We start from the raw sequence: 107,546 nt of genomic DNA on the forward strand, positions 1-107,546 counted from the left end.
ACCGGCCTCACCGACGAACTGGAGCGCGAAGGTGTCGTCCTGCGCACTGCCAGCCCCGAAGACCGCCGCGCCTGGATCGTGAGCCTGACGCCCAAGGGCGTCAGCGCCTTCGAGGCCATGGCGAGCGAACACGAGCAATGGATTCTCGAGATGTTCTCGGGGCTCGACATGAAAACCGTGCGGCTGATGCACAGCCAGCTGGGCGCACTGCGCGTCCACGTGATGCGCGGCGAGCCGGCGGGCGAGGAGAGCTGATGACCATCGAACCCGCTATTCCCGCGGCATCGGGCGAGTTTCGCCGCCCCCGGCTGATCCGCTTTTCCGACTGCGATCCGGCCGGCATCGTTTTCTATCCGCAGTATTTCGTGATGCTCAACGGGCTGGTCGAGGACTGGGTCAGCGAGGGCCTCGGCATCAGCTACCACGCACTGGTGGGCGACCGGCGCATCGGCCTGCCGACCGTTCGGCTGGAGGCCGACTTTCGCGCCGTGAGCCGCATGGGCGACCTGGTGACGTTGTCGCTCTCGGTGGATCGCCTGGGAACGCGTTCGTTGACGCTGTTGCTGCGCTGCTTCGACGCTGCCGGGCAGACGCGCATGGAGGTGCGGCAGGTGCTTGTCACCACCTCGCTGGAGAGCCACCGCGCCGTGGATGTTCCGACAGATTTGCGCGAGGCCATCCTGCGCACTGCCGAAGCGGCGCCCCAGTCCTGAGTCTTACCTGGCTCGCCCGTCCAGATAGGGCTCGGGGTTCACCGCCACGCCCTGCTTGCGGATCTCGAAGTGCAGCTTGACGCGATCGGCGCCGCTCTTGCCCATCTCGGCGATCTTCTGCCCCTGGCGCACTACGTCTTTTTCCTTCACGAGGATCACGTTGTTGTGCGCGTAGGCGGTCAGATAGGTCTCGTTGTGCTTGACGATGACCATGTTGCCGTAGCCGCGCAGTTCGCCGCCCACGTACACGACGCGGCCGTCGGCCGAAGCCATCACCGGATCGCCCAGGTCGCCGGCGATGTCGATGCCCTTGTTGCGATTGCCGTCGAAGCGCGACAGCGTGGCGCCGGGGGCAGGGCGGATGAATTCCGCGCGCGGACGCGCAGGCGTTGCCGTACTGCCCGTGCCCGGACCGGCCGGGCCGGACGGTGTGCCACAGGCCGCGAGCAGGCTGGCCGCGACGAGCAGCACCGGCAGGGCGAAGCGGGTGGAGAAGAAGGAGGTGGATGTCTTTGTCTTGTGCATGGCGTTCCTTTGGAACGAATGGGCCGCGAGATGTTCCCGGCGGAAACCGATTCGATCCTGGCTCCGTGTCTGGCTTGCTATTGAAATAGTAGCTGCTCAGGCCCATCGCATGGGCGCTGCAGCAGTTTTTTACCTCTGAACCGTATGTTGCAACTGCGGGTTTCGTTGTAGCAGTTCCGCGCGGGGGCCCGTGTCGACGATGCGGCCGGCCTCCATCAGCACCACGGTGTCGAAACGGTCCAGCACGCTGAGGCGATGGATCGACGCGATCATGCATGCCTGCGGAAACGCGGCACCGATGCGTTCCAGCACGCGCGCCTCGGTCGCGGCGTCGAGCGCGCTGGTCGGCTCGTCGAGCAGCAGCAGCGAGCTGCCCTCTGCCGCGAGCACGCCGCGCGCCAGGCACAGGCGCTGGCGTTGCCCGCCCGACAGGTTGAAGCCGCGTTCGGTCAGCGGGCTGTCGAGCGTGCCTTTCATGGTGGCCAGCACCTCGTCGAACGCGCTCGCGTGCAGCGCGGCCTGCAGCGGCGCATCGTCGCAGGGCTGGCCGAACGTGAGGTTCTCGCGCACGCTGGCTTCGAACACCTCGGTCTCCTGCGGGATCAGCGTGGCCAGGCTGCGCAGCGCGGCCCAGTCCTGCGGATGCCCATCGAAGCGCAGGCTGCCGTGCTGCGGGATGTAGAGCCCGGCCAACACGCGCAGCAGCGTGCTCTTGCCGCCGCCGCTCGGGCCGACCAGCGCGATGCGCTGGCCGCGGCGCAGGCTCAGCGCCAGCTCGTGCAGCCCGCCGCCGCGCGCGGCATCCGCATAGCCCCAGGCCAGCCCGTCGATGGCGATGCGTTGCCAGCCGGCGTCGCGCGCGATCGGCGTGTCGCTGCGCCCATCGGCCGGGTCGCCCGGCGCTTCCCAGAGCGGCGCGGCACTCTGGTAGTCGGTGAACATCCGCGCGAAGCCCTGGAAGTTGGCCGCCATCGAGCCGACCACGGCCGCGGCCTGCTGCGCGTACTGGTAGATCATGAACACGGTGCCGAGCTGCACGGCCTGGCCGGGCGCGCGCTGGCCCCACACGTACACCAGCACCAGCGTCCAGGTGAGCCCCAGGCCGAGCAGGTCGACCGAGGCCCACTTGCCTTCGTTCAGCAGCGCCGTGCGTTTGAGCGGGGCCGACACCGCCTCCATGCGCCGGCGCAGCAGCACGCGCGAGGCTGCCTGCAGGCGCAGGCCGATCACGGTCGACGCATTGCCGACGAAGTCGAGCAGGGCGGCCACGTAGCGCCGGTCGGCGTCGTTCTCGGTGCGCGCCAGCTTCATGAGCGCTCGGTCGAAGCGCAGGATCACCAGGCCGATGAGCACGTAGCCCACCAGCGCGAGCAAGCCGCTGGCGCGCGACAGCAGCATCAGGGCCACCACCGGGCCGACGAAGCTCACCGCGCTGGCCAGGTAGACGAACTGGTTCTGCGCAAAGTCCGACAGCGCCCGGCTGGCCTGGTGCACGCGGTGCTGCAGTTCGCCCGAGTGGTGCGCGTCGTGCCAGGGCAGGGGCGCGGCGGCAATGCGGGCGTAGAGCGTATCGGCCAGCGTCTCGCGCACCCGCACGCCCACATTGCGCTCCAGCACGCGGCCGGGCCCGTGCACGGCCCACGACAACAGGTACACGCCGACCAGCAGCGCAATCCAGCGCGACGCGGTGCCCAGCGCACCGTGCTGCAGCGCGTTGATGGCCTGGCCCGCGAGCCAGGGCATGGCGAGGCGGATGACTTGCGAGGCCGTGAGCAGCGACAAGGCGCCGACCAACTGCACCCGCGCGCCCAGCGCGAAGCGCCACAGCGCCGAGTACAGAACGCGAAAGGGCTGGCCGGGCGCCAGGAGCATCGTTGTGCGGCCCGGCTTACTTGACCGGAATCACCGTGCCGCGATCGACCGCCACGGCGGTGATCGCGTTCTTGGGCGAACCGTCGATCAGCAGGTCGGAGTAGGTCAGGTACACCAGCGTGTTGCGCTTGGCGTCGACCATGCGCACCACGCGCAGGCGCTTGAACAAAATCGACAGGCGCTCGCTATAGACCTCTTCGCGCTTGGGCAGCGGCTCCTTGATGCTGATCGGGCCGACCTGGCGGCAGGCGATCGAGGCCTCGGCCTTGTCTTCGGCGAAGCCGAGCGCGCCGGACACGCCGCCGGTCTTGGCGCGCGACACGTAGCAGGTCACGCCGTTGACCTTGGGGTCGTCGTAGGCGTCGACCACGATCTTGTGGTCGGGGCCGATCAGCTTGAAGGCGGTGTCGACATCGCCCACCGTTTCGGCGCGTGCCACCACGGCCAGCATGCAGGCGGCCGTGGCAAGGAGCAGGGCGGTTTTTTTCATGAGGTTTTTCAAACGATGTCGAGGGTGTGCACGCGGCCGAAGGTGCCGCCGTTGCGCCGGTCTTCGAAGAAGCGCAGCAGCGCTTCGCGCACCGTGCGAAAGGCGATCTCGTCCCACGGAATCTCGGCCTCGGTGAAGAGCCTGGCCTCGATGGTTTCGTGCCCGGGGTCGAACCTGTCGCTGAGCAGCTTCGCGCGGTAGAACATATGCACCTGGCCGACGCGCACCACGCTCATCACCGCGAACAGGTCCTGCATTTCGTACTCGGCGCCGGCTTCCTCGTCGGTCTCGCGGGCCGCGCCCTGCGCCGTGGTTTCGCCGAGCTCCATGAAGCCGGCCGGCAGCGTCCACTTGCCCCAGCGCGGCTCGATGTTGCGCTTGCACAGCAGCACCCGCTCGCCCAGCACCGGGATGGTGCCGACCACGTTGAGCGGGTTCTCGTAGTGGATGGTGTGACACACCGGGCACACTGCGCGCGGCTTGGTGTCGCCGTCGTCGGGCACGCGGTAAACCACGGCGCTGCCGCAGTTCTTGCAGTGCTTGATCAGCGGGCGCTCGAACACGCTCAGGCGATCTTGACGGTCAGCGTGGGCAGGCCGGCGACGGCGCCGACCAGGGTGTCGCCAGCCACCACGGCCGCCACGCCTTCGGGCGTGCCCGAGAAAATCAGGTCGCCGGGTGCCAGTTCCCATGCGGCCGAGAGCTGCTCGATGGTCTCGGCAATGTTCCAGATCAGCTTGCTCACGTTGCTGCGCTGGCGGTCGGTGCCGTTCACCTGCAGCGAGATCTCGGCCTTTTCGACGTCGCCGGCATCGGCCACCGGCACGATCGGGCCGATCGGGGCGCTTTGCTCGAAGGCCTTGCCGATGTCCCAGGGGCGGCCCTGCTTCTTCATGTCGTTCTGCAAGTCGCGCCGCGTCATGTCGAGGCCGACGGCATAGCCGTAGATGTGCTTCATCGCATCGGCGGCCGCAATGTTCTTGCCGCCGGTGCCGATCGCCACCACGAGCTCGATTTCATGGTGCAGGTTCTTGGTGAGCGTGGGGTAGGCCATGGTGCCGGTCTGGCCGGCGTCCACCACCACGAGCGCATCGGCCGGCTTCATGAAGAAGAATGGCGGCTCGCGGCCGGTGAAGCCCATTTCCTTGGCGTGATCTTCGTAGTTGCGGCCCACGCAGTAGATGCGGTGAACCGGAAAGCGCGTGCCCTTGCCGACCACCGGGATCGACACAACGGGGGGCGCGGAAAAAACATACTCGGAAGCCATGGGAATTCGTCCTTCAGGGGATGGTGTTTTCGGATGCAAGCGGCAGTGTGCCAGAGGGCAGCGCGCGCTGCCGGGGCTGTCTTGTGCCGGCCCCGGGCGCTATGCTCGTCCCATGATGAAGCTCTACAACTACTTCCGCTCTTCGGCCTCGTTCCGGGTGCGCATCGCGCTCAATCTCAAGGGCCTGGCGTTCGACTACATTCCGGTGCACATCGCACGCGGCGAGCATCTCGCGGGGTCGTTTGCGGCGATTTCGGCCGACATGCTGGTGCCGCTGCTGGAGGAAGAGGGCGAGCGTTTCTCGCAGTCGATGGCCATCATCGAATACCTCGACGAAACCAACCCCGAGCCGCCGCTGCTGCCGCGCGATCCGGTTGGCCGCGCCAAGGTGCGGGCCCTGTCGGAATCGATCGCCTGCGAGATCCATCCGGTCAACAACCTGCGGGTGCTCAAGTACCTGGTGCGCGAGCTCAAGCTCGACGACGCGGCCAAGAACGCCTGGTATCGCCACTGGGTGCGCGAGGGCATGCAGGCCTTCGAGCGGCAACTGAACCAGCTGCCGGCGGGCATCTATTGCTACGGCAACACGCCGACCATGGCCGACTGCTGCCTGGTGCCGCAGATCTTCAATGCGCAGCGCTTCGACTGCGACCTGAGCGATCTGCCGCGCACCATGGGCGCGTTCGAGGCCTGCATGCAACTCGATGCCTTCCGCCGCGCGCAACCCTCCAGTTGTCCCGATGCCGAAGCCTGAACCGATGGTGCCGGACTGGCCGGCGCCGGCCGGCGTCCAGGCCGCCTGCAGCACGCGCACCGGGGGCGTTTCGCAGGGCCGCTACGAGAGCCTGAACCTCGGCGACCATGTCGGCGACGAGCCCGCGGCGGTGGCCGCGAACCGGCGCCGATGGCAGGCCGCGCTGGGCGTGCGCCCGGTGTTCCTGCAGCAGGTGCATGGCGTCGCAGTGCGCCGGCTCGACGCCACGAGCGCGGATGGCGAGACCGCCGATGCGTGCTTCAGCACGGAGTCCGGCATCGCTTGCACGATCATGGTGGCCGACTGCCTGCCGGTACTGTTCACCGACGTCGAAGGGCGCCAGGTGGCGGCGGCGCATGCCGGCTGGCGAGGGCTGGCGGCCGGGGTGCTCGAGCAGACACTGGCATCGTTCGGGTCGGTCGAAGTTATGGCCTGGCTGGGCCCGTGCATCGGCCCGAAGGCATTCGAGGTCGGTGCCGAAGTCAAGGCAGCGTTCGAGGCGCAGAACCCGTCGAGCGCCGCCTGCTTCCGGCCGGGCGGCAAAGGCGACAAATGGCTGGCCGATTTGCCCGCGCTCGCGCGCCAGCGGCTGGCCGCCCGGGGCGTGGCCGAGATCTACGGCAACGATGGCAGCGATGCGTGGTGCACTGTCGGCAACCCGTCACGGTTCTTTTCGCACCGGCGCGACGGTGTCAGTGGGAGGCTCGCCGCCTGCATCTGGAAGGCCTGATTTTTCGGCCGCGGCGCGCCGCGCAGCCTCCTGCGCCGCCAGCTCGCGCTCTTTCACGGCGCGCCGCCGCCCTGGCGCGCCGAGCAGGTACACCACCAGCGCCACCGGTGCCAGCCCGTACAGCAGAAAGGTGATGATGGCGCCCAGCACGGTGCCGTTGCTGGCGGTAGCTTCGGCGACGGCCATCATCACGACGACGTAGAGCCAGCCGATGACGATCAGGTGCACGAACATGTGAGGGGCTGTGAATGGAGGAGAACCCGCGGGCGAGTGCGGGTAGGATGACCGGCGCGCTGGAACTTGCGCTGTCGAATGCAGGATACTCAAAATCCGTCCGGGCTTTCCGGGCCGCCGAAGGAGACATGATGAAACCACAAGCCGCCACCGCCGACGCGTTCGCGTCCATGCAGCAGGCGCTGACTCAGGGCTGGAGCAAGGCGCTGGAATCGTTCCAGTCGGCCGGCATGGGCGGTGTGTCGACGCCCGGCATGCCGATGGAGCTGCCCCAGTTCAGCCTGCAGCCCGAGAAGCTGCAGGCGCTGCAGCAGCAATACGTGGAAGAGGCTTCCGAACTCTGGCGCCAGGGCTTCACCAAGCCGCCCGCTGCCGACAAGCGCTTTGCCGCCGAGGCCTGGGGCAGCAACCCGGTGTCGGCGTTTTCGGCCGCGGTCTACCTGCTCAACGCCCGCACGCTGATGGGCATGGCCGAGGCGGTCGAAGCCGATCCCAAGACCAAGGCCCGGCTGCGCTTCGCGGTCGAGCAGTGGATGGCCGCCTCGGCGCCGAGCAATTCGCTGGCTTTCAATGCCGAAGCGCAGAAGCGGGCGATCGAAACACAGGGCGAGAGCATCGCCAAGGGCCTGCAGAACCTGCTGAAGGACGTGCAGCAGGGCCACCTCAGCATGACCGACGAAAGCGCTTTCGAGGTCGGCCGCAACGTGGCGACCACCGAAGGCGCGGTGGTGTTCGAGAACGAGCTGTTCCAGCTGCTCGAATACAAGCCGCTCACGGCCAAGGTGTACGAGCGGCCGTTCCTGCTGGTGCCCCCGTGCATCAACAAGTTCTACATCCTCGACCTGCAGCCCGAGAACTCGCTGATCCGCTATGCGGTGGAGCAGGGGCACCGCGTGTTCGTGGTGAGCTGGCGCAACCCCGACGAATCGCTGCGCGAGTTCACCTGGGACCGCTACATCGAGGACGCGGCCATCAAGGCGATCCATCTGGCGCAGGAGATCAGCGGCAGCAAGCAGATCAATGCGCTGGGCTTCTGCGTCGGCGGCACCATCCTCAGCACTGCGCTGGCCGTGCTGGCGGCGCGCGGCGAGCATCCGGTGGCGTCGGTCACCCTGCTCACCACCCTGCTCGACTTCAGCGACACCGGCATCCTCGACATCTTCATCGACGAGCAGATGGTGCAGTACCGCGAGATGCAGATGGGCAAGGGCGGCCTGCTGCCGGGCGGCGATCTGTCGTCGACCTTCAGCTTCCTGCGTCCCAACGACCTGTTCTGGAACTACGTGGTCGGCAACTACCTCAAGGGTGAAACGCCGCCGCCGTTCGACCTGCTCTACTGGAACAGCGACGCGACCAACCTGCCGGGCCCGTTCTACGCCTGGTACCTGCGCAACACCTACCTCGAGAACAAGCTCAGGGTTCCCAACGCGCTCACGGTGTGCGGCGCCAAGATCGACCTCGGCGCCATCGACGCGCCGGTCTACCTCTATGGCTCGCGCGAAGACCACATCGTGCCGATCGAGGGCGCCTACGCCTCGACGCAACTGCTCAAGGGCAAGAAGCGCTTCGTGATGGGCGCCTCGGGCCACATCGCGGGCGTGATCAACCCGCCCGCCAAGAAAAAGCGCAGCCACTGGATCCGCGAGGACGGCAAACTGCCGGCGTCCCAGGCCGAGTGGCTCAAGGGCGCGACCGAGCACCCGGGCAGCTGGTGGACCGATTGGTCGAATTGGCTCAAGGGGCATGCAGGCAAACAGATTGCGGCCCCGAAGACCTATGGAAAGGGCAGCGCCTACAAGGCCAGCGAGCCAGCACCCGGCCGCTACGTCAAGGCCCGCGCTTGAATATGGGCACAACCGACCAGACAACCGTTTAAAGTCACTTTTCACCTCTAGGAGAAAGACCATGGAAGACATCGTCATCGTTGCCGCTGCCCGCACTGCTGTCGGCAAATTCGGCGGCTCGCTCGCCGGCATTGCGGCCACCGAACTGGGTGCGCTCGTGATCAAGGAAGTGATCGCGCGCGCCAAGCTCACGCCCGACCAGATCGGCGAAGCCATCATGGGCCAGGTTCTGGCCGCTGGCGCGGGCCAGAACCCGGCGCGCCAGGCCTGGCTGAAGAGCGGCGGCGCCAAGGAAACGCCCGCGCTCACCATCAATGCTGTCTGCGGCTCGGGCCTGAAGGCCGTGATGCTGGCGGCGCAAGCCGTTGCCACGGGTGACAGCGAGATCGTGATCGCTGGCGGCCAGGAGAACATGAGCGCCGCGCCGCACGTGCTGCCGAACTCGCGCAACGGCCAGCGCATGGGCGACTGGAAGCTGGTGGACACGATGATCGTGGACGGCCTGTGGGACGTCTACAACCAGTACCACATGGGCATCACGGCCGAGAACGTGGCCAAGAAGTACAACATCGACCGCGCCGCGCAGGACGAACTCGCGCTCGGCAGCCAGACCAAGGCAGCCGCCGCCCAGGACGCCGGCAAGTTCAAGGACGAGATCGTCGGCGTCAACATTCCGCAGAAGAAGGGCGACCCGGTCGTTTTCGACAAGGACGAGTTCATCAATCGCAAGACCAATGCGGATGGCCTGGCCGGCCTGCGCCCGGCGTTCGACAAGGCCGGCGGCGTGACCGCCGGCAACGCCTCAGGCCTGAACGACGGCGCTGCCGCCGTGATGGTGATGACGGCCAAGAAGGCCGCCGCGCTGGGCCTGACGCCGCTGGGCCGCATCGCCAGCTACGCCACAGCCGGCCTCGACCCGGCGATCATGGGCATGGGCCCGGTGCCGGCCTCGACCAAGGCGCTGCAACGCGCCGGCTGGAAGGCCGCCGACCTGGACGTGCTCGAAATCAACGAAGCCTTCGCCGCACAGGCCTGCGCGGTGAACCGCGAGATGGGCTGGGACGTGAGCAAGGTCAACGTGAATGGCGGCGCAATCGCCATCGGCCACCCGATCGGCGCGTCCGGCTGCCGCATCCTGGTGACGCTGCTGCACGAAATGCAGCGCCAGAACGCCAAGAAGGGCATCGCCTCGCTGTGCATCGGCGGCGGCATGGGCGTGGCGCTGACGATCGAGCGCTGAGCCCAGGGGGGCACGCCCCCTCATCCAGCACCCGGCGCGGCCGCGGTACCCCCTCAGGGTGCCGCGGCCGTCTTTTTTTTTGAGAAAACCGACGTTGCACCGCACAACCGGGTGTATCTGTAGGCCGCAATAGGAAACAATTGCGTCTTCCGGTTGTCATGGCGGTGGTGTATGGATCAGCTTTATTTTGCGTTGGCGTTCGCGCTGCTCGGGGCTGCACTGGCCGCCGCCGTGGCCTGGCTGATCTTCAGGCGCCGGGCGCCGCAGCCTCCTGTGCGAACGTCCCGGCCGGCGAGGCCCCCGGAACCTGCCAACGCACCCTTGGCGGCCAAGCCCGAGGTGCCGCGCGCCGAGGCGCGGCTTGGAGCGGCGACGGCCGCGATTCGGCCTGCGGCCGATAGCCAGCGGCTGGTCGAAACGATCGCGCGCGAGACAGGTATCGAGCACGCTCTGGTCGCGCGCGTCGTGGAGGCGGCGCTGGCGCGCAATGCCAGCGCCGCGCCGCCGCGCCGCCCGCCGCCCGTCGAAAGTCTGCTGGCGGCAACTGCCGAGGCTGCGACGCTGCCGACACCGCGGGTGCGCCCGTCGGCGGCGCCGGCACCGCTCATCATGGTGGTCGACGACTCGGTCACCGTCCGTGTGTTTGCCCAGCGCCTGCTGAAGGCGGCAGGCTACCGGGTGGTGCTGGCGGAAGACGGCCTGGATGCGCTGGAGCGGCTCAAGGAAGAGCGGCCCAGCGTGGTGCTGGCAGATATCGAGATGCCGCGCATGGATGGGTTCGATCTGGCCCGCCACATTCGTGCGGATGGCGCGCTGGCGCATATGCCGATCATCGTGATCACGTCACGCATCGCGCACAAGCATCGCGAGTACGCGCGCCAGATCGGCGTGAACCACTACCTCGGCAAGCCCTACGCGCCGGAGGAGCTGATCCAGCTCGTGCGCCGCTATGCCGTCGTCGGCAGCGCCGTGGCGGCCTGAGCATCGGCCAGTACGTCGGCCGTACGCCGGCGGGCGCGGGAGGCGCTCATCCGAGCCTTCGGAATTCCAGAAGGCTTCGTTCCGAAATGGCAGATTGCGCGCGGGCAGGGCTGCCGCCACCATGCGGGTCATCTGGAGACAACGCATGACGCCGACCACCGCCTCGTTGGCCCGCTTCGCGGCCGACCTCCGCTTCACGGACATTCCCACACCGGTGGTGCGCCGCGCGGAAGACCTGCTGGTCGACTGGTTCGGCTCCGCGCTCGCAGGCCATGGCTCGCGGCCGGTCGAAACCATCGCCGCCTTCGCGCGAGCCATGGGGCCGGCCGCAGGCGGCAGCGAAGTGCTGGTCGGCCGTGGCCGCAGCAGCCCGTACTTCGCCGCAATGGTGAATGCCGCGGCCTCGCACGTGGCCGAACAGGACGACGTGCACAACGGCTCGGTGTTCCATCCCGCGACCGTGGTGTTTCCGGTCGCGCTGGCCTGGGCGCAGGCGCTTGGTGCGAGCGGGCCGCAGTTGCTGACGGCTGCGGTCGCGGGTTACGAGGTCGGCATCCGCGTCGGCGAATTCCTGGGGCGTTCCCACTACAAGGTGTTCCACACCACAGGCACGGCCGGCACGCTCGCGGCTGCCGCGACGGCCGGGCATCTGCTCGGGCTCGATGCGGCGCGCATGCTGCATGCGTTCGGCTCGGCCGGCACGCAGTCGGCGGGCCTCTGGGAGTTCTTGCGCACCGCCGCCGACTCCAAGCAGCTGCACACCGCGCATGCGGCAGCAGCGGGCCTGATGGCGGCGAGCCTGGCGCGCGACGGGTTCACCGGCGCGCAGGCGATCCTCGAAGGCCCGCAAGGCATGGCGGCCGGCATGTCGCGCGACGCCGACCCGGCAAAACTGGTCGAGGGCCTTGGCACGCGCTGGGCACTGGCCGAGACCTCGTTCAAGTTCCATGCCGCCTGCCGCCACACGCATCCGGCCGCGGATGCGCTGCTCGCCGTGATGGCGGCGAACCAGCTGCGCGCAGAAGACATCGACAACGTCGTGACCCATGTTCACCAGGGTGCGATCGATGTATTGGGGCCGGTGGTCGACCCGGCCACGGTGCACCAGTCCAAGTTCTCGATGGGCACGGTGCTGGCGCTGGTGGCGCGCTTCGGGCAGGCCGGCCTGGCCGAGTTCGACGCGCATTTCAGCGAACCCGAAACCCGTGCGTTGCGCGAGCGCGTGCGCATGGAACTCGATGCCGAAGTCGATGGCGCCTATCCGCGCCGCTGGATCGGCAAGGTCACGGTGCGCACCACCGATGGCCGCGTGCTGCAGGGCCGCGTGGACGAACCGAAGGGCGACCCCGGCAACACCCTGAGCCGCGAGGAGATCACCGCCAAGGCATTGCGGCTCGCAGCCTACAGCGGGGCTGCAACCGAAGCCGAGGCGCAGCGCGCCATCGGGCAACTGTGGCAACTGGCGGGCAGCGCTTCGGTCGGCATGCTGCTCGGCGCACCTGCGTGACCATCGGCATGGCGGCGGGGGCGTAGCCCTGGCCCGTCAGGGCTGCAGCACGATCTTGCCGAGCGTGCCGCCGCTGTCGAGCAGCTCATGCACACGGCGCGCATCGGCCAACGCAAAGCGCGTGGCCTGCGGCGCCCGCACCTTGCCGGCCGCCATCAGCGCGATGGCGGATTCCATCAGCCCGCGGCGCTGCACGATGTCGGCGTCCACGGTGTGGATCGAGAAGGTGCGCACTGCCAGGCTCTTGCCGAGCAGCTTGCGCAGTTCGTCGAACACGTCGGCGCTCGGCGGGCCGCTCACGATGTTGTACGACACCACCATGCCGAACGGCGCCAGCGCGCGCAGGCAGGCGACGAACAGCGCACCCCCGATGTGGTCGAAAGCCATGTCGACGCCACGGCCCTCGGTGAGGCGCATCACTTCTTCGGTCAGGGTGCGCGGGTCGCCGTCGATGACGTCATGGGCGCCGTTGGCAAGCGCGAAAGCGCGCTTGGTGTCCGACGAGGCGGTGCCGATCACGCGCAGGCCGCGTTCGCGCGCCACCTGCACCAGTGCGGTTGCGACGCCGCCCGCCGCACCCGGCACCAGGATCGACCGGGCGGACAGGTTGCCGTTGCTGGCCAGCAGCGCCAGCGCGAGCTGGAAGTTGCCGAGGCTCACCGCGTCGTCGAAGGCGATCGACTCGGGCAGGACGAACGGCGCGGACTCGGGCACGCAGATGTACTCGGCATAGCAGCTGCCGCGCTGCGGCAACTCGCGTGCGCTCACCAGCACGCGCTGCCCGACCCGCAACGCGCTGACGCCGGCGCCGACCGCATCGACCACGCCGGCCATCTCGTTGCCGGGGATGGCCGGCATCGGCGGCATCCACTTGTAGGTGCCGTTGCGGATCAGCACGTCCGGGCCGCCGGCGCCGATCGCATGCGCTTTCACGCGCACTGCGCCAGGGCCGGGCTCGGGCAGCGGCAGATCGACCAGCGACAGCACTTCGGGGCCGCCGGGTGTCTGCAACTGGACGGCTTTCATGGTGGTGGTGGCGTTTGCCATGGCTCAGCGCAATCCTTGTTTCATTGTTTGGGAATCTTCGCGTCGGCCACGACCTGCGTCCACCGGTCGAGTTCGCGGGCCACCATGGCCTTCATTTCCTCAGGCGTGCTGCCGCGCGCCTCGCCGCCCATGTCTTCCAGGCGCTGGCGCACAGCGGCCACCTGCAAGGCCCTGGCGGTCTCGGCGTTGAGGCGCTCGATCACCGGGCGCGGCGTGCCGGCCGGCGCCATCAGCCCGGCCCAGGAGCGCACGTCGTAGCCGGGGACGTTCTGTTCGGCCACTGTGGGCACGTTCGGCAGCCCGGGCCAGCGCTGCGGCCCCGTGGTTGCCAGCGCGCGCAGCTTGCCGGCCTGGATGTTCGACATCACCGCGGTCGGCGGCGCGATGATGAACGGCACGTCGCCCGCGAGCAGCGCTGTCAGCGCGGCAGCGTCGCCGCGGTAGGGCACGTGCATCATCGGCGCCTTCGCCATCCGGGCGAGCAGTTCGCCCGCCAGGTGGTGGGTCGAACCGATGCCCGCCGTGCCATAGGCCACGGTGCCGGGGGCGGCCTGGGCGGCGGCGACCACCTCGGGGAAGTTCTGGAACTTCGAGCTGGCGTTGACGACGATGAGGAACGGGAAGTACGTGACCGTCGAGACCATGTCGAAGTCCGCCACGGTCTTGTAGGGCAGCGTGTTGTAGAGCGCGCCGGCCACGGCATGGCCGCCGGTGGCAAGCAGCAGCGTGTAGCCGTCGGGCTTGGCGCGCGCGACCGTGGTCGATGCGATCGTGCCGCCGGCGCCGGACTGCGCCTCCACCACGATCGGCTGGCCGAGCGCCTTGCCCATCTCGACGCCGATCGCGCGGGCAATGGCATCCGCGTTGCCGCCCGGCGCAAAGCCCTGGTAGATCTTGATGGCGCGATCCGGATAGGTGGGCTGCGCCAACGCGGGCAGCGTGGCGAACGCCGCCCAGACGGCGCAGGCCGCAACGAAGTTTCTTTTGTTCATGGCTGTCTCCTCGGGCGCGCGCTCAGTCCTGCGCGGTGACCGGATTGCGGAGCAGGCCCACGGCTTCGATCTCGACCTCGACCGTATCGCCAGGCTTCATGAACCGGGGCGGCTTCTTGCTCCAGCCCACGCCCGCTGGCGTGCCGGTGGCGAACACGTCGCCGGGCACCAGCGTGAAGATGGTCGAGGCGTATTGGATCAGGCGCGGGATCGAAAAGATCATGTGGCCGGTGTGGCTGGATTGCACCGTCTCGCCGTTGAGGCGGGTTTCCAGCTTGAGCTCGCGGCCCGGCGCGATCTCGTCGGCGGTCACCATCCAGGGGCCGAAGGCGCCGGTCGATTCGAAGTTCTTTCCCGAGGCGATCTGTTTGGCATGGAACTGCCATTCGCGCACGCTCGCATCGTTGTAGCAGGCGTAGCCGGCCACATGCTTCCATGCATCGGCTTCGCTGATGTCGCGGCCGCCCTGGCCGATGATCACCGCCAGCTCGCCTTCCCAGTCAAGCGACTCCGACACGCGCGGCCGCACGATGGGCGCGTTGTGCGCCGTCTGCGATCGCCATACCCGCAGGAAGATCGGCGGCTGTTCGGAAAGCTCGCGCTGCATGCCGGCCGCCAGCACCTCCTGGTGGTGGTCCATGTAGTTGCGGACCGCGCAAACGATCTTCTCGGGCCGCGGGATCACCGGCAGAAAGACAACGTCGGCCAGTTTGGCCTCGGCAGCGAGGCCGGCGACCAGCGCATCACGCTGTGCATAGCCGGGGCTGCCGATGAAGTCGGCCAGCGTGGCGCAGCCGGTGCGGGTTGCCAGCTCGGCGACACCGTCGCCGACGACGACGCCCCATGTTTCGCGACCGGCATGTTGGTAGGACATCAGCTTCATCGGGGTTCCTTGAGAAAAGAGAAGGAGGGCGGCGGCGCGCGGAGCGGCCGCCTGACGATGAAGCTATTTTGTGCATAAACGCAGATAAATGCGTAATTGTTAACCCTATGCCTGAAGGGTTGACTGTTGCAAAGCCGGCGCCTGGCGTCCGGCCCCTGGGGTCAAGCCAGCATCTGGTCGACGATCAAGTGCCAGTGCGCGGCATCGACCGGCGTGATCGACAGTCGGTTGCCCTTGCGCAGCACCAGCATGTCGGCGAGGGCCGGCGTCGCGCGCAGTTCCGGCAGGGCCAGCAGCCGGGTCTTGCGCAGCGCCTGAATGTCCAGCAGCAGCCAGCGCGGCGCTTCCGGTTTGGACGCGGCGTCGTGGTAGGGCGAGGCCGGGTCGAACTGCGTCGGATCGGGCCGCGTGCCGGACGCCACGCGCGCGATGCCCGCGATGCCCGGCTCGGCGCAACTCGAGTGATAGAACAGCACGCCGTCGCCGACCTGCATGGCGTCGCGCATGAAGTTGCGCGCCTGGTAGCTGCGCACCCCTGTCCATGCGACCGTTGCGTCGGGTGCAGCCAGCGCGTCGTCGATAGAGCACTCGTCGGGCTCGGATTTCATCAGCCAGTAGCGGGACATGGAAGCGGCTCCTTGGTGGACATCTGAACAAGCCTGGATTTTCAGTCCGGTGCGGCGCCTCAGGGTTTGTGCGGAGGCGCTCGTCCGGCGCACCGGACGGGCGGCCGGCCCGAAGTCCGAAGCTCCGGCACATGGTTTGGCAGCCGCGCGGCCGCGCCCCTGAAAAATCAAGGACTTAGAACGCCGTGGCGTGCCTGCGCGCCATGGCATGCCCATTGCTGAAGAACAAGGTCGGCCGCATCACCGGATGCAGGCCCCGACCATGACAAAGGAGACAGCAATGAGCACGACGGGCGACCTCGACCCTACCGAGACCAACGAATGGCTGGAAGCGCTCGGCGCCGTCCAGCAGCACCGCGGCAACGAGCGCACCAACTTCCTTCTGAACCGCCTGGTGGACGAAGGGCGCCGCGAAGGCGTGTTTGTGCCGCGATCGCTGAACACGGCCTACAAGAACACGATTCCGCCCGAGCAGGAAGAGAAATCGCCCGGCGACCGCGAGATCGAGCATCGCCTGCGCTCGATCATCCGCTGGAACGCGATGGCCATCATCCTGCGGGCCAACAAGGATTCGTCCGAACTCGGCGGCCACATCGCAAGCTTCCAGTCGGCGGCCACGCTCTACGACATCGGCTTCGGCCACTTCTGGCACGCGGCGACCGATGCGCACGGTGGCGACCTGCTGTTCATCCAGGGGCACAGCTCGCCCGGCATCTATGCACGCGCCTTCCTCGAGGGGCGCCTCACCGAGCAGCAACTGCTCAACTATCGCCAGGAGGCCGATGGCGACGGCATCCCGTCCTATCCGCATCCGTGGCTGATGCCCGACTTCTGGCAGTTCCCGACCGTGTCGATGGGTCTCGGGCCCTTGATGGCGATCTACCAGGCGCGCTTTCTGAAGTACCTGCACGGCCGCGGCCTTGCCGACACGACGCCGCGCAAGGTCTGGGCCTTCATGGGCGACGGCGAGATGGACGAGCCCGAATCGCTGGGCGCGATCTCGCTCGCGGGCCGCGAAAACCTCGACAACCTGGTGTTCGTCATCAACTGCAACCTGCAGCGCCTGGACGGCCCGGTGCGCGGCAACGGCAAGATCGTGCAGGAGCTCGAGAGCGTGTTCCGCGGCGCCGGCTGGAACGTCATCAAGGTGCTCTGGGGCAGTGGCTGGGACAAGCTGCTCGCCAAGGACAAGAGCGGCAAGCTGCTGCAGCGCATGGAAGAGTGCGTGGACGGCGAGTACCAGGACTTCAAGAGCAAGAGCGGCGCCTACGTGCGCGAGCACTTCTTCGGCAAGTACGACGAGACCAAAGCCCTGGTCGCCGACATGAGCGACGACGAGATCTGGGGCCTCACGCGCGGCGGCCACGACCCGGAGAAGGTCTTCGCCGCGTACGCCGCCGCCGTCAAGCACAAGGGTCAGCCCACCCTGATCCTGCCCAAGACCGTCAAGGGCTACGGCATGGGTGAATCGGGCGAAGGCCAGATGATCGCGCACCAGGCCAAGAAGATGACGCAGGACGCGCTGCGAGGCTTTCGCGACCGCTTCCAGATTCCGGTGTCCGACGAAGAGCTGCCGAACATCCCGTTCATCAAGCTGGCCGAGGACAGCCCCGAGATGAAGTACCTGCGCGCGCGGCGCGAGGCGCTCGGTGGCTACCTGCCGCAGCGCCGACGCAAGTCGGCCGCGCTCGAGATTCCGCCGCTGGCCACCTTCGACCGGCTGCTCAAGGCCACCGGCGAGCGCGAGATCTCGACCACCATGGCCTTCGTGCAGATGCTCGGCACGCTGGTGCGCGACAAGACCATCGGCAAGCACGTGGTGCCGATCGTGCCCGACGAATCACGCACCTTCGGCATGGAAGGCATGTTCCGCCAGCTCGGCATCTACTCGTCGCTGGGCCAGCTCTACAAGCCGCAGGATGCCGACCAGCTGATGTACTACCGCGAGTCGAAGGACGGCCAGGTGCTGCAGGAAGGCATCAACGAAGGCGGCGCGATGTCCAGCTGGATCGTTGCGGCCACCTCGTACAGCACGAACAACGTGCCGATGATCCCGTTCTACATCTACTACTCGATGTTCGGGCTGCAGCGCGTGGGCGACCTGGCCTGGCTGGCCGGCGACATCCGCGCCCGCGGCTTCCTGCTGGGCGGCACGGCCGGGCGCACCACGCTCAACGGCGAGGGCCTGCAGCACGAAGACGGGCACAGCCACATCCTGGCCGGCACGATCCCCAACTGCATCTCGTACGACCCCACCTTTGCCTACGAGGTGGTGACGATCGTGCGCGAAGGCATGCGCCGCATGTACGAGCAGCAGGAGGACGTGTACTACTACATCACCCTCATGAACGAGAACTACCCGCACCCCGGCATGCCCGAGGGCAGCGAGGCGGGCATTCTCAAGGGGCTCTACCAGCTGAGCGATGGCGGCAAGACGGCCAAGAAGGGCCACCGCGTGCAGCTCATGGGCAGCGGCACCATCCTGCGCGAGGTGATGTTCGCCGCCGAGCTGCTGAAGAACGACTTCGGCATCGCCGCCGACGTGTGGAGCGCCACCAGCTACAACGAGCTGCGCCGCGATGGCATGGCGGCCGAGCGCTGGAGCCGGCTGCACCCGACCGAGCCGGCGCGCAAGAGCCATGTCGAGCAATGCCTCGAAGGGCACGACGGCCCGGTGATCGCCGCCACCGACTACATGCGCAACTATGCCGACCAGGTGCGCGAGTACGTGCAGGCCGCCGGCCGGCGCTACACCGTGCTGGGCACCGACGGCTTCGGCCGCAGCGACTACCGCCGGAAGCTGCGCCGCTTCTTCGAGGTGGACCGCTGGCACGTGGCCGTGGCCGCGCTCAAGGCGCTGGCCGATGACGGGGTGATCAAGCCCGCCGTCGTCGCCGACGCGATCAAGAAATACGGGCTCGACGCCGAGCGTGCGGCCCCCTGGACTGTCTGAGGCGAGGCAAGACATGAGCAACTCAATCGAAATCAAGGTTCCGGACATCGGTGACTTCAAGGATGTGCCGGTCATCGAAATCTTCGTGAAGCCCGGCGACACGGTGAAGGCCGAGGACGCGCTGGTCTCGCTCGAATCGGACAAGGCGACGATGGACGTGCCCGCGCCGCGCGGCGGCGTGGTGCAGTCCATTGCCGTGAAGCTGGGCGACAAGGTAAGCGAAGGCAGCGTGATCATGAGCTTCGCGGCCGAGGGCGGTGCAGCCGCGGCGGCGCCGGCCGCGGCCGTCAAGCCCAGCGTCAGCGCGCCGCCTTCGCCGGTGAATGCGCCGGCCGGGCTGGCCGAGGTGCGGGTGCCCGACATCGGCGAATTCAAGGACGTGCCGGTGATCGAGATCTTCGTGAAGGTCGGCGACACGGTGAAGGCCGAGGATCCGCTGGTCTCCCTCGAATCCGACAAGGCGACGATGGATGTGCCCGCGCCACTCTCGGGCGTGGTGCAGGCGATCACCATCAAGATCGGCGACAAGGTCAGCGAGGGCTCGGTGATCCTCTCGCTGGCGACCGGCGATGCGCCGGTTGCAGCCGCAGCCACGGCGCCAGCCACCTCTGCCACGACCACCGCCGCACCGGCCGCGGCGCCCGTATCCGCCGGCGCCGCGATCGACGAAGCCGCGTTCGCGCTGGCCTATGCAGGCCCGGCCGTGCGCAAGCTGGCGCGCGAACTCGGCGTGGACCTGGGCCGGGTCAAGGGCACCGGCGACCATGGCCGCATCGTGCGCGCCGACGTCGAGGCCTTTGCCAAGGGCGGTGGCGCTGCAGCCGCCGCGCCCGCTGCCGGCAAGGCCGCGGCGCCCGCCGGTGGTGGCGGTGGCGGCCTCGACCTGCTGCCATGGCCCAAGGTCGACTTCGCCAAGTTCGGCCCGACCGAGCGCAAGGAACTGTCACGCATCAAGAAGATCAGCGCCGCCAACCTGCATCGCAACTGGGTCGTCATTCCGCACGTGACGACGCACGACGAGGCCGACATCACCGACCTCGAGCAGTTCCGCGTGCAGATGAACAAGGAGCTGGAAAAGTCGGGCGTCAAGATCAGCATGCTGCCCTTCATGATGAAGGCGGCCGTGGCTGCGCTGAAGAAGTTCCCCGAGTTCAACGCGAGCCTGGACGGCGACGCGCTGGTGCTCAAGAACTACTGGCACATCGGCTTCGCGGCCGACACGCCCAACGGCCTGATGGTGCCGGTGATCCGCGACGTCGACAAGAAGAGCGTGCCCGACATCGCCAAGGAGATGGGCGAGCTTGCCAAGCTCGCCCGCGACGGCAAGCTCAAGCCCGACCAGATGTCGGGCGGCACCTTCACCATCAGCTCGCTCGGCGGCATCGGCGGCATCTACTTCACGCCGATCATCAATGCGCCCGAGGTGGCCATCATGGGTGTGTGCAAGAGCTACTGGAAGCAGCACTCGGCCGACGGCAAGACCTATGCGTCGCGCCTCACGCTGCCGCTGTCCCTGTCATGGGATCACCGCGTGATCGACGGTGCTGCCGCCGCGCGCTTCAACGTGTATTTCGCCAACGTGCTCGCCGATCTGCGGCGCGTGCTGTTCTGAAGGGGGCTCGCAAATGGCCAATCTGGTGGAAGTCAAAGTCCCCGACATCGGCGACTTCAAGGATGTCGCGATCATCGAGCTGCTGGTCAAACCCGGCGAAGTCATCGCGGTCGATACCGGCCTGATCATGGTGGAGTCCGACAAGGCGTCGATGGAGATCCCGTCCACCCATGCCGGCACCATCAAGGAACTGAAGGTCAAGCTGGGCGACAAGGTCAGTGAGGGCTCGGTGATCCTGGTGGTCGAGACCGCTGCGGCAGCGCCCGCCACCGCACCGGCCCAGGCGCCCGCCGCGCCTGTTGCGGCGGCACCTGTTGCGGCCACGCCGGCAGCGGCACCCGCTGCGGGCAGCTACGCCGGCAAGGTCGACGTCGAATGCGAGGTGCTCGTGCTCGGCGCCGGCCCAGGGGGCTACTCGGCGGCCTTCCGCAGCGCCGACCTCGGCATGAAGACCGTGCTGGTGGAGCGCTACGCAACGCTCGGTGGCGTGTGCCTGAACGTCGGCTGCATCCCGTCGAAGGCGCTGTTGCACACCGCGAGCGTGATGGACGAGGTCAAGTCGCTCGGCCATCACGGCATCAAGTACGCCGCACCCGAAGTCGACATCGATGCGCTGCGCGGCTTCAAGGACGGCGTCATCAAGAAGCTCACCGGTGGCCTGGCCGGCATGGCCAAGGCGCGCAAGGTCGAGGTCGTCACCGGCGTCGGCAGCTTCCTCGATGCGCACCATGTCGAAGTGGTGGGCGCGGGCGGTGCGAAGAAGGTGGTGAAGTTCGCCAAGGCCATCATCGCCGCGGGCTCGCAGGCCGTGAAGCTGCCGTTCATGCCCGAGGACGAGCGCGTGGTCGACTCCACCGGGGCGCTGCTGCTCAAGAGCATTCCCAAGCGCATGCTGGTGGTCGGCGGCGGCATCATCGGGCTGGAGATGGCCACGGTCTACTCCACGCTCGGCACGCGCATCGACGTGGTCGAGATGCTCGACGGCCTGATGCAGGGCGCCGACCGCGACCTGGTCAAGGTTTGGGAGAAGGTCAACGCCCCGCGTTTCGACAACGTGATGCTCAAGACCAAGACCGTCGGCGCCAAGGCGACCAAGGCCGGCATCGAGGTCAGCTTCGAAGGCGAGAAAGCGCCCAAGGGGCCGCAGGTCTACGACCTGGTGCTGGTGGCCGTGGGCCGCAGCCCGAACGGCAACAAGATCGGCGCCGAGAAGGCCGGCGTGGCTGTGACGGATCGCGGCTTCATCAACGTCGACAAGCAGATGCGCACCAACGTGCCGCACATCTATGCCATCGGCGACATCGTCGGTCAGCCGATGCTGGCCCACAAGGCGGTGCACGAGGCGCACGTGGCGGCCGAAGCGGCGCATGGCGAAGCAGCCTTCTTCGATGCGAGGCAGATTCCCTCTGTGGCCTACACCGACCCGGAAGTCGCCTGGGCGGGCAAGACCGAGGAGCAGTGCAAGGCCGAGGGCATCAAGATCGGCAAGGCGGTGTTCCCGTGGGCCGCCTCCGGCCGCGCCATCGCCAACGGGCGCGACGAGGGCTTCACCAAGCTGCTGTTCGACGAGGCCACGCACCGCATCGTCGGCGGCGCCATCGTCGGCACCCATGCGGGCGACCTGATCAGCGAGGTGTGCCTGGCCATCGAAATGGGCTGCGAGCCGGGCGACATCGGCAAGACCATCCACCCGCATCCGACGCTGGGCGAATCGATCGGCATGGCGGCCGAACTGTTCGAAGGTGTGTGCACCGACCTGCCGCCGGTGAAGAAGAAGTAGGCCGCACGCCATGGCGCTTCAACTTGCCTTCGAGGCGCTCGGTGCCGGGCCGCCGGTGGTGATCCTGCACGGGCTGTTCGGTGCAGGCCGCAACTGGATGCACGTCGCAGAGGCGCTCGCGGCGCACTACCGCGTCTACCTGCCCGACGCGCGCAACCACGGCGCTTCGCCGTGGGCCGAAACCATGTCGTACACCGAGATGGCGCTCGACGTGGCGGCGTTGATCGAGCGCGAGCAGCTGCAGCAGCCGTTCGTGATCGGCCACAGCATGGGCGGCAAGACCGCCATGGCCCTGGCGCTCGGCCATCCGCAGTCCGTCGGCGGTATCGCGGTGATCGACATTGCGCCCGAGGACTATGCGGACCAGTTCTCGTCCTACGTGTCCGCCATGCGCGGCCTGGATCTGGCGGCCGCGACCCGGCGCCGCGAAATCCGCCAGGCCCTGGCGGACAGCCTCAGCCCCGAGGCGCCGGTCGACTTCCTGATGCAGAACCTGCGCCACCAGGGCGACCGCTTCGACTGGCGTCTCAATCTGCTCGCCACCGGGCTGTGCATGCGCGAGCTCTGCGGGTTCCCCGCGGCGCTGCGGCAGCAGAGTTATGACGGCCCGGCGCTGTTCCTCTCCGGCGCGGAGTCCGACTACGTGCGGCCCGAATCGCTGGCCGGCATCCGGGCGTGTTTCCCCGGTGCGCAGCTGGAGCGCATTGCCGATGCCGGGCACTGGGTGCACGCGGACCAGCCGCAGGCGCTGTTGTGCGGACTGCACGAGTGGCTGGGCGATGCGTGCGCCATCGCCCCCACTGAATTCCCGCGCTGAGCCCGACGCCACCGACAACCAAGAAACACGGAGACAAACCCATGTCCGACAACCTGCGCGAAGCCGCACTCGACTACCACCGCTACCCGACGCCCGGCAAGATCTCGGTGAACCCGACCAAGCCGATGGCCACGCAGCGCGACCTTGCACTCGCGTACTCGCCCGGCGTGGCCGACGCGTGCATGGAGATCGTGCGCGACCCGGCCGAGGCGATGAACCTCACCTCGCGCGCCAACCTCGTGGCGGTGATCACCAACGGCACCGCAGTGCTGGGCCTGGGCAACATCGGCCCGCTGGCCGGCAAGCCCGTGATGGAGGGCAAGGGCTGCCTGTTCAAGAAGTTCGCCGGCATCGACGTCTTCGACATCGAGCTCGACGAGAACGATCCGGACGCGCTGATCGACACCATCGCGCGCATGGAGCCCACCTTCGGTGGCATCAACCTCGAGGACATCAAGGCGCCCGAGTGCTTCTACATCGAGAAGAAGCTGCGCGAGCGCATGAAGATTCCGGTGTTCCACGACGACCAGCACGGCACCGCCATCGTCGCGGCGGCCGCCATCCTCAACGCGCTTCGGCATGTGAAGAAGGACATCGGCGAGGTCAAGCTGGTGGCCTCCGGTGCCGGTGCTGCGGCCCTGGCCTGCCTCGATCTGATCGTCAGCCTCGGCCTGCCGATGCGCAATATCTTCGTGTCCGACAGCCTGGGCGTGGTCTACACCGGCCGCAAGGAGCAGATGGATCCGAACAAGGCCCGCTATGCGCAGGACACGCCGGCGCGCAAGCTCGCCGACGTCATCGGTGGGGCCGACATCTTCCTGGGCCTGTCGGCCGGCGGGGTGCTCAAGCCGGAGATGGTCAAGGAGATGGCGCGCGACCCGATCATCCTGGCCATGGCCAATCCGACGCCGGAGATCCTGCCGGAGGACGCGCTGGCGGTGCGCCCCGACGCCATTCTCGGCACCGGCCGTTCGGACTACCCGAACCAGGTCAACAACGTGCTGTGTTTTCCGTTCATCTTCCGCGGCGCGCTCGATGTCGGCGCCACCACCATCAACGAGGAGATGAAGCTCGCCGCCGTGCGCGCCATCGCCGAGCTCGCGCATGCGGAGATTCCCGAAGTCGTGGCCCAGGCCTATGGCGCCGTGGGCCTGCGCTTCGGGCGCGACTACCTGATCCCCAAGCCGTTCGATCCGCGTCTGATCGAGGCGGTCGCCCCCGCCGTCGCCCAGGCCGCCGTGGACAGCGGCGTGGCGACCCGGCCGATCGCCGACATGCCCGCCTACCGGCAGCGCCTGTCGCAGTTCGTCTACCAGTCGGGCAGCAGCATGCAGCCGCTGTTCGCGGCGGCCAAGCAGTCGCCCAAGCGCGTGGTCTACGCCGAAGGCGAGGACGAGCGCGTGCTGCGCGCCGCGCAGGTCGTGGTCGACGAAGGCCTCGCACGGCCGTTGCTGCTCGGGCGCCCCGAGGTGATCGCCGAGCGCATCGCGCAGTTCGGTTTGCGCCTCACGCTCGGCACCGATTGCGAAGCTGTCGACCTGCTCGACCCGGCCGTGCACGGCGATGCGGCCGAGGCCTACTACCAGCTCAAGCGCCGCGACGGCGTCTCGCGCCTGGTGGCGCAGACCGAGATGCGCAGCCGCGGCACGCTGCTCGCGGCCATGCTGGTGCGCCAGGGCAAGGCCGACGCCATGCTGTGCGGCACGCTCGGCGGTTATGGCGACCACCTGCGCCATGTGCGCGACGTGATCGGCCTGCGCGCCGGCACCAAGACCATGGCCGCCATGCAGATGCTGATGCTGCCGGGCCGCCAGCTCTTCATCTGCGACACGCACGTCAACCGCGACCCCGACGCGGCGCAGATCGCCGAGATCACGCTGCTTGCGGCCGAAGAGGTGCGCCGCTTCGGCGTGACGCCGAGCGTGGCGCTGCTGTCGCACTCGAACTTCGGTGGCTCCGACGCGGCATCGGCCGTGAAGATGCGCGAGGCGCTTGCGCTCATCAAGGCGGCCGACCCGCAGCTCGCGGTGGAAGGCGAGATGCGCGGCGACGCGGCGCTGTCCAAGACCATCCTCGACCACGAGTTCCCGGACTCGGCGCTGCAGACCGAAGCCAACGTGCTCATCATGCCCAACGTCGATGCGGCCAACATCTCGTACAACCTGCTGCGCATGGCGGCCGGCAGCGGCATCACGGTGGGCGGCATCCTGCTGGGCGCGGCGCGCTCGGTGCACATCCTCACGCCGTCTTCCACGGTGCGCCGCATCGTCAACATGACGGCGCTGGCGGTGGTCGATGCCAACTCGCAGCGCAACGCGGCCTGACGTCGGCACGGCCATGAACGACACCGCAGTGCTCCACGGCCCGCAGCGCGGCGCCGCCAAGACGCGCCGGATTCCGATCCGCGTGGCCGAGGCGGGCCCGGCCCTGCCCAAACCCGACTGGATCCGCGTGCGCGTCTCGCAGAGCGAGAGCTTCCGCGAAGTCAAGCGCACGCTGCGCGAGGCCAGCCTGCACACGGTGTGCGAAGAGGCTTCGTGCCCGAACATCGGCGAATGCTTCAGCAAGGGCACGGCCACCTTCATGGTGCTGGGCGACCTGTGCACGCGCCGCTGCCCGTTCTGCGACGTGGCCCACGGCCGCCCGCAGCCGCCCGATCCCGAGGAGGCGCAGCACCTGGCCGAGACCGTGGCGCGGCTGCGCCTGAAGTACGTGGTGATCACCAGCGTCGACCGCGACGACCTGCGCGATGGCGGCGCGGCGCACTTCGCCGCATGCATCCGCGCGGTGCGCGCGCACTCGCCCGGCACGCAGATCGAGGTGCTCGTGCCCGACTTCCGCGGCCGCGCCGAAGTGGCGCTGGACATCCTCGCGGCCGACCCGCCCGACGTGATGAACCACAACCTCGAGACCGTGCCTCGCCTGTACCGCCAGGCGCGCCCCGGCGCCGACTACCTGCATTCGCTGCAGCTGTTGCAGTCATTCCGCGCGCGCTGCCCCGGGGTGCCCACTAAGTCCGGCCTGATGCTGGGCCTGGGCGAGACCGACGACGAGGTGCTCGACGTGATGCGCGACATGCGCCGCCACGGCGTCGACATGCTCACCGTCGGGCAGTACCTGCAGCCGCGCCCCGGCAACCTGCCGGTGGAGCGCTACGTTGCACCCGTGCAGTTCGAAACCCTTGCGCAGCAGGCAAGCGCCATGGGCTTTGCACATGCCGCCTGCGGACCGCTCGTGCGGTCGAGTTACCACGCCGACCGGCAGGCACATGCCGCCGGCGTCTGAAATTTTCTAGGAGACACCCGTGGACCACCAACCCGTACCCAAGCCCTTTTACAAGTCCCTGTACTTCCAGGTCATCACGGCGATCGTCATCGGCGTCCTGCTGGGGCATTTTTGGCCCGAGACCGGCGCGGCGATGAAGCCGCTGGGGGATGGCTTCATCAAGCTCATCAAGATGATCATTGCGCCGATCATCTTCTGCACCGTCGTGGTCGGCATCGCCGGCATGGAAGACATGAAGAAGGTCGGCAAGACCGGTGGCCTGGCGCTCCTGTACTTCGAGATCGTGAGCTCGATCGCGCTCGTCGTCGGGCTGGTGATCATCAACATCGTGCGGCCCGGCGCGGGCATGAACGTCGACGTGAGCCAGCTCGACGCCAAGAGCATCGCGGCCTACACCGGCCCCGGCAAGATGCAGAGCACCACCGACTTCCTGCTCAACGTGATCCCGAGCACGGTGGTCGACGCCTTTGCCAAGGGCGAGATCCTGCAGGTGCTGCTGATCGCCGTGATGTTCGGCTTCGCGCTGCACAAGTTCGGCGGCCGCGGCACGCTGGTGTTCGACGTGATCGAAAAGGGCTCGCACGTTCTTTTCGTGATCGTGGGCTACATCATGAAGGTCGCGCCGATCGGTGCCTTCGGCGCGATGGCCTTCACCATCGGCAAGTACGGCGTGAGCTCGCTGCTGCAACTCGGCCAGCTGATGGCCACCTTCTATGCCACCTGCCTGTTCTTCATCTTCGTGGTGCTGGGGCTCATTGCGAGGTTCCATGGCTTCAGCATCTGGAAGTTCATCAAGTACATCAAGGAAGAGCTGCTGATCGTGCTGGGCACCTCGTCGAGCGAATCTGTGCTGCCGCGCATGATGGCCAAGCTGGAGAACCTGGGCGCCAAGAAGTCGGTGGTCGGCCTGGTGGTTCCGACGGGCTACTCGTTCAACCTCGACGGCACCTCGATCTACCTGACGATGGCGGCCGTGTTCATCGCCCAGGCGACCAACACCGACATGACGCTCGGCCAACAGCTCACGCTGCTGCTGGTGCTGCTGCTGACCTCGAAGGGTGCGGCCGGCGTGACGGGCAGCGGCTTCATCGTGCTGGCGGCCACGCTGTCGGCCGTGGGCCATGTGCCGGTGGCCGGTCTCGCGTTGATCCTGGGCATTGACCGCTTCATGTCGGAAGCCCGCGCGCTGACCAACCTGATCGGCAACGGCGTCGCCACGCTGGTCGTGGCCAAGTGGACCGGCGACCTCGACACCGACCGCATGACCCGGCACCTGAACCAGGAGACCTCGGCCGAAGCGGACGAGCCCGAAGAGGTGCTCGACGCGACCGAGGCGCACATGCCGGCCGGTTCGGCCCGCTGAGCGACGCGATCCCATCGTTCCGGCGCCGCACCATGCGCAACCCTGATTCGAAGCACCAGGTCGTCATCGTCGGCGGCGGCGCCGGCGGGCTGGAGCTCGCCACGCGCCTCGGCGATTCGCTGGGCAAGCACGGCGAGGCGGACATCACGCTGATCGACAAGAACCGCACGCATGTGTGGAAGCCGAAGCTGCACGAGATCGCCTCCGGCAGCATGGACATGAGTGCGCACGAAGTCGACTACCTGGCGCAGGCGCACTGGCATCGTTTCCGGTTCCGGCTGGGCGAGCTGACGGCGATCGACCGCGAGCGGCGCGAAGTGCACGTCGCGCCCTATCTGGACGACGAAGGCCGGCTGGTCACCCCCGCGCGTGCCTTCGCCTACGACACGCTGGTGGTTTCAGTTGGCAGCCTGAGCAACGATTTCGGAACGCCCGGCGTGCGCGAACACGGGCTCAGGCTCGAATCGAAGGTGGATGCGCAGCGCTTTCACGCACGCATGGTCAATGCCTGCATCCGCGCGCATGCCCAGACCACGCCGTTGCGGCCGGAGCAGTTGCATGTGGCGATCATCGGCGCCGGTGCCACGGGTGTCGAACTGGCCGCCGAACTGCACCGCACCACCCGCGAGGTCGTGGCCTACGGGCTGGACCGCGTGGATGCCGAGAAAGACATCCAGGTCAGCGTCATCGAGGCTGCCGATCGGGTGTTGCCGGCGCTGCCGCCGCGCATGTCGGCAGCAACCGAGGCGCTGCTGCGCAAGCTCGGTGTGGACGTGCATACCTCGGCCAAGGTGGCCGAGGTTCTGCCCGAAGGCGTGCGACTTGCCGACGGCAGGATCTTGCCGGCTGAGCTGGTGGTGTGGGCGGCCGGCGTCAAGGCGCCCGACTTGCTCAAGGAGATCGCGGGGCTGGAAACCAACCGCAGCAACCAGCTCGTGGTGCTGCCGACCCTGCAGACCACGCGCGACCCGGACATCTTTGCCATGGGCGACTGCGCGCAGTGCGCCTGGCCCGAGGCCAACGACGGCAAGGGCGGGTTCGTGCCGCCGCGCGCGCAGGCGGCCCACCAGCAGGCCTCGCACGTCGCGGCGCAGATCCGGCGCCGCCTGGCCGGCAAGCCGCTCAAGAACTACCGCTATCGCGACTTCGGCTCGCTCGTGTCGCTCGGCGAATTCAGCACCGTCGGCAACATGATGGGCGGATTGATCGGCGGCAACCTGATGATCGAAGGCAGCTTCGCGCGCCTGATGTACATCTCGCTCTACAAGATGCACGAGCTCGCACTGCACGGCTTCGTCAAGGTCGCGCTCGACACGCTCGCCCGCCTGATCACGCGGCGCACCGAACCCCACGTCAAGCTGCACTGACCGGTGCAGCCTGCCATTTCATTCGCAACCCAAGGAGACTCTCGTGACAGACGATATCGTGATTGTGGCGGCCCAACGCACGGCGGTGGGCAAGTTCGGCGGTGCACTCGCCGGTACGGCGGCGGTCGACCTGGGCGCCCATGTGGTGAAGGGCCTGCTCGCCCGGGCCGGCGTGCCGGCTGATGCGGTCTCCGAGGTCATCATGGGCCAGGTTCTCGCGGCTGGTGCCGGCCAGAACCCGGCACGCCAGACCGTGCTCAAGGCCGGCTTGCCCATCGGCGTGCCGGGCCTGACCATCAACGCGGTCTGCGGCTCGGGCCTGAAGGCGGTGATGCTGGCGGCGCAAGCGGTTGCCACGGGCGACAGCGAGATCGTGATCGCCGGCGGGCAGGAGAACATGAGCGCCGCGCCGCACGTGCTGCCGAACTCGCGCAACGGCCAGCGCATGGGCGACTGGAAGCTGGTGGACACCATGATCGTGGACGGCCTGTGGGACGTCTACAACCAGTACCACATGGGCATCACGGCCGAGAACGTGGCCAAGAAGTACGGCATCACGCGCGACATGCAGGACGCACTGGCGCTGGCCTCGCAGCAGAAGGCCGCGGCAGCGCAGGACGCGGGGCGCTTCGGCGACGAGATCCTGCCCTTCAGCATTGCGCAGAAGAAGGGCGACCCGATCGTCTTCGACAAGGACGAGTTCATCAACCGCAAGACCAATGCCGAAGGCCTGGCGGGCCTGCGCCCGGCGTTCGACAAGGCCGGCGGCGTGACCGCCGGCAACGCCTCGGGCCTGAACGACGGCGCCGCCGCCGTGATGGTGATGACGGCCAAGAAGGCCGCCGCGCTCGGCCTGCAGCCGCTGGCCGTGATCCGCGCTTATGCGACCGCGGGCCTCGACCCGTCGCTGATGGGCATGGGCCCGGTGCCCGCCTCGCAACTGGCCCTCAAGAAAGCCGGCTGGAAGGCGCAAGACCTGGATCTCATGGAGATCAACGAAGCCTTCGCGGCGCAGGCCTGTGCGGTCAACCGCGAGATGGAGTGGGACACCAGCAAGATCAACGTCAACGGTGGCGCCATTGCCATCGGCCACCCGATCGGCGCTTCGGGCTGCCGCGTGCTGGTGACGCTGCTGCACGAGATGCGCCGCCGCGGCGCGAACAAGGGCCTGGCCTCGCTGTGTATCGGCGGCGGCATGGGCGTTGCGCTGGCGGTGGAACGCGCCTGAACCATTTTTTTGTCACACAACGAGGAGCACATCAATGAGCGAACAACAAGGCAAGCAGCAGGTGGTGCTGGTCACCGGTGGCATGGGTGGCCTGGGCGAGACGATCTCCACCAAGATGGTGGACGCGGGCTACAAGCTCGCGGTGACCTACTCGCCGGGCAACAAGACGCATGCGGACTGGGTGGCGCAGATGAAGGGGCGCGGCTACGAGATCCTGGCCGTGCCCTGCGACGTGGCCGACTACGGATCGTGCACGCAGGCGGTGGCCGACGTCGTCGCGAAGCTGGGCCCGGTCGACGTGCTGGTCAACAACGCCGGCATCACGCGCGACATGACCTTCAAGAAGATGGACCGCGTCAACTGGGACGCCGTGCTGCGCACCAACCTCGACAGCCTGTTCAACATGAGCAAGCAGGTCGCCGACGGCATGGTCGATCGCGGCTGGGGCCGCATCATCAACGTCTCGTCGGTGAACGGCTCCAAGGGCGCGTTCGGCCAGACCAACTACTCCGCGGCCAAGGCCGGCGTGCACGGTTTCACCAAGGCGCTGGCGCTCGAGGTGGCGAAGAAGGGTGTCACCGTCAACACGATCTCGCCCGGCTACATCGGCACGAAGATGGTCACGGCGATCCCGAAGGAAGTGCTCGACAGCAAGATCCTGCCGCACATCCCGGTTGGCCGGCTCGGCAAGCCCGAGGAAGTGGCGGGCCTGATCATCTACCTCGCCTCGGAAGAAGCGGCATTCGTCACCGGTGCCAATATCGCCATCAATGGCGGTCAGCACATGCAATGAGCAAGCCATCATGATCCTCAAGAACGGCATCGATCAGGTCGCGCTGATCAACAAATTCACCGAAGCCTCGGCCAAGCAGGGCGAGTCGATCCGCAAGACGGTGCACGAAGCGACGCTCAAGGCGCTGCAGGGTCGCGAGCTCACGCTGGCGAACATCCGGCAGGTGCTGGGCTCGGTCACCAAGGCGGCCTCGGCCGGTGCGGCGGGGAGCTCGCTGCCGGCGCCCGACGTGGAAAATCTGCTCGGCAAGGTCTTTGCCGGCATGGATGGCGCGCTGGAGCAGGCCGTGCTGGCCAACCAGCGTGCGCTGCAGCAGCTGGTCGAGCAGGGCGTGAGCCTGCGCGAAACGCAGCTCAAGAAGGCGCTGGCCGACATCGAGAAGATGGAGGACGCGCTGTTCGCCACCGTGCGCAAGGCTGCAACGGCCGCGGGTGCAGCTGCCGGTGCGCCGCTGGAAGGGCCGTGGGCCGGTGTTTTCAAGTCCGCGCAGGGCAAGGGGACCGACACCGGCGCGCAGGCCACGGCCACCGTCGAGCGCCTGATGGAAGACGCGCAAAAGAGCATGCGCGACGGACGCGCGATGGGCCTGCGTGCGTCACAGGCGCTGATCGACAGCTACTCGACGCTGGTCAGCGGCGTGCTGATCGGCATGTCCGAGGCATTGAAGCAGGGCGGTGCCGCCAAGCGCTGAAATGCGACGATGGACGCCCTGATCCTCGCCCGCATGCAGTTCGCGGCCAACATCACTTTCCACATCCTGTTTCCGACCATCAGCATCGCGCTGGGCTGGCTGCTGCTGTTCTTTCGCTGGCGCTGGCTGCGCACGCGCGGCGTCGATGCGCAGCTGGCCCAGGGCTGGCTCGATGCGTACCGCTTCTGGACCAAGGTGTTCGCGCTGACTTTCGCGCTCGGCGTGGTCAGCGGCATCACCATGAGCTTCCAGTTCGGCACGAACTGGCCGGGCTTCATGGAGAAGGTGGGCAATGTGGCGGGCCCGCTGCTGGGGTACGAAGTGCTCACGGCCTTCTTCCTCGAAGCCGGATTTCTCGGCGTGATGCTGTTTGGCCACGAGAAGGTCGGCGAGCGGGTGCATCTGATGTCGACCTTCATGGTGGCCTTCGGCACCACGCTGTCGGCGTTCTGGATCCTGGCGCTGAACTCCTGGATGCAGACGCCCGCCGGGCACGAGATCATCGATGGCGAGTTCCACGTTGCCAGCTGGATGGCGGTGATCTTCAACCCCTCTTTTCCGTACCGCTTTGCGCACATGCTGCTGGCCTCGGCGCTTACCTGTGCGTTCCTCTTGATCGGCCTTTCGGCGTGGCAGGTGTTGCGCGGCGTGGGGCAGCGCAGTGCCGCGCGCGTGATGCGCGTGGGCCTCACGCTGGCGGCGGTGCTGATTCCGGTGCAGATCGTGGTGGGCGACATGCACGGCCTGAACACGCTCGAACACCAACCGGCCAAGATCGCGGCGATGGAGGGCGTGTGGGATACGGAGCGTGGTGCACCGCTGCTGCTGTTCGCCATTCCCGACGCGAAGGAGCGCAAGAACCACTTCGAGATCGCGATCCCCAACGGCGCGAGCCTGATCCTCACGCACAAGGTCGACGGCGAGCTCCGGGGCCTGAACGATTTCCCGGGCGCCCACCCGCCACCGCTGCCGATGTTCTTCGCCTTCCGCATCATGGTCGGCATGGGCATGCTGATGCTGGCCACGAGCTGGCTCGGCTGGTGGCTGTACCGGCGCGCGCAGTGGCAGCCGGCGCGGCTGCCGCGCGCGCTGCTCTGGCTTTTTGCAGGCATGACCTTCTCCGGCTGGGTGGCCACGGTGGCGGGCTGGTACGTCACCGAGATCGGCCGCCAGCCCTACGTCGTCTACGGCCTGGTGCGCACGGCCGACGTGGTTTCCAGCGTGCCGTCCGCCATGATCGGGCTGACGCTGGCGCTCTACGTCGCGCTGTACCTCGCGCTGATCGTCGCCTACGTCGCCGTGCTGAAGTACATGGCCGAGAAGCCCGAGGCGCTGCTGCCATCCCCGGCGCCGTCCGATGTGGGCATCGCGGCGGTTCTCCAGGGAGGCCGCACATGAACGCGACGAGCTTCGACGCCGCATTGCCGGTGATCTTCATGGTGCTGATGGGCGTCTCGATGCTGGTCTACGTGATCAGCGACGGCTACGACCTCGGCGTGGGCATGCTGATGCACCGCGCCACCGATGCCGAGAAGGACGTGATGGTCGCCTCGATCGGCCCGTTCTGGGACGCCAACGAAACCTGGCTGGTGCTGGGCGTGGGCATCCTGCTGGTCGCGTTCCCGAAGGCGCACGGGCTGGTGCTGGGCGAGCTCTATCTGCCGGTGGCACTGATGCTGGTCGGGCTGACGCTGCGCGGCGTGGCCTTCGACTTCCGGGTCAAGGCGCGCGACACGCACAAGCGCACCTGGGATCGCCTCTTCTTCGCCGGCTCGACGCTGGCCTCGGTGTCGCAGGGCTGGATGCTCGGGCGCTACGTGAGCGGTTTCGGCACCGGCTGGAACTACCCCGTCTTCGCGGCGGCGATCGCCGTGGCGCTGCCGATGGCCTATGTGCTGATGGGTGCGACCTGGCTGATCATGAAGACCGAGGGTGAACTGCAGGAGCGTGCCGTGCAGTGGGCGCGCACCGCCTGGGCGCCGATGGTCGGCGGCATGCTGCTGATCTCGATGGCCACGCCCTGGGTCAGCAGCACGGTGCGCGAGCGCTGGTTCGCGCTGCCCGAGATCCTGGCGCTGGCGGCGATCCCGCTGATGACGGGCGTGGCGCTCCTAGCCGTGCGCGGCCTGCTCAACACGCGCATCGTGCGCGGGCCGGTGTGCTGGCTGCCCTTCGTGCTGCTGATCATGGTGTTCGTGCTCGGCTTCCTGGGGCTGGCCTACAGCATCTACCCCTACGTGGTGATCGACCGGCTCACGATCTGGCAGGCCGCGAGCAGCGCGCCCGCGCTCAAGGTGATCCTGGTGGGTGCATGCATCTCGGTGCCGGCCATCGTGGGCTACACCGTGTTCTCCTACCGGGTTTTCCGCGGCAAGACCGGTGAACTGAGCTATGCCTGAGCAGCAGGTGCTGCGCCTGCCCGTGCATCACCGGGCTCCCACTGATGCGGCCGGCCCGGCCTTGTGCAATAACGGGCTCATGCCTTCTGAAAAAACAAGCCGCTGGCGGGCCCTGCCGCGCTGGTGCGGCGGGCTGGCCCTCGTGGCCCTGGCGGCGCTGGCCGGCCATCAGGTGGCAATGCAGACCGGGTTGGCGCGGTTGCGCGACGCGGCCGACCACCGGCTCGACATGCTGGCGACCGGACTCGATGCCGACCTGGCCCGCTTCGACTACCTGCCCGCGCTGCTGGAGATGACGCCGATCGTTCCGGCGCTGCTCGGCACCCCCTCCGATGCGGGGCTGCGCGATGCCGTTAACCGCTACCTCGACGGCGTCGGCGCCGCGGCCGGCGCCGAGATGCTCTATGTGCTCGATGCCGCGGGAACCTCGCTGGCCGCGTCCGACTGGGATCGGCCCGGCACCACGGTCGGCCAGGATCTGTCGTTCCGGCCCTACGTGATCGACGCGCTGAGCCAGGGCCGGGGCCGCTTCTACGGCGTCGGCATCACCAGCCGGCGACCGGGCTACTACCTCTCCTATGCGCTGCGCCGTGACCAGCCCACGCGCGGCGTGGTCGCCGTCAAGGTCAACCTCGAGGAGACCGAGCGCGCCTGGCGCAAGCTGCCGGGCGACGTGCTGCTGATCGATCAGCGCGGTGTGGTGATCCTGTCCACGCGCGAGAACCTGAAGTTCCGGCCGCTGCTGCCGCTCGACGGCCTGCAGCGGGCCGAGGTGCTGCGTTCCCGGCCCTATGGCGAGGCGGCGCTGCAGCCGCTGCAGTGGCGCCGCACCGAAGCCCTGGCCCGCGACGTGCAGGTCGTCGCGCTCGACGGGCAGGATCAGCTCGCCTCGGCGCGTTCGCTGCGGGGCGCGCCCTGGCAACTGGTCGTGCTCGACGAGATGACGCCGCTGCGCCTGGCGGCGCGCAATGGCGCCATCACGGCAGCCCTGGCAATGGCGGTGCTGCTGCTGGTGGCCGTCACGCTGTGGCAGCGCCGCCGTGCTGAGCGGCAGAAGCTGGCCAATCAGGCCGCGCTGCAGGCGGCGCACGACAGCCTCGAATCCACCGTGGTCGCACGCACCTCGGAACTGCGCGCGGCCCAGGGCGAGCTGGTGCATGCCGGCAAGATGGCGGCGCTCGGGCAGATGTCGGCCGGTGTGGTGCATGAGCTGAACCAGCCGCTGACCGCGATGCGCACGCTGTCCGAGAGCGCCGGCATCCTGCTCGACCACGATCGCCTCGACGACGTGCGCGGCAACCTGCAGCGCATCCGCGGCATGGTGGACCGTCTCGCGCGCCTCACGTCGCAGCTCAAGACCTTTGCGCACAAGAGCGAGTTGCCCCTTGCGCCGATCCAGCTGGCGCGCAGCATTGCCGATGCACAGCTCATCGTCGCCGAGGCACTGAAGGAGCACGGCATTGCGGTGGAGGTCGACCTGAAACCGCCGACGCTGGGCGTCATGGCCGAGGAGGCGGCGCTGGGCAGCGTGCTCGTCAACCTGATGAGAAACGCGGTCGATGCCATGCAGCAGGCGCCGCGGCGCACGCTGCGCCTCGCCGCGCGATCGCAGAATGGCCGCGTGCTGCTTGCCGTGAGCGACACTGGTTCCGGAATCCCCGCCGACATCCTGCCGCGCCTGTTCGAGCCCTTCGTCACGAGCAAGCCGGCGGGCTCGGGGCTGGGCCTGGGTCTGCTGATCTCGGCCCAGCTGGTGCGGGCAATGGACGGTACGCTGCGCGCGTCCAACCCGCCCGAAGGCGGCGCGTGCTTCATCATCGATCTGCCCGCTGCCGCGACACAGGAATGACAAGGAGTGAACAAGGAGTGAACAACAAGTGAGCGAAATCACCGCCATTCGGGTGCTGCTGGTCGAAGACGACGCCGACGTGCGTCTCAGCGTGACCCAGGCGCTGACCCTGGCCGGCTTCGAGGTCGAACCGTTTCCGAGCGTCGAACGCGCGCGCCCCCACATCAATTTCGGCGCACCGGTGGTCGTGGTCTGCGACGTGCGTCTGCCGGGCGTCAGCGGCACTGACTGGCTGCGCGAGGTGCGCACCATCGATGCCGAGCTGCCCGTGATTCTGGTGACCGGCCACGGCCACATCGCCATGGCCGTGGAGGCCATGCGCGAAGGCGCCTACGACTTCATCGAGAAGCCCTTCAGCTCCGAGCGGCTGGTCGCCATCGTGCGCCATGCCATCGAGCGCCGGCGGCTGACGCTGCAGGTGCGCTCGCTGCGCGATGCGCTCGAGAACTGGCACGGCATCCAGGCCGTTCTGATCGGCCGTTCCGCGCAGATGCAGCAGGTTCGCCGCACCGTGATGACGCTGGCCGAAACCTCGGCGGACGTGCTGATCTACGGCGAGACCGGCACCGGCAAGGAGCTCGTTGCCCGCTGCCTGCACGATCACAGCGAGCGCCGGCGACAGCACTTCGTGCCGCTCAATTGCGGCGGCCTGCCCGAGTCGCTGGCCGAGAGCGAGCTGTTCGGGCACGAGGCCGGGGCCTTCACCAGTGCCAACCGGATGCGGGTGGGAAAGTTCGAGTACGCAAACGGCGGCACGCTGTTTCTCGACGAAATCGAGAGCATGCCGATGGCGGTGCAGATCAAGCTGCTGCGCGCCCTGCAGGAGCGCACCGTGGAGCGCATCGGCTCGAACAAGGCCATTCCGTTCGACTGCCGCGTCGTCGCGGCGAGCAAGGACGACCTCAAGGATCTGAGCGATCGGCAGAAGTTCAGGGCCGACCTGTACTACCGGATCGGGGTCGCCTTCATCGAGCTGCCGCCGTTGCGCGAGCGGCGCGAAGACATCCCGTTGCTGTTCGAGCACTTCACCTTGCTGGCGGCCAGCCGGTATGAGCGCGCAGCACCCGCACCGAGCCGCGCGCAACTGGCCGATCTGATGGCCTACGCCTGGCCGGGCAACGTGCGCGAATTGCGCAACGTGGCCGATCGCTTCGTGCTCGGCCTGCTGGGCGAACGCCTGACGCAGACCCGCGGAACCTTCGATCCGCCGGCCGGCCTGCCGCGCGGGCTGCCGCAGCAGGTCGAATCGTTCGAGCGCGCCGTGATCGTCGAGGAACTGCGGCGCCACCAGGGCGATCAGCCGGCCACGGCCAGTGCGCTTTCCATCCCGCGGCAGACGCTGCACGACAAGGTGCGCAAACTCGGTATTGCGGCCGAGGAGTTCAAATCGACCAGCGAGTGAGCGCGGCCGGCCTGAAAGCGCTCAAGGGCCGGCCGCGACGGCGTGGCCTGCCATGCGCCGCTGCACCCGCACCAGCAGCGTGACCGCAATGGTCATGTTCAACAGGTTCCACGCGATGCCGTTGATGAAGGCCGCGTGGTAGCTGCCGGTCAGGTCGAACACCTTGCCGGACATCCAGCCGCCCAGCGCCATGCCGAGCAGGGTGCAGCCGATGATGGTGCCCACGCGGGCGCCTGCTTCCGCCGGCGGGAAGTGCTCGCGCACGATGATGGCGTACGAGGGCACGATGCCGCCCTGGAACAGCCCGAACAGCGCCGACACCAGGAACAGCGGCACCAGGCCGTCGAAGGGCAGGAACATGAAGAGGGCCACGCACTGCAGCACCGAGCCGAGCAGCAGCGTGCGCAGACCGCCGATGCGGTCGCAGATCGCGCCGGAGATCAGGCGGCTGGCGATGCCGCAGGCCAGCATCAGCGACAGCATCTGCGCGCCGCGGGCCGCGCCGTAGCCGAGATCGGTGCAGTAGGCGACGATGTGCACCTGCGGCATCGACATCGCCACGCAGCAGGCCACGCCGGCCACGCACAACATGCCTTGTGCGGCGCCGAGGCTCAGGCCGAACGGGCGCATGGTCGGCATCGTCACCGGCCGGCCTGCCACGTTGCCAGGGGCGGCAGCCATCACCGCCGCCGGCGGCCGCGGGCGCATGAAGAGCGCCAGCCCCGCCATCGCGAGCCCGCAGAAGATTCCCAGGCCCACGTAGGTCGCGCGCCAGCCGGCGACCTCCACGAAGTGCTGGACGATCGGCGGCCACACCGCCCCCGCGACATAGTTGCCGCTGGCGCAGACAGCCACCGCCATGCCGCGGCGCTTGACGAACCAGAGCGAGGTGTCGGCCACCAGCGGCGCGAACACGGCGCCGCTGCCCAGCCCGACGAGCACGCCCTGCACCAGCGAAAACGCAAGGATGCTGCCGGCAAGGCTGGAGGCGACGTAGCCCAGCCCCACGCACGCCGCGCCCGCCAGCAGCGGCCACATCACGCCATAGCGGTCGGCCAGCTTGCCCATGACCACGCCGCCCAGGCCGAAGCCGATCATCAGCAGGGTATAGGGGAGCGAGGCATCGGCCCGCGCAACGCCGAAGTCGGCCTGTATCGCAGGCAGCATGACCGACACCACGTACATGCCGCTGCTGCCCACCGTCATGATCAGCAGCGTGATGAAGAGCCGCCACATCGCGTAGCGTGAGTCGGCTTCATGTTTCATTGGAGGGAGTGCCATGGCCTACAGCTCGATCCATACGGGCTGGTGGTCGGATGCGCGCGTCTGCAGGTCGACGTCGATGCGCTGCACGCGCGGTGCGAGCGTGTCGCTGACGAACACGAAGTCGCAAGCCATCGGTTCCGGCCCGTGGCTGCGGTCGAACAGCCGGAAGGTCGGCGCATGCGGTGCCGTGCCATGCACCAGCGGCCAGGCGTCCTGCAGGCGCGCCGGGCCGAGGGGTTGCTGGATCGCCGTGTACTCCGGCTCGCTCGGCGCCAGGTTGAAGTCGCCGCACAGGACGGCATGCGGCGTGTGCAGCTTGGCCTGGAACGGCGAACAGCTGTCGTCGGCCTGCGGCGGCGCCGCGGCTTGCGCGCAGGCCTCGGCGTGCAGCGCACGCAGCGCCTGCGCCTGTGCCATGCGCTGCGGCTTGCTGTAGTACTCGAGGTGCGTGGTCATCACGCGCACCGCGCCGAGCACCGGGTCGCGCAACGTGACGACCGTGCACATGCGCGGCATGCTGCACACCCCGCCATCGGCCGGCCAGGGCAGGGCGTGGTGCTGCACCTGCGCGACCGGCAGGCGTGTCGCGATCAGGTTGCCGAAGCGCTGGCGCCGGCCCTGCGCATCGAACTCGTCGACCGCTGCGCCGAAGAAGATCCGGAAGCCCGGCAGCAGTGCCTGCAATTCGGCCGGCTGGTCGCCCGGCGCGCCGGGCATGCTGGCATAGCCCTGTGCGATCTCTTGCAGGCACAGTACGTCGAAGTCGCCCATGGCACGCGCGCCTTCGACGATGCGCTGCGGGCGCACGAGGCCGTCGAGGCCGCGGCACCACTGCGTGTTCCATGTAACCATTTTCATTACTTGATGCCCGCCCGCATGAGGCTTGGAGCCGGAGCGATGGCATCGATCCAGTATAGAAAGATGGAAAGCCGTTGTGACAGGTGGTTGCACGTTGGCGTCAGTGTTTTCCTCAGCCGGCGGGAGACCATTCTTGGGTACAGTTCATCAGCCTGAACGGCTCTACAACCAAGGAAAATTCATGAGCAAAAAAGTCGCATATGTCACCGGAGGGATGGGTGGCATCGGTACCGCGATCTGTCAGCGGCTTCACAAGGACGGTTTCACGGTGATCGCCGGCTGCGGCCCGACCCGTGACCATGCCAAATGGCTGGCCGAGCAGAAGGCCGAGGGCTTCGAGTTTTTCGCGTCGGTCGGCAATGTGGGCGACTGGACCTCGACGGTCGATGCATTCGCCAAATCCAAGGCCGAGCACGGCACCATCGACGTGCTGGTCAACAACGCCGGCATCACGCGCGACCGCATGTTCCTGAAGATGTCTCCGGAAGACTGGAGCGCGGTGATCGAAACCAACCTCAACAGCATGTTCAACGTCACCAAGCAGGTGGTCGGCGACATGGTCGAAAAGGGCTGGGGCCGCATCATCAACATCAGTTCGGTCAACGGCGCGAAGGGCCAGGCCGGCCAGACCAACTACTCCGCTGCCAAGGCCGGCATGCACGGCTTCACGATGGCGCTGGCGCAGGAACTGGCCAACAAGGGCGTGACGGTCAACACCGTGAGCCCGGGCTACATCGGCACCGACATGGTCAATGCGATCCGCCAGGAAGTGCTCGACAAGATCATCGCCACCATTCCGGTCAAGCGCCTCGGCAAGCCGAGCGAAATCGCTTCGATCATTTCGTGGCTGGCCACGGATGAGGGCGGCTACTCGACCGGTGCCGATTTCTCGGTCAACGGCGGTTTGCACATGCACTGAAGAGGGGTCAGCTTCCCGTCAGTACAAGACCCGCTTCGGCGGGTTTTTTCATGGGCGCTCCACTCGTGAAATTGTGGAAACCCACATGCGCGCGGCGTGCCGCGGCGCTACAGTGCACGGGTCGTACACCTCGCCCTTCGGCGGGCGCGACGCACTCTCCAGGAGACATAGCGATGTCCGCTACAACAACACCAACAACGACAAAGCCGCCGCTGTACAAATCGCTGTACCTGCAGGTGATCACCGCCGTGATCCTCGGCGTGCTGCTCGGCTACTTCTATCCCTCGGTCGGCGAAACGATGAAGCCGCTCGGCGACGGCTTCATCAAGCTCATCAAGATGATCATCGCGCCGATCATCTTCTGCACTGTCGTGGTCGGCATCGCCGGCATGGAAGACATGAAGAAGGTCGGCAAGACCGGTGGCCTGGCGCTGCTGTACTTCGAGGTCGTGAGCTCGATCGCGCTGATCGTCGGCCTGCTGCTGGTCAACCTGCTCAAGCCCGGCGCTGGCATGAACATCGATGCGGCCAGCATCGACACCAAGTCGATCGCTGCCTACACCGGCCCCGGCAAGATGGAAGGCACGGTCGACTTCCTGCTGCACGTCATTCCCAACACGCTGGTCGACGCCTTTGCCAAGGGCGAGATCCTGCAGGTGCTGCTGATCGCGGTGCTGTTCGGCTTTGCGCTGCACAAGTTCGGCGGCCGCGGCACGCTGATTTTCGACGTGATCGAAAAGGGCTCCCATGTGCTCTTCACCATCGTCAACTACATCATGAAGGTCGCGCCGATCGGTGCCTTCGGCGCGATGGCGTTCACGATCGGCAAATACGGCGTGGGTTCGCTGTTCTCGCTCGGCAAGCTGATGGGCGTGTTCTACCTGACCTGCCTGCTCTTCATCTTCGTGGTGCTGGGCACGATCGCGCGCATTCACGGCTTCAGCATCTGGAAGTTCATCAAGTACATCAAGGAAGAACTGCTGATCGTGCTGGGCACATCCTCGTCCGAGTCGGTGCTGCCGCGCATGATGGAGAAGATGGAGAACCTGGGCGCCAAGAAGACCTGCGTTGGCCTGGTGATCCCGACCGGCTACTCGTTCAACCTCGACGGCACCTCGATCTACCTGACGATGGCGGCCGTGTTCATTGCCCAGGCGACCAACACGCCGATGACCTTCATGCAGGAACTCACGCTGCTCGCAGTGCTGCTGCTCACGTCCAAGGGCGCCGCCGGCGTCACCGGCAGCGGCTTCATCGTGCTGGCGGCCACGCTGTCGGCCGTGGGCCATGTGCCGGTGGCCGGCCTCGCGTTGATCCTGGGCATCGACCGCTTCATGTCGGAAGCCCGCGCGCTGACCAACCTGATCGGCAACGGCGTCGCGACGCTCGTGGTGGCCAAGTGGACGAACGAGCTCGACATGGAGCGGCTGCACGCAGGCCTCAACAACGAGACCTGGATCGAGGCGCAGGAGCCCGAGGAGCTCATCAACGCGAAGACCGAGAAGATGGCGACCTGAAAGGGTTGGCATCGATCCTGCAAAATGGATCGATGCCGCACAGCGTTTCCCTGATCAACACCATCGCCGCCGGCCTCGGCCTGGCGCTGGTGCTCGGGTTCCTCGCGGTGCGCGTACGGCTGCCGGCGCTGGTGGGTTACCTGCTGGCGGGCGTGATCATCGGCCCGTTCACGCCCGGCTTCGTGGCCGATGCCGGCATTGCCGCGCAGCTCGCCGAGATCGGCGTCATGCTGCTGATGTTCGGGGTGGGCCTGCATTTCTCGCTCGACGACCTGCTCGCGGTGCGCAAGATCGCGGTGCCCGGCGCCCTGGTGCAGATTGCCGTGGCCACGCTGCTCGGCGCGGGCCTTGCCACCTGGTGGGGCTGGTCGGCCGGTGCGGCGCTGGTGTTCGGCCTGGCGCTGTCGGTGGCAAGCACGGTGGTGCTGCTGCGCGCGCTCGAAAGCCTGGGCATCCTCGATTCGTACACCGGTCGCATCGCGGTTGGCTGGCTGGTGGTGGAAGACCTGGCCATGGTGCTGGTGCTCGTGTTGCTGCCACCGCTGGCCGGCGCGCTCGGCGGTTCGGCCGCGCACGCAAACGCCGACCCGGTCTGGCAGACGCTCGGCCTGACGCTGCTGCAGGTGGGCGGCTTTGTCGCGCTGATGCTGGTGGTGGGCCGCCGGTTCTTTCCGTGGTTGCTGTGGCAGGTGACGCGCACCGGCTCGCGCGAGCTGTTCACGCTGTGCGTGGTGGCCGCCGCAGTGGGCATCGCGTTCGCCTCGGCGGCGTTGTTCGGCGTGTCGTTTGCGCTCGGCGCTTTCTTTGCCGGCATGGTGATGCGCGAATCCGAGTTCGCGCACCGCGCCGCACAGGAATCGCTGCCGCTGCGCGATGCCTTCGCCGTGCTGTTCTTCGTGTCGGTGGGCATGCTGTTCGATCCGTCGATCCTGCTGCAGCGGCCGCTGCAGGTGCTGGCCGTGGTCGGCGTGATCGTGGTGGGCAAGTCAGTGGCGGCCTGCGCGCTGGTGCTGCTGCTGCGCTACCCGCTGCACACGGCGCTGACGGTGAGCGCGAGCCTGGCGCAGATCGGCGAGTTCTCTTTCATCCTGGCCGGCCTGGGCGTGTCGCTGGGGCTGCTGTCGGCTGAAGGCCAGAGCCTGATTCTGGCCGGCGCCCTGATCTCGATTGCGACCAATCCGCTCTGGTTCAGCGCCATTGCGCCGCTGCAGAAATGGTTGCACGCGCGCTCCGCGCTCGCGCGCGAACTCGAGGCGCGGGACGACCCGTTGGCCGAGCTGCCCATGAGCACCGATGCGCGCTACCTGTCGCGCCAGGTGGTTCTGGTCGGCTACGGCCGCGTCGGGCGGCGCATCGCGGCGGCGCTGTCCGAGCACGACATTCCGTTCGTGGTTGCCGAGCAGAACCGTGAACTGGTCGAAAGGCTGCGCGCCAACGGGATGGCGGCCGTGTTCGGCGACGCAACCGATCCGGGCGTGCTGATCCAGGCGCACATTGCGCGGGCGCGCGTGCTGGTGGTTGCCACGCCCGACACGATCCATGTGCGCCAGATGATCGAAGCCGCCCGTACGCTCAACCCCGGCATCCTGACGGTGATTCGCAGCCACAACGAAGAAGAGGCGGCATTGCTGTCGCACGACGACACCGCCATCGTGTTCCTGGGGGAGCACGAACTCGCCCAGGCCATGGCCCGCGAGGTCGTCCGGCGCGCGGCACCGGCCTGAGCCGGGCGAAAACCAGCTCGTACCAGGTCGCGCTCAAAGACGGGGAACCCGGGCTGCGAGCTTGACGTTTCGGGGTTCGTTCGGGGTGGGCCGCTGGCGGCGGGTGGCCCCTTCCGCGAATGTCCCCCGGCCTGCGGCCTCCTCCTTTATTTCGCTGCAGGGGCCACCCACCACCATCGGCCAGGGCACGCTCTGCATATCCAGCACGAAACGGTCACGCCGCGTCCAGGCTCAGGGCGGTGGGGCACGCTGCGCAGCGAAATTAAGGAGGAGGGCGAAGCCCGGGGGACATTCGCGGAGCAGCGTGCCCCGCCGCCCTGATCCCACCCCGGAATTTCAGCGCTCAGATCCCCCGGATCGAGATCCTTGAATGCAAGACCGTATCAGAGGTCTTCGATCACCAGCGTGCGATAGCGCTGTGCCATCGAGTAAGGCACCGTGCGAACCACCGCCATCATCCGCTCGACCACCTTGGCGTCCGGCGTCTTGACCAGCAGCCCGGTGTGTCCTTCGCGCGCCAGCTTGGCATAGGCACGCACCGTGGCGCCTTCGGTGCCGGCGGAGGGCAGGGGGTCGTCGGCATGGCTGACCGTCGGCGCAATCTCCGCCAGGATGGTCGCGGAAGGCACCAGGTACACCTCGTCGGCGCTCACGTCGCTGGCGATCAGTTGCTTGCCGACCTGTTCGGCGTTGTCGCGATCCGGAAACATCACCATGGAATAGCCGGTCGGGTAGAACACGCCGCCAAAGGTGGCGAGCATGTGCGAGTCGAGTGTGAACTGCTTCATGACGGCTGCTCCTTCTAGTGGGATTAACCGCACCAGCGTAGGCGTCCGGCATGGCGTGCGCTGTAGGAGAAGCAACAAAACGTGTGCACATCCGTTGCTGAAAATACCCGGCGGCGTGTAATACCTACGTTTATTTTCTTACGCATGGTCACATTTGCACTTAATCGTGAAATTGTGGTTAGGTGTTGTGCAAACGACTGCATACGATTGGCGTACTTTCAACTTATCCCTCTCGTTTTGTCCAACTCCACGCCCAATCAGCTGCGAAACATTGCGTTGACCGTGCACGAGCTCGAGCAGGGCGAGTTCTACTGGGTGTTGATGGAAGGCGCCGACAACGACGCGCCGGCGGCTGCCGAAGAGTCGTTGCCCTACCTGCCGCTCGAGGCTGCTGTCGAGCCGTACACCACCTACGCGAACGCGCTGGTAGCGGGCGTGGCCGCGATCCGCCGAATGTTCGGCCCCAACGGCCCACGTGGCTGAGCGCACGCGGCGGCGCCCCGGAAGCATCGACATGGAAAAAAAGATACTCACGGTTCTGGTCGCAATCGCAATCGGTCTCGCAGCTGTCGGCTGGTGGTTCCGGCCCACCACGGCGGGCGAATGGGCGGCGTGGATCCAGGTTTTCGGGGTTCTGCTGGCGGTTGGCTGGAGCCTGCGGCTGCAGGCGCAGGCTTCGCGGCAGGCGCAGCGGCAGGCGGCCCAGGTCGCGGCGGCGTTTGCGTCGAACCTGCACTGGGCCTTTCGCAAGCTCAACGACGCCAGCGGCAAGCGCAGTTGGGCCGACTACAAGGTGAATCGCCGCATCCTCGAAGAAATCCTGGCGCAAGGCCGCGAAATCACGCTGCAGCTGCTCGACGGCCGGTCGCTCGCCATGGTGACCAGCCTGCGCTCGCTGGCGGTCGAGGCGCTCGAGCTGACCGAGCTGCATGGTGGTGACGGCAACTGGCCGCCGCTGCAGCTGTACTTCGAAAAGCGCCTGCCGAGCATTGCGGGGTGGCTTTCGGCCACCGGCAATCCGCCGGAAGTCAGCGGCCCCACGGACTATGCGGGCCTGCGCACCTCCCTCGGCGGCCTGTAGGCGAAAATAGGCAGCTGCCCGTCGCCGACGGGCGCGCCTCTTCGCCCTTTTTGCTCCCCATGTCCGATTCCCCGGCAAAGCTCGCCGCCGACCGCGTCTCCGTCGCCCCCATGATGGACTGGGCAGAATGCAAGCATCCATGCGGCTTCCGGGCCTGCCCGTAGCAATCCGGTAGCCATCAGCCAGCAGCACGAGCCGCCTCGCGCTGGCTGTCGATGTAGGCCGCAACGTCCGAAATGTGGGCCACCCAATCGCCAGAATCGCCCAGCTTGAACATCGGGAACGGCATCCGATGGGCATAGATCCGGTTCTGCGCCGTGCGGGGCTCGATGCTCAGCAGCGCGGACACTTCGGACAGGTTCAGGGTCGGTCGCCCGTCCGTCTGGATCAGCAGCATCATTTCGGTTTTCATTCCAGCCCCTCGAAACGGTTGTTCTTCTTCAGGTTCTCGGCGGCGGTGAGGATCTGAAGGTTGTTGGCAACATGCAGGCCCGAAACCGTCTTGCCCTGCAGTGGAATGATGTGATCGACGTGATGAACGATCCCCGTAGCCAATGTCAGCCGCTTCGCCTCCGCGTAGAACGCCTGGATTGCTTTCAGGTCGGCCCACGCTGGCGTGCGCTGCAACTTGCTGGCACGGCGTTTTGCAGAGGCCGCGCCTCTCTGGACAGCCTTCCGCGCATTCAGGCGCGCCCTGTGTTTGTCGTACCCGGTGGGACGCAGGTTCCACCCCGCCACCACCTTTTGCGCCCATGCGGCGCTTTGCTCGAAGTAGCGGTCAACCTCATCCGCTTCGGCGGCTGTGAGTAGTTTCATGGCAGTGCATCCCCCTCCAGCGGTGCGCTGACAGGACTTGAAAGGGCGGTGACGCAGTGCAGTGCGATCTCGCGCGCGAACGCAAGGAGGTGCTCCTGGCTCACGCCGTTGCAGCCTTCGCTATAGACGCACGATGCGGCGCCGTGGTTCAGAAGGCTTTTCATGCCGACGCGCAGGGCGGCCTGCTCGATCAGTTCGACTTCGGTCATGACGCTTCTCCGCATTTGCATGGGTCAGAAATGTTTAGCGCCGCGGGGCAGCGCTTGTCGTGCACAGGCTGCACGGCATCAAGTACGCCATGCGAGCCGCTGCCAATAGAGGGGGTGGCAAGAGCGGTGCGACAAGCAATCAGCAGGTCGCGTACAGCCTCGTGATGTGCGAGTTCAGGGTTGAACAGCCCGCCGCCGCTTAGGTAGCTGGTGATCTGGCTTGCCAGCGCCTCCCGCTCTGTCGCTCCAACTGATCGTTGCCCAGCCGCGTATATCTCGCGAACCATGTCGTTGAACGACAGATTCAGGCGGCGGAAGGCGTCGCATTGGGGGTCGGTTAGGGGGGGCATGGTGCAGTTCCTTCGAGCTTTTCCTGATCTGCCGATTCCATTCCTTTGCGGAACAGTGAATCCCCGCGTGATCCGGCGGCGTAGGGGCTTTCGCGAGCTGCTATTGAACTGCTCAGTCCGGCCAGATAACCAATGCGGAAGGCCGTGGCCGAGCCCCATCGTTTACGCGCTTCTTCTTGGAGTTTCTCCGTTGCAGTGAGGGATCTCACAGCCTGCCCCCATTGCGCAGAGCCAGAACCGCACGGGCGAAGGCGCGATGTGCCTGAACCATGACGCCGATCTGCTCGCCCCACTGCGCTTGGATCACTGCGTTCAGTTCTTCATCTGTCGCCTCTCCGGCAGGCAGCACAGGGGAGGCCGGCTCTGCCTGCTTGGGGGCGGTGGTGGGAGTGGCGAGCATGGCAGCGAGCCGCGCATCGATCAGGTGGCAGCACTTGAGCATGACGGGGTTGTCCATCACGCGCACGGCGATCTGGCCCAAGCCTTCGCGCAATTCGCCGATTTCCTGCGGCTCCGCTCCCATGCCCACAGCATCTTGCTCCCGGGGTGCCGGTACTGGCTGCGGGGCGGCGAGGGTGACCGTTTTAAGAAGGGCGTGCGCCTCTTCCAAGGTCAACACGTCATCGCTGGCTGAAGACCATCTGTGCCTGCGTAGGTTCCATACTTCACGATACCCGGCCGGGTTCCATCGGGCGATGGCATAGCGCCCTTTCACGCCATCGGCACGGTCGGAAAGGTACAGCAGCCACGGCTCGCGCGCCTCCTCCTGCACTGGCGCTGCGCTGGCCTCTGGAGCGCCTTGCTGGGGAGGTGTGGGGGTGGCAAGTGCTGCTTCGACAGCTTCGCGGGTTCTTTCCTTGAGACAGCAATAGCTTTTGTCGAACTTCACATCTTTCAGTGCGCGGAGTGCCGCCTCCTGCGCTCCGGCCGTGGGTTGCGGGGGATTAGGGTTGGTCATGACTTGATCCGTTCGTAGGTGGTGATCTGGCGCAGGCCCATACGGCGCAACAAGGTGGCGCCCGGGTCGGTCTTTTCGCCGGACTGGAGTCGCGACAGATAGCCCGGATCGCATTCGATGACGCGGGCCACGGCGCGCAAGGAGCCATGCTGCACGATCAGTTCGGCAATGCGACCCGGCAGAGAGCACGGCTGAAGTTCGTCGCTCATGCCAGTGACTCCAAAGCAACGCGAATGAAAGCCCATCCGTAGGCCGCGACCAGCCAGAAAAAGATAGCGATGCCCATCCATTGCCAGGCTTCGTGCAGGTGGGTGGCTGAGGTTTTCATTCTGTGATCCCTACGCCTGATCCGAACTTTGGAGTGGGCACCGCGGACGTTTTCTTGGCGTCGTAGATGGCAGCGAACAGAGCGGTGCCGAACTGCTCAGCCTCGTCTAACGTCATCTCCAGCGTTTGAAGCGGCGAGCCATTTTTGCGCCAGAGGATCGCCTGCACGCATTGCAGCTTCGGGTTGTTGACGGCGCCACGGCCTTGAACGGTGATGCGTTTGCCGTTCTCTCGGCGCAGGTTGATCGTGCTCATTTCGGCTCCTTCGCAGTGGTGGTAGACATGTCAAAGGCGATGAGTTTTCGCAGCGTTGCGAACGGGCCTTCAACGCACCAGCGATTGCCCTCGTGCATGTCTTCAAAGCCGTATGCATGGCCCTGCTGCTCCAGCCAATCGAGCATTTCGGTGTCGGTCGGCGCATCCCCCTGCACCCTTGCCGGCTCTGCCTGCAAACTGCGCTTCAAGTCTTCGGCGAACATGAGCAATTCCGGCCCGCTCAACGATGCGTCCTTGCGGACAATGCCGGCCGCGATCAAGCATTCGCCGAGTGTTTGCGCCAGCATCCGCCCTTGCTCCGGTGTCGGCTCGGTAGGTGCAGATGCGCTCGCAGCGGTAGGGGTAAGGGCCGCGCGCTTTTCCAACATGCGAATCACAGCTTCACGCATCCAGTAGGCATCGTGGTCGTAGCTCGGGTCGCCTCGGTAACGACAGTCGATAGCCGATACGTCTGCAATGAGTGCTCCAAACCATTCTGGAGCCGGCTCCACTGGCTGCGCTTGCTCGGTGGCCTTGTGTTCAGCCTGCGATGCGCGTTGGTCGTCGTCGCGCGGATCGTCTTCTTCAGGAGGCTGGTAGTTCATGACTGTTCTCCAACACCCGGCGCTTGGGATGAGGCTGCGAGAGGCCACCCCAAAGTGCGAGCAATGCTGTCGTAGCTCTTGCTGATAGGGTCGGAACGCAACACCGTCAGTTTCTCGATGGCTTCTCGCACGGCGTCAGCCAGTGCCTGGTCTTCCCAATCGGCGATGTCGCCCAACACATCGTTGAAGACGCTGATGGCAAAGGCAATCGCTGTCAGCACAGGGGCACGGGGCTCGATCGCCGGGGTGGATGCGAGAGCCGAGCAATCGCATACGCGCTCGATGCTTACGCCCCCTATCTCCCATTCTTGGTTGTAGGCGCCGCCGCGCTCGTCGGCCTCGTGTTCGTCAAACTCGTTCTTGAGGTTGTCCAGCGTCAAGCTGCCGTCATAGTCGGCGGCGTCTTCGGAGCCCGTCCAGTGCTCCACACAGAACCGGCGCACGCCTGCCCAATCGGATACGAGGGCCGTCAACGTGTGTTTAATGTCCTCTCCCCAAATGCGGCACAGAAACGTGGCCGGCTCCCCCGATACCGCTGCTACAGCAGGGCGACTGGCAAGGGCGGCGCGGATTTGAAGTGCATGCACAACCGTAAGAACGGCATCCATGTCGATCTCTTCGCGCGGGTAGAGTGCTGTGAGTCCGTTGCGAACCTTCGCAACCGCGATGGCCTCGCGCTCGCTCAGCCCCGCTTCTGGAGTTGTGGGTTCGGTCATTTCGGCTCCTGAGAGATAGCTGCGCGGACTTGGCGGTAGGCTTGGCACAAATTGCACTCGGCCTCAAAGTCGGCTTCTCCGTGTTCATCGGCAAGCGCTTTTTCAGCAAACTCCAATGCCGCGCGAGTGATCCCCGCGTCATCAACGTCTGCGAAAAGACACGAGTTCCAGCGGCCCGGGATTTCATCGAAAAGCACATGCGTCTTGCTGTGGTCGATGTCGCAACGCTTCACGGTGTAGGTTTGGTTCCTGACGAAACCGGCCTCAACTGCGGAAGTTTTCTCCCAGTCATAGGCGCCGCCAGCCCGGAAACGAACCACCGTGCCCGGCTTGGCGTAGATGTTCATCGTCGGTTCGTAGGTGGCGCCGAGGCCGGGCGCATCCTTCCCCTCTGCTCGGCCAGCGTTGAATGCAGCCTCCTGGATAGCGCGGACTTGGTCGAGGGTGAAAAGCTCGGAGATGTCCATCTCGTCGCGGACCTGTGGGTCGATCTGTCTGTAGTCGCGCAACTCATCAACGCCAACGACCACGTAATGCGCCGGCTCGGGCAACTCTGGCAGATCGCTTGCGGGCTTGGGGGTGGTCATGCGGCCACCTCCGGCCAAACAGAGGTCAGCTTGTCCTGCGTCTCTGGGCTCAGATGCGCCCAGATGGCATCCCGCACCTTCTCCGTCAAGCCGGCGAGCACCACAGCAGCGCCAGATGCATCCCCGGCCACAACACCAGCGGTGATCCGCCCAGCCCGCGCCTTGGGACTCATGTCCAGCGCAGGCGGTTGTGCGTCCTGCTTGCGCTTCGTGTCGGTGGCGGCGTTGCCATCGTCATCCTCGGGCGCGATGCCGCAGGCCGTGATCAGCGAATACCGACGCGCATAGGTGAGGGCCGAGCCGTAGCCCTGCGGGTCTTGCTTGGCAGCGGGAACGTGGAACTTGCCGCTGCGCATCGCTTCGCCCGATTCGTGCAGGAACACGGTTTCGACGGTCACGCCGGTAGCGTCGTCGTGCGTCTCCTGAAAGACCGCAATGCCGTTGTCCAGCAATGCTTCGTTGACCGCTTCAAGGCACGCGCCCAGATCGGCGTACTTGCTGCGGAAGGCTGGGTTCGTCTTGTCCTTCAGCGCGGGGCTGAATGCTTTCTTTGCCTTGACGAAGGCGGTGGCAATTTGCTTCATGTGATCCTCAGAACGGCTGGTGTTGGATTGCGATGCGCCAAGCGCTGACAAGCGCATAGCGGCGGGGATGGCACTGGCGGTACAGGCGGTAGACCTGTACGAACTCGCGAGCGGTGGTCACAGCGGCTCTCCGACGAGTTCTTCGCCGACGCTGACAAGCTTCTCGAACAGGAAGTTCTGCAACTCGCGCGTCATGTCCTGCCAGCCGTGGCGAAGGTGCAGGTATTCCTCGATCAGCGTCGATGCAAGTTGCTTCGTGCCGCCAAGGTGGAAGACGCGTTCGGCGATGTAGATGGTCTGATCGTCAGCAAGACCCAGCACACCTTCCCCGAGGCTCTCCACCACCTTGATCGGGTAGCTCCCGCGGATCTGGAAGCCGATGCGCCCGCAGAACGTCAGGGCGCGATCCATGCTCTGTTGCTGCACTGCCGTGATCACGATCTCGCGCGGCACAACTTCGGTCTTCGTGGCGTCTTTCCAGACTTGCAACGCCGTACCGTTCACCTTCAGTATCCGGTCGGCCACACAATCACCAACCACCGAAAGAAACTCAGCCGATGGCGTGATGCCACAGCCATGGAAGTCCAGGCTTCCCTCGAAAGACTCCTTCGGCGCAGTGACCACAGCGCGAAGGAACCTTTTATCGGTTGCCTTCAGCAGCCCGCACACGATCTTGTGCGTCATGTCCCAAGTGCTTTTGACGGTTCTATCCTCGGTCAGTGCGACCTTGGACAGTTCGTTGTAGGTGTAGATCGCCGTCGCACGAAGCTCGGCAACGCGCACGCCGCGATAGAAGAAGTTGTCGCTGGCACGGTTGCGCACCTCCAGCGATCCCGAAGTGAAAAGCGGCGCGTCTTCTAGAATGAACTGGTGTGAGTTAGCAAAGACGCCCTCGAACGCATCGCCCTGAACGACAATCTGCGTGCGGCCGGGCTGTGGATCGACCATGTAGGCTTCGTACCGGCTGCTGCCGCCCTCGTCCTTGCAGTTGCAGGCGATCTCGCGGTAGGCCATCCACAGTTCCCACTGTTTGCCGAGTTCGGTGGTGAAGCCGATAGGCGCGGGCGCATCGTTGCCGCACGCCATGGTTACGAAGTCGAACGACTGGCCGCGCACCTCCTGAGGGGCAATCGCGAAGTTCACCACTGTGTCGCCGGACATGACCGTCACCCGATGGCCGGTGCGCAACAGCACGGCGATTGCGTACTTCAGGCCCGTGCCGAAGAAGCCGATGGGGTTGCTGCCTTCCTTCACGCTCACGCCGAAGGTGCTGATCGATCGAATGTCGATCTCGCCAGTGTTTTCAAAGACGATCATCGCTCAAACTCCCCAGTAGTGCCGAACGGCGTTGACGATTGCCGGCGCGTTGTAGGCCAGCAGAATGAAGGCAACAGACAAGACCAGAGGCCAGCCGAACCGCGCATGAGGGCCGGGCTGCTCGTCTTGGTGCAGCACCTGGCGCAGATATACGCGGTCACTCACCTCTTTGGTGAGGCCCTGGAAGTCAGAATCTGACAAATCAAGCCGAGTGGCGCGGGTCACGGCTGATTCCCTCGGGCTTCCCGCTTGGCCTTGCGTTCGGCTGCGCGCCGCTCTGCCTCTTCGGACTCGGCCACGTAGGCGCGATCAGTGAGCCACTTCAATGCAGTGGCGTCGTCTCGGAAGAACATCTTGGAAGCAATCGGCGCGGCCAAGATCCCGGCAAGCTGCGGTTCAAGGTTCTTCAGCGCAGGCTCAGTCGTGCAGACCTGCAACCAGCCGGCCATGCAATGCGTCGTGCCGCACACCGCTTCTTCTGCGCAAGAGCGGTTGCGCCATTCATCGTTGCCGTGCCAGTGGCCCATGTTCAGCCGCGATTGGTCATCGAGCACGATGGCGCGCACCTTGTCCAGGTTCTCGATGGCTTGCTCAGGCGTAGCGCGCGGCAGTTGGTTTCCGTCGGCACCGCGCAGGTAGGCACCGCTCAGGTCGGCACCGCGCAGGTCGGCACCGCGCAGGTCGGCACCGCTCAGGTCGGCACCGCTCAGGTCGGCACCGCGCAGGTCGGCACCGCGCAGGTCGGCACCGCGCAGGTCGGCACCGCTCAGGTCGGCACCGCTCAGGTCGGCACCGCTCAGGTCGGCACCGCGCAGGTAGGCACCGCGCAGGTAGGCACCGCTCAGGTAGGCACGCGCCGCCGTCGCCTTCTCCAGTGCATGACGCATGTACAAGCCGGATGCAAGGCCGTCAGGGGCGGGGCATTCGAACAGCACCTTGTCGGCGTCAAAGCGCGAAACGATCGTGATCTTGGTCATTGTTTTTCCTTGGTGTTGGCAGAAATTCGGAGGTCGTCGTAGAAATAATCCCTGTCGTCCAGGTACTTGCCAAGGCCACTGACCACCAGCACCACAGCAAGAGCGATCAACCAGCGGTAGGTAAGGGAGAGGGGGGTCATGGAGTGGTCGCCTTTGCAATCACTGCGGAGGCGTCTTGGAGGATCTGCAACTTGTCCAGATCCAAGTGAAGGCCGTTCCGCTGCGCATGGCTAAGCAGCGCCTCCACCGATTCCGCAAAAGCCAGCAGTTCAGGAGCCGCGGCGATCAGGCGGGCATTGGCTTTCATGTCGCCAAGTTCACCGGCTTCCGTGCAGCCAAGGCGAACGGATGCGAAGGAGCAAAAGCCAGCTATCGGGTGCTCCGAGCCGATCCAGTACGGATCATCAGGAAGCATGTCGCTCATGTCCTGCACGGACCACGGCCCCGGCGTGTGCTGCGTGCTCATGACAGATCCGCCTTCGGTGCCGTGAAGCTGTCCCGGTAGATCTCATCCTTGCGGTCGCGATCCCCCGCATCCCGATCCAGTTGGCCGCTCGCCTTCATCAGCGAGTAGGTGCGCTCGATTGCCATCAGTTCGGCTTCGCTCGGCAGCAATTCGGCGGCTTGGGCGGCGTAGAGGAAGGGCGCGTTGCGGTCGATGCTTGCCTGCTGGCGGACGATGCGGCGGCGCATTGCCTCGAACCTGCGGCCGAAGTTCACCATGCGCTGGTCTTGGGCGCAGGTGCTTGTCATGCGACCCTCCGAATCAATGCGATGTACGAGAGGAAAGCGCGGAACTGCAGGAGCTCGGCTTCATAGGCAGCGAGTGCCTTGTCGTGGCGGCTCACGCGATGCTCCAATCAGCCGGGGGCATGCCAGTCGGCTGCACAACCTTGTCGGTGCGAACCCGCGGCACATCGTTGTTGAACGGCTTGATCGGGGCAGGAAACTCCTGGACGCCGTCGATGGTTACTTCAACGCCAGCCTGGAAGGCTTCGCGCTCGGCTTGTGCTTCGTGCGGTGCCTGGGTCGGCTGGCGGGTTGTGATTTGCTGCCGAAGTGTCATCGTCTGCTCCATCGCTTGTTGATGGGCAAATATTAGCGCCGCTGGTTCAGTGTGTCAACAGCGCCGCTGATTTATTTTCATCGGAGCGAAAAAAAGCCCGCGCAATGCGGGCTGTGCCTGGTGGATGTGAGGGTCTAGTTCTGGATCGTCGTCAACGTCTCGCCAACGAAGTAGAGATAGTTATGGCCGCCGTAGACCCACTGCTCTCTGGTGCCTCTCGCCGTCGTTGTGGTGTTGACCTTTTCCGGCTTTCCCCAGGAGCTTGCCAAGACATCTTCCTTGGACATTCCGATGCTCACGCCTTCACGGCGCTTGCGAGCCTTTTCGTCGCGTTCAAACTTTGCAATTTTCTCCAAGCGCTGCTGTTCCGCCGACTGATAAAGCGCCAGGAATGCCTTGTTGGTCGAGATTCCATTGCATGGGTTCAGTCGCGCGGATGCCATTGCCGGGTCGCCGCTCTGCAGGAGCTTGCGAGCATCGGATAGGAGGCCATCCAGGCCGGCCGTGCAGCTAACCTCGATCTGCTTTGTTCGTTCTTGCTCGGCGGCGGCGTTGATCGCCTGCTGCTCATGAAATGGCAGCGGCTCCTTCTTGGGCGTCACCGCAGCTTCTCGAGGTGCGGGTTTGGCTGGCCCATCCCAAACAGATTTCGCGATGGGAACTGAAATGGCAAGAAACAGTGCGGAGGCGGCCAGGGCTCCGAACCTGGAACTGTTCGACATCCGGCTCCATTGGCTGCCAGTCAAGGGCGATGGTTGTCCGGGCCGTCTTGCCGCCTCGTATTCAAACGCCTGCTCCGCGCTGGAAAATGTCATTTCTCCGACTCTGAAAGTCCCGTCACTCAGGCGTTCGACTGCCATTTTGGATCTCCTTTGTTGATGGCAATATGGGCGAGTTTATGGATCGCAACAGCCTTTTTTCGGACGACCGCTGACCATCGGCGGCGACTTCGGGATATGCCGGATGGCCGATCGGACACGTTTCGGTAATACTTTTGGCTTGAGTTGATAAATTTCAGCCGACACTATCGGCTGGCGCTGCTCAGCGGAGTCGAGTTCGGCTGCTGCTTCGGAATCTCCCCCGATAGACGCCTCGCGATCAGCGGTAGAAAGTCGGCATGCGCGCTCGGGTTCTCTACGAACTTCTTTAGCAGATCTTCCGCCGTCTTTCGGGCTTCCGGGTCTGCTTCTTCAAGAGCCTTGCCCAACGCTTGGAGGGCGCCGATGTTGACCGGCCCCGGGATTGAATATGCCTGCATCTGTTCGCGCGCCGTCATGGCGCCGCCAGGCGTCACAAGCGCCCCAAGCTCCGACGCCTCTTTTGCCAGCCGCGGGCTGAACTCCGAGATTTCGCACCCAAGGCCGCGCGCGAAGCCCTTAGCTGCCCGCATGCTGAGGGCCGATACCCCGTTCAGGAAGTTGTTGACGGCGCTCTGGCCACCGATTCCGTAGGTCTCTCCGAAAACGGCCTGGGTGGGTCGCTTCTGCGCAGACCAAATCTTCTTCAGCAGCCGCGCTTCCTCCCGGTGCTCGTCCGTGACGATCGCCTTGCGCGTCTTTGGTGCTCCATCTTTCATAGCGCACCAATCATCAGCCACGCTGGTATTTTCGCGAAACAGTGCAACTGTTGACATTAGAACCAGCGGCGCTGATAATATGCCGCATGAGCAAGATCAAAACCATTCGCGACCGGCTGGGCATGACCCAGAAGGCTCTGGCCGACGCGCTCGGCTGTGCGCAAGGCAACGTCTCCTTCTATGAGAAGGGGCAGACGGTGCCGCCAACCATGGCTCAGAAGCTGATCGACCTCGCGAAGGTTCAAGGCTTGGAGCTTTCGTTCGATCACATCTACAGCGACTTGCCTCTGCCCGAGCCCGTCGCCAAGGTGGCGTAAATGAAAGCGCACGGCCCTGGCAAGTTCTGTGAGCGATGCGGCGAAGCTGATCTCTCTCGGTTTCACACCAGAACGAGATTCTGTGCGCCATGCCAATACCGTCGTTTCCAAGACAACGGAGGCAGCGCGGCCCATGGCGCAGTCGCCAAAGCGGTGAAGAGCGGTTTGCTGCCTCCCGCAAAGACTTTGGTTTGTGCCGACTGTGGGGCTGGCGCATGTGACTACGACCACCGCGACTACGCGAAGCCATTGGATGTCGACCCTGTTTGCAGAAGCTGCAACCGCAGACGCGGCCCGGCCGCTTTCGTCTTTCAAAGCGAAGCCATCAAGGCGCGCTACTTCTCCAAGGTGGCCTGAATGTTCTCGTCGCCCCTGATCGAACCCCTCCTGTTGATCGTGATCGGCATCTGCGGGTCGGCGCTCTGCTTCTACCTCGGCGATTTGCAACTGACCTCCATCTTCGCCCTGGTCGCTGCGGGTGGTGTCTACGAATACCACGCGACCCTGCTGCACGAGCAGGACTTGAAGAAGTTCGATCGCTAGGTCGCCCACATGCAGCCATCTAGCTCCCTCGCCGAGAGAAACGAAATGCTTGTGAACGCGCCCATCAGCAGCCTTCGAGCGACCCGTCTTTCGGCACGAGGTTTCACCGCCGACCGGAAGGACCAAGTCACCTTCGAAGTCGCCGCGCGGCTGATCAGTTACGACGCCGCCACCGGCGTGTTGACTTGGCGAGAGAGCCCGCGCTACGGAATCCCGGCCGGCGCCATTGCTGGCGGCAAGAGCGGGCGCGGCTACGTCGTCGTCAGTCTTCTTGGCCGGAAGTTCACGGGACACCGGCTGGCGTGGCTGCTCCATTACGGGGCATGGCCCACCCAAGTTATCGATCACATCAATCGCGACAAAGCAGACAACCGGATTGCCAATCTCCGCGATGTCGCACAAGCCGTCAATCTTAAAAACCGCTGAGGAAAGCATGTATTCAGATCCCGCCCTTATCCGTAAGAACTTCGTCAAGTTGAGTTTGAGCGACCGCGAGGCCGACCTGATCAATGCGTTCTGCGCGTACTCCGGTGAGCAGAAGGCGACGTTCCTGCGGGATCTGATTTTGCGCAAGGCGGAAGAGGTGTTGCATGTGGGCAATTCTGTTGCTGGTGGCAACGGAATGCGAGACGCAAACCAGTTCCTTTCGGCGGCCTGATTGGAAACCTTCTTGACGCTCTCAAGGGACTGAAAAGTAACTCGAAATGAACTCTCGAGTACCAGCAATCGCCCTGACCGACCGAGAGCTATCGATCGTCCGAGCCGTCGCAGATGAGCGCGGGATCACTGTTGAAGAAGCATTCGAGCAGCTGGCTCATGAAGCCATCGAATCACGCTTTCGTCGCCACACAGGCCGTGCTCCTGCACGGGTCTACCCCATCAGAGGACGCCAATGATGAACGCAGAACAAGAGAACTTTTCAGTTGCTCGGAATCCCGTGACCGACGAGATGGTGCGCGGCATGGATGACATGGCCGGACTCCTGGACGAGCCGGCCGCCAAGGCGGAAGCCAATCAACCAACCAAGGAAATCACATGAAAAGCCTTTTCAAGCCATTCAGTCCCAAGGCCGCTTACGGGATGTTCGGCTACGCCGGTCGCTGCTGCGACCTCTCAATTTCCAGCGACAACCCCGACATGGCCGAAGAGTGCTGGCGCAAGGGCTGGATGGATGTCGAAACGCAGACCTTCATGGGCATGGTGATCGACAAATGCGACAAGGCGGCGCCCAAGGTTGCCGAGCGCCTCCGAGCCCTCGGCCCGTGCGTGGCGGAACCTGAGGCGGTTGCCTGACCATGCAGCAGCTTTCGATCGATGCGTTTGAGTCGGCGCCCCTCGCGCGGCGTCGCGATCCGATCACATCTCACCTTGCTGCAGAACAGGCCAAGGAAATGGTGCAGGTTCACCATGCGCTTATCTTGGCCGTCCTGCGAAAGCATGGCCCGCTTGGAAAAGATGGCATCGGCGCACGCACCAGCCTCACGGGCGTTCAAGTGTGCCGCCGTCTGGACGAGCTGCACGACATGGGCCTCATCCGCCTGACCGGCAAGACCGTGATGAGCACGGCAGGGCGCAACGAGCGCGAGTGGGCTGCTGCGTAATGGCCGGCGACTGGATCAAGATGCGCGCCGACCTTCGGACTCATCCGAAAGTTGTCCGCATTGTGTCCGCACTGAAAGCGGACAAGTTGCACGTAGTTGGCGGACTGCATGCGGTCTGGAGTCTGTTCGACGCGCATTCGATCGACGGTTTTCTTGAAGGCTACACGCTCGAAGCGATCGATTCGGAGCTTGGTTCACCCGGTTTCGGCGCAGCAATGAAGGCCGTCGGATGGTTGGAAGAAACGCCGGAAGGGCTTGCTACGCCTAGGTTTGACGAGCACAACGGCCAATCTGCCAAGCGTCGCGCGACCGAAACTCAGCGCAAACGAGAAGAGCGCAAAGTGTCCGCATCGGATGCGGACAAAACGCGGTCCAGAGAAGAGAAGAGAAGAGAAGATAGTTCCGTACCTAAAGGTACGGGCGCCGCTGGCGCCGGCAAGCAACTCAAGACGCCAGAACAGCGCCGCAAGTCCGAACTGTGGGCTGCCATCAAGACGCTCTTGGTGGAAAGCGGGGAGTCGAAAGATCTGAAGTCTGCCGGCGCGATCGTCACCAGCACGATCACCCGCTACGACGAGCCGACCGCACTCGCGGCCATCGACGCCACGCTGCATGCCCGCCCGGCTGGCGTCATCGCCTACCTCGAAGGCGCATGCCAGCAGGCCACCGGCCACCGCCCCAACAAACAGGAAACCCTCGAAGCCGGCAATCTTGCCGCCGCCGAGCGCTTCGCCCTTGGAGTCGCAAATGAAATCCACTGATGCGCAGAACTTCGCTTTGCTGATCGCTGGCGTGTATGCCTACCACCGTCAGCCTTGCTCGGATGCCCTAATCGGCATGTACTGGCGAGGTTGCCAAAGGTGGGACTACGAGCAAGTTGTGAAGGCGATCGACCGCCTGACCAACGATGCCGAAGCCGGAAAGTTTCCGCCGAAGATCGGCGATCTGACCCGCGTTCTCGAAGGCACGCACACCGACCGCGCGCAGCTCGCGTGGGGCAAGGCGCTCGAAGCGATGGGCAGTGTCGGCGCCTACACCGATGTTGTGTTTGACGATCCGGCCATCCACGCCACGATCGAAGACATGGGCGGCTGGCCGAAACTGTGCCGCACGGAATCGAAGGAGCTGGGCTACCTGCAACACCGCTTCTGCGAAGCCCACAAGGCATACACCGGCCGCGGAGATTTTGAGTACCCGCGCCGGCTCATGGGCGACCGATCGCCTGATCACGAGTACCAGAAGCACGGCGTTTCACTGCCAAAGCCGGCCCTTATCGGCGACGTGGAGCGCTGCAAGACCGTCTACCAGGGCGGCAATCTCGCCGGGAAAACCGCAATCTCCTACAGCGCCATCGACGCGCTTGTACTCGACAACCTGATGCCAAGGATCGCAGCATGAGCCAAATCATCAACCTGCTTGCCGAGCGTGGCGCGCTGACCGCCATCGAGATCCGCCAAGCCCTGCACATCACTCACGAACAGGTCTACGCCGATCTGGTCTGCATGGAGTCTTCTGGGAAGGTTCGTATCCGCACGCAGGATCGCCCATTCCATGAACGTCGCTGGGTGCTGGCATGAGCGCAGCCAAAAAGATCATCGCGCTCCTGTCAGATGGAGTCTCGCGCACCAATCCCGAGATTGCCAAGGCACTCGGCTGCACGCAGCAGGAAGCGCGGGAGATCCTGGCGCACCTGAAGTACCGCGGCAAGGTCGAGTCAGCGCCCGTGCGGTACTCGCTCGCTGTCGATGGCGTAGATCGCACGATCGGCCGGCGCAAGCGCCTGAAGGCAGACCGGCCCGAAAAGCCGGCTACGCCGAAAGTGCCGGAAGCGATGAAGACCGATTGCCTCATTGGCGACGCGCTGCGCAGCCGCCCGGCCCTGCAATCCGCATGGGGAGCGATGGCATGAGCGCGCAGCACACAAAGGGGCCGTGGGAGGTGCATGGCGCGACGATGGTTTGGGCGCCGGCTGCGAGCGCCAATATTGCCGCAGTCAGCACGCTGCGCGACAGCCAGTGCGTTGAGTACAAGCGACCTTCTATCAACTCCCCTGACTTCGCAGAGATTGCCGCAAACGCTCGGTTGATTGCCGCCGCGCCTGAACTTCTCAAGGCAGCGCATGCAGCCATCGGGGCTCTCAAGTGGTGGCAAGCCGAGCACGCTTGCTGCTGGGGCGCCACTGAAGATCAAGAAAAGATCATCAATGCCGCCATTGCCAAAGCAACCGGGAGCACGCATGAATGACCCCCTCACAGCGAGCCGAACTGGATCACCTGATCGCGCTTTCCTTGTCCGCAGTGGGCTGGAGGATCTACGCAGAGGACAAGGCGAGGTGCCTGGCGCAGGAGCAACCGAAGAGGTGGGGCTTCCTGCCGCTGGCTCTGTCGGACGCGCTGAAAGCAAGTGGCCCGCAATGAAACTGTTTAGGAGAAGTGAATGAGCGAGTACGCCTTCCAGGGATACGTCTACGACAAAGCGAGCTACTGGGCCGACAGTTATTTAAAGATTGGCGATGCCCGGCGCGCTGCGAAGGAGTGGGTGAATGGCACGCCGTCGCGCACTGCCGAGTTGCTGGTCAAGGAAAAGGCAGATCCTGGCGAGCTTGGTGCGCGCTGGGCCAAGGCGGGCGCTGTGAAGTGGACTACATGAAGGAGGCCGCATGAAGCCCATCAAGCGCTCGTACTGCCTTGTGGAGATAGAGCACTCCAAGGACTTGCCAGACCTCACCGACAAGGTCGCCGGCCGAATTTACACAGCAGACGGTGTGGAGGGAGCGACTGCAATCCTGCTGGACAGCAAGACTGCATATCGGCTGGCTGAAGCGCAAAGGAGCCGGGAGTGAAAGACAAGCGCACATTCAAGCTTCAGCACCCCCAGGCCCGGGCGAATGCCGTGGAGGCTGTCCGCGCCGCGCCAGAGGGCTACGTGGTCGTCGTCAGCGAAGCCAGCCGGAACCTCGATCAGAACGCTGCGCAGTGGCCGATTCTGCAAGCCTTCGCCGATCAACTGCAATGGCCGGTCAACGGCTCCATGGTCTGGATGTCGGCTGAAGAATGGAAGGATGTCCTGTCCGCGGCATTCAAGCGGGAAACCGTCCGGGTAGCCATGGGCCTTGACGGCGGGATGGTGATGCTCGGCAGCCGGACAAGCGAGTTCGGCAAGAAGCAGTTCAGCGACTGGCTCGAGTTTTTGCATGCCACGGCTGCGGCGCGGGAAGTGGATCTGAGGTATCGGGAGGAAGCATGAACCATTTCAGCGGGATTCAGATCCGCGAGTCATTGCTCGCGCTCACCACTACTCCGGCGAGACCACACAAGAAGCGAAGGAATCAGTCTGCTCACTATCACGCCAGGATCCAAAAGAAATGGACGAAGCGTTTTGGCGTCCGTTCGATTCCCGGTGCGTATGCCATGAAAGATCCATGGACGGGCGCGCAGATCATCGTCGCTCACCCTGCTGTGATGGCCAAGATTCGGTCGATGGTGCCCCGATGCTGACCGCCAGCCTCCGCGCCAAGACCTGTGCTCACTGCCAGACCATGTTCATGCCTGCACGCTCAATGCAGGCTGTCTGTAGCCCGGTCTGCGCCCGTCGCAAGGGAGAGGCCGACAAGAAGGCGGAGAAGGCCAAGGACAAGGCCAAGCGCGAGGATCAAAAGACTATCCACACGCTCATCGCAGAGGCCCAGGTCGAGTTCAACAAGTTCATCCGGCTCCGTGACCAGATCGCCGGCCATCCCTGCATCTCCAGCGGCCGCCCCCTGGACTGGAGCGGGAACAACGTCGATGCCGGCCACTACAGGAGCACGGGAGCCGCCTCCCATCTCCGTTTTGATGAGCGCAACTGCCACGCACAGTCGAAACACGACAACCAGTGGAAGGCCGGGAACGTGGTCGATTACCGCATCAACCTGATCAAGCGCATCGGCTTGGAGGCTGTCGAAGCTCTGGAAGCCGACAACGAGCCGGTGAAGTGGGATCGGGACGCGCTGAGGCAGATCAAGACCATCTATCGGGCCAAGGCTCGGCAACTCCTGAAGGAACGAGCATGAAACCCAAGCGTATCTATCAGGTCTACCTGTCGCGCCAAGCGGCCCCGACCTTCATGAAGAACTGCCCGGTGACATTTGAGGGCGCGCAATGGCGGTGGCGTGTGATCGCCGCACGCAACAGGCAAATCGTCGGCGGCTCTCAGGAATCCTTCGACAGCAAGGGCAACGCACTGCGCGCGGCGCGGCGTGAGGTATCACTCTACAAGGACGGCTTCGCTGTGGTCGAGGTGGCAGAGTGACGATGACCCCAGACCAACGCCAGCAACTCGTATTGCTCCTGCCAATGATGAGGGTAGCCGCAGGCCGCATGCCCACGATGAACGAGTTTCACAAGGCCAACAGGATCTGCGACGACTTGCGCGACTTCCTCGACTGCGGCCCATCCCAAAACACCCCAGAGCAATGGCTGCTCATTGCTGAAGAAGCGACAAAGGAAGCAGCATGAAGATTGCTGACCGCTACGCATCCGCCATCCGCTCGAGTTGTCTCACGGTCGATGAGAGGACAACCTTCAGCGATACCGACGTGCTGGGAGCTATGGGGCTGGCCTCTCGCACGCTGGATCAGGAGGGCCACCCGCTCGCCGTCGCTCTTGAGCGGCTATTCGCTGGGGACAACGGCGCATCCATGATCATCGTCCAAGTGCTGAGTGACATGGCTTGGCGCCGAGCTCGCACAACGAAGGTCAGGCTCAACCGCATGGGCGCGGCCGACATGGCGAAAGCCTGCCTTGCATGGCACCGGGACGGCGTGTGCAAAGCCTGCGGTGGTCATGGAACGCTGGTGATTCCAGGATCCACGACGCTCGGCCCTCACGATTGCAAGCCGTGCAGGGGAGATGGGAAGGTGCCATTCGAGCGGCAATTCGATCTGGAACAGCGGGAATTGGCTGCCTGGTTGGTGGCTCAGATGGAGCGAGAGCAGAGCAGGGCGGGCCCCGCAGCCATGAAGGCTTTGGCACCAAGGCTTGACTTTTGAGTGCTGTACGAAATACCGTTGCGCGTCAAGAATCAACGTGTTACGATTCGCGCGCCGTACAAATACCGAGTGTTTCGGTAAAAATAATAGCGGGCCGCCTTTGATGGCGTAGCCACCTTCACAGATTAATGAGCCGCCCTTCGAAAGACTGGCGGCTTTTTCGCGTTTCCAACGAGTTCGCCGGGCGGCCACACTCCTGACAGGCTGATTGCCACCAGGGCCGAACCCGGCAACACATTCGCTCCCCGAGCCTGACGGATGTTTCCCGCGCGTGCGGTGGCGCGACATCAGGTGACCGATAGGCAAGACCCCAGACCGTAAGGTTCGTCCTGATGGGGTTTCTCGCTGCCCTGAGGGCGGCGCTCACCAAAGCCAGAGGCGGAGGTAATCCATGGCAACACGCAAGGCAGCAGCCAAGCCGCCAGCGCGAAAGCCTGGCCGACCTTCGAAGTACAAGGAAGAGTTCGCCGAGCAAGCCCGCAAGCTGTGCCTGCTGGGTGCGACCGACAAGGATCTCGGAAACTTCTTCGAAGTGTCTGAGCAGACGGTCAACACATGGAAGATCGAGCATCCTGCGTTTCTTGAGTCCCTAAAGGCTGGGAAGCAGATGGCCGATGCTGAGGTGGCTCGGAGCCTGTTCGAGCGTGCGACCGGGTACAGCCACAAGGCGGTGAAGATCCTGGTGGTGGATAAGGAAGTCAGGCACGAAGAGTACGTCGAGCACTATCCGCCTGACGCAACGTCGATGATTTTCTGGCTGAAGAACCGCAGGCCGGACCTGTGGCGCGGGAACCCTGAGGATGGAGGAACGGATGATCCGGCCCCGCCGCAGAAGGTGGTGATCGAGATTCAAGATGGCCGGCGAGCTCCGGCTTAGCCTGACTGGACCTCAGGCAGCGTTCGTAACGGCCGAGGACAGGTTCCCGGCAATCGTCGCTGGCTTTGGGTCAGGGAAGACCGAGGCGTTGGTCAATCGCCTGTTGGTACGCAAGATCGCGTATCCAGGCGGATGGGTGGGCTACTACGGCCCGACCTTCGACTTGATCAACCTGATCGCGGTGCCGCGGTTCGAAGGGATCCTCGAGCAGCACGGGTTCGCGTTCAAGCTGAACAAGCAAGAGATGGTCATGAAGGTGCGCAAGCTCGGCGCCTTCGTGTTCCGCACCATGGAGCGGCCGGAGCGGATCATCGGCTTCGAGACTGCAGATGCAGGGGTTGACGAGCTCGACACGCTGAAGATTGCTCATGCGGAGCACGCCTGGCGAAAGATCATCGCGCGGAATCGGCAGAAGAAGCCGAATGGAGAGCGCAACACGGTAGCGGTAGCGACGACGCCAGAGGGATTCCGGTTCACGCATCGCCAGTGGGTGAAGGCCAAGGCGGATGGGTACAAGCTATTCCACGCGAGCACGTACAGCAACGCGCACAACTTGCCTGAGGACTACATCCCGAGTCTTGAGGCAAGCTACCCGCCGCAGCTGCTGAAGGCATACCTGGAAGGGCAGTTCGTCAACCTGACATCAGGGGCGATCTACCCGGACTTTGACCGGAAGCTGAACCACACGCCGGAGACGATCAAGGCAGACGAGCCGCTGCACATCGGCATGGACTTCAACGTCTACAAGATGGCCGCGGTGGTGCATGTGATGCGAGACGGGCTGCCAAGAGCCTTGGCTGAGTTGGTGAACCTGAGGGACACCCCGGCCATGATCGAGGCGATCAAGAGCCGGTATGGCAATGCAGGGAGGTCTATCACGATCTACCCGGACGCCAGCGGCGACAACAAGAGCAGCAAGGGCGCGAGTCTGAGCGACATCGTCATGCTGAAAGGCGCCGGGTTCCAGGTGAGCGTGGGCCACTCCAACCCGGCAGTGAAAGACCGCATCGCCAGCGTGAACGGGATGATCCTGAACGCAAAGGGCGAGCGGCGATACCTGGTCAATACGGATGCATGCCCGATCACGACCGAGTGCATCGAGCAGCAGGTTTACGACGAGACGAATGGGGAGCCTGACAAGAAGTCGGGCTTCGATCACACAAACGACGGATTGGGCTATTTCCTGCACAGGAGGTTCCCGATCGTCGTGAACACGCTTCAGCGCCTTCAGGTGGTTGGAGCGTAGGACAGCACATGCCCGCAGACACCCAGTCGAAGCAGTACAAGGAGCGCCTCCCGCAGTGGGAGCGTTGCCGCGCCGCTATTGCTGGGCAGGATTCCGTCCATGCTGGGGGTGCGAAGTACCTGCCGGCATTGGGAGAGCAGACGCCGGCCGAATACGATGCCTACAGGCTGCGCGCGCCCTGGTATGGCGCAACGGGCCGCACGCTCGAGGGCATGGTAGGGATGGTGTTCCGCAGCGATCCGCAGCTGGTCGCACCGGACGCGCTGAAGCAATACGCCGTCGACATCACCCTAAGTGGCGTAACCCTGGATGGGGTCGCCCGTGAGGCGCTGTCAGAGGTAATCGGACTTGGTCGGTATGGGTTGCTGGTGGAATATCCACAGGTTATCCAACAGCCGGCGAGCCTGGCCGATGCGAGCGCGCAGAACCTTCGCCCCTACGTGACGGCCTACAAGACCGAGCACATCATCAACTGGAAGCTCCAGCGCGTGAACAACGCCATGCAGCCGACCATGGTTGTGCTGCAGGAGAGCTACGAGGAAGCGATCGACGAGTTCGAGAGCGAGGGCAAGACGCAGTATCGGGCACTGCTTCTGGAGGATGGTCGCTACGTACAGCGCCTATACCGCACGGGTGACAAGGGCGCTGTCGTGCAGTACGGCGCTGACATCGTACCGACGAAGAACGGCAAGCCACTGACCGCGATCCCGTTCTTCCCGTTCGGCCCGGAAGCGCTGAGCATCGAAGTGCAGCAAGCGCCGATCCTGGATCTGGTTGACTTGAACCTGAGCCACTATCGAACAGGCGCAGACCTGGAGCATGGCGCGCACTTCACGGGATTGCCGACGCCGTTCATCGCTGGCGTGCAGCTGGAGTCCGGCGAGAAGGTCAAGATCGGATCGAGCCAGGCCATTGTCTCGCCTGACCCTTCGGCAACGGCTTCATATCTGGAGTTCACGGGCCAGGGCTTGGGTTCGCTTGAGCGCCTGATGGATCGCAAAGAGGGGCAGATGGCCGCCCTTGGTGCGCGCATGCTGGCCCCTGAGAAAGCAGGCGTCGAGGCAGCGAATACGCTGAGCATGCGTCACAACGGCGAAGACTCTGTTCTGGCGGGGATCGCGAAGCTGGTCGGCTACGGCATCCAGGAGATGATGATCTTCGTGGCTGATTGGGCGGGTATCCCGGGCGAAGTGACCTACAAGTTGAACACCGACTATCTGCCGGCCGGCATGAGTGCACAAGACCTAACCGCGCTGATGAGTGCATGGCAGCAGGGCGGCATCTCCCGTCAGACGCTGTTCGAGAACCTGCAGCGCTCGGAGATCGTGGCCGCTGATGTGACGCTCGAGCAAGAGCAGGCGCGCATCGACAGTGAAGGCCCGACGCTCGCCATGCAGTCCGCAATGAAACCGGAGCCGGAAGACAACGCGCCGCCGGAGGACAAATGATCTACGACCCGAGCAACGCGAGCGGCGCTGCGGTATACGACGTAGAAACCAAGGAGCGTCTGAGCCACGTTCTATGGATCGACACAGAGCTAGGGGAAGTGGTGCGCGCGGAGCAGCCGGTGAGAGTCGTCGGCGACGAGTTCGCTACCCACACGACGAAGTTCACCACGATCTACCCGATCCGCGGAGGGGGCTGGTCGATTCAGTTGTTCCACTGCTACGGTCGGAAGTAAATGGGTGGCCTTGACGCATGGCTGGCGAGCGTTCTCGTCGCCCACGGCATCAACCTGCTGCGCCTGGAAGCTGACTATCAGCGCCAGGTGCTCGCGATCCTGCTGCAGATGGAAGGCGAGCTCGTCGCCAAGTTGACGGGGAAGAAGGCGCTGACCGAATTCAGCCGGCAGCGATTGACCGACTTGCTGGCAGAGGCCCGCACGATGATCGCGGAGAAGTTCATCGAGGTTCGCCTGGCAATGGATCCGCTGCCGATCGCGACGCTTGAAGCCGAGTTCGTGACCAAGAAGCTCGGCGAGGCGATCGGCGTGAAGCTGGTGAACGCGGCGCCCACGCAGGCAGTGCTTCGTGCAGTGGCAAACGATGCTCTGGTGCAGGGCGGCCCCGCTTCGGCGTGGTGGGCACGACAAGGACAGGACACAGCCTTTCGCTTCGCCAATGCTGTACGGCAGGGGGTGGTGCAGGGCGAGACGAACGCGATGATCGTGGCGCGCATCAAGGGCACGCCGCTGATTCCCGGGATCATGGAGACGACGAGAAAGAACGCCGAGGCGATGGTCCGCACCAGTGTGCAGACCATCAGCGCAGCGGCGCGGCAAGAGACGTACCAGGCCAACGCCGACATCATCGAAGGGTTCGAGCAAGTGTCCACGCTGGACAGCCGGACGACCGATGTGTGCGTGGCTTATGACGGCGCGAAGTGGGATCTGGAATACGAGCCCATCGCCCCGTCGAAGCTGCCCTACAACGGCGGGGTTCCGCGGCACTGGGGCTGCCGGTCGACCATGGCGCCGATCGTGAAGCCGCTGGTTGAAGGCATGCCAGGGTTTGAACCGAGCGAGAGAGCATCCAAGTTCGGGCCGACGAAGGCCAAGACATTCGCCGAGTGGCTCGATACGCAGACACCTGCATTTCAGGATGAGCTGCTGGGAACCGGTAAAGCGGACCTGTTCCGCGCGAAGAAGATCACGCTGCAGCAACTTTTGGATCAGCGCGGGAGACCCTTGACGCTGGCGCAGTTGAGAGCGAAGTACGCATAGATTTTGGCGAATGCGCGGTGCTGACGCGCTTCACCCCACAAAGGCGAACTCGAAACCGCTGAGGCGTGGGTCGTGATCGAGATACCGGGATCAGCTCCGGTCGCCAATTACTTTTCCGAGGCCCTGCAGTGCGGGGCCTTTTTCTTTGTGGCAGCGCCACGCAACACTGACCTGAGGTCACACCATGAGTATTGATTTGAACGCACCTGAGGTGCAAAAAGCCATCAAGGACGCCGTCACGAGCGCAGTTGAAGAGGCCACCACTGGCCTCGTCTCCAAGCGCGACGAACTGCTGCGCGAGGTGAAAGAACTTCGCAAGGGAAAGACCATCAATCCCGAGGATGTCACGAAGCTGGAAGACCAGATCGAGGCGCTCAAGGGCCAGGTGACCGAAGCCCAGAAAGCAGCGAAGACGGCGACCTCCCAAGCCGAGAAGGACCGCAAGGCCCTGGAAACGGCTGAAGGCTTCACGCAGCGTCTGCTGGTGGACAACGGGTTGAACGATGCGCTCGCGAAAGCAGGCGTGACGAACCCCGTTCACCTCAAGGCTGTCAAGTCAATGCTCGCGGGGCAGGTGCAAGTCGCAACCGAAGGTGACCAACGTGTCGCCAAGGTCGGTGACAAGGCGCTTGCCGACTACGTGGCCGAATGGTCCAAAGGCGACGAAGGCAAACACTTCGTCGCTGCCCCTGCGAACAGCGGTGGCGGGGCTGGCGGCGGCGGAGGCAGTTCGAACGCACAAAAGGGCGATCTCGGCGGCAACAAGGACGAACGTCTGAAGGCCATCGAAAGTCGCTTTCCCAACCTGACAACGCAATAGAGGTACGCCAATGTCCTTGACCAACATGAAGGTCTTCAACGAGACCATCCAAACCGCAACGATCGAAACTCTCGGCCAGATGGTCGAGAAGTTCAACGCCGCCTCCCGCGGCTCGATCGTCCTGACCAGCCAGGGATTCGAGGGCGACTACCGCTTCGAGAACTTCTGGGCCGGCATCCACGCTGCCCAGCGTCGCGTCGATCGCTATGCGACCAATGCCGCGGCAACCCCGACGAACCTCGCGCAGCTGCAAGCCATCGGCGTGAAGATCGCTGGCGGTTTCGGCCCGATCCAGTTCGAGCCGGGCCAACTCGCCTGGGTGCAGAAGTCGCCGGCCGAAGCGGTCGAAGTGATCTCGCGCAACATGGCCGAGGCGATCATGAAGGATCAGCTGAACACGGCCATCGCCGCGCTCGTGGCTGCCATCGAAGCCCAAGCCACTGCCACGCACGACACCAACACCGGCCCGATCTCGTACATCGACCTGAACCTGATGCACGCGAAGTTCGGCGACAGCTCGAGCCTGATCGTGGCCGACATCGTCGACGGCGCCACCTACCACTCCCTGATCGGCCAGAACCTCGCCAACGCGCAGGCTCTGTTCCAGTCCAACGGCGTGCTGGTGGTGGACATCCTCGGTAAGGTCATGGTCGTGACCGACGCCCCGGCGCTGCGCGAGACCGGCACGGGTGCCGACGTGAAGGCGCTGGGCCTGGTGGCTGGTGCCGCGACCGTCTATGACGGCTCGTCGCTGATCACGAACATCGAGACCACCAACGGCCTTGAGCGCATCGTGACGACCATGCAAGCCGACTACGACTTCGGCCTCGCGCTGAAGGGCTACGCCTGGGACACGGCCAACGGCGGCAAGTCGCCCACCTCGGCCGAGCTCGCAACCGGTTCCAACTGGGACAAGGTCGCGACCGACATCAAGCACACCGCGGGTGTCATCACCCTGGCGATCGTCTGATGGATCACACCGCGGCAGAGCGCAGCAAGTACCAGAAGATCTGGACGGTGGACGGCTACAGAGTCCGTTCGCCAGGCTTGCGGCATCTGCCCGGTGCTCTCGAGTGGATGCAGCCGGAGGCCGGCGCATCCATCACCGATTGGGGCTCCGGCTCCGGTCAAGCATCCGATGCGATGCACAAATTGGGCTTCGATGTTCGCATGGTGGACATCGCGGCAAACGCCTATCGAGGCGACCTGAAGGTCATCGAAGCGTGCCTGTGGGAACTTCCCGAGGACATGCCGGCGACCGACTACGGGTTTTGCGCTGACGTGATGGAGCACCTCCCCCCTGAAAAGGTCGAGGCCGTGCTCCAGCAGATCGCAGCGCGCACCCGCAAGAAGTGCTATTTCCAGATCGCGCTGTTCCGCGACCACACATTTACAGAGGCCGGCCCCCTGCACTTGAGCGTCTTCCCGCCTGAATGGTGGGAACAGAAGGTTCTCGCGTCTTTCAAGACTGCCGAGTTCAAGCTGATCGGACGCAAGCATTTGCTGGCCGTCGCAACACCATGACCGATTTCAACGACCTCTTCCTGAAGCACAAGGGCAAGCGCATCTTGGTCATGGGCGGTGGCCCGTCGCTTGAGGTGGATCTTGACGAACTTGACTTCGACATAGCGATCAGCACCAACGGCCACGGCGTCGAGTTCGTGAAGCCCGACTATGTGCTGGCGATGGACGAGACCAACAAACGCACCTCGTCGCCGATGGGCGCCTACCTGCGCAGCGTGACCGACGCGCCGATCATCAGCCCGCACGGCTACGCAGACTTCCAGCTGGTGACGTGGCCTCAGTCGCCGCGCTTCGTGCTCTCGGGCATGGTGGCGACGTGGGCCGCATTCGTCATGGGCGCCAAAGTCGTGCTTCTGGCGGGATGTGACGGCTACGGCGGCGACAAGGGCTTCGTGTTCGAAGCGGAGAAGATGGCGCGCGATGTGAAGTGCCCGGTTCGCGTGGTGGGCGGCGGCCCGCTGACGAAGGTCTGGGACGAATACAAGCCCGCGGAGAAGTTCGGCCGCTACCAGGCGCACAGCTCCATCAATGGCTGGCTCGACGTAGACGAGCGGATCACGGTTCGCGCCCGCAAGCCATCACATGTACTTGGCCGTGAGCTCGCCATCGGTGAAGAGGCCAAGGTCATGCGCCACCAGGTCGCGCGCCTGCTGAAGCACCGCATGGTCGAGGAAGTCTGACATGGCACTGGTCGTTGCACCCACTGAGCCGGCAGAGGCTTACATCTCGGTCGCTGCCGCTGATGCGTACTTCCTGGCACGCGGAAATGCGACATGGGCCGCCCTGACGACCACCCAGAAGGAACAGAACCTGCGCAAGGGCGCCGACTTCATGGGCCAGGTGTACGGCACGCGCTGGCAGGGTTATCGCGTCTCATCGACGCAGGCGCTTGACTGGCCGCGTTCTGGCGTCGTCGCTTTCGACTTCGATGTGCCGTACACCTCGATCCCGACAGCCATCGCCAACGCGAACGCAGAATTTGCACTGCGTGCATCGACTGGCGAACTGCTGGCCGACCAGGGTAGAGCGACCAAGCGCGAGAAGGTCGGCCCGCTCGAGGTCGAGTACATGGATTACGCCACGATGGCGACCACATACCCGGCGATCAATGGGATGCTCCTTCCGTACCTGAATGGCTCTGGCGGCACGTTCCGCAAGGTCGTGAGGACCTGACGTGAGCTTCTACGGGAACATGGCTGCTACGGCGGCCGGTCTCATCACGAAGTTCGGCGCCGCGGCGTCACTCGCCCGGATCACGGCGGGGGCATACAACCCGGTCACTGGCACATCGACGCCGACTGAGGTTGTGCAGGCGGTGCGCGCGGTGGTGCTCGACTACGACGCCAAGATGATCGACGGATCGATGATCCAGCAGGGTGACAAGCAGGTTTATCTGTCGGCGGTGGGTGTCTTGCCACCGGCTGTTGCGGACGTACTGACATGGCAAGGGGTGGCCTACACCATCATCTCGGTCAAGCCGTTGGCACCGGCTGGCGTTGACACGCTGCATGAGCTACAGGTGCGGAAATGAGTTCCTTCGCCTTCGACATCCAGCGCTTCTGCGAACTGACCAATGAGCGCGCATCGACGGTGACGCGCCAGGCTGCACTGAGCATGCTGAACAGCCTTATCAAGCGCTCGCCCGTGGACACCGGCAGGTTCCGTGGCAACTGGCAAACCACCATCGGCGCACCGCCGTCAAGCGTGCTGGAGACGGATGACAAGTCAGGCGCACAGACGCTCAGCCGCGGGCTTGCAGTCCTGGCCGACTTCGAATGCGGGCCGCCGATCTACCTAGTGAACGGCCTTCCATATGGTCGTCGCCTTGAAAACGGCTACAGCCAACAGGCGCCGAGCGGCATGGTCCGGCTCACGGTGAACGAGTTCCGCAAGTACATCGCGCAAGCAATCGAACAGGCGCAGAGCAAATGAGCACCAAGGCATGTCGCGCGCTGCTGGAGGCGCGGGTGAAGACGTGGGCCGATGCCCATAACCCGGTGCTGCCCATCGCGTTCGAGAACGTCAAGTTCACCAAGCCGGCATCGGGCATCTACCTGCGCACCTTCACGCTGCCGAACCCGACCGACAGCCGATTCATGGAGGCGACCGACCGTGTGTATATGGGCGTCTTTCAAGTGTCGATCGTTGCGCCTCTCCAGACTGGCCCGGCCGCGGCTGAAGCCATCGTCACGGAACTGGAAGCCCTGTTCCCTCTAAATCTTGATCTGACCAGCACTCTCAAGGTCACGACCATCACCCCCGTTTCTGCGGCGCCCGCTCTTCAAGAGCCGGACGCCTATGTCACACCAGCGTCGTTTTCCTACCAAGCAACGACCTACTGAGTTCCCCCGCCCTTTCGTGGGCTTCTGCAACCTGGCCGCCATTGAGCGGCCTTTTTCATTTCCGAAAGGGCATCCGCCATGTCTTCCTACTTTCCCAACAAAACGATCCTGTCGATCAGCTCGGCATTCGGTTCGGCCTTGACAGTCAGCGCCATCACCAACGCCAATCCCGGCGTTGCGTCCTCGACGGCGCATGGCCTCAGTGACGGCGATATCGTGCTGGCGTCGTCCGGCTGGACCGACCTGAACGACCGCCCGGTGCGCGTGGCTGGCTCGGTGACCAACGCCTTCAATCTGGAAGGCTTCGACACCACGAGCACGACCCGCTTCCCGGCCGGCGCAGGCGTTGGCACCGTCAAGGAGGTCACTTCCTTCGTGGCGTTCTCCCAGGTCACCGACGTGCAGACCGCGGGCGGCGAGCAGCAGTACTTCCAATGGGTCTACCTGGAAGACGGTCTGCAACGCCAGAAGCCGACGTTCAAGAACGCGCGCTCGATGACCGTCTTGCTGGACTACGACAACGCGCTGGCCTGGTACACCACGCTGCTCGCGCATGACCTGTCTGGCGACACCCAAGTGCTGCGCGCGGCGCTGCCCAACGGCAAGGTCTTCTACTGGTCGGTGGTTGTCGGCTTCGACGGCGAGCCGAACTTCAACATCAACACCAACATGCAGGTGACTGCACAGCTGGCGCTGGTGAACCCGCGGTCGACGAAGTACTGATGTTCAAGCTCAAGGCTGATCCGACCTTCCAAGCGAAGGTCGCTTTCCCCGTCTTTGGCGGGGCATCCGTGGACGTGCAACTCACGTTCAAGCATCGCACCAAGGCCGAGCTTGCGAAGTGGCTGGAGGAAGGTCGCCAGACCACGGAGGGTTCCGTTCGTCGCACCGACGAGCAGACCTTCTTCGAGATGGTGGTGGGCTGGGAGATCGACGAACCCTTCAACAAGGAAAACGTCGCGATCCTGCTGGACCACCACATCGGCGTGGCGCTGGCGACATACCAGACCTACATCGACGAGCTGACAAGGCATCGCGAAAAAAACTAGTCGGCGCCGCCCGTCACCTGTTCGATCCTCCGGATTGGGCGGGCCGCGCGGCGCTTGGCTTTGAGCCAGAGGACTTCGGGGACGAGCGCTTTGAGGTCTGGCCCGACAACTGGCTGGCAGTGGGCGTTTTCACGGCGATGCGAACGCAATGGCGGGTCGGGATGGCCGGGGCCTACGGGCTTGACCTGAACGTCCTGCCTGAGATTTGGCGCCGCCTGAAGGTGCCCCCCTCTGAACGAGACGAGATCTTCGAGTCGCTACTCCTGATGGAGGGGTCGGCCCTGGAGTTCATGCACAAAAAGAAAGCCGGCCAATGACAGATTTCGCCGAGTTGGGCATCAAGGTCAACAGCAGCCAGGTCAAGCAGGGCGCTGCTGATCTGGACACGCTGTCGGCCGCTGCCGCCAAAGCGGAGAAGCAGGCTGCCAACTTCGAGAAGAACTTCGGCGGTGCCGCGAAGGCCGTTGGAGAGACGGGCAAAGCGGCAAAGACCGCGGCCAGTTCGATCGACGACTACGTGCGAAAGCTCGAGACTGTCGCAAAGACGAACGGCATGAGTGCGCGCGAGACGAAGCTGTACGAGCTTTCTCTTCGCGGTGCCACCAAAGCCCAACTCGAGGCGGCGGATAACGCACTCAAGCTGGACGAGGGATACAAGCGCGGCATTGCCATCGGCAAGTCGGTCCGCGAAGGCTTCATCGCCACGGCGGACGCTGCCCTGAAACTCGGCGCGGCCTTGGGTGCCGCTGCGGCTGGCGGCGCACTCCTGTTCAACAAGATCGCCGACAGCATCGCGAAGTACCAGGAACTGAGCGAGAAGACGGGCGAGACGGCCGAGAACATCGCCTCCCTGCAGCCTGCATCCAATGCATCTGGTGTCTCGCTCGACACCGTGGCAACGGCATCAATTCGATTGACGGCGGCGCTCTCCAAGACTGATGATGAATCAAAACTCGTCGCCAAGGGCATCAAGGCCCTGGGCCTGAACTTTGACGAGTTCAAGCGCATGTCTCCGGTTCAGCAGCTGGATGCTGTCGCCAAGGCCATGTCTGGTTTCGCGGACGGCTCGGAGAAGTCTGCTGCTGCCGTGGCGATATTTCGCGGCGCCGGAGCAGAGCTACTCCCATTCTTCAACGATCTGGCAGAGCAGGGCGAGCGCCAGATCCGTCTGACCAATGAACAGATCAAGGCGGCCGACGACTACACCAAGGCCCAGGCCAAGATGCGCGGCGAGATCACGCTGCTTGCGCAGCAGATCGTCTCCGCTTCGATTCCGGCAGTCACAGATCTGTCGGGTGCGATCCGGGACGGGATCGTCCAAATCTTGGGGATGGGCACAGCAGCCGACCAACTCAAGAACAACAACAGCATCGGCACGTTCGCAGAGGACGGCGCGCGCTTCCTGGCGAACCTGCTGGACATGGCCGACAAGGTCGTGTTTGCTTTCCAGTACGTCGGCCAGACCATCGGCGCCACTGCCGCCATTGCCGCTGCCGCAGCACAGGGTGAATTCGGGCAGATCGGCGCCATCATGGACGCGGCAAAAGAGAAGGGTGAGCAACTTCTCAAGCGCCCCAACTTCGCCGAGAGCCTGGACAAGCGCATTGCTCAGCGCAACGCCGACGCGGCACAGCGTCGGCAGGAGGATCGCGGCTTTACGCCGTCGCTGCCGCGCATCAATGCGGCTGGGCTGAACACCGACAGAGGCAAAAAAGGAAAAAGGGACAACAGCGCGGCACAGGAAGCAAAGGCCCAACTCGCCTTCGACTTGGAGGACATCCGCAAGGCGCAGGATGCCCTGTCCAACACGATCGCCAATGGCGAGAAGTTGCTCGAGGCGCGTCGTTCGGCCAACCTTGTGACCGAGGGTGAGTACTGGAAGCAAAAGCGAGACTTCCTGATCCAGAACGATGCCGCACAGCAGGCTGGTCTGGAAAAAGAGATCGCGCGCCTGAATCAGGAGAAACTGACCGGCAAGGACAAGATCGACAACGATCGCAAGATCCTGGACGCGCAGTCGAAGCTGAACAAGCTGCGCGAGAACGCAGCCACCGACCTTCAGGTGCTGTCCATCAAGGAGACGGACGCACTCGACAAGATTCGGATCAAGTTCGAACAGGCGGAAGCGGCTGCACAGTCCTACGTCGATACGATCTCAAAGCAGAACGACCGGGAGATTGCCGGCCTCGGGAAGGGCAACCAGGCCCGCGACATCGACAGTCGCCGCAGCCAGCGGGAAGACCAATTCCAGAGCCGTCGCGATCAACTCGACAGCCAGCGTCGCGCCAACCAGATCACTAGCGAGGAATACGAGAAGTTCCTTGCGATCGAGGCCAGCGCCCACAAGCGCTCTCTCGCAGCTGATGAGAAGTACTGGAAGGAAAAGCTCGAGAAGCAGCAGGACTGGAAGGTTGGAGCGACCGAAGCCCTGCAGAACTTCATCGACGAAGCCAACAACACCGCCAAGCGCACGGAAACTGCCATCGCGAGCGGCCTGAGCGGGCTCAGCGACTCGATCACCGACGCCATCATGGGCGATGGCACGAAATCGTTCAAGGACTTGGGCAAGAGCGTCGCCCGCCAGTTCGTCAAGGGCTTCGTTGATACCGAGATCCTCAAGCCGGCCGCCGAATTCCTGAAGGACGCGCTGAAGGGCGACAGCACCTCCGGGAGTGGCCTGAGCGGCATCCTGAGCATGTTCGGCCTTGGCGGTGGCTCGAAGGGCGCTAGCACTGTTTCGGGTGCCGCTGGTGCCGCATCCAGCGCCGCAGCCGCGGCAGCTGCTCAGTCGACCCTTGCAACGACTGCAACAGGCGCCACAGCGGCCCTCAGCGCGCTTGCCACTGCTGCTGCATCCGCTGCAACGGCGATGGGCGGCTCCAGCCTTTCCAGCGCACTAAGCCTGGCGAACGGCGTCGGCGACTCCGGTGGCGATGCACTCGGCTCCCTGATCGGAATGATGGGCTGGTCTGAAGGCGGCTTCACCGGGCAGGGCGGCAAGTATCAACCGGCCGGCATCGTGCATGCCGGAGAGGGAGTGCTGAGCCAGGAAGAGGTTCGCTCGATCGGTGGCGAGCATGGCTTCAACTTCCTGCGCCGGATGATCAAGCGCGGCTATGCCGATGGCGGGTTCGTTGGGTCGGTGCTTGGCGGAAACCTCGCACCACAAGGCGGCGACACCAACAACAACCAGAAGCTCGAGGTGCATAACCACTTCGCAGCCGGCACCACAAGCCAGACGATCGACCAGGCAACCCAGAAGTTGGGCGCCGCGCTTCGCAAGTCGCAGAGGAACGCATGACGATCACAGTGCTGACCAACGTGGTCATCCCGCAAGGGATCCTCACGGCCGGAATCACCGGGGAACTCTCTCGCCAGAACAAGCGCGGCCAGAACATCGGCGGCTTTGCCACGGTCAACGCCTACCGTGACGTGACGATGCGCTCTTACCAGGTCGGCACTGGGCCGATGCGTCAGGATGCCGGCGAAAAGCTTGTCGGAGCGTTCGAGGTGACCGACGCCGGCACCTTCGGCATGCTCTACGAAGATCCGATCGACTCAAGCGTGACGGTTGCGAATGGGGCTCTGCAGGGCTATATGCTTGGCGTCGAGTACGGCAACCCCGGCTTCGGCAATGGTGGCCCGGTCTACGGCTTTCGAAAGATGTATGCCGTTTGGGGTGGTGCGCTCTCTCGCGCTCGCGCCTTCACGCGGTTGAACGGAACGCCGTCCCTGTACCGCGGTGGCACGCCTGTGACCATCGGGGTTGCGGCTGGCAATGCGGCCATCAGTGCCGGCCCCTCCTACGTCACCTTCGTGGCAGATGCTTCGCAGAGCGTCACGGCTGTCACGGTGGGGGCGACCACGCAGGTAACGCTTTCCGCGGCTCTTGCCGGTCTGGTCGTCGGTGGCCGCCTCTGGCTTCAAGACCTGACCGGCACGCATGCGTCACTGCTGAACAGCATGAGCCACGAGATCACCGCCATCACGGGCGGCAGCTTGAACGTCTACACGCTGGCGACAAACACAGCAGGCAAGACGATCACTCCGGCAGGGACTGGCAAGAAGTACCCACAGACCGACGAAGCTCTGACCGTCGCAGCGCGGTTCTATGTGCCTGTGCATTTCAGAAACGACACCCTGGCATGGGAACTGGTCATCGCCGGCCCGACTGCGAAGCGCGAGATTGTTGTGGCTTCCTGCTTCCTAGACGAAATCCGGGAAGCGTAGATGAAAACGATCCCGATCGCCCTTCGCAACGAGTTTGCGAAGGGCTCAACCACGCGCGCCTGGTGCTGGTACTTTGAGCAGAAGGGTGGGGCGGTCTTCACCGTCACAACCTGGTCGCGCGACCTCCTGATTGACGGCCTGATCTACAAGGCCAAGGACGGCGTCAACCCGATGGCGATCGAGAGCACTGCCGACGGCGCGGTATCGAACTCCGAGATCACGGGCGCGCTTTCCGATGACTTCGTAACCGAAGAGCAGATCGTCGGCGGCATCTGGGACAACTGCTTCGTGACCGTCTTCGAGGTCAATGCCCGCGATCTGACGATGGGCCGCATGTCTCTCGTGTCGGGCTGGCTGGGCCAACTCTCCTGCGGCCGGATGGATTTCAAGGCCGAGCTCCGCAGCCTCGCCCAAGCCCTGCAGCAGACCATTGGCGATGTCTACCAGCCCATGTGCCGAGCGCGCCTGGGTGATTCGATGTGCAAGGTCGACGTGGAGGCGCTGCGCGTCACCAGCACGCTCACAGCAGTGACGAGCCGCCGCACCTTCACCGACAGCGCGCGTGGCGAGGCGTCCGACTGGTTCGGCGCTGGACTCTTCCGAGTGCTGGCCGGGCCGTACACCGGAATGGAGATGGAGGTTTACGCCTTCGCTGCTGGCGTCTTCACGCTGTCTCTTCCATTGCCGTTCGATCCGACTGTATGGCCGGCCTATTCCGTCGTGCCTGGCTGTCGCAAGCGCCACGAGCGCGGTGGCCTGTTTCCCGCGGGAATCTCCGACTGCCGCGACAAGTTCAACAACGTGATCAATTTCCAAGGCGAGTGGCCTGCGGGCTTTCCGGGCAACAACCGGATCCTCGGTCTCGGCAGCATGGTGGGGCAGCAGTCATGACGCAACAAGAAGAGATCGTCGCAGCGGCGCGCAGTGCCTTGGGCAAGCGTTGGGCTCATCAGGCCAGAGGCGAAGACGGCAAGACCGATTGCGCCGGCCTGGTGCTCACGGTGGCGAAAGAGATCGGCTTCCTCGACTGGGATATCCCGTCCGACTATGCGCGCACCGCAGCGTCTCACGAAATGCTCGAGGTGTGCCGTCAGCATTTCATCGAGATCCAGAGGCCGGATCTCCGCCCGGGCGACATCGTCGTTCTGCGCTACCCCGACACAAACCACATCGGCGTGATCGGAGACTACCCGCCAGCCCCCAAGAGCCACGTATCGATCATCCATGCGACGGCGTTTTATCCGCGCTGCGTGGTCGAGAACCGCTTCGACGACATGTGGATGAAGATGGCCGGCGCCAGGCTGACCGGCTGCTTCCGCTTTCCGGAGAGGGTGGCATGAGCGACGGACGCACCTGGGGCACAGTCATTGGCGGTGTCGTCGGCTTCTTCACGGGCGGCATCGGCTGGGCCGCTGGTGCTGCGATCGGTGGGGTTGTCGGTGGCTTGCTTGAGCCGAAGAAGCACACCGAAACCAATCGCATCGACGACATCAAGGTGTCGCTGAGCAAGTACGGCGATGGCATCCCGGAGACCTTTGGCGGCAATATCCCTTCGGCAACTTGCGTCTGGTCGACCTACGTCATTCAGTTGCCCGAGAAGCAATCTGGCGGCAAAGGCGGCGGCACTGAGAACACGAACTACCGCCAGTTTATCCAGAGCATGTGGTGCCTTGGGAAAACGCCGCCTGAGGGATCGACCGTCAGCATCCGCAAGGCATGGATCGACGGCAAGCTGAACTACGACTCTTCGAATGGCCTGTCGGCATCGCAGGCCCTGGCGACTGAAGAGAACCCGTTCGCATCGATCGCCATCCTCCCCGGCTTCGATGACCAGCTGCCCGTTTCGCTGATCGAGTTGTACGAGGGCGTTGGAAACGTGCCGGCTTTCCGCGGGCGGATCTGCCTGTTCATCTTCGGCCTGGAAACCCCTGGCGGTCGAATCCCTCAATTGCAGTTCGAGCTTCTCATCGATGCCGACGTAGGCCCGGAGATCATCACTTTCGTCCTGAGCCCGTCTGCATCGGAGGACGAGGGCGGTAGCCTGATCAAGGCCGACAGCATCTGGGAGTGGTCAACCAGCTACAACGGCGCCGGCAACCCGCTGACGCTGTCGGTTCGCCATGGGGAGGCAGGAGCGCTGCAGCCTGCTGGGCAGATGAACATCGCCGAGGGCGGAAACACCCCCTACCCGGTGATCGGGAGCGACGCCAGCATCATCGCTCCGTATCCGACGACGGGTCAGTTGAACCTGATCAACCTGATCGACCTGACGAGCGAGGTGCTCTACACCGGGGGTGCGGACGGTCCCGGCTCCAACTATGGTCGCGCGGCCTACGACGCAGCGTCCGAGTTGTACGCAGTTTGCAGCTGGGATGACGGCGCAACCGAAACACCCATCGCGATCGTTCAGCCTGGTGCCGATGCGATCTTCTGCGACACGATGCCGGGCGATGGGGACGGCGCCTGCCTGGCGTTCTACAACAACATCGTCTATGCGGTGGTGTACGACGGCACGAAGCCAATCCTCGTTCGACGCATGCAGGATGGATCGGCCAATGGCGCCTATCCAGACATCGAGGGGCCTGTCGTCAACTTTGGCCTTCGGTGGTCGTCGGTGCGAGTCGATACGAACGGCGTCTATGTCTACGCGGTCGAGAGTTCAGGATTCCCTGGCCGGCTGTACAAGGTGGACCTTGCTGCCGAAGCCTGGACGCTGCTTCTGGACGACACCGGCCCGACGCCAGCGACGGTTTCGAGCACCATCTCTTCCAGCTTCTACAGCTCCGACACGCTGGGCATCTTCGGCCCGACGTTCTCGAGCGGCCCTCCCATTGGCTACAACCTGATCCGCTTCGTCGTCGTCACCCCGGTCCCTGCGCGCGCAGACGATTTCATTGAGAGCCAGTGCCTTCGCGCGGGCCTGACTGCAGATCAGTTCGATGTTTCCACCATCGACGACACGTTCTGGGGGTTGACGCTGAAGAGCCCAGCGAGCGCCCGCGCGAACATCACGCCAGTGATGACCTATGCAGGCGTCGGGGTGGTGGAGGAAGACGGCTTGCTGAGGTTCTTCCATCGCAAGGACCATTCCTCAGTCGTCACCATCCCCTACGAAGAACTTGGATTCGCGGAAGACGGAAGCGAACCGGGCGACCCGTTCCCCTTGGTGCGCGCCAATTCGCAGGAGCTTTCCAGAAGCCTGACGCTCACCTACAACGATCCGAACTTCGACTACCAGGTCAGCACGGTCAAGGCGTTCTTTCCGTCGGCGGATGACGGCGCAGATGATGCGGAAACGCTGGACATGGCGATCGACGGGAGCAGCGCGCAGACCGTCTGCCGCCGGATTCTGCTCGAGCGGCGTCTTTCGCAGATCACCCGAACCCTGGCGGTCTCGCGCAAGTATTCATACCTGAGCGCTGGCGATGCTTTCGAGGTGCTGTCTCAAACCGGAAGCTACGGCGAGTGGGTTGCAAGCAAGGTCACGGACACGGGCGCTCGCATCGAGATCGAATGCTTTCCGTCCGACACGGATCTGCTCATCCAATCCGTTCCGGGGCCGAGTGGCTACCGTGCCCAGACCATCGACCCGCTCGCTCCGCAGACTCGGATGCTGCTTCTGGATTCGCCAATCTTCCGGGACACCGACAACAACGCCGGCCTCTATGTTGCGGCCGAAGGCTACGGTCCCGGCTGGCACGGCTACACGCTGTGGGTGGGTGACGATGACACCAATCTGGAGGATCGCGGCTTCGTGAACGAGCCATGCCCGATCGGCTTCGCTGAGAGCGCCCTCGGAGACTGGACCTACAACAGGCTCGACGGCAAGAACAGCGTCATCGTGAGCATGGGAGAGGACGACCTCAGCAGCACCACCGAATTGTTGCTGATGACAACGCGCGTCAATCTCGCCCTGATCGGGAACGACGACCGATGGGAAGCCATCCAGTTCATGACGCGATCGGATCTCGGGAGCGGCAGATTCCTGCTCTACGGTTTGTTGCGAGGTCTCTTTGGAACCGAGCGGTTTTGCGGCACGCACCAGGCGGGCGATCGGTTCGTGATGATCTCGACCACTGGGATGTTGCGCCCCAACATGGACGCGGGCGAGATCGGCCAGACCAAGAGCTACCGGCCGGTTTCCCTGGGCCGCAGTTTCAACAGCGTCGCCTCGGTGCAGTTCGCCAATGAGGCGGTTGGGCTTCTGCCCTACAGCCCATGGGACGCGCGCAAGAGCAAGGCCGCGAGCAACGACCAGACGCTCACATGGCAGCGCCGCAGCCGCCTATCGACCAACGCCCTGCGTGGAACCGTTCCATTGGGCGAGGCCGCCGAAAGCTACTCGATCGAGTTCTACACCAGCAGCGCCTTCACGACGCTGGCCGGGACGCTGACCAGCACCACCAAGACTCTGACGATCACCAGCGCGCAGCAAACCGCGTTCGGGCTCACGCCTGGCGCGACTCTCTACGTTCATATCCGGCAAGTGTCCGACATCGTCGGCGCGGGCGCTCCACTTGAGGCAACCCTGTAATGGCAAATTCAACTTCTCCGGTCCCTCAAGTCGTGGAGGGCACAGGTGCCGTCCAGAAGATCAACGAGCAATTCGATGCTGGATCGCAAGCGCTCGTCGGCGGTCGCAACGCGGCTGTGTCTGCGCTGCTCGCGTTCGGGATCATCGGTGGCAGGGTCAACGGCCAGAACGGCGCGAACACCACGCTGAACCTCACGGCAAGTTCGACCAATTACATCGTCTGGAAGAAATCGGACGGCGTCATCAGCTTCGCCACAGGCACGACCAATTGGGACAACAGCGCCGACTACTGGCGGCTTTATTCGGTCGTCACCAACACGACCACCTGGACGAGCTACACGGATGAGCGCTCAAGCTCACAGGGGATCTTCGGCATTGCCGCGGTGGCGCTGACCAATCCCATGACCACGGCCGAAGACATCATCAAGGGTGGTGCTTCTGGAGTGCCTGCACGTCTGGCCGCTGGCAGCAATGGGCAGGTCTTGTCCGTGGTGGCCGGCGCGGTCGCATGGGCTACGCTGGCCGGCACTGGTGATGTTGTCGGTCCTGCTGTTGCCGTAGACGATCGAATCGCGACCTTCGATGGCACGACCGGAAAGTTGATTCAGGACGGTGGGAAGACGATTGCCGACCTGCGCTCGCCGGCCATCCAGTCGGTCACGTCGTCCGCCACGGTCACGCCAACGTTTCTGGATGACATCGTGCTTATCACGGCGCAGGCGGCCGGCCTCACTCTGGCGAATCCGACCGGCACGGCCATCAGCGGGCTCGGAATGGTGATCCGCATCAAGGACAACGGCACTGCGCGCTCGATCGCCTATGGCACCCAATACCGCGCCATAGGCGTGACCCTTCCGACCACGACCGTCCTTAGCAAGACGCTCTATCTGGCGATGATCTACAACGCCGCGGATACCAAGTGGGACGTTGTGGCTGTGGGGCAAGAAGCATGATGCCCTTCCAGGCCATGCGCCTGCGCAATGCAGCCGGTGGCCCTGCGCCGTCGACCGACATCATCCACATGGAGTACGAGGCCGGGAACCTGTCCACCGTCTTCACCGACACCGGGACCGGCGCCTCTACATGGACCGGCACGGGCGGCACCTTCTGCTCCACAACAGTGATTCTCGCTGGCGTTTCATCGCTGCGAACGACCGCGGACACGGATTACCTTGAGACGGCTTACACCACCGGCAACAGAATTCCACCGACTGGCGATTGGGATCTTGATTTCCTGTTCCGCCTGGGGAGTTCCGCTGGTGTCTACGTGCTGTCTTGCCAGGACGCCAGCGCGACAGCAGCGGGCACTGCTTTTGCCGTCGCGACCAGCGGCGGATCACAGCCTGTCATCGTTCTTAGTGATGGCACCACGCGGTCTGTGATCGTGGGCCCGACGGCTGCTCTTTCGGCCACCACGAACTACACGGGGAAAGTGACGCGACGCGGCTCAACCATCGAGTTCTTCGTAAACGGTGTGTCCCAGGGCACCGGCACCTTCAGCGGAACCATCAACACGCCAGTCGGTGGCGTCTGGCGGATCGGGAAGCCTTTGTTCGGTTCGAACAATGGCAACGGCGGCTATCTAGACAACCTTCGGCTGTACCAATGAAAAACCTCTACACCTTCATCCTGAACTGGATCGTTGCCAAGTGGAAGCGCCTGCGCGAGCGGTGGAGCAAGCCATGAGCCCATTCGTCGCCAACCTACGCGGGTACATCCTGCGAGCGGGGAGCATCCCCATAGACCAGGACAAGGCTGAGGTCCGAATCTATGCCGCGCTGCTGACTGCTGTTGCAGGCTACTTCCTGATCGCCGAGCCAATCTTCATATTGCTCACCGTGCCGCAGTCGCCGCTGTTCCGCGTGGCGGCTTTGGCGCCTTCGGCCTGGTGCGTCATTGCCGCCTTTCTGATCTGCCTGATCTGCATGGTGCCTCATCTTTTGGCGCTGCTGTTCAGACCTTCCAGCCTGAGCGCCCGATGGCCCCGCGGCTTCGCTGCGCGCGCTGCGTTCGGGGCGGCTGTGACATGGCTCTATCTCGGGAACTTGGCGATGCCGATGGATCTCGGGGCGATTGAATGGGCCTACTTCCTTCGGGCGTTCGGAGCGCTGATGCTTTCCTTCAGCTACGGCTACTCCGTCAACGCCCAGCAGGGCAGAGAGATCCTCCATGCAAAAGACGACTAGCCGACTCCTTGTGGCATGGCTGCTGTGCTACAGCGCCTTGACCTATGCCGCTTCCAGCCTTGTTGATGACGTTTTCCAGTACGACTGGGCGTCCCTGGTCTGCGCGCTTGCTGCCGGGCTTCTGGGAGGTGCGGGCCGGACCATCCTCACCCTGGTGAGCGACAAAGAATTCGTCGGCAACATCCGCCTCGTGCTGATGAAAGACTTGGTCGTCGCCATGATCGGCGGCGGCTTCGCGTACATCGCAATCCAGGGCTACAACAGCTTCGTGGGTGGGTTGACGATCGTCTCCCTTCCGCCCATCGCTCGAGACTTCCGGATCCTTGTGATCGTCGTAGCCGGCGCCTCTCGTGGCCGCTGGCTCGGCACGGTCGACCGCTTTGCCACCGATGTTCTTTCCAATGCCCGTCAGAAGCTTCGCGGCGGCGCGCCTGAGGATCCGCCCTCTGTCAGGGCACCACTGGAGATCAAATGACCATGAAAATCTCTGAAAGAGGCGTCGACCTCATCAAGGAATTCGAGGACTGCAAGCTGACAGCCTATCCCGATCCGAAGACGGGCGGCGCACCATGGACGATCGGTTGGGGCGCCACTGGCCCGAACATCGGCCCCGGCGTAGTTTGGTCCCAGGCGCAAGCCGATACGCGTCTGTTCATGGACATCGCGGAGCGTGAGGCCGCGGTTGACGCGGCAGTGAATGTGCCGCTCACACAAGGCCAGTTCGACGCGATGGTCTCAATCGTGTTCAACGTGGGCGCCGGATCGAAGTATCGAGACGGCATCATCCGCCTGAAGGATGGCCGGCCGTCGACGCTGCTGCGCAAACTGAATGCGGACGACTATCAGGGCGCCTCGGAAGCGTTCGACTCGTGGGTCAGCCCCGGCAGCAACGTCGAACGCGGCCTGCGCCGTCGTCGCACTGCCGAACGAGCGGTGTTCGAATCATGATGGCGCTCATGTCGCCGAAGGTCTGGATCGCTCTGGCCTTCGCCGGCCTGCTGGCGATCATCGGGCTACAGCAAGTCCGCGTGAGCAATTGGCGCGCAGCCGAAGCAGCTGCACGCGCATCCCTGGCAGCAGACCGCGCCACCTACGCGCAGGCCGCGCAGATCGCCGAGCAAGCCGCTCGAGCCGAAGAATCCCGCCGAAACGAAGCCACCAGAAAGGTCGTGTCCGATGCCCACATTGAAACTGCCGCGGCCAAGGATGCTGCTGGTGCTGCTGAGCGTGCTGCTGTCGAGCTGCGCCAGCGTCTTGCCAGCCTCATCGCCACCGGTCGTAAAGCCGCCAGCAATCCCAGCGCTCCCGGACGAAGCCCGGGTGACCAAGGTGGTGACGCCCTCGATCTGTTCGCCGGGGTGTTCTCGCGGGTTGACGGCGCTGCGGGCGAGCTTGCTGCCTACGCCGACGCCCTCAAAGTAGCGGGGCAGGGCTGCGAGCGCTTTGCGGATTCCCTGCAATGATCGCCCGCCTCATCGAGATCGCCGGCTGGATCGCTATCCCCGCCGTGGTGGTGCTGATCATTGCGGTTGCATGCTCACCGCGTGGCACATTCACCGCTGATACGGTTGCCCAGCCGCGAACGGCTTCCCATCCCCAACGTCCCGCACCTCTCGCGTTTCAGGGATCGGGGTGGCTCCCGGATAGCGGGCCTGCGCTTCTTCGGCCGTCATCTTGAACGGCGAGCGCTGGGGCTTCTTGCGCCAGGCGTCGGGCGGCAGCATCCAGGCGAAGTATTCGACTTCCATGGCGGCAGGATAGCTCACCTGGATCACCTCCGGATAAAGACGCCGCAGCATCTCGCGCCAGCGCCCGAGCATTGACCTTGCTGGCAAACCAGAGACTGAGCGGACGGCAGTCGTCCTGCATCAACTCACAGGGCGGCCAGCCGGTCTTTTCGGGCTCCATATCAGGTAAGGTGGAATCACCGATGCAGATCTCTCGCGCGCAACTGGGTGTAGCGGGCGAGCTGCTTCGGGTCTTTGTGGCCGGTGATCAGCATCATTTCCAGAATGCTGTACTTGTTCGTCCCGACCAGGCGGCTGATTGCCTCGTGGCGTAGGTCGTAGAGGCGCAAATCTTCAATCCCCAGGTCCCGGCAGGCTCTCGGAAATACCGTGCTCCAGGTGTCGCCGTTGACCGGGAAAATGAACTCTGCGCCTTCGGGGTGAGGCTGGCGGTCGATGATCGCCATGCACTCGCCCAGCAAGGGGACGATCTGATTGTTTCCGATCTTCTTCTTCGGGTCCTTGCGGTCGCGGATCAGGATCGTTCGATGCTCCCGGTTCAGGTCTTCCCACCGAAGTCCGACTATCTCACTCGGTGGCCGGAAGCACGACGACAGAATGAAGTCGATGTGATCGGGGGTCAGCGTCTCGCTGTGAGCGCGAAACCATCCGCGCAGTTGCTCGATCTCGGCCGTTGTGGGGCGTCTGTCCCGCTCTTGCCCCCGTTCCAGCAACCCCAGATGGCTCAGCGTTTCCCGCGCGTCATCCACCACGGACGGGTGGACCGGGATCTTGTGCAGCGCGCGCCCCATTTTCAGCACGCTCTTGAGGTAGGTCAGGTCAATGCCGGCCGTCACCCCCGAAACCTTCCGGTCCGTTCGGATGTACTCGACCACGCGATCCGGTGTCAGGTCGGCCAGCTGCACCTTGGCGAGCAAAACCCCCATCGTTTTCAGCACCGCGGCCTTGTTCCTGCCAAACGGCTTCGACTTGCCCACCTCATCCGTGTAGACCTCGATCAACTTGGCAACCGTCCAGGCGTCGCCCTTCGGGATCACGCCAGCCGATAGTTTCTCGGTGTCACCCTCGATTTGCCGAGCCCACGCCGTAGCGAGCGTCTTGGTGGAGAATGTCTTGGTCTGTGTCGGGTAGCCCTTGCGCCGGACCTGTGCTCGCCACTTCAAGCCGATTTTTATGATTGATGCCATGGTTTCCTGTAGCGCTGTCGTAGCACTCAGGAAATGTAGATTAGTTTTTGCCAGTGGCGATACGTGCAAGCACTGAGACCGAAAAGCTCGGCGATTCAAGACCTTACGTAATGCCGACAACCACTTACGACGCAATGCGCCTTTCGGTTGCGCCCATGATGGACTGGACCGACCGGCACTGCCGCTACTTCCACCGCCTGCTCACGCGCCGCGCGCTGCTCTACACCGAGATGGTGACGACCGGCGCGCTGGTGCATGGCGACGTGCCGCGGCACCTGCGCTTCAACGCCGAAGAGCATCCGGTCGCGTTGCAGCTGGGCGGCAGCGAGCCTGCCGACCTCGCGCATTGCGCAAAGCTGGGCGAGACCTGGGGCTACGACGAGATCAATCTCAACTGCGGCTGCCCGAGCGAGCGCGTTCAGCGCGGTGCCTTCGGCGCCTGCCTGATGGCCGAGCCGCAACTGGTGGCCGATTGCGTGAAGGCCATGGTCGACGCGGCGAGTGTGCCGGTCACGGTCAAGCACCGCATCGGCATCGACAAGACCGAGAGCTACGCGTTCGTGCGCGACTTCGTCGGCGCGGTGAGCGAGGCGGGCTGCAAGACCTTCATCGTGCATGCGCGCAATGCCTGGCTCAAAGGCTTGTCGCCCAAGCAGAACCGCGAAGTGCCGCCGCTGCGCTACGAGCTCGTGCACCGGCTGAAGCACGACTTTCCGGCGCTGCGCTTTTCGATCAACGGCGGCATTGCCGATGCGGACACGGTGCACGGCCAGTTGCGCCTGCTCGACGGCGTGATGATCGGCCGCGAGGCGTACCACAACCCCTGGTGGCTGGCCGGGTGGGACGCAGCGTTTTTCGGCGAAGCGCCGCGCGAGCTCACGCGCGAAGACATCGAAGCCCAGATGTGCGACTACATGGCGCGCGAGGCGGCCGAGCATGGCACGCCCTGGTCGAACATCGCGCGCCACATGCTCGGCTTGCGCAATGGTTTGCCCGGCGCGCGGCGCTGGCGCCAGGTATGGAGCGACCACAAGCTCAAGGGCCTGGGCGCACATGCCGTGATGGCGCTGGCGCACGAGCCGGTCGCGCAGGAAGCCTAGTTCCTAATTCGCGGCCTCCAGGCCGCTCCTGAAATGCTCGCGCATGCGGGCCATGGCAGTCGGCGCGTCCTTCTCGGCCAGCGCCGCCATGATCGCGCGGTGCTCCTTCAGCGACTCGTTGATGCGGCCCGACTTGAGCAGCGAGTTGTGGCGGTTCAGCTTCATCACCTTGCGCAGGTCGGCCACCATCTGGTCGCGCCAGCGGTTGTCGGCGATGGCCAGCAGCCGCATGTGAAAGCGTTCGTTGACCGCGAAGAAATGTTCGCGATCCACGTGGCCCGGCCTGGCCGCGGCTTCGAGTTCGGCATGCAGCGCCTTCAGCTCGTCGAGCTGCGCAGCGGTGGCGCGCTCGGCTACCACGCCGGCGGCATCGCTTTCGAGCAGGCTCAGCAGGTGGTAGACATCCGATAGATCCTTCTCGGACACCTCGGTCACGTAGGCGCCACGCCGCACCTTCATCGTCACCAGTCCCTCGGCCGCCAGCACCTTGAGGGCTTCCCGCAGCGGCGTGCGGCTGATACCGTATTCCTCGGCGAGTTTGAGCTCATCGATCCAGCTGCCGGGCTCCAGTTCGCGCTGGAAGATGCGCTGGCGCAGCAGTTCGGCCACCTCTTCATAAAGGGCGCGAGGGGTGAGGGTGACGGCGGACATGGGCGAAATGTACCGCAAAAATCGAGTTTGAATTAATAATTACGGATCGGTTAGACTCGCAGCTCACTGACGATCCGATCCAGGCGGCGCACATGAGCACATCACCCGAACCCACCTTCAAGACGGCCGACCTCGACGCGTGGGCCAAGGCTGCCGCCAAGTCCGCGCCTGGCGGCGACCTGAACGCGCTGAACTGGCGCACGCCCGACGGCATCACGGTCAAGCCGCTCTACACCGCGGCGGATCTGCAGGGCCTCAAATACACCGACACATTGCCCGGCTTCGAGCCCTACCTGCGCGGCCCGCAGGCCACGATGTATGCGGTGCGGCCGTGGACGATCCGTCAATACGCGGGCTTCTCGACGGCCGAGGAATCGAACGCGTTCTATCGCAAGGCGCTGGCCGCCGGCGGGCAAGGCGTGTCGGTCGCGTTCGACCTGGCCACCCACCGCGGCTACGACAGCGACCATCCGCGCGTGACCGGCGACGTCGGCAAGGCCGGCGTGGCGATCGACTCGGTCGAGGACATGAAGATCCTGTTCGACCAGATCCCGCTCGACAAGGTCTCGGTGTCGATGACGATGAACGGCGCCGTGTTGCCGGTGCTGGCAGGCTACATCGTGGCGGGCGAAGAGCAGGGCGTGGCGCAGGACCAGTTGAGCGGAACCATCCAGAACGACATCCTCAAGGAGTTCATGGTCCGCAACACCTACATCTTCCCGCCCGCGCCGAGCATGCGGATCATCGGCGACATCATCGAGTACACGGCACAGAAGATGCCGAAGTTCAATTCGATCAGCATCAGCGGCTATCACATGCAGGAAGCCGGCGCCAACCAGGCGCTGGAGTTGGCCTTCACGCTGGCAGACGGCAGGGAGTATGTGAAGACCGCGCTGGCCAAGGGCCTGGACGTCGACGGCTTCGCCGGGCGCCTCTCGTTCTTCTGGGCCATCGGCATGAACTTCTACCTCGAAGTCGCCAAGATGCGCGCGGCGCGCCTCTTGTGGTGCCGGATCATGAAGGATTTCAACCCCAAGAACCCCAAGAGCTTGATGCTGCGCACGCATTGCCAGACCTCGGGCTGGTCCCTCACCGAGCAGGATCCGTACAACAACGTGGTGCGCACCACCATCGAGGCGATGGCAGCGGTGTTCGGCGGCACGCAATCGCTGCACACCAACGCCCTCGACGAAGCCATTGCGCTGCCGACCGAGTTCAGCTCGCGCATTGCGCGCAACACGCAGCTCATCATCCAGGAAGAGACCCACATCACCAGCGTGATCGACCCCTGGGCTGGCAGCTACATGATGGAAAAGCTCACGCAGGACATGGCCGATGCGGCCTGGGCGATCATCGAAGAAGTCGAGGCGATGGGCGGCATGACCAAGGCCGTCGACAGCGGCTGGGCCAAGCTCAAGATCGAGGCGGCCGCGGCCGACAAGCAGGCGCGCATCGACTCGGGGCGCGACGTGATCGTCGGCGTCAACAAGTACAAGCTCAAGACCGAAGACGCGATCGACAGCCTGTCGATCGACAACGTCAAGGTGCGCGATGGGCAGATCGCCAAGCTCGAGGCGATTCGCGCCAGGCGCGACACCACAGCCACCCAGGCCGCACTCGATGCACTGACGGCCGCGGCCGAGAGCGGTGAGGGCAATCTGCTGGCGCTCAGCATCGACGCGGTGCGCCTGCGCGCCACGGTCGGAGAGATCAGCGACGCCCTCGAAAAGGTCTATGGCCGCCACCGCGCCGACACGCAGAAGGTCACCGGCGTCTACGCCGCGGCCTACGACTCGGCCGAGGGCTGGGAAGCGCTGCAGCACGAGATCGCCGCCTTTGCCGAGGAGCAGGGGCGCCGTCCGCGCGTGATGATCTCCAAGCTCGGCCAGGATGGGCACGACCGCGGTGCGAAGGTCGTCGCCACGGCATTTGCCGACCTCGGCTTCGACGTCGACATGGGCCCGCTGTTCCAGACACCCGAAGAGTGCGCCCGCCAGGCGATCGAGAACGACGTGCATGCGGTTGGCGTCAGCACCCTCGCGGCCGGCCACAAGACCCTGGTGCCCGCGATCATCGCGGAGCTCAAGAAGCAGGGTGCCGACGACATCATCGTGTTCGTCGGCGGCGTGATTCCCCGGCAGGACTACGACTTCCTGTACGAGGCCGGCGTCAAGGGCATCTACGGCCCGGGCACGCCGATCCCGGCCAGCGCCAAGGACGTGCTGGAGCAGATTCGCGCGGCGGTTACGGCCTGAGCGGGACGACCGACGTGGAGGATCTCTGGTCGCGGCTTTCATTCCAGCCGGTGGTCGATGGCGATTTTGAGGCCATGCTGGCGCTGCGCATCGATGCGATGCGCCCGAGCCTGGAACGTGTCGGCCGCTTCGACCTTGCACGGTCGCGCGAGCGCCTGATGCAGGGCTTTGTGCCGCCCTACATGCAGCACATCCTGCTCGATGGCGAGCGCATCGGCTTTGTCACGCTCAAGCCCGAGGACCACGACGCGCTGCGGCTCGACCATCTCTATCTGAGAAGCGGCTTTCACGGCCAGGGCATCGGCGCCTGGGTGCTGCAATGGGCGGTTGGCCAGGCGCGCGTGCGCGGCCTCGACGTCAGGCTCACCGCGCTCAAGCTGAGCGACGCCAATCGCTTCTACCTGCGCCACGGCTTCGTGTGCGAAGGCGAGGAGGGCGTGGACGTGCACTATCGCTGGCGCGCCAGGGAGTCGGTGTCTTGATGGCGGCGGCTGAATTGGAGCGCGCCTTGCTCGACGCGACGGCCATGGTGCAGCGCCGCGCCATCGCCAAAGCCATCACGCTGCTCGAATCCACCCGCGCCGACCATCGCGCGCAGGCTGACGAACTGCTCACGGCGCTGTTGCCGCGCACCGGCAACTCGTTCCGGCTGGGCATCTCCGGCGTGCCGGGTGTCGGCAAATCCACCTTCATCGAAGCGCTCGGCCTGTTCCTCATCGACAAGGGCCATCGCGTCGCGGTGCTGACGATCGACCCGTCGTCGAGCCTGTCGGGCGGCTCGATCCTCGGCGACAAGACGCGCATGGAAAAGCTCTCGGTGCACGAGCGCGCCTACATCCGGCCCAGCCCGTCCTCGGGCACGCTGGGTGGCGTTGCCGAGAAAACACGCGAAGCGATGCTGGTCTGCGAAGCGGCAGGCTATGACGTGGTCATTGTCGAAACGGTCGGCGTCGGCCAGAGCGAAACGGCGGTGGCCGGCATGACCGACATGTTCGTGCTGATGCAGTTGCCCAATGCCGGCGACGACCTGCAGGCGATCAAGAAAGGCGTGATGGAGCTGGCCGATCTGGTCGTCATCAACAAGTCCGATATCGACATGGCGGCTGCGACGCGTGCGCAGGCGCAGATCACCTCGGCACTGCGGCTGTTCGGCCACCACGGCAACCCGGCCCATGCGCATGCGATGAACGCGGCGCATGCGCAGCCCGGATCGCCCGAAGCCGAAGTGCGGTTCTGGCTGCCGCGCGTGATGCAGCTCAGCGCGCTGCTCGGCACTGGCGTCGATGCGTTCTGGGCTTCGGTTTCCGAATTCCGCGCGCTGCAAGCCGCCAACGGCAAGCTCGCCACGCGCCGCGAAAAGCAGGCGCTCTCCTGGATGTGGGAGCGCATCGATGCCGGACTCAAGCAAGCCTTTCGCCAGCACCCGCAGGTGCGCGAACTGCTGCCGCAAACCATTGCCCAGGTGGCAGCGGGCAAGCTGCCCGCGTCGACCGCGGCGCGAAACCTGCTCTCGGCGCAGGCTGCCCACACGATTCAACCTCCTGACGGAACGCCATGAAAGAAATCCTCGAAGTCCTCGAAAAGCGCCGCGCCCAGGCGCGTCTCGGTGGTGGCCAGAAGCGCATCGATGCGCAGCACAAAAAGGGCAAGCTCACGGCGCGCGAGCGGCTCGAGCTGCTGCTGGACGACGGCACCTTCGAAGAGTGGGACATGTTCGTCGAGCACCGTTCGGTCGACTTCGGCATGGCCGAGCAGAAGATCCCCGGCGATGGCGTGGTGACGGGCTACGGCATGATCAACGGCCGCCTGGTGTTCGTCTTCAGCCAGGACTTCACCGTGTTCGGCGGCGCCCTGAGCGAGGCGCATGCCGAGAAGATCTGCAAGGTGATGGACCAGGCCATGAAGGTCGGCGCACCGGTGATCGGGCTCAACGACTCGGGCGGCGCCCGCATCCAGGAGGGCGTGGCCTCGCTCGGCGGCTATGCCGAGGTGTTCCAGCGCAACGTGATGGCCTCGGGCGTGGTGCCGCAGATCAGCATGATCATGGGCCCGTGCGCCGGCGGCGCGGTGTACTCGCCAGCGATGACCGACTTCATCTTCATGGTGAAGGACAGCAGCTACATGTTCGTCACCGGGCCCGAGGTGGTGAAGACCGTGACGCACGAGGACGTGACGGCCGAAGAGCTCGGCGGCGCCTCGACCCACACCACCCGCAGCGGCGTGGCCGACATGGCCTTCGAGAACGATGTCGAGGCGCTGATGATGCTGCGCCGCCTGTACAACTACCTACCGCTCAACAACCGCGAGAAACCGCCGGTGCGCCCGAGCGGCGACCCGGCCGACCGCGCCGATCTCTCGCTCGACACGCTGGTGCCCGACAACCCGAATAAGCCCTACGACATGAAGGAGCTGATCGGCAAGGTGGTCGACGACGGCGAGTTCTTCGAGCTGCAGCCCGACTACGCGAAGAACATCGTGATCGGCTTCGCGCGCATGGAAGGCCAGAGCATCGGCATCGTGGCCAACCAGCCGCTGGTGCTGGCCGGCTGCCTCGACATCAAGTCGTCGATCAAGGCGGCACGGTTCGTGCGCTTCTGCGATGCGTTCAACATTCCAGTGGTGACCTTCGTCGACGTGCCCGGCTTCATGCCCGGTACCTCGCAGGAGTACGGCGGCATCATCAAGCACGGCGCCAAGCTGCTCTACGCGTACGCCGAGTGCACGGTGCCGAAGATCACGGTGATCACGCGCAAGGCCTACGGCGGCGCCTACGACGTGATGGCCTCCAAGCACCTGCGCGGCGACGTCAACCTGGCCTGGCCGCGCGCCGAGATCGCGGTGATGGGCGCCAAGGGCGCGGTGGAAATCATCTTCCGCGAAGACAAGAACGACCCCGAAAAACTGGCCGCGCGCGAGGCCGAGTACAAGGCGCGCTTCGCCAACCCGTATGTGGCCAGCACGCGCGGTTACATCGACGACGTGATCCTGCCGAGCGAGACGCGCAAGCGCATCTGCCGCTCACTGGTGATGCTGCGCGAGAAGAAGCTCGAGAACCCGTGGCGCAAGCACGGGAACATTCCGCTCTGATCGTATGCGCAGCCATTACCCCCAGTTCCGCGAGGGAGCGGAACCTGGACTGGTGCCCAAGCTCGGTGGTCTGCCGTGGGGCCTGCCTGCGCGCCTGTGGCCGGTTTGCCGGGAATGCAATCGCGCCATGAGCCATCTCGCGCAATTGCCGGCCGACGGTGACGCGCTGTCGCTTGCAAGCGGCGAGGTGCTGTTCCTTTTCAAGTGCGAGTGGGACAGCATCTGCAGCTTCTGGGAACACGACGCAGGTGCGAACGCCGCGTTCGTCGTGCAGAGCGCCGAGTTGGGCGCCGGGCCGACCGAGCCTCCCTCGGACTCTGCCGACGGACCGCCTGCACTGTTGCGCGAGATCGCCATCGCAGGCTGGCGCGTCGGCGACGATGGTGCCCCTGCGGAACTGGAGTCGGCTTTTTATGACTATCAGACCCATTTCGACCTGCCGAAGGAGGTCGCACACCCCCACGATTGGGCGAGCCCATGGTGTACGAAGAGCGGCGGAGTTCCGTACTGGACGGCCAACGGCGCGCAGGGAATGCCGGCGGGACGCCTGTTCCTGCAGATCGACAACTGGGTCGATCTCGCCGACGGCGACTCCGTCGAAGTGGCGAACTTCTGCTCCGACGGCACGGCGTACGTGTTCGTCGATCGCTCGCAAGCGCAGCCGGTGTACTCGATGTTCATTAACCGCTAAGGCGGCCAGCAAGAAAACGGATTCAGCATGTTCAAGAAAATCCTGATCGCCAACCGCGGTGAAATCGCCTGCCGCGTCATCAAGACGGCGAAGAAGATGGGCATCCTCACGGTGGCCGTCTATTCCGATGCCGATAAGGACGCGCGCCACGTCGAGCTGGCCGATGAGGCCGTGCACATCGGCGCCGCGCCGTCGCGCGACTCGTACCTGCAGGCCGACCGCATCATCGCGGCCTGCAAGCAGACCGGCGCCGAGGCGGTGCATCCGGGCTACGGCTTCCTGTCGGAGAACGAGGCCTTCGCGCGCAAGGTCGAGGAGGAGGGCATCGTCTTCATCGGCCCAAAACACTATTCGATCGCGGCGATGGGCGACAAGATCGCGTCCAAGAAGCTCGCGAACGAGGCCAAGGTCAACACCATCCCGGGCTGGAACGATGCCATCGAGACGGCCGAGCGTGCCGTCGAGATCGCCAAGGATATCGGCTACCCGGTGATGATCAAGGCATCGGCCGGTGGCGGCGGCAAGGGCCTGCGCGTGGCGCACGACGACAAGGAAGCGTTCGAGGGTTTCACCGCCTGCCGCAACGAGGCGCGCAACAGCTTCGGCGACGACCGCGTGTTCATCGAGAAGTTCGTGGTCGAGCCGCGCCACATCGAGATCCAGGTGGTTGGCGATTCGCAGGGCAACGTGATCTACCTGAATGAGCGCGAATGCTCGATCCAGCGTCGGCACCAGAAGGTGATCGAAGAGGCGCCTTCGCCCTTCATCAGCGAGGCCACGCGCCGCGCGATGGGCGAGCAGGCGGTGCAACTGGCCAAGGCCGTGAAGTACCAGAGCGCAGGCACCGTCGAGTTCGTGGTCGGCAAGGATCAGAGTTTCTACTTCCTCGAGATGAACACGCGGCTGCAGGTCGAGCATCCGGTGACCGAGTGCATCACCGGCCTCGACCTGGTCGAACTCATGATCCGCGTTGCCGCCGGCGAGCAGCTGCCGCTGAAGCAGGCCGATGTGAAGCGCGAAGGCTGGGCGATCGAGTGCCGCATCAATGCCGAAGACCCGTTCCGCAACTTTCTGCCCTCGACCGGCCGGCTGACGCGCTTTCAACCGCCGAAGGAAACCATGTTCTCGGCCGACACCGAGCACCTCTATGGCGTGCGGGTCGACACCGGCGTCTACGACGGTGGCGAGATCCCGATGTTCTACGACTCGATGATCGCCAAGCTCATCGTGCACGGACGCGACCGCGCGCATGCGATCGCGATGATGCGCGAGGCGCTCAACGGCTTCGTGATCCGCGGCGTCAGCAGCAACATTCCGTTCCAGGCGGCGTTGCTCGCGCATCCGAAGTTCGTCACCGGCGACTTCAACACCGGCTTCATCGCCGAGCACTACGGCCGGGGCTTCCGTGCGGAAGACGTGCCGCACGACGACCCGGACCTGCTGGTCGCGCTGGTCGCGTACATGCACCGGCGGTACCGCGCGCGCGCCTCGGGCATCAGCGGCCAGCTCAACGGGCATGGCGTCAAGGTGGGCGAGCAGTTCGTGGTGGTCACGCTGGGCGCCGGTGGCAAGCACGTGCACACGCCCGTTGCGGTCACCGACTTCAAAGGCAACTCGGGCTCCAGCGCAGTCCTGGTGGGCGCGAACAACTATCAGATCAGCAGCAACGCGCAGCTCGGCAGCGTGCGCGTGGAGGGCTTCGTCAATGACAAGCCTTTCACCGCGCAGGTCGAGCGCGGTGCCGGCAAGAATCCGCTGGCGCTGCGCGTGTCGCACAACGGCACGCAGATCGAGGCGATGGTGCTGTCGCCGCTCGGCGCGCGGCTGCAGAAGCTCATGCCCTACAAGGCGCCGCCGGACATGAGCAAGTTCCTCATGTCGCCGATGCCCGGCCTGCTGGTCGAAGTGGCCGTTCAGCCGGGCCAGCAGGTGCAGGCCGGCGAGAAACTCGCGGTGATCGAAGCGATGAAGATGGAGAACGTGCTGTTCGCTGCGCACGACGGTGTGGTCGGCAAGATTTCGGCCGGCAAGGGCGAGTCGCTCGCCGTCGACCAGATCATTCTGGAGTTTGTGTAGGCTCACCCCTGACCAACGATGAAGAACTATTGATATGCCGATTGCAAATGATCTTTTGTTCGCCGACACCGCTTCGGCGCCGGTGACGCTGCACCGACCCGCCAGAACGCCCGCGGCAACGCCGGTGCGCTGGCCCGTCGAGGCCGTGCAGGCGCTGCTGGACAAACCCTTCAACGAGCTGCTGTTCGAGGCCCAGACCGTGCATCGCGCGCATTTCCCCGAGGGCGATATCGAGCTGGCCACGCTGCTGTCGGTCAAGACCGGCGGCTGCCCCGAGAACTGCGGCTATTGCCCGCAGGCGGCCGAGTACGACACGGGCGTGCAGGCGCAAAAGCTCATGGAGGTCGACGAGGTGGTGCGTGCCGCGCAGGCCGCGAAAGACGCCGGGGCCACGCGCTTCTGCATGGGTGCCGCCTGGCGCGCGCCGAAGGATCGCGATGTCGAGAAGGTCGCGGTGCTGGTCGAAGCGGTCAAGGGGCTGGGCCTGCAGACTTGCGCCACGCTCGGCATGCTCGAGCCGCACCATGCGACGCAGCTCAAGGCAGCCGGGCTGGACTATTACAACCACAACCTCGACACTGCGCCCGAGTACTACGACGACGTGGTCAGCACGCGCACCTACCAGGATCGGCTCGACACGCTCGCGCGGGTGCGGGCGGCCGGCATCAGCGTGTGTTGCGGCGGCATCGTCGGCATGGGCGAGGCGCCGGTGCATCGCGCCGGGCTGATCGCGCAACTGGCCAACCTCGACCCGTACCCGGAGTCGGTGCCGATCAACAGCCTGGTGCGCGTGCCCGGCACGCCGCTGGCCGATTCGGAGCCGATCGATCCGCTCGACTTCGTGCGCATGATCGCAGTGGCCCGCATCACGATGCCGACCGCGCGCGTGCGCCTGTCGGCCGGCCGCCAGCAACTGGGCGACGCGGTGCAGGCGCTGTGTTTCATGGCCGGCGCCAATTCGATCTTCTACGGCGACAAGCTGCTTGTGACCGGCAACCCCGACGTGGAAGCCGACGTGCAGCTGCTGCGCAAGCTGGGCCTGCACGCCCGCCGAACCAGCGAGCCGGAGCGCTGCGCATGACGCGCCCTTTCAAGGTGCTGGGCGTCCAGCAAATCGCGATTGGCGGGCCCGACAAGCTGCGCCTGCAGAAGCTCTGGGTCGACATGCTCGGGCTCGAAGTGATCGGCACCTTCCGCAGCGAGCGCGAGAACGTCGACGAGGATATCTGCGCCATCGGCAGCGGGCCGTTCAAGGTCGAGGTCGACCTGATGCAGCCGCTCGATCCTGAAAAGAAGCCCGCGGTTCACACCACGCCGCTCAACCACATCGGCCTGTGGATCGATGACCTGCCGAGGGCGGTCGAGTGGCTCACCGCGCAGGGCGTGCGCTTTGCGCCCGGCGGCATCCGCCAGGGCGCGGCCGGCTTCGACATCTGCTTTCTGCACCCCAAGGCGAGCGACGAGTTTCCGATCGCGGGCGAGGGCGTGCTGATCGAGATGGTCCAGGCGCCGCCCGAGGTCACCGCGGCCTTCAACGCGCTCGGCGCTACGCGTTCAGAACCTTCCTGATCGGCGGTTTCACGTCGGCGCGTTTTGGCGGCAGCATCGGCTGGTGCTCGCGCGCGGGGTTCAGGATGATCGAGGTTGCGGTCTCGGTGAGGATGCAGAACTTGGTCACCACGGCGTCGAGGTGCGCCACATCGATCACCGCGATCTCCAGCACCCAGCTGTCGTCGCCGGTCACGTTGTAGGCATTGACGCACTCGGGCGTCTGCTGCACCAGCTCGACGACGCGCGCATACTCGGCCCGGCCAACGCGGATGATGGCGCGGATGCCGTAGCCCAGCCGAGTCAGGTCGACGGTCGCGCGGTAGCCGCTGATCACGCCGGAGGCTTCGAGCTTGCGCACGCGCTCCGTCACGGCCGGCTGGCTCAGGTGCACGCGGCGGCCGAGTTCGGCCATCGTGAGGCGCGCATCCGCCTGCAGTTCGGCCAGGATGCGGGTGTCGTGCGCGTCGAGCGCGGGGCTCAAGGTGATGTCCATGAAACTCCTTTGAATCAAAGGCATTTTGGCGCCAGAACCATGAAAGAGCCATGGATAACGGGTGTTCGCCTTCATACCATTGAGCCATGAACACGCTCGCATCCTCCAGTGCCGCCACGCAGCGCCCGGCGCGCTCCGGCCTGCCACCGGTCATCCTTCTGTGTCTCGCCGCCACCTGGGTGGTGTGGGGCTCGACTTATCTGGCGATCAAGTACGCCTTGCTGAGCTTCGCGCCTTTTCTGCAGATGGGCTCGCGCTTCGTGTTCGCCGGTGTGCTGCTGGCGGTCTGGATGCGCTGGCGCGGCGCCGCCTGGCCCACCGCGCTGCAGTGGCGCAACGCATTCGTCGTCGGGGCGCTGATGCTGGGTGGTGGTATGGGCGGCACGGCCAGTGCTGAGGTCACGGTCGGCTCGGGGCTGGTGGTCGCTTTTATCGCCGTGATTCCGTTGATGATCGCGCTGCTCAATCTGTTCTGGGGTGTGGTGCCGCGTCTGACCGAGGCGGTCGGCATCGCGCTCGGGCTTGTCGGCGTGTTGATGCTGACGCAGGGCAGCGGTTTCCAGGCCTCGCGCGAGGGACTGGTGGCGATCGTCGTGGCCTGCGTCTGCTGGTCGGTCGGCAGCGTGCTGAGCCAGCGCAGCTTGCCGCTCGCCACCGGCGCGATGGGCTTTGCGAGCGAGATGATTTGCGGCGGCGTGGTGCTGCTGGTGCTCTCCGCGCTGGCCGGCGAAACGCTGGTCTGGCCGCCACAGCCGGTTGCGGTGGCCGCCTGGTTCTACCTGGTGGTGTTCGGCTCGCTGATCGCGTTCAACGCGTACATGGTGCTGCTTGCGCGCGCGCCGGCCGCGCTGGCTTCGAGCTATACCCTCGTCAACCCGGTGATCGCGATGCTGCTCGGCGTGCTGATCGCCGGCGAAACGGTCACCGGCTTCGAGTGGGGCGCCGTGGTCGTGATCCTGGTCGGCGTGCTATTGCTGCTCTGGAAACGAAAGGCTTGAGTTTCATTCCAGAAACACCGCGGAACCGGCTCTGCCGGGCCGCTGGTGTTGCCCCCGTTAGGGGGTTGGCGAAGCGACACGAAGTGCGCGAAGCCTGGGGGCGAGTCCTTTCAAGCGCCGGGTCGACGCCAGAACGCGAGTGTGGCCGCCAGTGCCCACATGCCCGCCGCGCAGCCGCGGTTGAGCCGCTGCAGGCTGCGCCGCGACAACCAGCGCACGGCCTGCGTTCCGGCGGCTGCGTAGGCCAGCATCACGCAGGTATCGAGCGCCACGAAGATCGCGCCGAGCAACAGGTACTGCGCGCCCTGCGGCTTCGTGATGTCGATGAACTGCGGCAGGAAGGCTGCGAAGAACAACACCGTCTTGGGGTTCGACAGCGCCACGATCAGGCTGCGCAGCAGCGCAACACGGCCGTGCGGCCGGATCTCGATGGCGGACTTGGCCAGCGCGGTGCCGAGGTCGGTCGCTTCGCTGCGCCACAGCTTGATGCCGAGCCAGACGAGGTAGGCGACACCCGCCGCGCGAATCACGTTGAACAGCAACTCCGAAGCGGCGAGCAGCGAGCCCAGTCCGAGCGCGACGACCGCGATCAGCGTGACGCTGCCGAGCGACGCACCTGCAATGCCCCAGCTCGCGCGCCGCATGCCGCCGTCGATGCCATTGGACAGCGCCAGCAGCATCGTGGGGCCGGGGATCACGGCCAGTGCGAGCGAGGCGACGACGTAGATGAGCAGGGTGTCGAGGGTCATGGTTTGGTGGCGGGTGGGCGTTGCGACGCGGCACGGGCGCGTGCCAGGGCGGCCTCGACGATGGAGCGCTTGCGCGTGTCGGCGGCCTGCGGTTCGGCGGGTGCGGGTGCTTCTTGGGCCTCGCGCTGGCCGTCATCGCGATGCCTGGCGTGAAGCTGGTAGCGCTGCAGTGCGGCGTCGGCCTGCGCCTGCGACCAGGCCTGCCAGCCGCTGCGGCCCGGCGTCGCATCTTCGAGCGAAATGCAGTCGACCGGGCACACCGGAATGCAAAGCTCGCAGCCGGTGCAGTGCGGCTCGATCACGGTGTGCATGCGCTTGTGGATGCCGAGGATGGCGTCGGTCGGGCAGGCGTCGAGGCAGAGCGTGCAGCCGATGCACCAGGCCTCGTCGATCACCGCCATGCGGCGCGGGCCTTCGGTGCCGAATTCGGTGCCAAGCGGTTGCACCGGCCGTCCGGTGATCGCGGCCAGTCGCGCAATGCCCTCGGCGCCGCCGGGCGGGCACTGGTGAATGCCGGCCTCATCGTTTGCGATGGCCTCGGCATAGCCAGCGCAATCAGGGTAGCCGCAGCGCGTGCACTGCGTCTGCGGCAACGCAGCGTGGATGCGCGCGGCCAGCGGACTCACGGCAGCGCTACCTCTGCTCGGCTCAGCGCGCGGCGCGGCTACGCGTTGTCGTCGTCTTGCGCGCAGCAGCCACCTTCGCCCTTGGGGCCGGCGCCGTCAGTGCCTTGGGCTTGGCCGGCATGGCGCGAATCGTGTCTTCGGCGGTCACGCCCTTGTTCGAGGGCGCGCGCTTTTGCGGCTTGTCGTGCGCCGCGATGAAGGCGAGCGTCTTCGGATAGACCATGTCGCGCCAGCGGCGGCCACTGAAGATGCCGTAGTGGCCCGCGCCCTTGACTTCGTAGTGCTCGCGCTGCGCGGCCGGAATGCCGGTGCAAAGCTGGTGTGCGGCTTCGGTCTGGCCCGAGCCCGAGATGTCGTCGAGTTCGCCTTCGATCGTCAGCAGGGCGCTGCCGTGGATGTCTTGCGGTTTCACGCGCTCGATCTGGCCCTGCGGGTTCTTCACGTCCCAGGTTCCGTTCACCAGATCGAAATCCTGGAACACGGTGCGGATGGTGTCGAGGTAGTAGTCGGCGTCCATATCGAGGACGGCGTTGTACTCGTCGTAGAACTTGCGGTGAGCCTCGACGCTGGCGTCGTCGCCCTTGATCAGATCCTTGAAGTAGTCGTAGTGACTGGTCGCGTGCCGATCAGGGTTCATTGCCACGAAACCGGTGTGCTGCAGGAAGCCCGGGTACACGCGGCGGCCTGCGCCCGCGAAGCCTTGCGGCACGCGGTAGATCACGTTGTTCTCGAACCACTCATAGCTCTTGTTCATTGCGAGGTTGTTCACCGCCGTGGGCGACTTGCGCGCATCGATCGGGCCGCCCATCATCGTCATCGAGAGCGGCAGCGCCTCGCCGCGGCTGGCCATGAGCGACACCGCAGCCAGCACCGGCACGGTCGGCTGGCACACGCTCACCACGTGGCAGTTGCCGTACTCGGCCTGCAGGTGGCGGATGAATTCCTGCACGTAGTTGATGTAGTCGTCGAGGTGGAACGTGCCTTCCGACAACGGCACCAGGCGCGCGTTCTTCCAGTCGGTGATGTAGACCTTGTGGTCTTGCAGCATGGTGCGCACGGTGTCGCGCAGCAAGGTGGCGTAGTGACCCGACAGCGGCGCCACGATCAGCACCACGGGTTGGCCCTTGAGCGTTTGCAGGGTGTGCGGCTCGTCGGTGAAGCGCTTGAAGCGGCGCAGCTGGCAGAACGGTCTGTCGAGTTCGATCACTTCCTGGATCACCACCTCGTCGCCGTCGACCTTCACGCCCTTGATGTTGAACTCGGGCTTTTCGTAGTCCTTGCCGAGGCGGTACAACAGGTCGTAGCCGGCGGCCATGCGCTGTGCCATCGGCAACTGGCTCCACACCGCGCCCGGGCCGTAGAGCCTGGAGGCGGCCTGCGCGAAATCGGAGAAAGGCTCCATCAGGGAGCGCTGGGCTTCGTAGAGTTGATAAAGCACGGATGCCCCTGTGTTTGTAATGTTGCAGTGCAATATAGCAGCAGCGAGGCCTCTGGGAGCTAGGCAGAAACACCCAAAGAGCCGCTTGCCAGTCTCACGACGACCGCCGCCGGCACCGACCCAGGCGACGCGCCGCGGCGGAAAACAGACGGTTACACCACCTTGGCGATGCTGGCGCAGACGTAGTCGATGTTCTTGCTGTTGAGCGCGGCCACGCACATGCGGCCCGTGTCGGTGCCGTACACGCCGAACTCGTTGCGCAGGCGCACCATCTGGTCCTTGGTCAGGCCCGAGTAGCTGAACATGCCGATCTGCGTGGTGATGAAGCTCATGTCTTCTTTCACGCCGGCCGCTTTCAGGCCGTCGACCAGCTTCTGGCGCATGGCCTTGATGCGCACGCGCATTTCGGCGAGTTCCTTTTCCCAGACCGCGCGGCGGGTCGGGTCGTTCAGCACCGCGGCTACCACCGCACCGCCGTGGATCGGCGGGTTGCTGTAGTTGGTGCGAATCGCGATCTTGAGCTGGGACAGCACGCGGCCGGCTTCTTCCTTGTTCTCGCACAGCACCGACAGGGCGCCGACGCGCTCGCCGTAGAGGCTGAAGCTCTTGGAGAACGAGGTCGAGACGAAGAAGGTGAGGCCGGCCTCGACGAACTTGCCGATCACGGCGCCGTCTTCCTGGATGCCGTGGCCGAAGCCCTGGTACGCCATGTCGAGGAAGGCGACCAGGTTCTTTGCCTTGACGGCGGCGATGACCTGATCCCACTGGGCGGCCGTGATGTCGTAGCCGGTCGGGTTGTGGCAGCAGGCGTGCAGCACGACGATGGTGCCGGCCGGGGCGGCGTTGAGCGCGGCCAGCATGCCGTCGAAGTTGACGCCGCGCTTGGCCGCGTCGTAGTACGGGTAGCTTTCGACCGGGAAGCCGGCCTGGGTGAACAGCGCGCGGTGGTTTTCCCAGCTCGGGTCGCTGATCAGCACCGTGGCATTCGGGCTGAGTTTCTTGAGGAAGTCGGCGCCGACCTTGAGGCCGCCGGTGCCGCCGATCGCCTGGATCGTCGCGACGCGGCCGGACTTGACCGGCTCGCTGTCGGCGCCGAACACCAGTCCCTTGACCGCGCTGTCGTATGCCGCGATGCCGTCGATCGGCAGGTAGCCGCGCGCGCTGGGCGCTTTCATCATGTCTTCCTCGGCGGTCTGCACGCAGGCCAGCAGAGGCAGCTTGCCGTTGTCGTCGTAGTAGACGCCGACGCCGAGGTTGACCTTCTTCGGGTTGGTGTCGGCTGCAAATTGCTCGTTGAGGCCGAGGATCGGATCGCGCGGTGCCATTTCGACCGCGGTGAACATAGACATGGAGAAAGTCCTTTGGGATGAAAGCTTCGCGTGTAACCGGACAAGCGCTTAAGCTTTCCGGTTCCCTTGAATTTTACCGGCGCCACCGCCACCTGACGGGAACAGCCATGCCAGAGATCTCCGAAGCCATCACAGACACGCACGACCCCGCTGCCGTCGGCCCCGCGAAAGAGGGCGAATTCATCCGTTTTCCGAACTCCCCGTTCGAGCTGTTCCAGCCCTATCCGCCGGCCGGCGACCAGCCGAATGCGATCGAGGGCCTGGTCGAAGGGGTAGAGAACGGCGAGGTGTTCCAGACCCTGCTGGGCGTCACCGGCTCGGGCAAGACCTTCACCATGGCCAACGTGATCGCGCGGCTGGGCCGCCCGGCCATCGTGTTCGCGCCCAACAAGACCCTGGCCGCACAGCTCTACAGCGAGTTCCGCGAGTTCTTCCCGAAGAACGCGGTCGAGTACTTCGTCAGCTACTACGACTACTACCAGCCCGAGGCCTACGTGCCGCAGCGCGACCTGTTCATCGAGAAGGACAGCTCGATCAACGAGCACATCGAGCAGATGCGTCTGTCGGCCACCAAGAGCGTGCTGGAGCGCCGCGACACGGTGATCGTGGCGACGGTGAGCGCCATCTATGGCATCGGCACGCCCGAGGACTACACCCAGATGCGTTTCATCATGCGGGTGGGCGACAAGATCGGCCAGCGCGACGTGATCGGCCGGCTGATCCGCATGCAGTACACGCGCAACGAGCAGGATTTTTCGCGCGGCACCTTCCGCGTGCGCGGCGACACGATCGATGTGTTTCCGGCCGAGCACAGCGAACTCGCCATCCGCATCGAGCTGTTCGACGACGAGATCGAGACGCTGCAGTTGTTCGACCCGCTCACCGGCCGCATCCGGCAGAAGATCCCGCGCTTCACGGTCTACCCCTCGAGCCACTACGTGACGCCGCGCGACAAGGTCATGACCGCGGTCGAAACCATCAAGCTCGAACTGGCGGACCGGCTCAAGGAGCTGGTGGGGCAAGGCAAGCTGGTGGAGGCGCAGCGGCTCGAGCAACGCACTCGCTTCGACCTCGAGATGCTGGCCGAGATCGGCCACTGCAAGGGCATCGAGAACTACACGCGCCACTTGTCGGGCGCCGCGCCGGGCGATCCGCCGTCCACGCTGACCGACTACCTGCCGAAGGACTCGTTGATGTTCCTCGACGAGAGCCATCAGATGATCGGCCAGCTCAACGCCATGTACAGCGGCGACCGCGCGCGCAAGACCACGCTGGTCGAATACGGTTTCCGGCTGCCGTCGGCGCTGGACAACCGGCCGCTCAAGTTCGAGGAGTTCGAGACGCGCATGCGCCAGGCGATCTTCGTCTCGGCCACGCCGGCCCAGTACGAGAAGGATCATGCTGGCAACGTGGTCGAGCAACTGGTGCGGCCCACCGGGCTGATCGACCCCGAGGTCGAAGTGCGCCCGGCCACGCACCAGGTCGACGACGTGCTCGGCGAGATCCGCCTGCGCGTCGAAAAGAGCGAGCGCGTGCTGATCACCACGCTGACCAAGCGGATGGCCGAGCAGTTGACCGACTACCTGGGCGACAACGGCGTCAAGGTGCGCTACCTGCACAGCGACATCGACACGGTCGAGCGGGTCGAGATCCTGCGCGATCTGCGTTTGGGCGCATTCGACGTGCTGGTGGGCATCAACCTGCTGCGCGAGGGCCTGGACATTCCCGAGGTGTCGCTGGTGGCGATCCTCGACGCCGACAAGGAAGGCTTCCTGCGGGCCGAGCGCTCGCTGATCCAGACCATCGGCCGTGCCGCGCGCAACCTGAACGGCAAGGCGATCCTGTACGCCGACCGCATGACCGATTCGATGAAGAAGGCGATCAGCGAGACCGACCGGCGGCGCGCCCACCAGATCGCCTACAACGAGGCCCACGGCATCACGCCGCGCAGCATCCTGAAGCAGGTGCGCGACCTGATCGACGGCGTCTACAGCGAAAAGACGGGCAAGGAAATGGCCAAGCTCGAGCTGGAGCGCGCCAAGGTCGAGGACATGAGCGAGAAAGACGTCTCGCGCGAAATCAAACGGCTCGAAAAGCTCATGCTCGAGCACGCCCGCAACCTCGAGTTCGAGAAGGCGGCGCGTGTGCGCGACCAGCTGGCGTTGCTGCGCGAGCAGGCTTTCGGCGCGCGCGGCGGCGACAACATCGCCGTGCTGACGCCCGGCGACACGCGCGGCTGAGCGGCGTGTCGGCATCGCTCCTCGGGTTTACCCGGGAGGGGCGAGGGACTTTCTGCTATACTTGACTGAAATACTCAACAACAAAGAAACTCCCGATGAAGGGCTGGCTCCAACCGATTGGCAACACCAATCGACGACGGGTCGGTAAGGGCGGAGACGACGTCACCCAGCCCCACCCGGGTTCGGTGTCATTTCAACGGTAAGCACACCAGGAGCTTGCAATGCGTCTCACAACAAAAGGCCGTTTTGCGGTCACCGCGATGATCGACCTGGCCCTGCGCCAGAACACCGGCCCGGTCACGCTGGCTGCCATCAGCCAGCGCCAACAGATTTCACTCTCGTACCTCGAGCAGTTGTTCGGCAAGCTGCGCCGGCACGAACTGGTCGAGTCGACCCGTGGCCCGGGCGGCGGTTATTCGCTTGGCCGCAAGGCGGCCGAGATCACCGTGGCGGACATCATCGTTTCGGTCGATGAGCCGATCGACGCCACGCAGTGCGGCGGCAAGGAAAACTGCCTCGGCGAAGCCGGCCGCTGCATGACGCACGA

129 protein-coding genes (2 of these 129 only partly in view) are annotated in these 107,546 nt (G+C 64.9%); 87 read left to right on the forward strand and 42 right to left on the reverse strand.

What is annotated here, in order from left to right; all coding sequences use genetic code 11:
- Window positions 1-255 carry the 3' end of a MarR family winged helix-turn-helix transcriptional regulator gene (locus tag QTI05_RS22295; RefSeq protein WP_286619693.1) on the forward strand. Its footprint begins 276 nt before the window's first position, so 255 of the gene's 531 nt are visible here — the last part of the coding sequence; its start codon lies beyond the left edge, outside the window; it ends in the stop codon at window positions 253-255.
- Window positions 255-713: an acyl-CoA thioesterase gene (locus QTI05_RS22300; RefSeq protein WP_286619694.1), complete on the forward strand. Its 459-nt coding sequence runs from the start codon at window positions 255-257 to the stop codon at window positions 711-713. Before QTI05_RS22295 ends, QTI05_RS22300 begins: the two co-directional genes overlap by 1 nt.
- 3 nt (window positions 714-716) lie before the next feature.
- On the opposite strand, the gene QTI05_RS22305 is transcribed toward QTI05_RS22300, so the two are convergent.
- The 5 genes from QTI05_RS22305 to QTI05_RS22325 form a co-directional block, all read right to left on the reverse strand.
- On the reverse strand, window positions 717-1,238 hold the full coding sequence (locus tag QTI05_RS22305; RefSeq protein WP_286619695.1) for a murein hydrolase activator EnvC family protein: 522 nt from the start codon (window positions 1,236-1,238) through the stop codon (window positions 717-719).
- Between the two features lie 129 nt (window positions 1,239-1,367).
- Complete coding sequence (locus QTI05_RS22310) at window positions 1,368-3,110, reverse strand: ABC transporter ATP-binding protein (RefSeq protein ID WP_286619696.1); 1,743 nt, start codon at window positions 3,108-3,110, stop codon at window positions 1,368-1,370.
- Window positions 3,111-3,126: 16 nt separating this feature from the next.
- Window positions 3,127-3,600: a CreA family protein gene (locus QTI05_RS22315; RefSeq protein WP_286619697.1), complete on the reverse strand. Its 474-nt coding sequence runs from the start codon at window positions 3,598-3,600 to the stop codon at window positions 3,127-3,129.
- An 8-nt stretch (window positions 3,601-3,608) separates the two neighbouring features.
- Window positions 3,609-4,163: an NUDIX hydrolase gene (locus QTI05_RS22320; RefSeq protein ID WP_286619698.1), complete on the reverse strand. Its 555-nt coding sequence runs from the start codon at window positions 4,161-4,163 to the stop codon at window positions 3,609-3,611.
- Between the two features lie 2 nt (window positions 4,164-4,165).
- On the reverse strand, window positions 4,166-4,867 hold the full coding sequence (locus tag QTI05_RS22325; protein ID WP_286619699.1) for a fumarylacetoacetate hydrolase family protein: 702 nt from the start codon (window positions 4,865-4,867) through the stop codon (window positions 4,166-4,168).
- Between the two features lie 115 nt (window positions 4,868-4,982).
- On the opposite strand from QTI05_RS22325, the gene maiA reads away from it, so the two are divergent.
- Both maiA and pgeF read left to right on the forward strand, forming a co-directional pair.
- A complete protein-coding gene (gene maiA, locus QTI05_RS22330) occupies window positions 4,983-5,621 on the forward strand; it encodes a maleylacetoacetate isomerase (protein ID WP_286621087.1) in 639 nt (212 codons plus the stop codon).
- Window positions 5,608-6,351: a peptidoglycan editing factor PgeF gene (pgeF, locus tag QTI05_RS22335; RefSeq protein ID WP_286619700.1), complete on the forward strand. Its 744-nt coding sequence runs from the start codon at window positions 5,608-5,610 to the stop codon at window positions 6,349-6,351. Before maiA ends, pgeF begins: the two co-directional genes overlap by 14 nt.
- Here pgeF and QTI05_RS22340 read toward each other — a convergent pair.
- Window positions 6,283-6,585, reverse strand: a complete 303-nt coding sequence (locus tag QTI05_RS22340; protein ID WP_286619701.1) for a hypothetical protein — start codon at window positions 6,583-6,585, stop codon at window positions 6,283-6,285. The genes pgeF and QTI05_RS22340 overlap by 69 nt on opposite strands.
- Window positions 6,586-6,716: 131 nt before the next feature.
- On the opposite strand from QTI05_RS22340, the gene phaC reads away from it, so the two are divergent.
- From phaC to QTI05_RS22360, 4 genes are all read left to right on the forward strand, one after another.
- Window positions 6,717-8,429, forward strand: coding sequence for a class I poly(R)-hydroxyalkanoic acid synthase (gene phaC / locus QTI05_RS22345; protein ID WP_286619702.1), 1,713 nt, complete (start codon window positions 6,717-6,719; stop codon window positions 8,427-8,429).
- 61 nt (window positions 8,430-8,490) lie between these two features.
- Complete coding sequence (locus QTI05_RS22350; RefSeq protein WP_286542885.1) at window positions 8,491-9,669, forward strand: acetyl-CoA C-acetyltransferase; 1,179 nt, start codon at window positions 8,491-8,493, stop codon at window positions 9,667-9,669.
- Between the two features lie 171 nt (window positions 9,670-9,840).
- Window positions 9,841-10,650 carry a response regulator gene (locus QTI05_RS27930; RefSeq protein ID WP_444812953.1) on the forward strand — a complete coding sequence of 270 codons (810 nt, stop codon included), beginning with the start codon at window positions 9,841-9,843 and terminating at the stop codon, window positions 10,648-10,650.
- 145 nt (window positions 10,651-10,795) lie between these two features.
- Window positions 10,796-12,157, forward strand: coding sequence for an MmgE/PrpD family protein (locus QTI05_RS22360; protein ID WP_286619703.1), 1,362 nt, complete (start codon window positions 10,796-10,798; stop codon window positions 12,155-12,157).
- A gap of 36 nt (window positions 12,158-12,193) precedes the next feature.
- Here the strand turns inward: QTI05_RS22360 and QTI05_RS22365 are convergent, their stop codons facing one another.
- The 4 genes from QTI05_RS22365 to QTI05_RS22380 all read right to left on the reverse strand — a co-directional run bounded on the left by QTI05_RS22365 (window position 12,194) and on the right by QTI05_RS22380 (window position 15,705).
- A complete protein-coding gene (locus tag QTI05_RS22365; protein ID WP_286619704.1) occupies window positions 12,194-13,204 on the reverse strand; it encodes a zinc-dependent alcohol dehydrogenase family protein in 1,011 nt (336 codons plus the stop codon).
- Window positions 13,205-13,224: 20 nt separating this feature from the next.
- The gene (locus QTI05_RS22370) at window positions 13,225-14,196 is read right to left on the reverse strand and encodes a tripartite tricarboxylate transporter substrate binding protein (protein WP_286619705.1); all 972 of its coding nucleotides are present in this window, start codon (window positions 14,194-14,196) and stop codon (window positions 13,225-13,227) included.
- A gap of 22 nt (window positions 14,197-14,218) precedes the next feature.
- Window positions 14,219-15,079, reverse strand: coding sequence for a fumarylacetoacetate hydrolase family protein (locus tag QTI05_RS22375; protein WP_286619706.1), 861 nt, complete (start codon window positions 15,077-15,079; stop codon window positions 14,219-14,221).
- A gap of 161 nt (window positions 15,080-15,240) precedes the next feature.
- On the reverse strand, window positions 15,241-15,705 hold the full coding sequence (locus tag QTI05_RS22380; protein ID WP_286619707.1) for an EVE domain-containing protein: 465 nt from the start codon (window positions 15,703-15,705) through the stop codon (window positions 15,241-15,243).
- Between the two features lie 280 nt (window positions 15,706-15,985).
- Here QTI05_RS22380 and aceE point away from each other — a divergent pair, with 280 nt between their 5' ends.
- From aceE to QTI05_RS22455, 15 genes are all read left to right on the forward strand, one after another.
- Complete coding sequence (aceE, locus tag QTI05_RS22385) at window positions 15,986-18,658, forward strand: pyruvate dehydrogenase (acetyl-transferring), homodimeric type (protein ID WP_286619708.1); 2,673 nt, start codon at window positions 15,986-15,988, stop codon at window positions 18,656-18,658.
- Between the two features lie 13 nt (window positions 18,659-18,671).
- A complete protein-coding gene (aceF, locus tag QTI05_RS22390) occupies window positions 18,672-20,270 on the forward strand; it encodes a dihydrolipoyllysine-residue acetyltransferase (RefSeq protein ID WP_286619709.1) in 1,599 nt (532 codons plus the stop codon).
- A gap of 13 nt (window positions 20,271-20,283) precedes the next feature.
- Complete coding sequence (lpdA, locus tag QTI05_RS22395; RefSeq protein ID WP_286619710.1) at window positions 20,284-22,050, forward strand: dihydrolipoyl dehydrogenase; 1,767 nt, start codon at window positions 20,284-20,286, stop codon at window positions 22,048-22,050.
- Window positions 22,051-22,060: 10 nt separating this feature from the next.
- Entirely contained in the window at window positions 22,061-22,867 is an 807-nt protein-coding gene (locus QTI05_RS22400; protein WP_286619711.1) for an alpha/beta fold hydrolase, read from the forward strand.
- 41 nt (window positions 22,868-22,908) lie between these two features.
- Complete coding sequence (locus QTI05_RS22405; protein ID WP_286542902.1) at window positions 22,909-25,191, forward strand: NADP-dependent malic enzyme; 2,283 nt, start codon at window positions 22,909-22,911, stop codon at window positions 25,189-25,191.
- Window positions 25,192-25,204: 13 nt separating this feature from the next.
- Window positions 25,205-26,152: a lipoyl synthase gene (lipA, locus tag QTI05_RS22410; protein WP_286619712.1), complete on the forward strand. Its 948-nt coding sequence runs from the start codon at window positions 25,205-25,207 to the stop codon at window positions 26,150-26,152.
- A gap of 19 nt (window positions 26,153-26,171) precedes the next feature.
- A complete protein-coding gene (locus QTI05_RS22415; RefSeq protein ID WP_286542906.1) occupies window positions 26,172-27,515 on the forward strand; it encodes a dicarboxylate/amino acid:cation symporter in 1,344 nt (447 codons plus the stop codon).
- 32 nt (window positions 27,516-27,547) lie between these two features.
- On the forward strand, window positions 27,548-28,882 hold the full coding sequence (locus tag QTI05_RS22420; RefSeq protein WP_286619713.1) for an NAD(P)/FAD-dependent oxidoreductase: 1,335 nt from the start codon (window positions 27,548-27,550) through the stop codon (window positions 28,880-28,882).
- A 43-nt stretch (window positions 28,883-28,925) separates the two neighbouring features.
- Window positions 28,926-30,110 carry an acetyl-CoA C-acetyltransferase gene (locus QTI05_RS22425; protein WP_286619714.1) on the forward strand — a complete coding sequence of 395 codons (1,185 nt, stop codon included), beginning with the start codon at window positions 28,926-28,928 and terminating at the stop codon, window positions 30,108-30,110.
- A 34-nt stretch (window positions 30,111-30,144) separates the two neighbouring features.
- Window positions 30,145-30,903 (forward strand): acetoacetyl-CoA reductase, encoded by a 759-nt coding sequence (gene phbB / locus QTI05_RS22430; RefSeq protein ID WP_286542910.1) that lies wholly within the window; start codon window positions 30,145-30,147, stop codon window positions 30,901-30,903.
- Window positions 30,904-30,913: 10 nt separating this feature from the next.
- Window positions 30,914-31,594, forward strand: a complete 681-nt coding sequence (locus QTI05_RS22435; protein WP_286619715.1) for a DUF6781 family protein — start codon at window positions 30,914-30,916, stop codon at window positions 31,592-31,594.
- 9 nt (window positions 31,595-31,603) lie between these two features.
- The gene (locus QTI05_RS22440; protein WP_286619716.1) at window positions 31,604-32,992 is read left to right on the forward strand and encodes a cytochrome ubiquinol oxidase subunit I; all 1,389 of its coding nucleotides are present in this window, start codon (window positions 31,604-31,606) and stop codon (window positions 32,990-32,992) included.
- Window positions 32,989-33,993, forward strand: a complete 1,005-nt coding sequence (locus QTI05_RS22445) for a cytochrome d ubiquinol oxidase subunit II (protein ID WP_286619717.1) — start codon at window positions 32,989-32,991, stop codon at window positions 33,991-33,993. Before QTI05_RS22440 ends, QTI05_RS22445 begins: the two co-directional genes overlap by 4 nt.
- Window positions 33,994-34,072: 79 nt before the next feature.
- Window positions 34,073-35,842, forward strand: coding sequence for a sensor histidine kinase (locus tag QTI05_RS22450; protein WP_286619718.1), 1,770 nt, complete (start codon window positions 34,073-34,075; stop codon window positions 35,840-35,842).
- Between the two features lie 28 nt (window positions 35,843-35,870).
- Entirely contained in the window at window positions 35,871-37,244 is a 1,374-nt protein-coding gene (locus QTI05_RS22455) for a sigma-54-dependent transcriptional regulator (protein WP_286619719.1), read from the forward strand.
- Between the two features lie 21 nt (window positions 37,245-37,265).
- Here QTI05_RS22455 and QTI05_RS22460 read toward each other — a convergent pair whose 3' ends face one another.
- On the reverse strand, window positions 37,266-38,510 hold the full coding sequence (locus QTI05_RS22460; RefSeq protein WP_286619720.1) for an MFS transporter: 1,245 nt from the start codon (window positions 38,508-38,510) through the stop codon (window positions 37,266-37,268).
- Window positions 38,511-38,528: 18 nt separating this feature from the next.
- Window positions 38,529-39,368 (reverse strand): endonuclease/exonuclease/phosphatase family protein, encoded by an 840-nt coding sequence (locus tag QTI05_RS22465; RefSeq protein WP_286619721.1) that lies wholly within the window; start codon window positions 39,366-39,368, stop codon window positions 38,529-38,531.
- Between the two features lie 181 nt (window positions 39,369-39,549).
- Here QTI05_RS22465 and phbB (QTI05_RS22470) point away from each other — a divergent pair, with 181 nt between their 5' ends.
- The 3 genes from phbB (QTI05_RS22470) (at window position 39,550) to QTI05_RS22480 (ending at window position 43,528) form a co-directional block, all read left to right on the forward strand.
- The gene (gene phbB / locus QTI05_RS22470) at window positions 39,550-40,287 is read left to right on the forward strand and encodes an acetoacetyl-CoA reductase (protein WP_286619722.1); all 738 of its coding nucleotides are present in this window, start codon (window positions 39,550-39,552) and stop codon (window positions 40,285-40,287) included.
- 173 nt (window positions 40,288-40,460) lie between these two features.
- Window positions 40,461-41,804 (forward strand): dicarboxylate/amino acid:cation symporter, encoded by a 1,344-nt coding sequence (locus tag QTI05_RS22475; protein ID WP_286542922.1) that lies wholly within the window; start codon window positions 40,461-40,463, stop codon window positions 41,802-41,804.
- Window positions 41,805-41,836: 32 nt separating this feature from the next.
- Window positions 41,837-43,528, forward strand: coding sequence for a cation:proton antiporter domain-containing protein (locus QTI05_RS22480; RefSeq protein WP_286619723.1), 1,692 nt, complete (start codon window positions 41,837-41,839; stop codon window positions 43,526-43,528).
- A gap of 383 nt (window positions 43,529-43,911) precedes the next feature.
- On the opposite strand, the gene QTI05_RS22485 is transcribed toward QTI05_RS22480, so the two are convergent.
- Window positions 43,912-44,316, reverse strand: a complete 405-nt coding sequence (locus QTI05_RS22485; protein ID WP_286542925.1) for a hypothetical protein — start codon at window positions 44,314-44,316, stop codon at window positions 43,912-43,914.
- A gap of 237 nt (window positions 44,317-44,553) precedes the next feature.
- On the opposite strand from QTI05_RS22485, the gene QTI05_RS22490 reads away from it, so the two are divergent.
- Together QTI05_RS22490 and QTI05_RS22495 are read left to right on the forward strand one after the other, a co-directional pair.
- Window positions 44,554-44,799, forward strand: a complete 246-nt coding sequence (locus QTI05_RS22490) for a hypothetical protein (protein WP_286542927.1) — start codon at window positions 44,554-44,556, stop codon at window positions 44,797-44,799.
- Window positions 44,800-44,830: 31 nt separating this feature from the next.
- On the forward strand, window positions 44,831-45,397 hold the full coding sequence (locus tag QTI05_RS22495) for a hypothetical protein (RefSeq protein WP_286542928.1): 567 nt from the start codon (window positions 44,831-44,833) through the stop codon (window positions 45,395-45,397).
- Between the two features lie 178 nt (window positions 45,398-45,575).
- Here the strand turns inward: QTI05_RS22495 and QTI05_RS22500 are convergent, their stop codons facing one another.
- The 21 genes from QTI05_RS22500 to QTI05_RS22600 all read right to left on the reverse strand — a co-directional run bounded on the left by QTI05_RS22500 (window position 45,576) and on the right by QTI05_RS22600 (window position 55,797).
- Entirely contained in the window at window positions 45,576-45,797 is a 222-nt protein-coding gene (locus QTI05_RS22500; RefSeq protein WP_286657850.1) for a pyocin activator PrtN family protein, read from the reverse strand.
- An 8-nt stretch (window positions 45,798-45,805) separates the two neighbouring features.
- Window positions 45,806-46,213, reverse strand: a complete 408-nt coding sequence (locus tag QTI05_RS22505; protein WP_286657851.1) for an HNH endonuclease signature motif containing protein — start codon at window positions 46,211-46,213, stop codon at window positions 45,806-45,808.
- Window positions 46,210-46,422, reverse strand: a complete 213-nt coding sequence (locus QTI05_RS22510; RefSeq protein WP_286657852.1) for a hypothetical protein — start codon at window positions 46,420-46,422, stop codon at window positions 46,210-46,212. The genes QTI05_RS22505 and QTI05_RS22510 overlap by 4 nt, the downstream gene beginning before the upstream one ends.
- Window positions 46,419-46,772, reverse strand: a complete 354-nt coding sequence (locus QTI05_RS22515; protein ID WP_286657853.1) for a hypothetical protein — start codon at window positions 46,770-46,772, stop codon at window positions 46,419-46,421. Before QTI05_RS22515 ends, QTI05_RS22510 begins: the two co-directional genes overlap by 4 nt.
- 205 nt (window positions 46,773-46,977) lie before the next feature.
- Window positions 46,978-47,730, reverse strand: coding sequence for a hypothetical protein (locus QTI05_RS22520; RefSeq protein ID WP_286657854.1), 753 nt, complete (start codon window positions 47,728-47,730; stop codon window positions 46,978-46,980).
- Window positions 47,727-47,939 carry a hypothetical protein gene (locus QTI05_RS22525; protein WP_286657855.1) on the reverse strand — a complete coding sequence of 71 codons (213 nt, stop codon included), beginning with the start codon at window positions 47,937-47,939 and terminating at the stop codon, window positions 47,727-47,729. Before QTI05_RS22525 ends, QTI05_RS22520 begins: the two co-directional genes overlap by 4 nt.
- On the reverse strand, window positions 47,936-48,058 hold the full coding sequence (locus QTI05_RS22530) for a hypothetical protein (protein ID WP_286657856.1): 123 nt from the start codon (window positions 48,056-48,058) through the stop codon (window positions 47,936-47,938). The genes QTI05_RS22525 and QTI05_RS22530 overlap by 4 nt, the downstream gene beginning before the upstream one ends.
- Window positions 48,055-48,312 carry a hypothetical protein gene (locus QTI05_RS22535; protein ID WP_286657857.1) on the reverse strand — a complete coding sequence of 86 codons (258 nt, stop codon included), beginning with the start codon at window positions 48,310-48,312 and terminating at the stop codon, window positions 48,055-48,057. Before QTI05_RS22535 ends, QTI05_RS22530 begins: the two co-directional genes overlap by 4 nt.
- Window positions 48,309-48,917 carry a hypothetical protein gene (locus QTI05_RS22540; protein ID WP_286657858.1) on the reverse strand — a complete coding sequence of 203 codons (609 nt, stop codon included), beginning with the start codon at window positions 48,915-48,917 and terminating at the stop codon, window positions 48,309-48,311. Before QTI05_RS22540 ends, QTI05_RS22535 begins: the two co-directional genes overlap by 4 nt.
- On the reverse strand, window positions 48,914-49,633 hold the full coding sequence (locus tag QTI05_RS22545; protein WP_286657859.1) for a hypothetical protein: 720 nt from the start codon (window positions 49,631-49,633) through the stop codon (window positions 48,914-48,916). Before QTI05_RS22545 ends, QTI05_RS22540 begins: the two co-directional genes overlap by 4 nt.
- Window positions 49,630-50,220 carry a hypothetical protein gene (locus tag QTI05_RS22550; RefSeq protein ID WP_286657860.1) on the reverse strand — a complete coding sequence of 197 codons (591 nt, stop codon included), beginning with the start codon at window positions 50,218-50,220 and terminating at the stop codon, window positions 49,630-49,632. Before QTI05_RS22550 ends, QTI05_RS22545 begins: the two co-directional genes overlap by 4 nt.
- Window positions 50,217-50,804 (reverse strand): ERF family protein, encoded by a 588-nt coding sequence (locus QTI05_RS22555; protein WP_286657861.1) that lies wholly within the window; start codon window positions 50,802-50,804, stop codon window positions 50,217-50,219. The genes QTI05_RS22550 and QTI05_RS22555 overlap by 4 nt, the downstream gene beginning before the upstream one ends.
- Before the next feature lie 117 nt (window positions 50,805-50,921).
- The gene (locus tag QTI05_RS22560) at window positions 50,922-52,121 is read right to left on the reverse strand and encodes a hypothetical protein (protein WP_286657862.1); all 1,200 of its coding nucleotides are present in this window, start codon (window positions 52,119-52,121) and stop codon (window positions 50,922-50,924) included.
- Between the two features lie 3 nt (window positions 52,122-52,124).
- A complete protein-coding gene (locus QTI05_RS22565) occupies window positions 52,125-52,346 on the reverse strand; it encodes a hypothetical protein (RefSeq protein WP_286657863.1) in 222 nt (73 codons plus the stop codon).
- Window positions 52,343-53,098: a pentapeptide repeat-containing protein gene (locus QTI05_RS22570; protein WP_286657864.1), complete on the reverse strand. Its 756-nt coding sequence runs from the start codon at window positions 53,096-53,098 to the stop codon at window positions 52,343-52,345. The genes QTI05_RS22565 and QTI05_RS22570 overlap by 4 nt, the downstream gene beginning before the upstream one ends.
- Complete coding sequence (locus QTI05_RS22575; protein ID WP_286657865.1) at window positions 53,095-53,238, reverse strand: hypothetical protein; 144 nt, start codon at window positions 53,236-53,238, stop codon at window positions 53,095-53,097. Before QTI05_RS22575 ends, QTI05_RS22570 begins: the two co-directional genes overlap by 4 nt.
- Window positions 53,235-53,564 carry an XkdD/Y8K6 family phage-associated protein gene (locus QTI05_RS22580; RefSeq protein WP_286657866.1) on the reverse strand — a complete coding sequence of 110 codons (330 nt, stop codon included), beginning with the start codon at window positions 53,562-53,564 and terminating at the stop codon, window positions 53,235-53,237. The genes QTI05_RS22575 and QTI05_RS22580 overlap by 4 nt, the downstream gene beginning before the upstream one ends.
- Window positions 53,561-53,851 (reverse strand): hypothetical protein, encoded by a 291-nt coding sequence (locus QTI05_RS22585; protein ID WP_286657867.1) that lies wholly within the window; start codon window positions 53,849-53,851, stop codon window positions 53,561-53,563. Before QTI05_RS22585 ends, QTI05_RS22580 begins: the two co-directional genes overlap by 4 nt.
- 91 nt (window positions 53,852-53,942) lie before the next feature.
- Window positions 53,943-54,176, reverse strand: a complete 234-nt coding sequence (locus QTI05_RS22590) for a hypothetical protein (RefSeq protein WP_286657868.1) — start codon at window positions 54,174-54,176, stop codon at window positions 53,943-53,945.
- 122 nt (window positions 54,177-54,298) lie between these two features.
- Window positions 54,299-55,024, reverse strand: a complete 726-nt coding sequence (locus tag QTI05_RS22595) for a hypothetical protein (protein ID WP_286657869.1) — start codon at window positions 55,022-55,024, stop codon at window positions 54,299-54,301.
- A 164-nt stretch (window positions 55,025-55,188) separates the two neighbouring features.
- The gene (locus QTI05_RS22600; protein ID WP_286657870.1) at window positions 55,189-55,797 is read right to left on the reverse strand and encodes a hypothetical protein; all 609 of its coding nucleotides are present in this window, start codon (window positions 55,795-55,797) and stop codon (window positions 55,189-55,191) included.
- A 29-nt stretch (window positions 55,798-55,826) separates the two neighbouring features.
- On the opposite strand from QTI05_RS22600, the gene QTI05_RS22605 reads away from it, so the two are divergent.
- The 47 genes from QTI05_RS22605 (at window position 55,827) to QTI05_RS22830 (ending at window position 86,223) form a co-directional block, all read left to right on the forward strand.
- Window positions 55,827-56,057, forward strand: a complete 231-nt coding sequence (locus QTI05_RS22605; protein ID WP_286657871.1) for a helix-turn-helix domain-containing protein — start codon at window positions 55,827-55,829, stop codon at window positions 56,055-56,057.
- A 357-nt stretch (window positions 56,058-56,414) separates the two neighbouring features.
- Complete coding sequence (locus tag QTI05_RS22610) at window positions 56,415-56,600, forward strand: hypothetical protein (RefSeq protein ID WP_286657872.1); 186 nt, start codon at window positions 56,415-56,417, stop codon at window positions 56,598-56,600.
- A gap of 51 nt (window positions 56,601-56,651) precedes the next feature.
- Window positions 56,652-57,026: an HNH endonuclease signature motif containing protein gene (locus tag QTI05_RS22615; protein ID WP_286657873.1), complete on the forward strand. Its 375-nt coding sequence runs from the start codon at window positions 56,652-56,654 to the stop codon at window positions 57,024-57,026.
- A gap of 7 nt (window positions 57,027-57,033) precedes the next feature.
- The gene (locus QTI05_RS22620) at window positions 57,034-57,258 is read left to right on the forward strand and encodes a hypothetical protein (RefSeq protein ID WP_286657874.1); all 225 of its coding nucleotides are present in this window, start codon (window positions 57,034-57,036) and stop codon (window positions 57,256-57,258) included.
- Window positions 57,259-57,492: 234 nt separating this feature from the next.
- A complete protein-coding gene (locus QTI05_RS22625) occupies window positions 57,493-57,639 on the forward strand; it encodes a hypothetical protein (protein ID WP_286657875.1) in 147 nt (48 codons plus the stop codon).
- Window positions 57,636-57,893 (forward strand): hypothetical protein, encoded by a 258-nt coding sequence (locus QTI05_RS22630; protein WP_286657876.1) that lies wholly within the window; start codon window positions 57,636-57,638, stop codon window positions 57,891-57,893. The genes QTI05_RS22625 and QTI05_RS22630 overlap by 4 nt, the downstream gene beginning before the upstream one ends.
- A 2-nt stretch (window positions 57,894-57,895) precedes the next feature.
- Window positions 57,896-58,201 (forward strand): hypothetical protein, encoded by a 306-nt coding sequence (locus QTI05_RS22635; RefSeq protein ID WP_286657877.1) that lies wholly within the window; start codon window positions 57,896-57,898, stop codon window positions 58,199-58,201.
- On the forward strand, window positions 58,201-58,962 hold the full coding sequence (locus tag QTI05_RS22640; RefSeq protein WP_286657878.1) for a hypothetical protein: 762 nt from the start codon (window positions 58,201-58,203) through the stop codon (window positions 58,960-58,962). The genes QTI05_RS22635 and QTI05_RS22640 overlap by 1 nt, the downstream gene beginning before the upstream one ends.
- The gene (locus QTI05_RS22645) at window positions 58,949-59,599 is read left to right on the forward strand and encodes a DUF6475 domain-containing protein (RefSeq protein WP_286657879.1); all 651 of its coding nucleotides are present in this window, start codon (window positions 58,949-58,951) and stop codon (window positions 59,597-59,599) included. The genes QTI05_RS22640 and QTI05_RS22645 overlap by 14 nt, the downstream gene beginning before the upstream one ends.
- Window positions 59,596-59,778, forward strand: coding sequence for a hypothetical protein (locus tag QTI05_RS22650; RefSeq protein ID WP_286657880.1), 183 nt, complete (start codon window positions 59,596-59,598; stop codon window positions 59,776-59,778). The genes QTI05_RS22645 and QTI05_RS22650 overlap by 4 nt, the downstream gene beginning before the upstream one ends.
- Window positions 59,775-60,110 carry a FaeA/PapI family transcriptional regulator gene (locus QTI05_RS22655; protein WP_286657881.1) on the forward strand — a complete coding sequence of 112 codons (336 nt, stop codon included), beginning with the start codon at window positions 59,775-59,777 and terminating at the stop codon, window positions 60,108-60,110. The genes QTI05_RS22650 and QTI05_RS22655 overlap by 4 nt, the downstream gene beginning before the upstream one ends.
- Window positions 60,107-60,445 carry an XkdD/Y8K6 family phage-associated protein gene (locus tag QTI05_RS22660; RefSeq protein WP_286657882.1) on the forward strand — a complete coding sequence of 113 codons (339 nt, stop codon included), beginning with the start codon at window positions 60,107-60,109 and terminating at the stop codon, window positions 60,443-60,445. The genes QTI05_RS22655 and QTI05_RS22660 overlap by 4 nt, the downstream gene beginning before the upstream one ends.
- A gap of 192 nt (window positions 60,446-60,637) precedes the next feature.
- On the forward strand, window positions 60,638-60,850 hold the full coding sequence (locus QTI05_RS22665) for a hypothetical protein (protein ID WP_286657883.1): 213 nt from the start codon (window positions 60,638-60,640) through the stop codon (window positions 60,848-60,850).
- Between the two features lie 10 nt (window positions 60,851-60,860).
- Complete coding sequence (locus tag QTI05_RS22670) at window positions 60,861-61,043, forward strand: hypothetical protein (RefSeq protein ID WP_286657884.1); 183 nt, start codon at window positions 60,861-60,863, stop codon at window positions 61,041-61,043.
- On the forward strand, window positions 61,040-61,447 hold the full coding sequence (locus tag QTI05_RS22675; RefSeq protein WP_286657885.1) for a recombination protein NinB: 408 nt from the start codon (window positions 61,040-61,042) through the stop codon (window positions 61,445-61,447). The genes QTI05_RS22670 and QTI05_RS22675 overlap by 4 nt, the downstream gene beginning before the upstream one ends.
- Window positions 61,444-61,698 carry a hypothetical protein gene (locus QTI05_RS22680; RefSeq protein ID WP_286657886.1) on the forward strand — a complete coding sequence of 85 codons (255 nt, stop codon included), beginning with the start codon at window positions 61,444-61,446 and terminating at the stop codon, window positions 61,696-61,698. Before QTI05_RS22675 ends, QTI05_RS22680 begins: the two co-directional genes overlap by 4 nt.
- Window positions 61,692-62,252, forward strand: a complete 561-nt coding sequence (locus QTI05_RS22685; RefSeq protein ID WP_286657887.1) for a recombination protein NinG — start codon at window positions 61,692-61,694, stop codon at window positions 62,250-62,252. Before QTI05_RS22680 ends, QTI05_RS22685 begins: the two co-directional genes overlap by 7 nt.
- Entirely contained in the window at window positions 62,249-62,491 is a 243-nt protein-coding gene (locus QTI05_RS22690) for a YegP family protein (RefSeq protein ID WP_286657888.1), read from the forward strand. Before QTI05_RS22685 ends, QTI05_RS22690 begins: the two co-directional genes overlap by 4 nt.
- A 2-nt stretch (window positions 62,492-62,493) precedes the next feature.
- Window positions 62,494-62,697, forward strand: a complete 204-nt coding sequence (locus QTI05_RS22695; RefSeq protein ID WP_286657889.1) for a hypothetical protein — start codon at window positions 62,494-62,496, stop codon at window positions 62,695-62,697.
- A complete protein-coding gene (locus QTI05_RS22700) occupies window positions 62,694-63,230 on the forward strand; it encodes a hypothetical protein (protein ID WP_286657890.1) in 537 nt (178 codons plus the stop codon). The genes QTI05_RS22695 and QTI05_RS22700 overlap by 4 nt, the downstream gene beginning before the upstream one ends.
- Before the next feature lie 391 nt (window positions 63,231-63,621).
- Window positions 63,622-64,107 (forward strand): helix-turn-helix domain-containing protein, encoded by a 486-nt coding sequence (locus QTI05_RS22705; protein ID WP_286657891.1) that lies wholly within the window; start codon window positions 63,622-63,624, stop codon window positions 64,105-64,107.
- Entirely contained in the window at window positions 64,085-65,353 is a 1,269-nt protein-coding gene (locus QTI05_RS22710; RefSeq protein ID WP_286657892.1) for a terminase large subunit domain-containing protein, read from the forward strand. Before QTI05_RS22705 ends, QTI05_RS22710 begins: the two co-directional genes overlap by 23 nt.
- Before the next feature lie 8 nt (window positions 65,354-65,361).
- Window positions 65,362-66,801, forward strand: a complete 1,440-nt coding sequence (locus tag QTI05_RS22715; protein ID WP_286657893.1) for a DUF4055 domain-containing protein — start codon at window positions 65,362-65,364, stop codon at window positions 66,799-66,801.
- Complete coding sequence (locus QTI05_RS22720; protein WP_286657894.1) at window positions 66,798-67,034, forward strand: hypothetical protein; 237 nt, start codon at window positions 66,798-66,800, stop codon at window positions 67,032-67,034. Before QTI05_RS22715 ends, QTI05_RS22720 begins: the two co-directional genes overlap by 4 nt.
- Window positions 67,035-68,075, forward strand: a complete 1,041-nt coding sequence (locus tag QTI05_RS22725) for a phage minor head protein (protein WP_286657895.1) — start codon at window positions 67,035-67,037, stop codon at window positions 68,073-68,075.
- 184 nt (window positions 68,076-68,259) lie between these two features.
- On the forward strand, window positions 68,260-68,895 hold the full coding sequence (locus QTI05_RS22730; protein ID WP_286657896.1) for a hypothetical protein: 636 nt from the start codon (window positions 68,260-68,262) through the stop codon (window positions 68,893-68,895).
- A gap of 10 nt (window positions 68,896-68,905) precedes the next feature.
- Entirely contained in the window at window positions 68,906-69,865 is a 960-nt protein-coding gene (locus QTI05_RS22735) for a major capsid protein (RefSeq protein WP_286657897.1), read from the forward strand.
- Window positions 69,865-70,419: a class I SAM-dependent methyltransferase gene (locus QTI05_RS22740; RefSeq protein ID WP_286657898.1), complete on the forward strand. Its 555-nt coding sequence runs from the start codon at window positions 69,865-69,867 to the stop codon at window positions 70,417-70,419. Before QTI05_RS22735 ends, QTI05_RS22740 begins: the two co-directional genes overlap by 1 nt.
- A complete protein-coding gene (locus tag QTI05_RS22745; RefSeq protein WP_286657899.1) occupies window positions 70,416-71,099 on the forward strand; it encodes a motility associated factor glycosyltransferase family protein in 684 nt (227 codons plus the stop codon). Before QTI05_RS22740 ends, QTI05_RS22745 begins: the two co-directional genes overlap by 4 nt.
- A gap of 1 nt (window position 71,100) precedes the next feature.
- The gene (locus tag QTI05_RS22750; RefSeq protein ID WP_286657900.1) at window positions 71,101-71,592 is read left to right on the forward strand and encodes a DnaT-like ssDNA-binding protein; all 492 of its coding nucleotides are present in this window, start codon (window positions 71,101-71,103) and stop codon (window positions 71,590-71,592) included.
- Between the two features lies 1 nt (window position 71,593).
- Entirely contained in the window at window positions 71,594-71,950 is a 357-nt protein-coding gene (locus QTI05_RS22755) for a hypothetical protein (protein WP_286657901.1), read from the forward strand.
- On the forward strand, window positions 71,947-72,351 hold the full coding sequence (locus QTI05_RS22760) for an HK97 gp10 family phage protein (protein WP_286657902.1): 405 nt from the start codon (window positions 71,947-71,949) through the stop codon (window positions 72,349-72,351). The genes QTI05_RS22755 and QTI05_RS22760 overlap by 4 nt, the downstream gene beginning before the upstream one ends.
- Window positions 72,348-72,761 carry a phage tail terminator-like protein gene (locus tag QTI05_RS22765; protein WP_286657903.1) on the forward strand — a complete coding sequence of 138 codons (414 nt, stop codon included), beginning with the start codon at window positions 72,348-72,350 and terminating at the stop codon, window positions 72,759-72,761. The genes QTI05_RS22760 and QTI05_RS22765 overlap by 4 nt, the downstream gene beginning before the upstream one ends.
- Window positions 72,762-72,839: 78 nt before the next feature.
- Window positions 72,840-73,484, forward strand: coding sequence for a phage tail protein (locus QTI05_RS22770; RefSeq protein ID WP_286657904.1), 645 nt, complete (start codon window positions 72,840-72,842; stop codon window positions 73,482-73,484).
- Window positions 73,484-73,810 carry a phage tail assembly chaperone gene (locus QTI05_RS22775; protein ID WP_286657905.1) on the forward strand — a complete coding sequence of 109 codons (327 nt, stop codon included), beginning with the start codon at window positions 73,484-73,486 and terminating at the stop codon, window positions 73,808-73,810. The genes QTI05_RS22770 and QTI05_RS22775 overlap by 1 nt, the downstream gene beginning before the upstream one ends.
- Before the next feature lie 17 nt (window positions 73,811-73,827).
- On the forward strand, window positions 73,828-74,127 hold the full coding sequence (locus QTI05_RS27885) for a DUF1799 domain-containing protein (RefSeq protein ID WP_353505969.1): 300 nt from the start codon (window positions 73,828-73,830) through the stop codon (window positions 74,125-74,127).
- Window positions 74,124-77,111, forward strand: coding sequence for a phage tail tape measure C-terminal domain-containing protein (locus QTI05_RS22780; RefSeq protein WP_286657906.1), 2,988 nt, complete (start codon window positions 74,124-74,126; stop codon window positions 77,109-77,111). Before QTI05_RS27885 ends, QTI05_RS22780 begins: the two co-directional genes overlap by 4 nt.
- A complete protein-coding gene (locus QTI05_RS22785) occupies window positions 77,108-78,040 on the forward strand; it encodes a hypothetical protein (RefSeq protein ID WP_286657907.1) in 933 nt (310 codons plus the stop codon). Before QTI05_RS22780 ends, QTI05_RS22785 begins: the two co-directional genes overlap by 4 nt.
- A complete protein-coding gene (locus tag QTI05_RS22790; protein WP_286657908.1) occupies window positions 78,041-78,931 on the forward strand; it encodes a phage/gene transfer agent baseplate hub protein in 891 nt (296 codons plus the stop codon).
- The gene (locus QTI05_RS22795; RefSeq protein WP_286657909.1) at window positions 78,928-79,380 is read left to right on the forward strand and encodes an NlpC/P60 family protein; all 453 of its coding nucleotides are present in this window, start codon (window positions 78,928-78,930) and stop codon (window positions 79,378-79,380) included. The genes QTI05_RS22790 and QTI05_RS22795 overlap by 4 nt, the downstream gene beginning before the upstream one ends.
- Window positions 79,377-82,574 (forward strand): phage tail protein, encoded by a 3,198-nt coding sequence (locus QTI05_RS22800; RefSeq protein WP_286657910.1) that lies wholly within the window; start codon window positions 79,377-79,379, stop codon window positions 82,572-82,574. Before QTI05_RS22795 ends, QTI05_RS22800 begins: the two co-directional genes overlap by 4 nt.
- Window positions 82,574-83,527: a hypothetical protein gene (locus QTI05_RS22805; protein WP_286657911.1), complete on the forward strand. Its 954-nt coding sequence runs from the start codon at window positions 82,574-82,576 to the stop codon at window positions 83,525-83,527. The genes QTI05_RS22800 and QTI05_RS22805 overlap by 1 nt, the downstream gene beginning before the upstream one ends.
- Window positions 83,524-84,183, forward strand: coding sequence for a LamG-like jellyroll fold domain-containing protein (locus QTI05_RS22810; RefSeq protein ID WP_286657912.1), 660 nt, complete (start codon window positions 83,524-83,526; stop codon window positions 84,181-84,183). The genes QTI05_RS22805 and QTI05_RS22810 overlap by 4 nt, the downstream gene beginning before the upstream one ends.
- A gap of 73 nt (window positions 84,184-84,256) precedes the next feature.
- Window positions 84,257-84,760 carry a hypothetical protein gene (locus QTI05_RS22815; protein WP_286657913.1) on the forward strand — a complete coding sequence of 168 codons (504 nt, stop codon included), beginning with the start codon at window positions 84,257-84,259 and terminating at the stop codon, window positions 84,758-84,760.
- Window positions 84,744-85,235: a hypothetical protein gene (locus tag QTI05_RS22820; protein ID WP_286657914.1), complete on the forward strand. Its 492-nt coding sequence runs from the start codon at window positions 84,744-84,746 to the stop codon at window positions 85,233-85,235. The genes QTI05_RS22815 and QTI05_RS22820 overlap by 17 nt, the downstream gene beginning before the upstream one ends.
- Complete coding sequence (locus tag QTI05_RS22825; protein WP_286657915.1) at window positions 85,232-85,708, forward strand: lysozyme; 477 nt, start codon at window positions 85,232-85,234, stop codon at window positions 85,706-85,708. The genes QTI05_RS22820 and QTI05_RS22825 overlap by 4 nt, the downstream gene beginning before the upstream one ends.
- The gene (locus tag QTI05_RS22830; protein ID WP_286657916.1) at window positions 85,705-86,223 is read left to right on the forward strand and encodes a DUF2514 family protein; all 519 of its coding nucleotides are present in this window, start codon (window positions 85,705-85,707) and stop codon (window positions 86,221-86,223) included. Before QTI05_RS22825 ends, QTI05_RS22830 begins: the two co-directional genes overlap by 4 nt.
- A 90-nt stretch (window positions 86,224-86,313) precedes the next feature.
- Here QTI05_RS22830 and QTI05_RS22835 read toward each other — a convergent pair whose 3' ends face one another.
- Complete coding sequence (locus QTI05_RS22835) at window positions 86,314-86,580, reverse strand: hypothetical protein (protein WP_286657917.1); 267 nt, start codon at window positions 86,578-86,580, stop codon at window positions 86,314-86,316.
- A 104-nt stretch (window positions 86,581-86,684) separates the two neighbouring features.
- Window positions 86,685-87,695 (reverse strand): site-specific integrase, encoded by a 1,011-nt coding sequence (locus tag QTI05_RS22840; RefSeq protein WP_286657918.1) that lies wholly within the window; start codon window positions 87,693-87,695, stop codon window positions 86,685-86,687.
- Between the two features lie 110 nt (window positions 87,696-87,805).
- Between QTI05_RS22840 and dusA the strand changes: the two genes are divergently transcribed.
- Window positions 87,806-88,795: a tRNA dihydrouridine(20/20a) synthase DusA gene (gene dusA / locus QTI05_RS22845; protein WP_286657919.1), complete on the forward strand. Its 990-nt coding sequence runs from the start codon at window positions 87,806-87,808 to the stop codon at window positions 88,793-88,795.
- A gap of 3 nt (window positions 88,796-88,798) precedes the next feature.
- Here dusA and QTI05_RS22850 read toward each other — a convergent pair whose 3' ends face one another.
- Complete coding sequence (locus QTI05_RS22850; protein ID WP_286619725.1) at window positions 88,799-89,446, reverse strand: GntR family transcriptional regulator; 648 nt, start codon at window positions 89,444-89,446, stop codon at window positions 88,799-88,801.
- A gap of 92 nt (window positions 89,447-89,538) precedes the next feature.
- Between QTI05_RS22850 and scpA the strand changes: the two genes are divergently transcribed.
- From scpA to QTI05_RS22890, 8 genes are all read left to right on the forward strand, one after another.
- A complete protein-coding gene (gene scpA / locus QTI05_RS22855) occupies window positions 89,539-91,701 on the forward strand; it encodes a methylmalonyl-CoA mutase (RefSeq protein WP_286619726.1) in 2,163 nt (720 codons plus the stop codon).
- A 14-nt stretch (window positions 91,702-91,715) separates the two neighbouring features.
- Window positions 91,716-92,183 carry a GNAT family N-acetyltransferase gene (locus tag QTI05_RS22860; RefSeq protein WP_286619727.1) on the forward strand — a complete coding sequence of 156 codons (468 nt, stop codon included), beginning with the start codon at window positions 91,716-91,718 and terminating at the stop codon, window positions 92,181-92,183.
- Window positions 92,183-93,259: a methylmalonyl Co-A mutase-associated GTPase MeaB gene (gene meaB, locus QTI05_RS22865; protein ID WP_286619728.1), complete on the forward strand. Its 1,077-nt coding sequence runs from the start codon at window positions 92,183-92,185 to the stop codon at window positions 93,257-93,259. Before QTI05_RS22860 ends, meaB begins: the two co-directional genes overlap by 1 nt.
- The gene (locus QTI05_RS22870) at window positions 93,256-94,788 is read left to right on the forward strand and encodes an acyl-CoA carboxylase subunit beta (protein WP_286542939.1); all 1,533 of its coding nucleotides are present in this window, start codon (window positions 93,256-93,258) and stop codon (window positions 94,786-94,788) included. Before meaB ends, QTI05_RS22870 begins: the two co-directional genes overlap by 4 nt.
- A 127-nt stretch (window positions 94,789-94,915) precedes the next feature.
- Window positions 94,916-95,479 carry a hypothetical protein gene (locus tag QTI05_RS22875; RefSeq protein WP_286619729.1) on the forward strand — a complete coding sequence of 188 codons (564 nt, stop codon included), beginning with the start codon at window positions 94,916-94,918 and terminating at the stop codon, window positions 95,477-95,479.
- Between the two features lie 27 nt (window positions 95,480-95,506).
- The gene (locus QTI05_RS22880; protein WP_286619730.1) at window positions 95,507-97,555 is read left to right on the forward strand and encodes an acetyl-CoA carboxylase biotin carboxylase subunit; all 2,049 of its coding nucleotides are present in this window, start codon (window positions 95,507-95,509) and stop codon (window positions 97,553-97,555) included.
- A 34-nt stretch (window positions 97,556-97,589) separates the two neighbouring features.
- Window positions 97,590-98,636, forward strand: coding sequence for a biotin synthase BioB (gene bioB / locus QTI05_RS22885; protein ID WP_286619731.1), 1,047 nt, complete (start codon window positions 97,590-97,592; stop codon window positions 98,634-98,636).
- A complete protein-coding gene (locus QTI05_RS22890) occupies window positions 98,633-99,124 on the forward strand; it encodes a VOC family protein (RefSeq protein ID WP_286619732.1) in 492 nt (163 codons plus the stop codon). Before bioB ends, QTI05_RS22890 begins: the two co-directional genes overlap by 4 nt.
- Here the strand turns inward: QTI05_RS22890 and QTI05_RS22895 are convergent.
- The gene (locus QTI05_RS22895; RefSeq protein WP_286619733.1) at window positions 99,102-99,599 is read right to left on the reverse strand and encodes an Lrp/AsnC family transcriptional regulator; all 498 of its coding nucleotides are present in this window, start codon (window positions 99,597-99,599) and stop codon (window positions 99,102-99,104) included. The genes QTI05_RS22890 and QTI05_RS22895 overlap by 23 nt on opposite strands.
- A gap of 86 nt (window positions 99,600-99,685) precedes the next feature.
- Here QTI05_RS22895 and QTI05_RS22900 point away from each other — a divergent pair, with 86 nt between their 5' ends.
- Entirely contained in the window at window positions 99,686-100,597 is a 912-nt protein-coding gene (locus QTI05_RS22900) for an EamA family transporter (protein ID WP_286542946.1), read from the forward strand.
- Between the two features lie 110 nt (window positions 100,598-100,707).
- Here the strand turns inward: QTI05_RS22900 and QTI05_RS22905 are convergent, their stop codons facing one another.
- From QTI05_RS22905 to QTI05_RS22920, 4 genes are all read right to left on the reverse strand, one after another.
- A complete protein-coding gene (locus QTI05_RS22905) occupies window positions 100,708-101,346 on the reverse strand; it encodes a LysE family translocator (protein WP_286619734.1) in 639 nt (212 codons plus the stop codon).
- Window positions 101,343-101,972 (reverse strand): RnfABCDGE type electron transport complex subunit B, encoded by a 630-nt coding sequence (locus QTI05_RS22910; protein WP_286619735.1) that lies wholly within the window; start codon window positions 101,970-101,972, stop codon window positions 101,343-101,345. Before QTI05_RS22910 ends, QTI05_RS22905 begins: the two co-directional genes overlap by 4 nt.
- Before the next feature lie 22 nt (window positions 101,973-101,994).
- Window positions 101,995-103,410 carry a polyhydroxyalkanoate depolymerase gene (locus tag QTI05_RS22915; protein WP_286542949.1) on the reverse strand — a complete coding sequence of 472 codons (1,416 nt, stop codon included), beginning with the start codon at window positions 103,408-103,410 and terminating at the stop codon, window positions 101,995-101,997.
- Between the two features lie 152 nt (window positions 103,411-103,562).
- The gene (locus QTI05_RS22920; protein WP_286619736.1) at window positions 103,563-104,759 is read right to left on the reverse strand and encodes an amino acid aminotransferase; all 1,197 of its coding nucleotides are present in this window, start codon (window positions 104,757-104,759) and stop codon (window positions 103,563-103,565) included.
- A gap of 107 nt (window positions 104,760-104,866) precedes the next feature.
- Between QTI05_RS22920 and uvrB the strand changes: the two genes are divergently transcribed.
- The gene (uvrB, locus tag QTI05_RS22925) at window positions 104,867-106,999 is read left to right on the forward strand and encodes an excinuclease ABC subunit UvrB (protein ID WP_286619737.1); all 2,133 of its coding nucleotides are present in this window, start codon (window positions 104,867-104,869) and stop codon (window positions 106,997-106,999) included.
- 221 nt (window positions 107,000-107,220) lie between these two features.
- Window positions 107,221-107,546, forward strand: partial view of a Fe-S cluster assembly transcriptional regulator IscR gene (gene iscR / locus QTI05_RS22930; RefSeq protein ID WP_286542953.1) — the 5' portion only. It continues 211 nt past the right edge of the window; the window shows 326 of its 537 coding nt (coding positions 1-326); it begins with the start codon at window positions 107,221-107,223; its stop codon lies beyond the right edge, outside the window.

The sequence above is a fragment of the Variovorax fucosicus genome, assembly GCF_030316825.1.
GTDB classification, from domain to species: Bacteria; Pseudomonadota; Gammaproteobacteria; order Burkholderiales; family Burkholderiaceae_C; genus Variovorax; species Variovorax fucosicus.

What these genes read in the sequence shown, in the direction of transcription:
- QTI05_RS27930 (WP_444812953.1), top strand. Translation starts at nt 9,841, where the DNA reads ATGGATCAGCTTTATTTTGCGTTGGCGTTCGCGCTGCTCGGGGCTGCA.
- QTI05_RS22475 (WP_286542922.1), top strand. Translation starts at nt 40,461, where the DNA reads ATGTCCGCTACAACAACACCAACAACGACAAAGCCGCCGCTGTACAAA.
- QTI05_RS22435 (WP_286619715.1), top strand. Translation starts at nt 30,914, where the DNA reads ATGATCCTCAAGAACGGCATCGATCAGGTCGCGCTGATCAACAAATTC.
- QTI05_RS22710 (WP_286657892.1), top strand. Translation starts at nt 64,085, where the DNA reads ATGGCCGGCGAGCTCCGGCTTAGCCTGACTGGACCTCAGGCAGCGTTC.
- QTI05_RS22380 (WP_286619707.1), bottom strand. Translation starts at nt 15,705, where the DNA reads ATGTCCCGCTACTGGCTGATGAAATCCGAGCCCGACGAGTGCTCTATC.
- QTI05_RS22695 (WP_286657889.1), top strand. Translation starts at nt 62,494, where the DNA reads ATGACCCCAGACCAACGCCAGCAACTCGTATTGCTCCTGCCAATGATG.
- QTI05_RS22700 (WP_286657890.1), top strand. Translation starts at nt 62,694, where the DNA reads ATGAAGATTGCTGACCGCTACGCATCCGCCATCCGCTCGAGTTGTCTC.
- QTI05_RS22590 (WP_286657868.1), bottom strand. Translation starts at nt 54,176, where the DNA reads ATGGAGCAGACGATGACACTTCGGCAGCAAATCACAACCCGCCAGCCG.
- QTI05_RS22875 (WP_286619729.1), top strand. Translation starts at nt 94,916, where the DNA reads ATGAGCCATCTCGCGCAATTGCCGGCCGACGGTGACGCGCTGTCGCTT.
- lipA (WP_286619712.1), top strand. Translation starts at nt 25,205, where the DNA reads ATGAACGACACCGCAGTGCTCCACGGCCCGCAGCGCGGCGCCGCCAAG.
- QTI05_RS22505 (WP_286657851.1), bottom strand. Translation starts at nt 46,213, where the DNA reads ATGAAACTACTCACAGCCGCCGAAGCGGATGAGGTTGACCGCTACTTC.
- QTI05_RS22880 (WP_286619730.1), top strand. Translation starts at nt 95,507, where the DNA reads ATGTTCAAGAAAATCCTGATCGCCAACCGCGGTGAAATCGCCTGCCGC.
- QTI05_RS22480 (WP_286619723.1), top strand. Translation starts at nt 41,837, where the DNA reads ATGCCGCACAGCGTTTCCCTGATCAACACCATCGCCGCCGGCCTCGGC.
- uvrB (WP_286619737.1), top strand. Translation starts at nt 104,867, where the DNA reads ATGCCAGAGATCTCCGAAGCCATCACAGACACGCACGACCCCGCTGCC.
- QTI05_RS22815 (WP_286657913.1), top strand. Translation starts at nt 84,257, where the DNA reads ATGAGCCCATTCGTCGCCAACCTACGCGGGTACATCCTGCGAGCGGGG.
- QTI05_RS22555 (WP_286657861.1), bottom strand. Translation starts at nt 50,804, where the DNA reads ATGAAGCAAATTGCCACCGCCTTCGTCAAGGCAAAGAAAGCATTCAGC.
- QTI05_RS22300 (WP_286619694.1), top strand. Translation starts at nt 255, where the DNA reads ATGACCATCGAACCCGCTATTCCCGCGGCATCGGGCGAGTTTCGCCGC.
- aceE (WP_286619708.1), top strand. Translation starts at nt 15,986, where the DNA reads ATGAGCACGACGGGCGACCTCGACCCTACCGAGACCAACGAATGGCTG.
- QTI05_RS22920 (WP_286619736.1), bottom strand. Translation starts at nt 104,759, where the DNA reads ATGTCTATGTTCACCGCGGTCGAAATGGCACCGCGCGATCCGATCCTC.
- QTI05_RS22580 (WP_286657866.1), bottom strand. Translation starts at nt 53,564, where the DNA reads ATGAGCACGCAGCACACGCCGGGGCCGTGGTCCGTGCAGGACATGAGC.
- QTI05_RS22790 (WP_286657908.1), top strand. Translation starts at nt 78,041, where the DNA reads ATGAAAACGATCCCGATCGCCCTTCGCAACGAGTTTGCGAAGGGCTCA.
- QTI05_RS22350 (WP_286542885.1), top strand. Translation starts at nt 8,491, where the DNA reads ATGGAAGACATCGTCATCGTTGCCGCTGCCCGCACTGCTGTCGGCAAA.
- QTI05_RS22585 (WP_286657867.1), bottom strand. Translation starts at nt 53,851, where the DNA reads ATGACAAGCACCTGCGCCCAAGACCAGCGCATGGTGAACTTCGGCCGC.
- QTI05_RS22840 (WP_286657918.1), bottom strand. Translation starts at nt 87,695, where the DNA reads ATGGCATCAATCATAAAAATCGGCTTGAAGTGGCGAGCACAGGTCCGG.
- QTI05_RS22530 (WP_286657856.1), bottom strand. Translation starts at nt 48,058, where the DNA reads ATGAAAACCTCAGCCACCCACCTGCACGAAGCCTGGCAATGGATGGGC.
- QTI05_RS22650 (WP_286657880.1), top strand. Translation starts at nt 59,596, where the DNA reads ATGAGCCAAATCATCAACCTGCTTGCCGAGCGTGGCGCGCTGACCGCC.
- QTI05_RS22750 (WP_286657900.1), top strand. Translation starts at nt 71,101, where the DNA reads ATGGCACTGGTCGTTGCACCCACTGAGCCGGCAGAGGCTTACATCTCG.
- QTI05_RS22640 (WP_286657878.1), top strand. Translation starts at nt 58,201, where the DNA reads ATGGCCGGCGACTGGATCAAGATGCGCGCCGACCTTCGGACTCATCCG.
- QTI05_RS22630 (WP_286657876.1), top strand. Translation starts at nt 57,636, where the DNA reads ATGAAAAGCCTTTTCAAGCCATTCAGTCCCAAGGCCGCTTACGGGATG.
- QTI05_RS22440 (WP_286619716.1), top strand. Translation starts at nt 31,604, where the DNA reads ATGGACGCCCTGATCCTCGCCCGCATGCAGTTCGCGGCCAACATCACT.
- QTI05_RS22375 (WP_286619706.1), bottom strand. Translation starts at nt 15,079, where the DNA reads ATGAAGCTGATGTCCTACCAACATGCCGGTCGCGAAACATGGGGCGTC.
- QTI05_RS22780 (WP_286657906.1), top strand. Translation starts at nt 74,124, where the DNA reads ATGACAGATTTCGCCGAGTTGGGCATCAAGGTCAACAGCAGCCAGGTC.
- QTI05_RS22835 (WP_286657917.1), bottom strand. Translation starts at nt 86,580, where the DNA reads ATGCTCGGGCGCTGGCGCGAGATGCTGCGGCGTCTTTATCCGGAGGTG.
- QTI05_RS22560 (WP_286657862.1), bottom strand. Translation starts at nt 52,121, where the DNA reads ATGATCGTCTTTGAAAACACTGGCGAGATCGACATTCGATCGATCAGC.
- pgeF (WP_286619700.1), top strand. Translation starts at nt 5,608, where the DNA reads ATGCCGAAGCCTGAACCGATGGTGCCGGACTGGCCGGCGCCGGCCGGC.
- scpA (WP_286619726.1), top strand. Translation starts at nt 89,539, where the DNA reads ATGAGCACATCACCCGAACCCACCTTCAAGACGGCCGACCTCGACGCG.
- QTI05_RS22445 (WP_286619717.1), top strand. Translation starts at nt 32,989, where the DNA reads ATGAACGCGACGAGCTTCGACGCCGCATTGCCGGTGATCTTCATGGTG.
- maiA (WP_286621087.1), top strand. Translation starts at nt 4,983, where the DNA reads ATGAAGCTCTACAACTACTTCCGCTCTTCGGCCTCGTTCCGGGTGCGC.
- QTI05_RS22515 (WP_286657853.1), bottom strand. Translation starts at nt 46,772, where the DNA reads ATGCCCCCCCTAACCGACCCCCAATGCGACGCCTTCCGCCGCCTGAAT.
- QTI05_RS22520 (WP_286657854.1), bottom strand. Translation starts at nt 47,730, where the DNA reads ATGACCAACCCTAATCCCCCGCAACCCACGGCCGGAGCGCAGGAGGCG.
- QTI05_RS22765 (WP_286657903.1), top strand. Translation starts at nt 72,348, where the DNA reads ATGAGCACCAAGGCATGTCGCGCGCTGCTGGAGGCGCGGGTGAAGACG.
- QTI05_RS22545 (WP_286657859.1), bottom strand. Translation starts at nt 49,633, where the DNA reads ATGACCGAACCCACAACTCCAGAAGCGGGGCTGAGCGAGCGCGAGGCC.
- QTI05_RS22600 (WP_286657870.1), bottom strand. Translation starts at nt 55,797, where the DNA reads ATGTCAACAGTTGCACTGTTTCGCGAAAATACCAGCGTGGCTGATGAT.
- QTI05_RS22680 (WP_286657886.1), top strand. Translation starts at nt 61,444, where the DNA reads ATGAACCATTTCAGCGGGATTCAGATCCGCGAGTCATTGCTCGCGCTC.
- QTI05_RS22770 (WP_286657904.1), top strand. Translation starts at nt 72,840, where the DNA reads ATGTCTTCCTACTTTCCCAACAAAACGATCCTGTCGATCAGCTCGGCA.
- QTI05_RS22715 (WP_286657893.1), top strand. Translation starts at nt 65,362, where the DNA reads ATGCCCGCAGACACCCAGTCGAAGCAGTACAAGGAGCGCCTCCCGCAG.
- QTI05_RS22745 (WP_286657899.1), top strand. Translation starts at nt 70,416, where the DNA reads ATGACCGATTTCAACGACCTCTTCCTGAAGCACAAGGGCAAGCGCATC.
- QTI05_RS22735 (WP_286657897.1), top strand. Translation starts at nt 68,906, where the DNA reads ATGTCCTTGACCAACATGAAGGTCTTCAACGAGACCATCCAAACCGCA.
- QTI05_RS22665 (WP_286657883.1), top strand. Translation starts at nt 60,638, where the DNA reads ATGAGCGAGTACGCCTTCCAGGGATACGTCTACGACAAAGCGAGCTAC.
- QTI05_RS22800 (WP_286657910.1), top strand. Translation starts at nt 79,377, where the DNA reads ATGAGCGACGGACGCACCTGGGGCACAGTCATTGGCGGTGTCGTCGGC.
- QTI05_RS22725 (WP_286657895.1), top strand. Translation starts at nt 67,035, where the DNA reads ATGGGTGGCCTTGACGCATGGCTGGCGAGCGTTCTCGTCGCCCACGGC.
- QTI05_RS22890 (WP_286619732.1), top strand. Translation starts at nt 98,633, where the DNA reads ATGACGCGCCCTTTCAAGGTGCTGGGCGTCCAGCAAATCGCGATTGGC.
- QTI05_RS22450 (WP_286619718.1), top strand. Translation starts at nt 34,073, where the DNA reads ATGCCTTCTGAAAAAACAAGCCGCTGGCGGGCCCTGCCGCGCTGGTGC.
- QTI05_RS22820 (WP_286657914.1), top strand. Translation starts at nt 84,744, where the DNA reads ATGCAAAAGACGACTAGCCGACTCCTTGTGGCATGGCTGCTGTGCTAC.
- QTI05_RS22660 (WP_286657882.1), top strand. Translation starts at nt 60,107, where the DNA reads ATGAGCGCGCAGCACACAAAGGGGCCGTGGGAGGTGCATGGCGCGACG.
- QTI05_RS22805 (WP_286657911.1), top strand. Translation starts at nt 82,574, where the DNA reads ATGGCAAATTCAACTTCTCCGGTCCCTCAAGTCGTGGAGGGCACAGGT.
- phaC (WP_286619702.1), top strand. Translation starts at nt 6,717, where the DNA reads ATGAAACCACAAGCCGCCACCGCCGACGCGTTCGCGTCCATGCAGCAG.
- QTI05_RS22850 (WP_286619725.1), bottom strand. Translation starts at nt 89,446, where the DNA reads ATGTCCGCCGTCACCCTCACCCCTCGCGCCCTTTATGAAGAGGTGGCC.
- QTI05_RS22495 (WP_286542928.1), top strand. Translation starts at nt 44,831, where the DNA reads ATGGAAAAAAAGATACTCACGGTTCTGGTCGCAATCGCAATCGGTCTC.
- QTI05_RS22810 (WP_286657912.1), top strand. Translation starts at nt 83,524, where the DNA reads ATGATGCCCTTCCAGGCCATGCGCCTGCGCAATGCAGCCGGTGGCCCT.
- QTI05_RS22535 (WP_286657857.1), bottom strand. Translation starts at nt 48,312, where the DNA reads ATGAGCACGATCAACCTGCGCCGAGAGAACGGCAAACGCATCACCGTT.
- meaB (WP_286619728.1), top strand. Translation starts at nt 92,183, where the DNA reads ATGGCGGCGGCTGAATTGGAGCGCGCCTTGCTCGACGCGACGGCCATG.
- QTI05_RS22870 (WP_286542939.1), top strand. Translation starts at nt 93,256, where the DNA reads ATGAAAGAAATCCTCGAAGTCCTCGAAAAGCGCCGCGCCCAGGCGCGT.
- lpdA (WP_286619710.1), top strand. Translation starts at nt 20,284, where the DNA reads ATGGCCAATCTGGTGGAAGTCAAAGTCCCCGACATCGGCGACTTCAAG.
- QTI05_RS22420 (WP_286619713.1), top strand. Translation starts at nt 27,548, where the DNA reads ATGCGCAACCCTGATTCGAAGCACCAGGTCGTCATCGTCGGCGGCGGC.
- QTI05_RS22685 (WP_286657887.1), top strand. Translation starts at nt 61,692, where the DNA reads ATGCTGACCGCCAGCCTCCGCGCCAAGACCTGTGCTCACTGCCAGACC.
- QTI05_RS22595 (WP_286657869.1), bottom strand. Translation starts at nt 55,024, where the DNA reads ATGGCAGTCGAACGCCTGAGTGACGGGACTTTCAGAGTCGGAGAAATG.
- QTI05_RS22670 (WP_286657884.1), top strand. Translation starts at nt 60,861, where the DNA reads ATGAAGCCCATCAAGCGCTCGTACTGCCTTGTGGAGATAGAGCACTCC.
- QTI05_RS22605 (WP_286657871.1), top strand. Translation starts at nt 55,827, where the DNA reads ATGAGCAAGATCAAAACCATTCGCGACCGGCTGGGCATGACCCAGAAG.
- QTI05_RS22830 (WP_286657916.1), top strand. Translation starts at nt 85,705, where the DNA reads ATGATGGCGCTCATGTCGCCGAAGGTCTGGATCGCTCTGGCCTTCGCC.
- QTI05_RS22460 (WP_286619720.1), bottom strand. Translation starts at nt 38,510, where the DNA reads ATGAAACATGAAGCCGACTCACGCTACGCGATGTGGCGGCTCTTCATC.
- QTI05_RS22905 (WP_286619734.1), bottom strand. Translation starts at nt 101,346, where the DNA reads ATGACCCTCGACACCCTGCTCATCTACGTCGTCGCCTCGCTCGCACTG.
- QTI05_RS22325 (WP_286619699.1), bottom strand. Translation starts at nt 4,867, where the DNA reads ATGGCTTCCGAGTATGTTTTTTCCGCGCCCCCCGTTGTGTCGATCCCG.
- QTI05_RS22550 (WP_286657860.1), bottom strand. Translation starts at nt 50,220, where the DNA reads ATGACCACCCCCAAGCCCGCAAGCGATCTGCCAGAGTTGCCCGAGCCG.
- QTI05_RS22785 (WP_286657907.1), top strand. Translation starts at nt 77,108, where the DNA reads ATGACGATCACAGTGCTGACCAACGTGGTCATCCCGCAAGGGATCCTC.
- QTI05_RS22540 (WP_286657858.1), bottom strand. Translation starts at nt 48,917, where the DNA reads ATGAACTACCAGCCTCCTGAAGAAGACGATCCGCGCGACGACGACCAA.
- QTI05_RS22760 (WP_286657902.1), top strand. Translation starts at nt 71,947, where the DNA reads ATGAGTTCCTTCGCCTTCGACATCCAGCGCTTCTGCGAACTGACCAAT.
- QTI05_RS22340 (WP_286619701.1), bottom strand. Translation starts at nt 6,585, where the DNA reads ATGTTCGTGCACCTGATCGTCATCGGCTGGCTCTACGTCGTCGTGATG.
- QTI05_RS22635 (WP_286657877.1), top strand. Translation starts at nt 57,896, where the DNA reads ATGCAGCAGCTTTCGATCGATGCGTTTGAGTCGGCGCCCCTCGCGCGG.
- QTI05_RS22610 (WP_286657872.1), top strand. Translation starts at nt 56,415, where the DNA reads ATGTTCTCGTCGCCCCTGATCGAACCCCTCCTGTTGATCGTGATCGGC.
- QTI05_RS22900 (WP_286542946.1), top strand. Translation starts at nt 99,686, where the DNA reads ATGAACACGCTCGCATCCTCCAGTGCCGCCACGCAGCGCCCGGCGCGC.
- QTI05_RS22405 (WP_286542902.1), top strand. Translation starts at nt 22,909, where the DNA reads ATGTCCGACAACCTGCGCGAAGCCGCACTCGACTACCACCGCTACCCG.
- QTI05_RS22365 (WP_286619704.1), bottom strand. Translation starts at nt 13,204, where the DNA reads ATGGCAAACGCCACCACCACCATGAAAGCCGTCCAGTTGCAGACACCC.
- QTI05_RS22310 (WP_286619696.1), bottom strand. Translation starts at nt 3,110, where the DNA reads ATGCTCCTGGCGCCCGGCCAGCCCTTTCGCGTTCTGTACTCGGCGCTG.
- QTI05_RS22500 (WP_286657850.1), bottom strand. Translation starts at nt 45,797, where the DNA reads ATGATGCTGCTGATCCAGACGGACGGGCGACCGACCCTGAACCTGTCC.
- QTI05_RS22740 (WP_286657898.1), top strand. Translation starts at nt 69,865, where the DNA reads ATGGATCACACCGCGGCAGAGCGCAGCAAGTACCAGAAGATCTGGACG.
- QTI05_RS22570 (WP_286657864.1), bottom strand. Translation starts at nt 53,098, where the DNA reads ATGACCAAGATCACGATCGTTTCGCGCTTTGACGCCGACAAGGTGCTG.
- dusA (WP_286657919.1), top strand. Translation starts at nt 87,806, where the DNA reads ATGCCGACAACCACTTACGACGCAATGCGCCTTTCGGTTGCGCCCATG.
- QTI05_RS22305 (WP_286619695.1), bottom strand. Translation starts at nt 1,238, where the DNA reads ATGCACAAGACAAAGACATCCACCTCCTTCTTCTCCACCCGCTTCGCC.
- QTI05_RS22795 (WP_286657909.1), top strand. Translation starts at nt 78,928, where the DNA reads ATGACGCAACAAGAAGAGATCGTCGCAGCGGCGCGCAGTGCCTTGGGC.
- QTI05_RS22730 (WP_286657896.1), top strand. Translation starts at nt 68,260, where the DNA reads ATGAGTATTGATTTGAACGCACCTGAGGTGCAAAAAGCCATCAAGGAC.
- QTI05_RS22315 (WP_286619697.1), bottom strand. Translation starts at nt 3,600, where the DNA reads ATGAAAAAAACCGCCCTGCTCCTTGCCACGGCCGCCTGCATGCTGGCC.
- bioB (WP_286619731.1), top strand. Translation starts at nt 97,590, where the DNA reads ATGCCGATTGCAAATGATCTTTTGTTCGCCGACACCGCTTCGGCGCCG.
- aceF (WP_286619709.1), top strand. Translation starts at nt 18,672, where the DNA reads ATGAGCAACTCAATCGAAATCAAGGTTCCGGACATCGGTGACTTCAAG.
- QTI05_RS22465 (WP_286619721.1), bottom strand. Translation starts at nt 39,368, where the DNA reads ATGAAAATGGTTACATGGAACACGCAGTGGTGCCGCGGCCTCGACGGC.
- phbB (WP_286542910.1), top strand. Translation starts at nt 30,145, where the DNA reads ATGAGCGAACAACAAGGCAAGCAGCAGGTGGTGCTGGTCACCGGTGGC.
- QTI05_RS22485 (WP_286542925.1), bottom strand. Translation starts at nt 44,316, where the DNA reads ATGAAGCAGTTCACACTCGACTCGCACATGCTCGCCACCTTTGGCGGC.
- QTI05_RS22705 (WP_286657891.1), top strand. Translation starts at nt 63,622, where the DNA reads ATGGCAACACGCAAGGCAGCAGCCAAGCCGCCAGCGCGAAAGCCTGGC.
- QTI05_RS22690 (WP_286657888.1), top strand. Translation starts at nt 62,249, where the DNA reads ATGAAACCCAAGCGTATCTATCAGGTCTACCTGTCGCGCCAAGCGGCC.
- QTI05_RS22655 (WP_286657881.1), top strand. Translation starts at nt 59,775, where the DNA reads ATGAGCGCAGCCAAAAAGATCATCGCGCTCCTGTCAGATGGAGTCTCG.
- QTI05_RS22525 (WP_286657855.1), bottom strand. Translation starts at nt 47,939, where the DNA reads ATGAGCGACGAACTTCAGCCGTGCTCTCTGCCGGGTCGCATTGCCGAA.
- QTI05_RS22720 (WP_286657894.1), top strand. Translation starts at nt 66,798, where the DNA reads ATGATCTACGACCCGAGCAACGCGAGCGGCGCTGCGGTATACGACGTA.
- QTI05_RS22625 (WP_286657875.1), top strand. Translation starts at nt 57,493, where the DNA reads ATGATGAACGCAGAACAAGAGAACTTTTCAGTTGCTCGGAATCCCGTG.
- QTI05_RS22620 (WP_286657874.1), top strand. Translation starts at nt 57,034, where the DNA reads ATGTATTCAGATCCCGCCCTTATCCGTAAGAACTTCGTCAAGTTGAGT.
- QTI05_RS22825 (WP_286657915.1), top strand. Translation starts at nt 85,232, where the DNA reads ATGACCATGAAAATCTCTGAAAGAGGCGTCGACCTCATCAAGGAATTC.
- QTI05_RS22645 (WP_286657879.1), top strand. Translation starts at nt 58,949, where the DNA reads ATGAAATCCACTGATGCGCAGAACTTCGCTTTGCTGATCGCTGGCGTG.
- QTI05_RS22400 (WP_286619711.1), top strand. Translation starts at nt 22,061, where the DNA reads ATGGCGCTTCAACTTGCCTTCGAGGCGCTCGGTGCCGGGCCGCCGGTG.
- QTI05_RS22360 (WP_286619703.1), top strand. Translation starts at nt 10,796, where the DNA reads ATGACGCCGACCACCGCCTCGTTGGCCCGCTTCGCGGCCGACCTCCGC.
- phbB (WP_286619722.1), top strand. Translation starts at nt 39,550, where the DNA reads ATGAGCAAAAAAGTCGCATATGTCACCGGAGGGATGGGTGGCATCGGT.
- QTI05_RS22575 (WP_286657865.1), bottom strand. Translation starts at nt 53,238, where the DNA reads ATGACCCCCCTCTCCCTTACCTACCGCTGGTTGATCGCTCTTGCTGTG.
- QTI05_RS22370 (WP_286619705.1), bottom strand. Translation starts at nt 14,196, where the DNA reads ATGAACAAAAGAAACTTCGTTGCGGCCTGCGCCGTCTGGGCGGCGTTC.
- QTI05_RS22895 (WP_286619733.1), bottom strand. Translation starts at nt 99,599, where the DNA reads ATGGACATCACCTTGAGCCCCGCGCTCGACGCGCACGACACCCGCATC.
- QTI05_RS22510 (WP_286657852.1), bottom strand. Translation starts at nt 46,422, where the DNA reads ATGACCGAAGTCGAACTGATCGAGCAGGCCGCCCTGCGCGTCGGCATG.
- QTI05_RS22775 (WP_286657905.1), top strand. Translation starts at nt 73,484, where the DNA reads ATGTTCAAGCTCAAGGCTGATCCGACCTTCCAAGCGAAGGTCGCTTTC.